This window comes from Aggregicoccus sp. 17bor-14 (assembly GCF_009659535.1).
Taxonomy (GTDB): Bacteria; Myxococcota; Myxococcia; order Myxococcales; family Myxococcaceae; genus Aggregicoccus.
This window is the reverse complement of the sequence record NZ_VJZZ01000007.1, coordinates 1-109,049: the sequence shown is the minus strand read 5'-3', so window position 1 is coordinate 109,049 and position 109,049 is coordinate 1. Positions and strand designations below refer to the sequence as shown.

The 109,049-nt window shown below is 73.9% G+C and carries 106 protein-coding genes and 1 pseudogene (1 of these 107 running past the window's edge); 56 read left to right on the top strand and 51 right to left on the bottom strand.

The window, feature by feature from the left end:
• On the bottom strand, window positions 1–377 hold the 5' end (the start) of the coding sequence (locus tag FGE12_RS14940) for an RluA family pseudouridine synthase (RefSeq protein WP_153867150.1). The gene continues 535 nt to the left of window position 1, outside the view; only the first 377 of its 912 coding nucleotides appear in the window; its start codon is at window positions 375–377; its stop codon lies off the left edge, out of view.
• A 105-nt stretch (window positions 378–482) separates the two neighbouring features.
• Between FGE12_RS14940 and FGE12_RS14935 the strand changes: the two genes are divergently transcribed.
• On the top strand, window positions 483–2,003 hold the full coding sequence (locus FGE12_RS14935; protein WP_194797894.1) for a peptidase M3: 1,521 nt from the start codon (window positions 483–485) through the stop codon (window positions 2,001–2,003).
• A gap of 5 nt (window positions 2,004–2,008) precedes the next feature.
• Here the strand turns inward: FGE12_RS14935 and FGE12_RS14930 are convergent, their stop codons facing one another.
• Entirely contained in the window at window positions 2,009–2,356 is a 348-nt protein-coding gene (locus FGE12_RS14930) for a hypothetical protein (protein WP_153867149.1), read from the bottom strand.
• A 195-nt stretch (window positions 2,357–2,551) separates the two neighbouring features.
• On the bottom strand, window positions 2,552–3,610 hold the full coding sequence (locus FGE12_RS14925) for a hypothetical protein (RefSeq protein ID WP_194797893.1): 1,059 nt from the start codon (window positions 3,608–3,610) through the stop codon (window positions 2,552–2,554).
• 406 nt (window positions 3,611–4,016) lie between these two features.
• Here FGE12_RS14925 and FGE12_RS30340 point away from each other — a divergent pair, with 406 nt between their 5' ends.
• Entirely contained in the window at window positions 4,017–4,511 is a 495-nt protein-coding gene (locus FGE12_RS30340; protein ID WP_228530805.1) for a DUF2058 family protein, read from the top strand.
• A 75-nt stretch (window positions 4,512–4,586) separates the two neighbouring features.
• On the opposite strand, the gene FGE12_RS14915 is transcribed toward FGE12_RS30340, so the two are convergent.
• Window positions 4,587–5,768: an acyl-CoA dehydrogenase family protein gene (locus FGE12_RS14915; RefSeq protein ID WP_153867146.1), complete on the bottom strand. Its 1,182-nt coding sequence runs from the start codon at window positions 5,766–5,768 to the stop codon at window positions 4,587–4,589.
• Window positions 5,769–5,886: 118 nt separating this feature from the next.
• Between FGE12_RS14915 and FGE12_RS14910 the strand changes: the two genes are divergently transcribed.
• Together FGE12_RS14910 and FGE12_RS14905 are read left to right on the top strand one after the other, a co-directional pair.
• Window positions 5,887–6,630, top strand: coding sequence for an SDR family NAD(P)-dependent oxidoreductase (locus FGE12_RS14910; RefSeq protein ID WP_228530804.1), 744 nt, complete (start codon window positions 5,887–5,889; stop codon window positions 6,628–6,630).
• Complete coding sequence (locus FGE12_RS14905) at window positions 6,627–7,100, top strand: hypothetical protein (RefSeq protein ID WP_153867144.1); 474 nt, start codon at window positions 6,627–6,629, stop codon at window positions 7,098–7,100. Before FGE12_RS14910 ends, FGE12_RS14905 begins: the two co-directional genes overlap by 4 nt.
• Before the next feature lie 17 nt (window positions 7,101–7,117).
• Here FGE12_RS14905 and FGE12_RS14900 read toward each other — a convergent pair whose 3' ends face one another.
• The gene (locus FGE12_RS14900) at window positions 7,118–7,645 is read right to left on the bottom strand and encodes a hypothetical protein (RefSeq protein WP_194797892.1); all 528 of its coding nucleotides are present in this window, start codon (window positions 7,643–7,645) and stop codon (window positions 7,118–7,120) included.
• 87 nt (window positions 7,646–7,732) lie between these two features.
• Between FGE12_RS14900 and FGE12_RS14895 the strand changes: the two genes are divergently transcribed.
• From FGE12_RS14895 to FGE12_RS14885, 3 genes are read left to right on the top strand one after another with little or no spacing between them, the layout of a single operon-like run.
• Window positions 7,733–8,134, top strand: a complete 402-nt coding sequence (locus tag FGE12_RS14895; protein WP_153867142.1) for a RidA family protein — start codon at window positions 7,733–7,735, stop codon at window positions 8,132–8,134.
• Between the two features lie 41 nt (window positions 8,135–8,175).
• Complete coding sequence (locus tag FGE12_RS14890; protein WP_153867141.1) at window positions 8,176–8,973, top strand: enoyl-CoA hydratase family protein; 798 nt, start codon at window positions 8,176–8,178, stop codon at window positions 8,971–8,973.
• Between the two features lie 42 nt (window positions 8,974–9,015).
• A complete protein-coding gene (locus FGE12_RS14885) occupies window positions 9,016–10,143 on the top strand; it encodes an acyl-CoA dehydrogenase family protein (RefSeq protein WP_153867140.1) in 1,128 nt (375 codons plus the stop codon).
• 15 nt (window positions 10,144–10,158) lie between these two features.
• On the opposite strand, the gene FGE12_RS14880 is transcribed toward FGE12_RS14885, so the two are convergent.
• The 3 genes from FGE12_RS14880 to FGE12_RS14870 all read right to left on the bottom strand — a co-directional run bounded on the left by FGE12_RS14880 (window position 10,159) and on the right by FGE12_RS14870 (window position 11,938).
• Window positions 10,159–10,323, bottom strand: coding sequence for a hypothetical protein (locus FGE12_RS14880; protein ID WP_153867139.1), 165 nt, complete (start codon window positions 10,321–10,323; stop codon window positions 10,159–10,161).
• A gap of 43 nt (window positions 10,324–10,366) precedes the next feature.
• On the bottom strand, window positions 10,367–10,702 hold the full coding sequence (locus FGE12_RS14875; RefSeq protein WP_153867138.1) for a hypothetical protein: 336 nt from the start codon (window positions 10,700–10,702) through the stop codon (window positions 10,367–10,369).
• Window positions 10,703–10,813: 111 nt separating this feature from the next.
• Window positions 10,814–11,938: an aminotransferase class I/II-fold pyridoxal phosphate-dependent enzyme gene (locus FGE12_RS14870; protein ID WP_153867137.1), complete on the bottom strand. Its 1,125-nt coding sequence runs from the start codon at window positions 11,936–11,938 to the stop codon at window positions 10,814–10,816.
• A 130-nt stretch (window positions 11,939–12,068) separates the two neighbouring features.
• On the opposite strand from FGE12_RS14870, the gene FGE12_RS14865 reads away from it, so the two are divergent.
• Window positions 12,069–12,557, top strand: coding sequence for a TlpA disulfide reductase family protein (locus tag FGE12_RS14865; protein ID WP_153867136.1), 489 nt, complete (start codon window positions 12,069–12,071; stop codon window positions 12,555–12,557).
• Window positions 12,558–12,576: 19 nt separating this feature from the next.
• Window positions 12,577–13,626 carry an SDR family oxidoreductase gene (locus FGE12_RS14860; RefSeq protein WP_153867135.1) on the top strand — a complete coding sequence of 350 codons (1,050 nt, stop codon included), beginning with the start codon at window positions 12,577–12,579 and terminating at the stop codon, window positions 13,624–13,626.
• Window positions 13,627–13,633: 7 nt separating this feature from the next.
• On the opposite strand, the gene FGE12_RS14855 is transcribed toward FGE12_RS14860, so the two are convergent.
• Window positions 13,634–14,743 (bottom strand): MJ1255/VC2487 family glycosyltransferase, encoded by a 1,110-nt coding sequence (locus FGE12_RS14855; protein ID WP_194797891.1) that lies wholly within the window; start codon window positions 14,741–14,743, stop codon window positions 13,634–13,636.
• Between the two features lie 39 nt (window positions 14,744–14,782).
• On the opposite strand from FGE12_RS14855, the gene FGE12_RS14850 reads away from it, so the two are divergent.
• From FGE12_RS14850 to FGE12_RS14810, 9 genes are all read left to right on the top strand, one after another.
• A complete protein-coding gene (locus FGE12_RS14850; RefSeq protein WP_153867134.1) occupies window positions 14,783–15,067 on the top strand; it encodes a hypothetical protein in 285 nt (94 codons plus the stop codon).
• Window positions 15,068–15,092: 25 nt separating this feature from the next.
• The gene (locus FGE12_RS14845) at window positions 15,093–16,670 is read left to right on the top strand and encodes a benzoate-CoA ligase family protein (protein ID WP_194797890.1); all 1,578 of its coding nucleotides are present in this window, start codon (window positions 15,093–15,095) and stop codon (window positions 16,668–16,670) included.
• The gene (locus FGE12_RS14840; RefSeq protein ID WP_153867132.1) at window positions 16,667–17,428 is read left to right on the top strand and encodes a creatininase family protein; all 762 of its coding nucleotides are present in this window, start codon (window positions 16,667–16,669) and stop codon (window positions 17,426–17,428) included. The genes FGE12_RS14845 and FGE12_RS14840 overlap by 4 nt, the downstream gene beginning before the upstream one ends.
• A gap of 135 nt (window positions 17,429–17,563) precedes the next feature.
• Window positions 17,564–18,592 carry a phytanoyl-CoA dioxygenase family protein gene (locus tag FGE12_RS14835; protein ID WP_153867131.1) on the top strand — a complete coding sequence of 343 codons (1,029 nt, stop codon included), beginning with the start codon at window positions 17,564–17,566 and terminating at the stop codon, window positions 18,590–18,592.
• A gap of 96 nt (window positions 18,593–18,688) precedes the next feature.
• Window positions 18,689–19,504 carry a glycosyltransferase gene (locus tag FGE12_RS14830; RefSeq protein ID WP_194797889.1) on the top strand — a complete coding sequence of 272 codons (816 nt, stop codon included), beginning with the start codon at window positions 18,689–18,691 and terminating at the stop codon, window positions 19,502–19,504.
• A complete protein-coding gene (locus FGE12_RS30950; RefSeq protein ID WP_153867129.1) occupies window positions 19,501–20,664 on the top strand; it encodes a GNAT family N-acetyltransferase in 1,164 nt (387 codons plus the stop codon). Before FGE12_RS14830 ends, FGE12_RS30950 begins: the two co-directional genes overlap by 4 nt.
• Window positions 20,665–20,696: 32 nt before the next feature.
• Window positions 20,697–21,563, top strand: a complete 867-nt coding sequence (locus FGE12_RS14820; RefSeq protein ID WP_153867128.1) for an alpha/beta hydrolase — start codon at window positions 20,697–20,699, stop codon at window positions 21,561–21,563.
• A gap of 9 nt (window positions 21,564–21,572) precedes the next feature.
• Window positions 21,573–22,790 carry a heparan-alpha-glucosaminide N-acetyltransferase domain-containing protein gene (locus FGE12_RS14815; RefSeq protein WP_153867127.1) on the top strand — a complete coding sequence of 406 codons (1,218 nt, stop codon included), beginning with the start codon at window positions 21,573–21,575 and terminating at the stop codon, window positions 22,788–22,790.
• 139 nt (window positions 22,791–22,929) lie between these two features.
• The gene (locus FGE12_RS14810) at window positions 22,930–23,820 is read left to right on the top strand and encodes a LysR family transcriptional regulator (RefSeq protein ID WP_153867126.1); all 891 of its coding nucleotides are present in this window, start codon (window positions 22,930–22,932) and stop codon (window positions 23,818–23,820) included.
• 15 nt (window positions 23,821–23,835) lie between these two features.
• Here FGE12_RS14810 and FGE12_RS14805 read toward each other — a convergent pair whose 3' ends face one another.
• Genes FGE12_RS14805 through FGE12_RS14790 form a run of 4 tightly spaced genes read right to left on the bottom strand, consistent with a single transcriptional unit; the run spans window position 23,836 to window position 29,362 of the window.
• Window positions 23,836–26,088, bottom strand: a complete 2,253-nt coding sequence (locus tag FGE12_RS14805; protein WP_153867125.1) for a PAS domain S-box protein — start codon at window positions 26,086–26,088, stop codon at window positions 23,836–23,838.
• Window positions 26,089–26,134: 46 nt separating this feature from the next.
• On the bottom strand, window positions 26,135–27,490 hold the full coding sequence (locus FGE12_RS14800) for a sigma-54 dependent transcriptional regulator (protein ID WP_153867124.1): 1,356 nt from the start codon (window positions 27,488–27,490) through the stop codon (window positions 26,135–26,137).
• Window positions 27,487–28,887 (bottom strand): ATP-binding protein, encoded by a 1,401-nt coding sequence (locus FGE12_RS14795; RefSeq protein ID WP_153867123.1) that lies wholly within the window; start codon window positions 28,885–28,887, stop codon window positions 27,487–27,489. The genes FGE12_RS14800 and FGE12_RS14795 overlap by 4 nt, the downstream gene beginning before the upstream one ends.
• 4 nt (window positions 28,888–28,891) lie before the next feature.
• A complete protein-coding gene (locus tag FGE12_RS14790; protein ID WP_153867122.1) occupies window positions 28,892–29,362 on the bottom strand; it encodes a hypothetical protein in 471 nt (156 codons plus the stop codon).
• Window positions 29,363–29,608: 246 nt separating this feature from the next.
• Here FGE12_RS14790 and FGE12_RS14785 point away from each other — a divergent pair, with 246 nt between their 5' ends.
• Window positions 29,609–29,881, top strand: a complete 273-nt coding sequence (locus tag FGE12_RS14785) for an acid-shock protein (RefSeq protein WP_194797888.1) — start codon at window positions 29,609–29,611, stop codon at window positions 29,879–29,881.
• Between the two features lie 89 nt (window positions 29,882–29,970).
• Here FGE12_RS14785 and rsmB read toward each other — a convergent pair whose 3' ends face one another.
• From rsmB to FGE12_RS14765, 4 genes are read right to left on the bottom strand one after another with little or no spacing between them, the layout of a single operon-like run.
• Entirely contained in the window at window positions 29,971–31,299 is a 1,329-nt protein-coding gene (gene rsmB / locus FGE12_RS14780; protein WP_153867121.1) for a 16S rRNA (cytosine(967)-C(5))-methyltransferase RsmB, read from the bottom strand.
• Window positions 31,296–32,276 carry a type II 3-dehydroquinate dehydratase gene (locus FGE12_RS14775; RefSeq protein ID WP_153867120.1) on the bottom strand — a complete coding sequence of 327 codons (981 nt, stop codon included), beginning with the start codon at window positions 32,274–32,276 and terminating at the stop codon, window positions 31,296–31,298. The genes rsmB and FGE12_RS14775 overlap by 4 nt, the downstream gene beginning before the upstream one ends.
• Window positions 32,277–32,284: 8 nt before the next feature.
• Window positions 32,285–33,247, bottom strand: a complete 963-nt coding sequence (gene fmt / locus FGE12_RS14770; protein WP_153867119.1) for a methionyl-tRNA formyltransferase — start codon at window positions 33,245–33,247, stop codon at window positions 32,285–32,287.
• Window positions 33,248–33,263: 16 nt separating this feature from the next.
• Window positions 33,264–33,872: a HAMP domain-containing protein gene (locus FGE12_RS14765; protein ID WP_153867118.1), complete on the bottom strand. Its 609-nt coding sequence runs from the start codon at window positions 33,870–33,872 to the stop codon at window positions 33,264–33,266.
• A 97-nt stretch (window positions 33,873–33,969) separates the two neighbouring features.
• Between FGE12_RS14765 and FGE12_RS14760 the strand changes: the two genes are divergently transcribed.
• The gene (locus FGE12_RS14760) at window positions 33,970–35,592 is read left to right on the top strand and encodes a HEAT repeat domain-containing protein (RefSeq protein ID WP_153867117.1); all 1,623 of its coding nucleotides are present in this window, start codon (window positions 33,970–33,972) and stop codon (window positions 35,590–35,592) included.
• A 32-nt stretch (window positions 35,593–35,624) separates the two neighbouring features.
• Here FGE12_RS14760 and FGE12_RS14755 read toward each other — a convergent pair whose 3' ends face one another.
• A complete protein-coding gene (locus FGE12_RS14755) occupies window positions 35,625–37,043 on the bottom strand; it encodes an LETM1 domain-containing protein (protein WP_153867116.1) in 1,419 nt (472 codons plus the stop codon).
• 351 nt (window positions 37,044–37,394) lie between these two features.
• On the opposite strand from FGE12_RS14755, the gene FGE12_RS14750 reads away from it, so the two are divergent.
• Window positions 37,395–38,537 (top strand): hypothetical protein, encoded by a 1,143-nt coding sequence (locus FGE12_RS14750; RefSeq protein WP_370458985.1) that lies wholly within the window; start codon window positions 37,395–37,397, stop codon window positions 38,535–38,537.
• Between the two features lie 125 nt (window positions 38,538–38,662).
• Here the strand turns inward: FGE12_RS14750 and FGE12_RS14745 are convergent, their stop codons facing one another.
• Entirely contained in the window at window positions 38,663–40,921 is a 2,259-nt protein-coding gene (locus FGE12_RS14745) for a Tex family protein (RefSeq protein WP_153867115.1), read from the bottom strand.
• A gap of 89 nt (window positions 40,922–41,010) precedes the next feature.
• Between FGE12_RS14745 and FGE12_RS14740 the strand changes: the two genes are divergently transcribed.
• Genes FGE12_RS14740 through FGE12_RS14730 form a run of 3 tightly spaced genes read left to right on the top strand, consistent with a single transcriptional unit; the run spans window position 41,011 to window position 43,384 of the window.
• A complete protein-coding gene (locus FGE12_RS14740) occupies window positions 41,011–41,913 on the top strand; it encodes a fatty acid desaturase (RefSeq protein ID WP_153867114.1) in 903 nt (300 codons plus the stop codon).
• Window positions 41,856–42,680 (top strand): helix-turn-helix transcriptional regulator, encoded by an 825-nt coding sequence (locus FGE12_RS14735; protein ID WP_194797887.1) that lies wholly within the window; start codon window positions 41,856–41,858, stop codon window positions 42,678–42,680. The genes FGE12_RS14740 and FGE12_RS14735 overlap by 58 nt, the downstream gene beginning before the upstream one ends.
• A gap of 35 nt (window positions 42,681–42,715) precedes the next feature.
• Window positions 42,716–43,384, top strand: coding sequence for a hypothetical protein (locus FGE12_RS14730; RefSeq protein ID WP_153867113.1), 669 nt, complete (start codon window positions 42,716–42,718; stop codon window positions 43,382–43,384).
• A gap of 83 nt (window positions 43,385–43,467) precedes the next feature.
• Here the strand turns inward: FGE12_RS14730 and recA are convergent, their stop codons facing one another.
• Window positions 43,468–44,553, bottom strand: a complete 1,086-nt coding sequence (gene recA, locus FGE12_RS14725; RefSeq protein WP_153867112.1) for a recombinase RecA — start codon at window positions 44,551–44,553, stop codon at window positions 43,468–43,470.
• 75 nt (window positions 44,554–44,628) lie between these two features.
• The gene (locus FGE12_RS14720) at window positions 44,629–45,201 is read right to left on the bottom strand and encodes a hypothetical protein (RefSeq protein ID WP_153867111.1); all 573 of its coding nucleotides are present in this window, start codon (window positions 45,199–45,201) and stop codon (window positions 44,629–44,631) included.
• 92 nt (window positions 45,202–45,293) lie between these two features.
• On the opposite strand from FGE12_RS14720, the gene FGE12_RS14715 reads away from it, so the two are divergent.
• Genes FGE12_RS14715 through FGE12_RS14695 form a run of 5 tightly spaced genes read left to right on the top strand, consistent with a single transcriptional unit; the run spans window position 45,294 to window position 48,949 of the window.
• Entirely contained in the window at window positions 45,294–45,893 is a 600-nt protein-coding gene (locus FGE12_RS14715) for an RNA polymerase sigma factor (RefSeq protein ID WP_370458984.1), read from the top strand.
• Window positions 45,890–46,387, top strand: a complete 498-nt coding sequence (locus FGE12_RS14710) for an anti-sigma factor (RefSeq protein WP_153867110.1) — start codon at window positions 45,890–45,892, stop codon at window positions 46,385–46,387. The genes FGE12_RS14715 and FGE12_RS14710 overlap by 4 nt, the downstream gene beginning before the upstream one ends.
• The gene (locus tag FGE12_RS14705; RefSeq protein ID WP_228530803.1) at window positions 46,384–46,935 is read left to right on the top strand and encodes a DUF3106 domain-containing protein; all 552 of its coding nucleotides are present in this window, start codon (window positions 46,384–46,386) and stop codon (window positions 46,933–46,935) included. The genes FGE12_RS14710 and FGE12_RS14705 overlap by 4 nt, the downstream gene beginning before the upstream one ends.
• Window positions 46,932–47,210: a hypothetical protein gene (locus tag FGE12_RS14700; RefSeq protein WP_153867109.1), complete on the top strand. Its 279-nt coding sequence runs from the start codon at window positions 46,932–46,934 to the stop codon at window positions 47,208–47,210. Before FGE12_RS14705 ends, FGE12_RS14700 begins: the two co-directional genes overlap by 4 nt.
• Before the next feature lie 50 nt (window positions 47,211–47,260).
• Window positions 47,261–48,949: a bifunctional UDP-sugar hydrolase/5'-nucleotidase gene (locus FGE12_RS14695; protein WP_153867108.1), complete on the top strand. Its 1,689-nt coding sequence runs from the start codon at window positions 47,261–47,263 to the stop codon at window positions 48,947–48,949.
• 7 nt (window positions 48,950–48,956) lie between these two features.
• Here the strand turns inward: FGE12_RS14695 and FGE12_RS14690 are convergent, their stop codons facing one another.
• The 5 genes from FGE12_RS14690 to glmU all read right to left on the bottom strand — a co-directional run bounded on the left by FGE12_RS14690 (window position 48,957) and on the right by glmU (window position 54,689).
• Entirely contained in the window at window positions 48,957–49,997 is a 1,041-nt protein-coding gene (locus FGE12_RS14690; RefSeq protein WP_153867107.1) for a hypothetical protein, read from the bottom strand.
• Window positions 49,998–50,075: 78 nt separating this feature from the next.
• Window positions 50,076–50,690, bottom strand: a complete 615-nt coding sequence (locus FGE12_RS14685) for an HAD family hydrolase (RefSeq protein WP_153867106.1) — start codon at window positions 50,688–50,690, stop codon at window positions 50,076–50,078.
• The gene (locus tag FGE12_RS14680; protein WP_153867105.1) at window positions 50,687–51,199 is read right to left on the bottom strand and encodes a hypothetical protein; all 513 of its coding nucleotides are present in this window, start codon (window positions 51,197–51,199) and stop codon (window positions 50,687–50,689) included. Before FGE12_RS14680 ends, FGE12_RS14685 begins: the two co-directional genes overlap by 4 nt.
• A 133-nt stretch (window positions 51,200–51,332) precedes the next feature.
• On the bottom strand, window positions 51,333–53,168 hold the full coding sequence (gene glmS, locus FGE12_RS14675) for a glutamine--fructose-6-phosphate transaminase (isomerizing) (RefSeq protein WP_153867104.1): 1,836 nt from the start codon (window positions 53,166–53,168) through the stop codon (window positions 51,333–51,335).
• Between the two features lie 108 nt (window positions 53,169–53,276).
• Complete coding sequence (gene glmU, locus FGE12_RS14670) at window positions 53,277–54,689, bottom strand: bifunctional UDP-N-acetylglucosamine diphosphorylase/glucosamine-1-phosphate N-acetyltransferase GlmU (RefSeq protein WP_153867103.1); 1,413 nt, start codon at window positions 54,687–54,689, stop codon at window positions 53,277–53,279.
• 199 nt (window positions 54,690–54,888) lie between these two features.
• Between glmU and ggt the strand changes: the two genes are divergently transcribed.
• Both ggt and FGE12_RS14660 read left to right on the top strand, forming a co-directional pair.
• Entirely contained in the window at window positions 54,889–56,616 is a 1,728-nt protein-coding gene (ggt, locus tag FGE12_RS14665; RefSeq protein ID WP_370459011.1) for a gamma-glutamyltransferase, read from the top strand.
• Between the two features lie 4 nt (window positions 56,617–56,620).
• The gene (locus FGE12_RS14660; protein ID WP_153867102.1) at window positions 56,621–57,412 is read left to right on the top strand and encodes a TatD family hydrolase; all 792 of its coding nucleotides are present in this window, start codon (window positions 56,621–56,623) and stop codon (window positions 57,410–57,412) included.
• A gap of 86 nt (window positions 57,413–57,498) precedes the next feature.
• Here FGE12_RS14660 and FGE12_RS14655 read toward each other — a convergent pair whose 3' ends face one another.
• Window positions 57,499–57,774 carry a hypothetical protein gene (locus tag FGE12_RS14655; RefSeq protein WP_153867101.1) on the bottom strand — a complete coding sequence of 92 codons (276 nt, stop codon included), beginning with the start codon at window positions 57,772–57,774 and terminating at the stop codon, window positions 57,499–57,501.
• A gap of 281 nt (window positions 57,775–58,055) precedes the next feature.
• The gene (locus tag FGE12_RS14650; protein ID WP_153867100.1) at window positions 58,056–58,982 is read right to left on the bottom strand and encodes an NAD(P)-dependent oxidoreductase; all 927 of its coding nucleotides are present in this window, start codon (window positions 58,980–58,982) and stop codon (window positions 58,056–58,058) included.
• 83 nt (window positions 58,983–59,065) lie between these two features.
• Here FGE12_RS14650 and FGE12_RS14645 point away from each other — a divergent pair, with 83 nt between their 5' ends.
• The 3 genes from FGE12_RS14645 to FGE12_RS14635 all read left to right on the top strand — a co-directional run bounded on the left by FGE12_RS14645 (window position 59,066) and on the right by FGE12_RS14635 (window position 60,840).
• Window positions 59,066–59,323 carry a hypothetical protein gene (locus tag FGE12_RS14645; RefSeq protein WP_153867099.1) on the top strand — a complete coding sequence of 86 codons (258 nt, stop codon included), beginning with the start codon at window positions 59,066–59,068 and terminating at the stop codon, window positions 59,321–59,323.
• Between the two features lie 53 nt (window positions 59,324–59,376).
• On the top strand, window positions 59,377–60,348 hold the full coding sequence (locus tag FGE12_RS14640) for an amidohydrolase family protein (protein ID WP_153867350.1): 972 nt from the start codon (window positions 59,377–59,379) through the stop codon (window positions 60,346–60,348).
• Between the two features lie 114 nt (window positions 60,349–60,462).
• Complete coding sequence (locus tag FGE12_RS14635; protein WP_153867098.1) at window positions 60,463–60,840, top strand: response regulator; 378 nt, start codon at window positions 60,463–60,465, stop codon at window positions 60,838–60,840.
• Between the two features lie 21 nt (window positions 60,841–60,861).
• On the opposite strand, the gene FGE12_RS14630 is transcribed toward FGE12_RS14635, so the two are convergent.
• Window positions 60,862–62,007 (bottom strand): tetratricopeptide repeat protein, encoded by a 1,146-nt coding sequence (locus tag FGE12_RS14630; RefSeq protein ID WP_153867097.1) that lies wholly within the window; start codon window positions 62,005–62,007, stop codon window positions 60,862–60,864.
• A 108-nt stretch (window positions 62,008–62,115) separates the two neighbouring features.
• Between FGE12_RS14630 and FGE12_RS14625 the strand changes: the two genes are divergently transcribed.
• Entirely contained in the window at window positions 62,116–63,015 is a 900-nt protein-coding gene (locus tag FGE12_RS14625) for a histone deacetylase (RefSeq protein ID WP_153867096.1), read from the top strand.
• Window positions 63,016–63,095: 80 nt separating this feature from the next.
• Complete coding sequence (locus FGE12_RS14620; RefSeq protein WP_153867095.1) at window positions 63,096–63,473, top strand: peptide chain release factor-like protein; 378 nt, start codon at window positions 63,096–63,098, stop codon at window positions 63,471–63,473.
• Between the two features lie 55 nt (window positions 63,474–63,528).
• On the opposite strand, the gene FGE12_RS14615 is transcribed toward FGE12_RS14620, so the two are convergent.
• The 8 genes from FGE12_RS14615 to FGE12_RS14580 all read right to left on the bottom strand — a co-directional run bounded on the left by FGE12_RS14615 (window position 63,529) and on the right by FGE12_RS14580 (window position 73,691).
• A complete protein-coding gene (locus tag FGE12_RS14615; RefSeq protein WP_153867094.1) occupies window positions 63,529–64,161 on the bottom strand; it encodes a hypothetical protein in 633 nt (210 codons plus the stop codon).
• 47 nt (window positions 64,162–64,208) lie between these two features.
• Window positions 64,209–64,391: a hypothetical protein gene (locus tag FGE12_RS14610; RefSeq protein WP_153867093.1), complete on the bottom strand. Its 183-nt coding sequence runs from the start codon at window positions 64,389–64,391 to the stop codon at window positions 64,209–64,211.
• Between the two features lie 156 nt (window positions 64,392–64,547).
• A complete protein-coding gene (gene acnA, locus FGE12_RS14605) occupies window positions 64,548–67,283 on the bottom strand; it encodes an aconitate hydratase AcnA (RefSeq protein ID WP_153867092.1) in 2,736 nt (911 codons plus the stop codon).
• Between the two features lie 83 nt (window positions 67,284–67,366).
• Window positions 67,367–68,515, bottom strand: coding sequence for a phosphatidylserine/phosphatidylglycerophosphate/cardiolipin synthase family protein (locus FGE12_RS14600; protein WP_370458983.1), 1,149 nt, complete (start codon window positions 68,513–68,515; stop codon window positions 67,367–67,369).
• A 259-nt stretch (window positions 68,516–68,774) separates the two neighbouring features.
• A complete protein-coding gene (locus FGE12_RS14595) occupies window positions 68,775–70,511 on the bottom strand; it encodes an FHA domain-containing protein (RefSeq protein WP_153867091.1) in 1,737 nt (578 codons plus the stop codon).
• Between the two features lie 5 nt (window positions 70,512–70,516).
• Complete coding sequence (locus FGE12_RS14590) at window positions 70,517–71,440, bottom strand: WYL domain-containing protein (RefSeq protein WP_194797886.1); 924 nt, start codon at window positions 71,438–71,440, stop codon at window positions 70,517–70,519.
• On the bottom strand, window positions 71,437–72,465 hold the full coding sequence (locus FGE12_RS14585) for a YafY family protein (RefSeq protein WP_153867090.1): 1,029 nt from the start codon (window positions 72,463–72,465) through the stop codon (window positions 71,437–71,439). The genes FGE12_RS14590 and FGE12_RS14585 overlap by 4 nt, the downstream gene beginning before the upstream one ends.
• A gap of 143 nt (window positions 72,466–72,608) precedes the next feature.
• On the bottom strand, window positions 72,609–73,691 hold the full coding sequence (locus FGE12_RS14580) for a tetratricopeptide repeat protein (RefSeq protein ID WP_153867089.1): 1,083 nt from the start codon (window positions 73,689–73,691) through the stop codon (window positions 72,609–72,611).
• Window positions 73,692–73,975: 284 nt separating this feature from the next.
• Here FGE12_RS14580 and FGE12_RS14575 point away from each other — a divergent pair, with 284 nt between their 5' ends.
• From FGE12_RS14575 to FGE12_RS30945, 4 genes and pseudogenes are all read left to right on the top strand, one after another.
• Complete coding sequence (locus tag FGE12_RS14575) at window positions 73,976–74,458, top strand: hypothetical protein (protein ID WP_153867088.1); 483 nt, start codon at window positions 73,976–73,978, stop codon at window positions 74,456–74,458.
• A 219-nt stretch (window positions 74,459–74,677) separates the two neighbouring features.
• Window positions 74,678–76,333, top strand: coding sequence for a GTPase HflX (gene hflX / locus FGE12_RS14570; RefSeq protein WP_153867087.1), 1,656 nt, complete (start codon window positions 74,678–74,680; stop codon window positions 76,331–76,333).
• Between the two features lie 432 nt (window positions 76,334–76,765).
• Window positions 76,766–77,563: a M28 family peptidase gene (locus FGE12_RS14565; protein ID WP_194797885.1), complete on the top strand. Its 798-nt coding sequence runs from the start codon at window positions 76,766–76,768 to the stop codon at window positions 77,561–77,563.
• A gap of 633 nt (window positions 77,564–78,196) precedes the next feature.
• Window positions 78,197–78,352 (top strand): annotated as a pseudogene (locus FGE12_RS30945) (TetR family transcriptional regulator); the annotation flags it as partial.
• 1,002 nt (window positions 78,353–79,354) lie between these two features.
• Here the strand turns inward: FGE12_RS30945 and FGE12_RS14555 are convergent.
• Window positions 79,355–80,353 carry an NAD(P)H-dependent glycerol-3-phosphate dehydrogenase gene (locus tag FGE12_RS14555; protein ID WP_153867085.1) on the bottom strand — a complete coding sequence of 333 codons (999 nt, stop codon included), beginning with the start codon at window positions 80,351–80,353 and terminating at the stop codon, window positions 79,355–79,357.
• 158 nt (window positions 80,354–80,511) lie between these two features.
• On the opposite strand from FGE12_RS14555, the gene FGE12_RS14550 reads away from it, so the two are divergent.
• The 4 genes from FGE12_RS14550 to FGE12_RS14535 all read left to right on the top strand — a co-directional run bounded on the left by FGE12_RS14550 (window position 80,512) and on the right by FGE12_RS14535 (window position 84,163).
• Window positions 80,512–81,432 carry a hypothetical protein gene (locus FGE12_RS14550; protein ID WP_153867084.1) on the top strand — a complete coding sequence of 307 codons (921 nt, stop codon included), beginning with the start codon at window positions 80,512–80,514 and terminating at the stop codon, window positions 81,430–81,432.
• 199 nt (window positions 81,433–81,631) lie between these two features.
• Window positions 81,632–83,161 carry a HAMP domain-containing sensor histidine kinase gene (locus FGE12_RS14545; protein ID WP_194797884.1) on the top strand — a complete coding sequence of 510 codons (1,530 nt, stop codon included), beginning with the start codon at window positions 81,632–81,634 and terminating at the stop codon, window positions 83,159–83,161.
• The gene (locus tag FGE12_RS14540; RefSeq protein ID WP_153867083.1) at window positions 83,158–83,862 is read left to right on the top strand and encodes a response regulator transcription factor; all 705 of its coding nucleotides are present in this window, start codon (window positions 83,158–83,160) and stop codon (window positions 83,860–83,862) included. Before FGE12_RS14545 ends, FGE12_RS14540 begins: the two co-directional genes overlap by 4 nt.
• Before the next feature lie 43 nt (window positions 83,863–83,905).
• Window positions 83,906–84,163, top strand: a complete 258-nt coding sequence (locus FGE12_RS14535) for a hypothetical protein (RefSeq protein WP_153867082.1) — start codon at window positions 83,906–83,908, stop codon at window positions 84,161–84,163.
• 10 nt (window positions 84,164–84,173) lie between these two features.
• Here FGE12_RS14535 and FGE12_RS14530 read toward each other — a convergent pair whose 3' ends face one another.
• Entirely contained in the window at window positions 84,174–84,878 is a 705-nt protein-coding gene (locus FGE12_RS14530) for a bifunctional 2-polyprenyl-6-hydroxyphenol methylase/3-demethylubiquinol 3-O-methyltransferase UbiG (protein WP_153867081.1), read from the bottom strand.
• Between the two features lie 276 nt (window positions 84,879–85,154).
• Between FGE12_RS14530 and FGE12_RS14525 the strand changes: the two genes are divergently transcribed.
• A complete protein-coding gene (locus FGE12_RS14525) occupies window positions 85,155–86,726 on the top strand; it encodes a hypothetical protein (RefSeq protein ID WP_153867080.1) in 1,572 nt (523 codons plus the stop codon).
• Between the two features lie 134 nt (window positions 86,727–86,860).
• Window positions 86,861–87,307, top strand: coding sequence for a hypothetical protein (locus FGE12_RS14520; protein ID WP_153867079.1), 447 nt, complete (start codon window positions 86,861–86,863; stop codon window positions 87,305–87,307).
• On the opposite strand, the gene FGE12_RS14515 is transcribed toward FGE12_RS14520, so the two are convergent.
• The 4 genes from FGE12_RS14515 to FGE12_RS14500 form a co-directional block, all read right to left on the bottom strand.
• Window positions 87,304–89,991, bottom strand: coding sequence for an amidohydrolase family protein (locus FGE12_RS14515; protein ID WP_153867078.1), 2,688 nt, complete (start codon window positions 89,989–89,991; stop codon window positions 87,304–87,306). The two genes, FGE12_RS14520 and FGE12_RS14515, sit on opposite strands and share 4 nt — an antisense overlap.
• Window positions 89,992–90,248: 257 nt before the next feature.
• Complete coding sequence (locus tag FGE12_RS14510; RefSeq protein ID WP_153867077.1) at window positions 90,249–90,731, bottom strand: hypothetical protein; 483 nt, start codon at window positions 90,729–90,731, stop codon at window positions 90,249–90,251.
• On the bottom strand, window positions 90,722–92,335 hold the full coding sequence (locus FGE12_RS14505; protein ID WP_153867076.1) for a hypothetical protein: 1,614 nt from the start codon (window positions 92,333–92,335) through the stop codon (window positions 90,722–90,724). The genes FGE12_RS14510 and FGE12_RS14505 overlap by 10 nt, the downstream gene beginning before the upstream one ends.
• Before the next feature lie 132 nt (window positions 92,336–92,467).
• Entirely contained in the window at window positions 92,468–93,136 is a 669-nt protein-coding gene (locus tag FGE12_RS14500; RefSeq protein ID WP_194797883.1) for a hypothetical protein, read from the bottom strand.
• A gap of 69 nt (window positions 93,137–93,205) precedes the next feature.
• Here FGE12_RS14500 and FGE12_RS14495 point away from each other — a divergent pair, with 69 nt between their 5' ends.
• Together FGE12_RS14495 and aat are read left to right on the top strand one after the other, a co-directional pair.
• Window positions 93,206–94,027, top strand: coding sequence for an LEA type 2 family protein (locus tag FGE12_RS14495; RefSeq protein WP_153867074.1), 822 nt, complete (start codon window positions 93,206–93,208; stop codon window positions 94,025–94,027).
• Window positions 94,028–94,043: 16 nt separating this feature from the next.
• Window positions 94,044–94,736 carry a leucyl/phenylalanyl-tRNA--protein transferase gene (gene aat / locus FGE12_RS14490; RefSeq protein WP_194797882.1) on the top strand — a complete coding sequence of 231 codons (693 nt, stop codon included), beginning with the start codon at window positions 94,044–94,046 and terminating at the stop codon, window positions 94,734–94,736.
• A 4-nt stretch (window positions 94,737–94,740) separates the two neighbouring features.
• On the opposite strand, the gene FGE12_RS14485 is transcribed toward aat, so the two are convergent.
• The 3 genes from FGE12_RS14485 to FGE12_RS14475 form a co-directional block, all read right to left on the bottom strand.
• A complete protein-coding gene (locus tag FGE12_RS14485) occupies window positions 94,741–95,301 on the bottom strand; it encodes a DUF2378 family protein (RefSeq protein WP_153867073.1) in 561 nt (186 codons plus the stop codon).
• A complete protein-coding gene (locus tag FGE12_RS14480) occupies window positions 95,298–95,894 on the bottom strand; it encodes a DUF2378 family protein (protein ID WP_194797881.1) in 597 nt (198 codons plus the stop codon). The genes FGE12_RS14485 and FGE12_RS14480 overlap by 4 nt, the downstream gene beginning before the upstream one ends.
• Window positions 95,895–96,013: 119 nt before the next feature.
• Window positions 96,014–96,904, bottom strand: coding sequence for a pilus assembly protein N-terminal domain-containing protein (locus tag FGE12_RS14475; protein WP_153867071.1), 891 nt, complete (start codon window positions 96,902–96,904; stop codon window positions 96,014–96,016).
• Between the two features lie 63 nt (window positions 96,905–96,967).
• On the opposite strand from FGE12_RS14475, the gene FGE12_RS14470 reads away from it, so the two are divergent.
• Window positions 96,968–98,347, top strand: a complete 1,380-nt coding sequence (locus FGE12_RS14470) for a hemolysin family protein (RefSeq protein ID WP_153867070.1) — start codon at window positions 96,968–96,970, stop codon at window positions 98,345–98,347.
• Between the two features lie 7 nt (window positions 98,348–98,354).
• On the opposite strand, the gene FGE12_RS14465 is transcribed toward FGE12_RS14470, so the two are convergent.
• Entirely contained in the window at window positions 98,355–98,879 is a 525-nt protein-coding gene (locus FGE12_RS14465; protein WP_153867069.1) for a hypothetical protein, read from the bottom strand.
• A 12-nt stretch (window positions 98,880–98,891) separates the two neighbouring features.
• Window positions 98,892–100,346 (bottom strand): glycogen synthase GlgA, encoded by a 1,455-nt coding sequence (glgA, locus tag FGE12_RS14460; RefSeq protein WP_153867068.1) that lies wholly within the window; start codon window positions 100,344–100,346, stop codon window positions 98,892–98,894.
• Window positions 100,347–100,426: 80 nt separating this feature from the next.
• Here glgA and pdxH point away from each other — a divergent pair, with 80 nt between their 5' ends.
• From pdxH to FGE12_RS14445, 3 genes are all read left to right on the top strand, one after another.
• On the top strand, window positions 100,427–101,017 hold the full coding sequence (pdxH, locus tag FGE12_RS14455) for a pyridoxamine 5'-phosphate oxidase (protein WP_194797880.1): 591 nt from the start codon (window positions 100,427–100,429) through the stop codon (window positions 101,015–101,017).
• Complete coding sequence (locus FGE12_RS14450; RefSeq protein WP_153867067.1) at window positions 101,014–101,691, top strand: hypothetical protein; 678 nt, start codon at window positions 101,014–101,016, stop codon at window positions 101,689–101,691. Before pdxH ends, FGE12_RS14450 begins: the two co-directional genes overlap by 4 nt.
• A gap of 106 nt (window positions 101,692–101,797) precedes the next feature.
• On the top strand, window positions 101,798–102,190 hold the full coding sequence (locus FGE12_RS14445; protein WP_153867066.1) for a hypothetical protein: 393 nt from the start codon (window positions 101,798–101,800) through the stop codon (window positions 102,188–102,190).
• 12 nt (window positions 102,191–102,202) lie between these two features.
• On the opposite strand, the gene FGE12_RS14440 is transcribed toward FGE12_RS14445, so the two are convergent.
• Window positions 102,203–103,819: an adenylate/guanylate cyclase domain-containing protein gene (locus tag FGE12_RS14440; protein ID WP_153867065.1), complete on the bottom strand. Its 1,617-nt coding sequence runs from the start codon at window positions 103,817–103,819 to the stop codon at window positions 102,203–102,205.
• Between the two features lie 94 nt (window positions 103,820–103,913).
• Here FGE12_RS14440 and FGE12_RS14435 point away from each other — a divergent pair, with 94 nt between their 5' ends.
• Both FGE12_RS14435 and FGE12_RS14430 read left to right on the top strand, forming a co-directional pair.
• A complete protein-coding gene (locus FGE12_RS14435) occupies window positions 103,914–104,579 on the top strand; it encodes an HAD family hydrolase (protein WP_228530802.1) in 666 nt (221 codons plus the stop codon).
• A gap of 39 nt (window positions 104,580–104,618) precedes the next feature.
• The gene (locus tag FGE12_RS14430) at window positions 104,619–105,392 is read left to right on the top strand and encodes a crotonase/enoyl-CoA hydratase family protein (protein WP_153867063.1); all 774 of its coding nucleotides are present in this window, start codon (window positions 104,619–104,621) and stop codon (window positions 105,390–105,392) included.
• Here FGE12_RS14430 and FGE12_RS14425 read toward each other — a convergent pair.
• Together FGE12_RS14425 and FGE12_RS14420 are read right to left on the bottom strand one after the other, a co-directional pair.
• Window positions 105,389–106,045, bottom strand: a complete 657-nt coding sequence (locus FGE12_RS14425; protein WP_153867062.1) for a hypothetical protein — start codon at window positions 106,043–106,045, stop codon at window positions 105,389–105,391. The genes FGE12_RS14430 and FGE12_RS14425 overlap by 4 nt on opposite strands.
• A gap of 162 nt (window positions 106,046–106,207) precedes the next feature.
• A complete protein-coding gene (locus tag FGE12_RS14420; protein WP_153867061.1) occupies window positions 106,208–107,065 on the bottom strand; it encodes a metallophosphoesterase in 858 nt (285 codons plus the stop codon).
• Between the two features lie 74 nt (window positions 107,066–107,139).
• On the opposite strand from FGE12_RS14420, the gene gluQRS reads away from it, so the two are divergent.
• Together gluQRS and FGE12_RS14410 are read left to right on the top strand one after the other, a co-directional pair.
• Window positions 107,140–108,093, top strand: a complete 954-nt coding sequence (gene gluQRS, locus FGE12_RS14415; RefSeq protein WP_153867060.1) for a tRNA glutamyl-Q(34) synthetase GluQRS — start codon at window positions 107,140–107,142, stop codon at window positions 108,091–108,093.
• Between the two features lie 78 nt (window positions 108,094–108,171).
• A complete protein-coding gene (locus FGE12_RS14410) occupies window positions 108,172–108,795 on the top strand; it encodes an AgmX/PglI C-terminal domain-containing protein (RefSeq protein WP_153867059.1) in 624 nt (207 codons plus the stop codon).
• Window positions 108,796–109,049 lie beyond the last annotated feature (254 nt).

Here is a 109,049-nt window from a genome sequence, read left to right as displayed (position 1 = left end):
CCCGCCTGCGCACCGAGGTGCGTGGAGGCGAGGTCCACGAGGCTCGCGCCCACCCGCCCCTCGGTGGGCTGGGCGGTGACGCCCGCGGGCTTGTCCACCGCGAGCAGCGCCGCGTCCTCCCAGAGCACGCGCAGGGGTGAGGGTGCAGCGGCCGGCGCGAGCGCACTCTCGCCCCCCTCCTCCAGCACCACCATGACCACGGGCGCGGCCGCGAGCGCAGCCCCCGGGTCCCGGCAGCGCCGGCCCGCGAGGTACACCGCCCCCGCCTCCACGAGCGCGCGCGCCTCGGGGCCGGGCAGCGAGAGCTCACGCGCCACGGCGTCGGCGAGCGTGAGCCGGGAGAGCGCGCCCTCCGCGCGAAAGGTGCGGCGCTTCATGGCAGGGGGCCCTGGGCAGGCGAGGGAGGGAGCACGGTGCGGGGCACTGTAGCGGTGCGCGGACGCTCGCGCAGCGCGCGCGAGCTGCTAGCTTGCACGGCCGCCATGGACCGTCCCCTGCACTCCCTGCACGCGCGGCTGGACGACTTTCTCACCGAGCTCGCCACGCTGCACTACCGCCACGGCGCGGGGCTCAGCCCCACCCTGCCGCTGGCCGACCTCTACCGCTCCTTCCCGGAGCTCTCCTCGCAGGAGGCCTTCGCCGAGCTGGGCGAGGGCATCGCGCGGGCGAGCGCGCGCGGCGAGGGCGTGACGGTGCGCAGGCTCTCGCTGCTGCGCGAGCGGGTGGCCGCCGAGGTGGAGGAGGCGCTCGGGGCGCGCGCCGCCGAGCGCGTGGCGGCGCACGAGGCGCAATCCCAGCTCGCGGTGGACGACCGCGCGCTCTCGCTCTCCGAGGCGCTCTCGCAGCTGCCGCGCGAGCCGCACCGGGGCCGGCGCGGGCTGCTCGAGCGCGCCGCGGGGAGCTTCCTCTGGGAGGCGCGCGGGCTGTACGGCGACCGGCGCGAGGCGGCGCTGCGCGCGGCCGAGCGCCTGGGCTTCCCGGACTACCTCGCCCTGCAGGAGGCGGTGACGGGCATCGCGCTCGCGCCCCTGCTCGAGCAGGCCGAGGCCACGCTGAAGGCCACCGAGGACGCGTACCGCGACCTGCTCGGCTACGTGCTCAAGAAGGTGGACCCGCTCCTGCGCCCGCTGCCCGCGGGCGGCGCGCACCGGCACGACCTGCAGTACGCGCTGCGCGCGCCGTGGATGGCCGAGCACTTCCGGCGCGAGGACCTGGGCCCCGCGCTGCGCCACTTCCTCATGGACATGGGCTTCGACACGCCCCAGCAGCGCTACATCCGCCTGGACGACGAGGCCCGCGAGGGCAAGAGCCCGCGCCCCTTCGTCGTCGCGCTGCAGGTGCCGCGCGACGTGCGCCTGGTGGTGCAGCCGCACGGCGGGCTCGACGCCCTGGGGGCGCTCCTGCACGAGTACGGGCACGCCCAGCACCTCGCGCACGTGGACGACGGGCTCCCGGTGGAGCTGCGGAGGCTCTCCGACCCCTCCGTGACCGAAGGGGTGGCGGCACTGTTCGACCGGCTGCCCGCGGATGCCGGCTGGCTCAAGCGCTACCTGCGCCTGCCCACCTCGCCCGCGACGGACGGCGCGCGGCTCGCGGCCTTCGGAGCGCTCGCGGTGCTGCGCCGCCACTGCGCGAAGCTCGCCTACGAGCGCTCGCTCAGCCTGCGGGGACCGTCCGAGGAGCGGGCGGAGGAGTACGCCGAGGGGCAGCGGCGTGCGCTCGCCGTGGAGCCGCACGCGGGCTTCTTCCTCTTCGACGTGGACCCGCAGCTCTACGGGGCGCGCTACCTGCGCGGCTGGGCGCTGGAGGCGCGCCTGCAGCGCCACCTCACGCAGCGCTTCAACGAGGACTTCTGGCGCAACCCGGCCGCCGGCGCCTGGCTGCGCACGCTGTTCGCGCGCGGCGGAGCGCTGGACGCCGAGGCGCTGGCGCAGGAGCTCTCTGCAGAGCCCCTGAGTCTGCCCGAGGCGGGAGCGCGGCTGGTCGCCGTGCTCAACGCCTGAGGGGACTACTTCTTCTTGCGCAGGGCGCGGACGATCTTGTCCTTCGTCTGGTTCACCGCGGCGCTGCTCACGCGCTGGGCCGCGGCGGCCGCCGGCTTGGTGTTGCTCGCCGTGCGGGTCTGGCCGGTGCGCGCGCGCATCGCCTTCATCAGCTGCATCTCGATGACGAGCAGCTCGTCCTCGAGCTCGGCGTTGCCCGCCGCAGCGCGCGGGAGGGGCGCGGCCACGTCCGCCGCAGCGCCGTGGCGCATGCGGACGACCTTCTCCTCCTCGGCGCTCAGGGTACGGGCCTTGCCGAGCGCACCCTTGAGCTCCTTCGCCGTCACCGTGCTGCTACCGACCTTGCGCTCCATCTGCCGCTCCCTTTCGAACCCCTGAACATCCATTCATGTCGGATGCGGCCGAGCCGCAACCTGTGAGGATTGTAGAGGGTGCAAGAACGAGATCAAATTTTCTTCCAACACCCCGCTGCCACCCTGTAGCAGCACACGTTTCCCCCTACTCCAGGACGGGGTGGGGGCGGACCCCGCAGGGGGGCCCGGGCGGGGTCAGTTGTTGTCATCGTCCTCATCGGGCTCGGCGCCGCCCGGAGGGGTGCCGGCGTCCGGCTTCGCGGGGCCCGAGCGCGGCACGCCGAAGCGGTCCAGCGCGTCCGCGATGCCCTGGGGCTTGTCCGCATCCGGCAGGAAGGTCTCGGGGGGCTTGAGGCGCGGGTCCTTGCCGATCTCCGTGCGGGCGCTGTCCAGGGTCATGTGCAGCTCGGCCTCGCCCACCCCGGCGTCGCCGCCCTTGCCGTCGCCGGGAACGGAGAGGCGCCCGTCCAGCGTGGCCTTGAGCACCACGGAGGTCTGCGCATCCACCCACACCTCGCCGGTGAGGCTGCGCGGCTCGCGCAGGGCGAAGAAGGCGGCGCGGCGGCGCGAGGTGTCGTCGCGGCCGTTGCGGGGGTTGAGCGCGGCGGGGAGCTCGGCCGCGTCCGGGGTGGCCTCGCCGGGGGTGGCGGGCGCGAGGCTCACCGCGTAGCGCTGGGCGCTGCGGCCCTCGTGCGTGCCCGCGCCCTGGGGGCTGAGCTTGAGGCGGCCGCGGAACAGCTCGTCGAAGTCGTGCAGCGCGCCGGTGAGCTCGGCGCGGGTGCGCTCGGCGATGCCGCGGTCGCGCGAGCGCAGGCGGAAGGTGCCGTAGCGGTTGCGCGCGTAGACCTTGCCGCCCACGCGCAGGACCTCGAGCCCCTGGTCGCGGCTGTTCTCCATCACGCCGTGGAAGTCGCCGCTCACGCCGCCCGGCCCCGCGCGCAGCGTGCGCTTCTCCACGAGCTTCACCGAGCCGCCGGCGCCCGAGGCCCACTCGGTCACCAGGTCCGCCGTGTACAGGTGGGGCCCGAGCCGCTCCGTCACCTCGGCCGCGTCCATGCCGAGCACGCGCCGCGCGACCGCCGGGTCGTCCGCCACGCCCTCGGGGGGCAGCTTCTGCGCCGCCGCGGTCACCGTCTGGGGCGGGGCCTCGGGCGAGAAGATGCGCTGCTTGGCCGCCTTGTCGACGGGGTCCTGGCACGCAGGCAGCGCCAGGCTGAGGGTGGCGACGAGGAGGGAGTTCTTCAGACGGCTCACGGCTCTGCTCACGGTTTCTCCCGAAGGGGGAAGGGGCAAGTTAGATGGGGCGCACAGGGGGGAGCAAGGGACGGCTTGCCTCTGCTGGCACAAGGGATAGAACGCGGGGCGCATGCAGAACCTGCGCGACAAGCTCCTGAAGGCCGGCCTCGTCACCGAGGACCAGGCGAAGAAGGTCGAGACGGCGGCCCCGAGCCGCCCTGCCCCCTCCCCGTCGAGGCGCGACGAGGGGGGTGCGGGTGAACGCGGGCCACGCCGGGAGGAATCCCGGGGACCGCGCCGCGACGATCACCGCCCCCGCCGCGACGAGGGCCGCGGAGGCCCTCCGCCCCGGCGCGAGGGTGGCCGCCCCTCCTTCGGCCGGCCGTCCGCGCCGGCTGCTCCCCCGGTCCCCAAGCTGCCGCCCATGCCGGGCTCGCGCGAGGCGCAGCGCCTGGAGAGCAAGAAGCAGCAGGAGCTGGCGCGCGCGCTGCGCGAGCTGGTGCTCGGCAACCAGGTGCCCGTGGACGTGGGCGCCAGCGTCTTCTACTTCATGACCCGCAAGGGCAAGCTGCGCCGGCTCGAGCTCACCGAGGCCCAGGCGAAGCAGCTCGAGGAGGGCGCGCTCGCGGTGGTGGAGCGCCCGGAGCCCGCGCAGATCGAGCACTCGCTGGTGCCCGCGGCGGCCGCCGAGAAGATGTACGCGCTGAGCCAGAAGTCGGTGCGCTTCCTCAACCGCAAGGACTCGCCCATCGGCTTCATGGACGACTCGGCGCTCAAGGCGCAGCAGGAGGCCGAGGCCGCCGGCACCGCGCAGGAGACGCCGGATGACGAGCCGGAGGCCGCTGGCGCCGAGCCGGAGGCCGCCGAGCCCGAGGCCGCTGCCGAGACCTCCGAAGCCACCGAGCCCCAGCCGAGCTGAAGGTCCGCGCTCCCCCGGGAGAGCAGCAGCGGAGGGCCCCGCGGTGAGCACCCCGGGGCCCTTCGTGCATCCGGGCTACGGGTTGAACGCGTCGATGCCCGTGATCGCCTTGCCCAGCACCAGCGTGTGCACCTCGTGGGTGCCCTCGTAGGTGTACACGCTCTCGAGGTTGAGCATGTGGCGGATGGGCGGGTACTCGTCCGTGATGCCGTTGGCGCCGTAGATGCCGCGCGCGACGCGGGCGATCTCCATGGCGCTCTTCACGTTGTTGCGCTTCGCGAGGCTCACCATCGTGGGCGTCGCCTTGCCCTCGTCCTTGAGCCGGCCGAGCCGCAGCGAGAGCAGCTGCGCCTTCACGATCTCCGTGAGCATGTCGGCGAACTTCTCCTGCGTGAGCTGGTAGCCGGCGATGGGGCGGTCGAACTGCACGCGGGACAGCGCGTACTCGCGCGCGCCCTCGAAGCAGGCGATGGCCGCGCCCGTCACGGCGAAGGAGATGCCGTAGCGCGCGTTGTTGAGGCAGCTCAGCGGGCCCTTGAGCCCCTTCACGCCGGGCAGCATGTTGCGCTCCGGAACGCGCACGTCCTGGAAGGCGAGCTCGGCGGTGGCCGAGGCGCGCAGGGAGAACTTGCCGGGGATCTCGCGCGCCGTGAAGCCCGGCATCCCCTTCTCCACGATGAAGCCGCGGATGGACTCGGGGCCGCCGTCGTCCGTCTTCGCCCACACGATGGCCAGGTCTGCGAAGGTGCCGTTGGTGATCCACGCCTTGCTGCCGTTGAGCACCCAGTGGTCCCCGTCCTTGCGCGCGCGCGTGCGCATCCCGCCGGGGTTGGAGCCGAAGTCCGGCTCGGTGAGGCCGAAGCAGCCGATGAGCTTGCCCTTGGCCATGCCGGGCAGGAAGCGCTCCTTCTGCTCCTCGCTGCCGTAGGCGTGGAGGGGGTACATGCACAAGGAGCCCTGCACGCTGGCGAAGGAGCGCAGCCCGGAGTCGCCCCGCTCGAGCTCCTGCAGCACCAGGCCGTAGGTGACGTTGTTCATCCCCGCGCAGCCGTAGCCGTGCAGGTTCGCGCCCAGCACGCCCATCTCCGCGATGCGCGGGATGAGGTGCATGGGGAAGGTGCCGTCGCGGAAGTGCTTGCCGATGATGGGCAGGTACTCGCGGTCGATGAACTGCGCCACCGTGTCGCGGGCGGCCTTCTCCTCGTCGGACAGCAGGTCGTCGATGCGGTAGAGGTCCGTGACTTCCGCGCGGGGCATGTGCGTCCTCGAGTAGGGGTTGCGGCGGCTTGTAACCCCCACCTCCAGGGCAGTCAAACGCGCCCGGCCGGGTATGCTGCGGCGCACGATGGCTCCTTCGGCGACTTCGAACAGGCGGATGGCAGTGGTCACCGGCGCGAGCCGCGGCATCGGGCGCGCCATCGCGCTCGCCTTCGCGCGCGAGGGTTATGGGGTGTGGGCGCTCGCCCGCTCGCGCGAGCAGCTTCAGGGGCTGCAGCAGGAGGCCGGTGACGCGGTGCGCCCGCTCGAGGTGGACGTGGCCGACGAGGCCTCGCTGCTCGCCGCCTGCCGCACCGTGCTGGAGCTGGGCCCGCCCGCGGTGCTGGTGAACAACGCCGGCATCGCGCTCGCGGCGCCGCTCGGCAAGACCTCCACCCAGGACTATGCGCGGCTCATGGCGGTGAACGTCACCGCGCCCTTCCTCCTCTGCCGCGAGCTGATGCCCGCGATGGCGGCGGCCGGCGGCGGCCGCGTGCTGAACATCGCCTCCACCGCGGCCGTGAAGGGCTTTCGCTACACGAGCGCGTACTGCGCCTCGAAGCACGCGCTGCTCGGGCTCACGCGCGCGCTCGCGGTGGAGTACGGCAAGAAGAACGTCACCGTGAACGCCGTGTGCCCGGGCTGGGTAGAGACGGACATGCTCACCGCTGCCACCGGCAACATCAGCAAGGCCACCGGGCGCAGCGAGGCCGAGAGCCGCGAGGCGCTCGCGTCGATGAATGCGATGGGCCGCATCATCCGGCCCGAGGAGGTCGCTGCGGTGTGCCTCTTCCTCGCCTCCGAGGCAGCGGCCGCCGTGACGGGCGCCACCTACGCGATCGACGGTGGGGAGACGGTATGAAGCGCCTCCTCCTGCTCCCCGCGCTGCTCGTCCTCTGTGCCTGCTCCCAGGTGCGGCTGCACCCCCAGTTCGAGCGGCAGTGGGAGGACCTCTACGGCTGCGCGCGCAGCACCACCGGCGAGGGCGAGGCGCAGCAGAAGTGCGCCGGGAAGTACGCGGACGTGGAGATCACCGGTCGCCTCGCCACGGTGGTCCCGATGTCCAACGGCAACGCGCGGCTGGACGTGGACGGCGTGCTGGACGCCACCACCCCGCGCGAGAAGTCCCACGTGGTGACCTGCATCCTGACGCCACCGCTCGATGTGCGGCGCATCAACTCCCTGGTGGCGCGCAAGACGTGGGTGACGGTGCACGGGCCGCTCATCCAGGTGGCCTCGAACGCCTCGGGCAACACCCTGCTCCTCGCACCCTGCGAGCTGAACGACACCGCCGAGGGACCGCCCGAGGTCGCCACGTCGCAGGCGGAGTGAGCGGCTGAGCCCGCGCGTCAGTGACGCAGCGCGGGGCGGTGGTGCTCGCCGAGCAGCACCGAGGCAAGCAGCGCGAGCAGCATGAGCACGCCCGCGCCTACTGCGGCGTAAATCGGAAGGAAGAGGAGGAGCAGCGCGGCCTGCGCGTCGGAGGCGAGCCAGCGCCAGCTCTCCACCTGCGCCGCGAGCGCGAGGAGCGGAAAGGCCACGGTGCCTACCTGCAGCATCCTGCGCACGGGCACGAACCGGTGGGCCAGGCGCTGCAGCAGGACGTGCAGCGACGCGAACGCAACCAGCGGCGTGAGCGCAAAGGCCGTCGCGAGGGCGTACGCGAACAACGCCGAGGGTTGGCGGGTGACGAGGTCGTGCAGCGCGCCCTTGTTCCAGAGAGCGTCTGCCACCAGCGCGCCGGCCGCGTGCACGGTGACTCCGGCCAGCAACATGAGGATGGGGACCTGATGACGTCGGTGCATGGGCTGCCTCCCTATGGGGGCAACCCTGGCCTCGACCTGTTCTTCAGCGTGAGTAACTAACTGTGGGCTCATCCATCACTCCCAGGAATCGATTCCGGCACGCGACGCTGCCAGCCCCGCCCGCTACAGTGCTCGCTCCCCACCGAGGAGGATGTTGCCATGCCTGGACCCACCGTCGTGCAGCCGCCCGGCTGGGCTCGCCCCAAGGGGTACGCGAACGGCATCGTCGCCGAGGGGCGCATGCTCTTCGTCGGCGGGCAGATCGGGTGGGACCCCACGAGCGAGACGCCCCGCTTTCCCGAGGGCTTCGCGGCGCAGTTCGAGCAGGCGCTCGCCAACGTGCTCGCGGTGGTGCGCGAGGCCGGCGGCGCACCGGAGAGCATCGCGCGGATGACCGTGTACGTGACGGACAAGCACGCGTACCTCGCCGCGGCGAAGGAGATCGGTGGAGCGTGGCGCAAGCTGCTCGGCAGGCACTACCCCGCCATGGCGCTGGTGCAGGTCGCCGCGCTGCTCGAGGACCGTGCGCTGGTGGAGATCGAGGCCACCGCGGTGCTCTGAGCGGGGACAGGCCTCGCCCCAAGTGCGCTAGAAGGTGGGCCATGCAGACGCCCACGTCCTTTCGCTTCGAGGTGCAGGACCGGGTCGGGGTCATCACCTTCACCCGGCCCGACATGCTCAACGCGCTGACCTTCGAGGTCTACCGCGAGCTCACCGACCTCTTCTTCGCGCTCGAGCGCGAGCCCTCCGTCGCCAGCGTGGTCATCACTGGCGAGGGCCGCGGCTTCTGCTCCGGCGGAGACGTGAACAGCATCATCGGCGAGCTGTTCAGCCGGGACATGCCGGGCCTCGTCGAGTTCACCCGGATGACCTGCGACCTCATCAAGAACATGCGCGCGCTGCGCAAGCCCATCGTCGCCGCGCTCAACGGCACGGCGGCGGGCGCAGGCGCCGTCATCGCGCTCGCCTCCGACCTGCGCGTGGCGAGCGAGAAGGCGAAGATTGCCTTCCTCTTCGTCAAGGTGGGCCTCGCGGGTGCCGACATGGGCGCCGCGTACCTGCTCCCGAAGATCGTCGGCCTCGGCCGCGCCACCGAGCTGCTCTACTTCGGCGACGCGATCGACGCCGCCACCGCCGAGCGCTACGGCCTCTTCAACCGCGTGGTGCCCCCCGAGCGCGTGCTCGAGGAGGCCATGGCCTGGGCCCGCCGCCTCGCCGACGGCCCGCGCTTCGCGCTCGGGATGACGAAGGAGCTGCTCAACGGCGAGCTGAACTCGGACCTCTACGGCGCGCTGGACAACGAGGCGCGCGCCCAGGCCGTCTGCATGCAGACCCAGGACTTCCGCGAGGCATACGAGGCCTTCGTCGCGAAGCGGCCCGCGAAGTTCACCGGACGGTAGGACGGACCTCTCTCACGCACGTCGCTCCAGGAGCTGGAACCCATGACCGAGGTCGGACTGCTGGAGCCGCGACACCTCGCCCTCGCGCTCGAGGCGCGCGCCGCCTACCGCTCGCTCGCGCCCCTCGCGGACGCCCACGAGCCCGCGGAGCTCGCGCGCGCCGTGGCGGCGCTCGGCCACTACGTGCACCTGGTGCCCGCGGCCTACGGCGGCGCGAGCGCGCGCGTGGACGTGCGCACGCTGTGCGTCTTGCGCGAGGAGATGGCCTCGGTGAACGCCGCCGCGGACTCGCTCTTCGCGGTGCAGGGGCTGGGCAGCCACCCCGTGGTGCTCGCGGGCAATGACGCCCAGCGCTCGGCGCTGCTGCCGCGCGTCGCTCGCGGCGAAGTGCTCTTCGCCTTCGCCCTCACCGAGCCCGAGGCCGGCTCGGACGTGGCCGCGCTCTCCACCCGCGCGACCCGCGACGGCGACGCGTACGTGCTGCACGGCCACAAGCGCTTCATCTCCAACGCGGGCGTCGCCACGCACTACACCGTCTTCGCGCGCACCGGCGAGGGCGCGCGCGGCATCTCCGCCTTCGTGGTGCCCGCGGATGCGCCGGGCTTGCGCGTCTCCACCGAGCTCAAGCTCATGGCCGAGCACCCCATCGGAGAGCTGCACTTCGAGGGCTGCCGCGTGCCGGCCTCGGCGCGCCTCGGCGAGGAGGGCCAGGGGATGAAGCTCGCCCTGGGCACGCTGGACATCTTCCGCTCCACCGTGGGCGCGGCGGCCGTGGGCATGGCGCGCCGCGCGCAGGAGGAGGCGCTTCACTACGCACGCACGCGCCGCCAGTTCGGCGCGCCGCTCGCGGAGCTCCCCGCGGTGCAGGCGCTGCTCGCGGACAACGCGGTGGAGCTGGAGGCCGCGCGGCTGCTCGTGCACAAGGCCGCGGCGACGAAGGACGCCGGCGCCGAGCGCATCACCTACGAGGCCGCGGTGGGCAAGCTCTTCGCCACCGAGGCCGCGCAGCGCATCGTGGACCGCGCGCTGCAGGTGCACGGGGGCAACGGCGTGGTGCGCGGCATGGCCGTGGAGCGGCTCTACCGCGACGTGCGCGCGCTGCGCATCTACGAGGGCGCCTCCGAGGTGCAGCGCCTCGTCATCGCGCGCGAGCTGCTCAAGCGCGGGTGAGGGCCCGCCCGGGGCTCAGCGGCCCTCGGGAGGCGGCGGCTTGTCCACGTTGGGCTCGGGGCGCGCGGGCTTCTGGGCGCGCCCCTGGCTCGCACCGATGAGCGACTGCGAGTGGCTCGCGCACGCCGAGCCCAGGAACAGGACGGCCAGCAACGACGTCACGACGGACGACGCTCTCATCGGACTCTCCCGTGTTGGAACGGCATGAGGAGACGCGAGGCGCTCAGTGGGGGGCGACGTACACGGTGACGTTCGACCCGTCCTTGGCGCCGTACTGCAGGCCCGTCTGCGGATCGATCGGCGGCCGATCGCGCCAGTCCTGCGCGCGCGCGTAGATGGCCTCGGGCCTGCCCTCCATGAGCACGGCGCTGTAGGGGGTGCTGAGGTAGCGGTAGTCCACGAGGCCCTGGAAGCTGGACAGGTGCCACCTGCTCTGCGGCTGCAGGTAGCCCGCGCGCAGCTCGTGGGCGCGCCACTGGGCCCAGGAGCTCGTTCCCGTGAGGCCGTAGACATCGCCCCTTGTGCCTCCGCCGGTGGCACAGCCCGTCGTCGACAGCACCAAGACTCCCACGCATCCTGCGAGCCAGCCGCGCTTCATGGCGTCCTCCCGGGTCGGATTGAGTGTCGGTGTCTCAATGCCTGGATACCCCGCACATATCGATAAGCACGCTCAGGCCGGAGTGCTCGAGGCAACGAAGCGCTCCAGACGCTCGAGTGCCTCGGGGAGGGAGGAGCGGCCGAAGCCGAGCCGGAAGTGGTCGCCGGGGAAGTCGTAGACGCTGCCGGGAAGCAGCAGCACGCCCTCTTGCTCCACGAGTCGCTGGCAGAAGCGGTCCACGGGCCCGCCCTGCAGCAGCCGGGGGAAGGCCACGCTGCCCGCGCGCGGGCGCACCCAGCCGAAGCGCTCCGCGTGGCGGGCGAAGAAGGCGTCGAGCAGGCCGAGGTTCCCCTCGAGCAGCGCGCGGCTGCGCGCGAGCACCTGCTCCTTCGCGCGCAGGGCGATGAGCGCGAGCACCTCGCTGGGGGCCGAGTTGCAGATGGTCGTGTAGTCCTTGAACGCCGCGATGCGCGCGCGCAGCCCCGCGTCCTTCAGCGCGAGCCACCCCACGCGCAGCCCCGCGAGCCCGAAGGCCTTGGACATCACCCCGAGGCTCACGCCGCGCCCCGGCAGCTCCACCGCGGCGGGGAGCCGGTCCGCGGGCGCGTACTCGAGCAGCCGGTACACCTCGTCCGAGAGGAGCACGATGCCCCGCGCCGCGCACAGCGCCCCGAGCGCCTCGAAGGCCGCGCGCGGCGGCAGGGCGCCGGTGGGGTTGTGCGGGAAGTTCACCACCACGCAGCGGGTGTTCGGCTTCAGGGCGCGCTCGAGCGCTTCCACATCGAGCTGCCAGCCGTCCTCGGGGCGCAGGCGCAGCAGCGCGACGTCCGCGCCCGTCGCGCGCGCCACCTCGTAGAGCGACTGGTAGCCCGGCCAGGTGACGAGCGCGTGGTCCCCCGGGCCGAGCAGGACGTTGAGCAGGACAAAGAGCGCCTCCTGCGCGCCGCCGAAGGTGAGCACCTCCTCGGGCGCCACGCCCGCGTAGAGCCCGGCGATCGCCTCGCGCAGCGCGGGCAGGCCGGTGCTCTCGGTGTAGCCCAGCGTGAGCGCCTCCCAGCGCGAGCGCGCGTCGTCGTCCGCGAGCGCGAGCAGGTCGGCCATCCGCCAGCCCTCGATGTCCGAGCTGCACAGCAGGTAGGGAGCGGAGAACTCCCACTTCGCGAAGTACCGCTCGAGCTTGAAGTCGGGGATGCGCATGGTCTCGTCAGTCTCCTCGGCCCGGGGGCGGGCGACCAGCCCCGCGAGGGCCGCTGGCCACAGGTCACCGGGCACCGATGCATAGCTTCGAGGGGCTGCCCTCCACCCCCTGCCCCGCCGAGGTGTCCGCATGCCACCGCACCGAGTTCCGCTCACCCTGCTCGACCCCGATGGCGGCTGGGTGAATGCGCCGGTCCACGTCTCCGAGCTGCACAACCGTCCTGTCCTGCTGCACTTCTGGTCCACGAACTGCAAGAGCTGCAAGGAGCAGCTGCCCTCGCTGCACAAGCTCATCGCGGAGTTCGAGCCGCGGGGCCTGCGCGTCATCGGCGTGCACGTCCCGCTCGACGAGAACGAGGCCGCGCTGGACACCAACGTCATCGAGACGGAGGCGCGCCGCCTCAACCTCAAGCACCCCATCGCGGTGGACGACGGCTCCATGGCGCAGGCCTACGGGGTGAAGGCCATTCCCGCGTTCCTCGTGTTCGACGCGAACCCCGAGCTGCGCCACCAGGTCTCCGGCGAGAAGGCGATGGGGCACCTGCGCTCGGCACTCGAGCGCGCCCTGGAGGAGAAGCCGCACGAGCCCCACGGCGACATCACCGCCAGCGCGCCCTGACCCCGGAGAAAGACCGCCCATGGCCGACCGCTCCCGGACCCTCTCCCTCCTGCGCAACGCCGCCGCCGCGTCCCTGGGCGCCGCGGTGGGACTGCGCGCCACGCTCAGCCACCGCTACGCCTTCCGCGGCCGCACGGTGCTCATCACCGGAGGCTCGCGCGGCCTCGGGCTGGTGCTCGCCCGGCACCTCGCGGCCGAGGGCGCGCGCCTCGCCCTGTGCGCGCGCGACGAGGACTCGCTCGCGCGTGCCCGAGAGGAGCTCGAGCGCCTGGGCGCCGAGGTGTTCACCCAGGCCTGCGACGTGCGCGAGCGCGCCCAGGTGCAGGCCCTGGTGGACGCGGTGCAGGCGCGCTTCGGCAGCGTGGACGTGCTGGTGAACAACGCGGGCGTCATCCAGGCGGGCCCGCTCGAGTCGATGACCGAGGAGGACTTCGCCGAGGCCATGGACACGCACTTCTGGGGCCCGCTGCACGCGACGCTCGCGGTGCTGCCCCAGATGAAGGCGCGCCGCGAGGGCCGCGTCGTCAACATCTCCTCCATCGGCGGCAAGCTCGCGGTGCCGCACCTGGTGCCCTACAGCGCGAGCAAGTTCGCGCTGGTGGGACTCTCGGACGGCCTGCGCGCGGAGCTGCGCCGCTACGGCATCGTGGTGACCACGGTGTGTCCGGGCCTCATGCGCACCGGGTCCCCTCGCAACGCGGACTTCAGGGGCGACAGCGAGGCCGAGTACACCTGGTTCTCGCTGAGCGACTCGCTCCCGCTGTTCTCGATGAGCGCGGAGCGCGCGGCGCGCAAGATCCTGCGCGCCACCCGCCGCGGCGACGCCGAGGTGGTGCTCAGCGTTCAGGCGAAGGTGGGCGCCCTCTCGCGCGCGCTCGCCCCCAACCTCACCGCCGGCGTGCTCGCGCTCGCGGCGCGCGCCCTGCCCCAGGACGCGAGCCCCGAGAGCGCGAAGGGCCGCGACAGCGAGACCCCGCTCAGCCGCTCGTGGCTCACGCTGCTCACCCAGCGCGCCGCGCGGCGCAACAACGAGGTGGGGCCGCAGGAGAGCGCGGCCTCGGTGCACTGACGGAGGCCTATGCGCGCGGCTTCGCGTCCTTCCAGAGGGAGAGCGGGTCCGCGCCCGCCTCCTTCGCCCGCTGCAGCTGCTCCTCGAGTGCGGTGAGCATGAGCGTGTTGCCGTCCTGGTGGTAGCCCTGCAGCGCCTCGGCGCAGGCGGGCACGCGGCGCAGGAACGCCTGCAGGCTCTCCGCGGTGAGCGCCTTCGCGTACATGCCGTAGCCCAGGCGCTCGAGGTAGAGCGCGTTGAGCACCTGCTCGAACTGTCCCTCCAGGGGCAGCGCGAGCAGCGGCTTGTGCAGGTACACCGCCTCGCTCATCAGCGTGTAGCCGCCGCCCGCCACCACGGCGCGCGCGGTGCGCAGGTCGTCGATGAAGCCCGCCTCGCTGAAGGGGCGGTAGGTGAGGTTGCCGTCCACCAGGTCCTCCTTCAGGTCGCGGCGCAGCCCGTAGATGCGGCAGGGCAGCCCGCTCTGCTTGAGCACCTCGGGCAGGCGCGTGTTGGTGGTGGCGGTCTGGTAGACGAGCAGGTGCTCGCCCTGCTCGCTGCGCGCGGCCAGCACCTCGGGGCGCAGGATGGAGGGCAGGAGCGTGGTGCGCTCCTTGCGCACGGGCGGGTAGAAGAAGGTGGTGACGAGGTAGTGGAAGGCGCCCGGCAGCTTCGCCTTCACCAGCGCGCGGCTCAGCTCGAAGCTGTCCTCGTGCCCCGCGAGCAGCGCCGGGTCGTGCTTGCAGCGGTTGATGACCTGCATGTTGTCCACGCTCACCACCGGCAGGAAGTGGTTGCGCGCGAACAGATAGCTGAAGCTCTCGAAGTCGCTCACCACCACGTCGGGGCGGAACTCCTCCGCCAGCTCCAGATACTGACGCACGTTCTGCGGCCAGCCCTTGAGCGCGCCCTGCACGTTCTGCAGCACCGTCTGCACGCTCTTCACGCTGTTGCCCTCGTAGGCGAGCGTGAGGCCCCAGATGCCGCGCACGTTCTGGAAGCGCTGCTGCAGGTAGTCGCGGGCGCGGCCCGAGACCACGATCTGCACCTCGTGCTTCTTCACCAGCTCCTCGAGCAGCACCCGCGAGCGCGTGGCGTGCCCCATCCCTTCGCCGACGACTCCATAGAGGATTCGCATTCGACGCCGCAGCATACGCGGGCTAGCCTGGGCGCGCCCATGGACGCCCCGCCCCGCTCCCCCCCGCCGCAGTCGCTCGCCCGCGCCGCGCTGCTGGGGCTGGGGCTGGGGCTGCTCGGGGGCGCCATGATGCTCGCCTTCTTCGCCCTGCGCGGCCTCACCGGCCCGGACTGCGCCGGCCTGGAGCCGATCGAGTGCGCCGCCGAGGTCGAGCTCGCGCGGTCGCTGGGCCGCCTGCAGGCCGCGAGCGCCGTCGCGCTCGCGCTGCTCTCGATCGCCGTGTTCCTCTGGCTCCGCAAGCGCTCCCCCGCTGACCACCCGTGACGCTGTTCCCAGGAGGACTCCCCGCGTGGACCCCACCCCTGCAGCCCTCGACTGGCGCCACCTCCCCGAGCGGCTGAACCTGGCCGAGCTGTTCCTGCACCGGCAGCTGCCCGCGCGGGGCGATGCACCGGCGCTGCTCACCGAGACGGAGACGCTCACCTACGCGCAGCTCGCGGACCAGGTGGACCGCGCCTGCGCGGTGTTCCGGGCGCTGGGGCTGCAGCCCGAGCAGCGCGTGCTGCTGATGCTGCCGGACGTACCGGCCTTCGCCTCCGCGTGGCTCGGCTGCGTGAAGGCGGGCGGCGTGGTGGGCGCGGTGAGCCCGGACCTCAAGCCCGAGGAGGTGCGCTACTACCTCGAGTACACCGGGGCCACGCTGCTCGTCGCGCACGCGAGCGTGCTGCCGCTGGTGGAGGCGGCCCTGCCCCACTGCCCGCGCCTGCGCCGGGTGCTGGTGGTGGGAAGTGGCGAGGCAGGCGCGGGAGCGGGCGCACACGTTGCCTACGAGCGCGCGCTCGCCGAGGCGACGCCGGACCCGCACTTCCACCCCACGCACAGGGACGACGCGGCGGTGTGGCTCTTCACCTCGGGCTCCACGGGCTTCCCGAAGGGCGCGGTGCACAAGGCGCACGACTTCCTCTACAACGCGCTCACCTACGGGCTGCCCATCCTCGGCTACCGGCCCGGGGACGTGATGCTCAGCGTGCCCAAGCTCGCCTTCGGCTACGCGCTGGGGACCAACCTGCTCTTCCCGCTGCTCGCCGGCGCCGCGAGCGTGCTCTTCCCCGAGAAGCCCACCCCCGAGCGCCTCTGCGCGCTGGTGCGCCGCTTCCGGCCCACGCTGCTCACCGCGGTGCCCACCGCGCTCAACCAGCTGGCGAGCGCGCCCGAGGCGGAGGGCACGGACTTCTCCTGCCTGCGGCTGTGCGTGAGCGCGGGTGAGGCGCTGCCCGCGGAGCTCTACCACCGCTTCCGCGCGCGCACGGGCGTGGAGGTGCTGGACGGCATCGGCAGCGCGGAGATGTTCCACATCTTCATCACCAACCGCCCGGGCGACGTGAAGCTCGGCGCGCTGGGGCGCGTGGTCGAGGGCTACGAGGCCCGGGTGTGCGACGACGAGGGGCACGAGCTGCCGCGCGGCGAGGTGGGCACCCTGTGGGTGCGCGGCGACTCGATGGCGCTCGAGTACTGGCGCGAGCACGAGAAGAGCAAGCACACCTTCCGCGGGGACTGGTGCGTCTCGGCGGACAAGTTCCGCCAGGACGAGGAGGGCTACTTCTACTTCTGCGGCCGCGGGGACGACCTGCTCAAGGTGAGCGGCAAGTGGCTCGCGCCGGTGGAGGTGGAGAACGCGCTGCTCAGCCACCCGGCGGTGCGCGAGGCGGCGGTGGTGGGCTTCAAGGACCACGACGGCCTGGACAAGCCGCGCGCCTTCGTGGCGCTGCAGCCCGGGCACGCGGGCAGCCCCGAGCTCGCCGAGGCGCTCAAGGCGCACGTGCGCGCGCAGCTCGCCGCGTACAAGGCGCCGCGCGAGGTGCGCTTCGTGGAGGCGCTGCCGCGCAGCGAGCGCGGCAAGGTGCTCAAGGGGGAGCTGCGCGCATGAGCAGCCCGTTTCGCGCGCTGGAGGCCGCCCACCTCTCCTGGCCGCGCGTGCGCGCGCTCGCCCGCGGCGGCGCAGTGGCGCTCCTGCCGGTGGGCTCGACGGAAGCGCACGGGCCCCACCTGCCGCTCGCGGTGGACGTGCTCATCGCCCAGGCGGTGTGCCGCGAGGTGGCGCGGCGCCTGGAGAGCGAGCGCGGGGTGCAGGCGCTGCTCTTTCCGCCGGTGGCCTACGGTCTCACCGACTTCGCCGCGTCCTTCAGCGGCACGGTGAGCCTCGCGGCGGACACGGCGCGCGCGCTGCTCGCGGACGCGCTCGCGGGCATCGCGGGGCACGGCTTTGCGGCGACGCTCGCGGTGAACCACCACCTGGAGCCCGCGCACTTCCGCGTGGTGCACGAGGCGGCGAAGGCCGCGCGCGAGCGCAGCGGCGCGCGCGTGCTGGCGCCCGACCACCGCCGCCCGCCCACCGGGCCCCTGCTGGGCCGGGAGTTCACCCACGGCGGCAGCCACGCGGGCTGCTACGAGACCAGCCTCATGCTCGCCGCGGCGCCCGAGCTGGTGGACCAGGACGCGCTCGCGGGGCTCGCGGCCGTGGAGGTGGACCTGCCGGCGCGCATCAAGGCCGGGGCCAGGGACTTCCACGAGGCGGGAGGGCCCGAGGCCTACTTCGGGGATCCCCGCAGTGCCTCGGCCGAGGAGGGGAAGCGGCTGCTCGGAGTGCTCGCGGACGCGGTGCTCTCGGCGCTGGACGCCCCCTGAGTCACGGCGACCCCAGGATGACAGCGCGTCGGCCGCTGGTGTAATCCTACAGTGTAGGGGGGGCTGAGCCAGCGAGTGTCGTGTCGGGTCCCCCGGCCACCGTTCTCCTGTCTCTCCAAGCCCCTCCGAGCCCTCATGAACGCCCTCGCCCGCCCCGCGGACGTCCGTCCGGACACGCTTCCCCTGCAGACGCTGCAGCTCACCCCCCGCGAGCAAGCGGAGGGGGTGATGAGCGCCGAGCACCGGGAGCTCGCGGCGGCCATCCTCGCCTTTCGTGGCTACGTCATCCTCAAGGACGCGCTGCGCCCGGAGTTCGTGGAGCGGCTGCGCGCGGAGGTGGCGGAGATCTACGCGGACTGCCGGTCCACGCTGGACGCGGTGGAGACGGACGGCAGCCCGGATGCGGTGCGCCACACCTACGTGTCCGGGCGCAAGGGAGCCACCTTCTGGTTCCGCAAGTCGCGCTGGCGCATCTTCCCGCGCCTCACCGGCATCATGGGCTCGCCGGAGCTGCTGGCGAACGCCTTCGTGATGCCGGTGCTCGAGCAGCTGCTGGGGCCCGGCTTCTACTGCAAGTACGTCTCGAGCGACACCTGCGTGAAGGGGGCGATGCTGCAGTCGCCGCACAGCGACATCGACCAGGACCGGGTCATCCACCAGGGCCAGTGGCGGCCGCGCGGCTTCATCGTGAACGTGCCGATCGCCGAGTGCGGGCTGCACAACGGTCCCACCGAGGTGTGGCCGGGCGGCAGCCACATGTGGTCCTCGGGGCTGTTCGAGCGCTTCGGGCTCGCGCCCTACGTGCAGGACGGGCGCAACCCCCCGGTGGAGCGGCTCGCCGAGTACTTCCCGAGCGTGAAGGTGACGCTGCAGCCCGGGGAGATCCTCGTGCGAGACCTGTCCATGTGGCACCGCGGCACGCCCAGCGGCAGTGAGCAGCCGCGCACCCTGCTCACCACGGCCTACTTCCGCGCGGGCTACGAGTACTTCTACGGCGACGCCTCCTACAACCTGGACCCGCAGCTCTACCGCGAGCTGGACCCGCGCGTGCGCGGCCTCTTCCAGCACCACTTCTCGCTCGCCCACGCCCTGCGCCTCGCCCGGCACCGGGTGAGCTCGGCGGTGGGGCGGCGCGCAAAGGCCCTCTTCACCCGCGGCTCGTAGTAAAGGGGCACACCTTTCCCCCCATCCGTGGCCGCTGTACCCCTGGCAGGGTCATACAGCGCGCCCCAAATTCTGCACATGCAAGGCACAGCTCCCATGGTCTCCGACGTCCCGGACGTCTCCGTCGTCATCCCCACCTTCCGCCGGCCCCAGGCGCTGCGCGAGGCGCTGGAGAGCGTGCTCGCGCAAGAGGGCGTCCAGGTGGAGGTGCGTGTCCTGGACGACAGCCCCGAGGGCTCGGCGCGCGAGGTGGTGGAGGCATTCCGCGACGCGCGCCTCACGTACGTGAAGCGCGAGGTGCCCACCGGGGGTGACCCGGCGGTGGTGCGCAACGAGGGCTGGCCGGTGGCGCGCGGCCGCTACGTGCACTTCCTGGACGACGACGACCGGGTGGCCGCGGGCGCCTACCGCGCCATGGTGGCCGCGCTGGATGCGAACCCGCGCGCCGGCATGGTGTTCGGCCGCGTGGACCCCTTCGGCAACAACGCCGAGGTGCTCGCGCACCAGCGCGCCTACTTCGCGGACGCGGCGCGCCGCGCCAAGCGGGCCCAGAAGGTGGGCTCGCGCCGCTGGATGGCCACCAACATGCTGTTCCGGCCCACGGTGCTGGTGAACAGCGCCTGCATGGTGCGCCGCGAGTGCGTGGCGCCGCTGGGCGGCTACCGCACCGAGTGCCTGGTGGTGGAGGACGTGGACTTCTACCTGCGCGTCATCCGCCGCTTCGGCTTCGTCTTCCTGGACGAGGTGGTGGTGCACTACCGCACGGGCGAGACCTCGCTCATGCACGACGCCCACTCCGAGCGCGTGGTGCGCTCGTACGGCGCCATCTACGAGCGCTACCGCGAGACGTACGGGCAGCTGGAGCTCACGGCGCTCAAGCTGTGCGCGAGGACGGTGCTGCGGTGGCTGTGAGCGCACTTCGCGTCGAGTCGCACGAGACGCCCGAGCGCCTGCGCGCGCTGCAGCCCGCGTGGCAGCAGCTCGGCGCCGAGGCGCACGGCGGCCTGCCCTTCCGGCTCTGGGAGTGGCAGGACGCGTGGTGGCAGCACATGCGCGCGCGCCAGCGCAGCGTGGGAGACCGGCTCTGGGTGCACGCGGTGCACTCGGAGGCTGGCGAGCTGCTCGCGGTGGCGCCCTTCATGCTCACCCACCGCCCCTCGGTGGGCCCCCTGCGCCTGCGCGAGCTGCAGCCCTTCGGCGCGGACCCGAACATGACCGAGGTGCGCAGCATCACCTGCCGGCCCGGGCACGAGGCGGCGGTGTTCGGCGCGCTGCGCGCGCACCTGCGCACGCGCGCCGGCGAGTGGGACTGGATGAACTGGGGCAGCGTGCAGGAGGGCAGCGAGGCGGAGGCGCTGCTGCGGGCGCAGCCGGGCGTGCGCTGGGTGCGCGAGACGCCGGACTTCCTGATGCCCCTGCCCGCGGACTGGGAGACCTTCCGCTCGGGGCTCAAGCGCAACATCAAGGAGTCGCTGCGCAAGTGCTACAACGCGCCCCGCCGCGATGGGCTCGAGCCGCGGCTCGAGGTGGCCGAGGGCCCCGCGCAGGTGGCCGAGGGAGTCGCGCACTTCCTGCGCCTGCACGCGGCGCGCGCGAGCCGCGAGGACACGGTGCGCCACCGCGACGTGTTCTCGAGCGACGAGGCGCAGGGCTTCCTCGGGGACGTGTGCGCGCGGCTCGCCGGGCGCGGCGTCACCCGCGTGTTCCTGCTGCACCTGGGCGACGCGGTGGTGGCCGCGCGCGTGGGCTTCCTGCTGGGCGACAGCCTCTACCTCTACTACTCGGGCTACGACCCGGCCTTCGCGCAGTACAGCGTGATGACCACGCTGGTGGCCGAGGCGCTGCGCTGGAGCATCGAGCGGGGCCTGCGCACGGTGAACCTCTCCACCGGGGAGGACGTGTCCAAGACGCGCTGGGGGCCGGAGTGCGTGCGCTACCGCGAGGCGCTCGAGCTCTCGCCCAGCCTGCGCGGCAGCCTCGCGTGGGACGGCTACCAGCGGGCGCGCCGCGCGATGGCGAGCCCGCGCCTGAGCCAGCTCGCGGAGCGCTTCCTCAAGCGCAGCGCCGGCTAGGCGCGCGGGCCGTGAGCGGGAGGGAAGGCACGATGCGCAGCGCAGTGCGGTGGGCAGCAGGGGTGGCGGCGCTGGGGCTCGTGCTCGCCCCGGTGGCGCGCGCCGCGCTCTACTCCGAGCGGCTCTTCCACTACCCGCGCCCGCGCGCCCAGTGGCCCGCGGAGCTGCCGCCCGCGCAAGCAGCGCACTTCACCACCTCGGACGGGCTCGGGCTCTCGGGCTGGTTCGTGCCGCCGCGCAACGGCGCCACGGTGGTGCTGGTGCACGGGCTCGGGCAGGGGCGCCAGGGGCTCTTGCCCGAGGCGCGGGTGCTGCTCGAGGCGGGCTACGGCGTGCTGCTCTTCGACCTGCGCGCCCACGGCGAGAGCGCGGGCGAGGCCACCACCTGGGGCAACGAGGAGCGGCGCGACGTGGAGGCGGCGCTCGCGTGGGTGCGGGCGCAGCCGCAGGTGGACCCGGCGCGCGTGGGCGGCCTGGGCTTCTCCATCGGGGCGAGCGCGCTCGCGGACGTGGCGGCGCGCGACGCGGGGCTGGGCGCCGTGGCGCTCGTCTCCCCCTACACGCTGCTCTCGGACGAGGTGGACTTCGACTGCGGGCACCGCGACCCGCTCTCGCGCCTCGGCATGCGCCTGCCCTTCTGGCGCCGCCACATCGACCTGGCGGCGGTGCGCACCGTGGACGCGCTGCACGCGCTCGCGCCGAGGCCGGTGTGGCTGGTGGTGGGCGCGCTCGAGCGCGACACCGAGATGAACGCCGCGCTGCTCGCCGCGGCGCCCTCGGGGGCGAGCTGGCGGGTGCCGGGCGCAGGCCACGGCCACCTGGTGGAGGCGGCCCCGGCCGAGTACCCGCGCCGCCTGCGCGCCTTCTTCGACGCGGCGCTGCAGCCGCACCACCCCTGAGGAGCGCGCATGTCCCCTGCTCCCCACCCGCTCTCCCCGCCGCGGCAGGAGGCGCCGCTCCCGCTGCTGCACCCGGTGTCCCCGCAGCCGCTCGCCTCCGGGCCCCGCCTGCTCGCGGTGGACGCCGCGCGCGGCACCGCGATGCTGTTCGTGTTCCTCTCCCACTTCGCGGACAATTACTTCCCCGTCACGGATGCCGCGCACGCGCGGCTGCGGGTGACGCTGCAGGGGGTGGGCTTCCTGGCCACTCCGAGCTTCATGCTCATCAGCGGGCTGATGCTGGGCTTGTTGTTCGAGCGGCGGCGCGAGGCCTTCGGCCCGGTGCGCCGGGCGCTGCTCCGCCGCGGCCTCTTCCTGCTCACCATCGGCCACGTGCTCATCGCGGTGGCGCAGCTGCCCTCGCTCCCCTCGCCGTGGGAGGCGCTGCAGGAGCTCGAGGTGACGGACACCATCGGCGTCGCGCTGCTGGTGGGCCCCCTGCTGGTGCCGCGGCTCTCCGCGCGCGTGCGGCTGCTGCTCTCCGCGGGGCTCTACGCGCTGAGCCAGGTGCTGGTCTATGCCTGGACGCCGCACGCAATGGCGGCGCAGCTGGTCAAGGACGTGCTGCTGGGGATCTCGGACTCGCACCACCTGCTCATCTACTGCTTCCCCTTCGCGCCCTGGATTGCGCTGTACTGCGCAGGCAGCGTGCTGGGGGAGTGGCTCGCGCGCGAGCTGGCGGCGGGCCGCGAGGAGGCGGTGCGCGCGCGGCTCGTGCGGCTGTCGAAGGCGCTGGGCGGCGTCGCGGTCGCGGGAGTCTCGGTGCACCTCGTCATGCGCTGGGCGCGGGGCCATGCGGCCGGGTTCTCACCGGGAGCCCAGCAGGTGCTCGAGGTGCTGCGCCACGCGAGCTCACCCTTCTCCAAGATGCCGCCGGGGCTCACCTACCTCGCGCTCTACTGCGGGCTCGCGCTGGGCATCCTCGCGCTGCTGCTGCGCGCCGAGCGCGCGGGGCGGCTCGGGCCCTACCTGCGCGTGACGGCGATGCTGGGGCGCCACTCGCTGCTCGCCTTCGTGCTGCAGTTCTACGTCTACTACGCGCTGCTGCCCTGGCTGGGACTGCGCTACTCGCCCGCGTGGCCGCTGTACCTGCTCGCCACGGTGGGGCTCCTGCTGGGGCTGGTGCGGCTCGCGGACGCGCCGCCTTCGGGGTGGGGCGCGTCGCGGCGGCGGGCTGCCCTGCGCTGAGGGCCCGCAGCCTGGCCGAGTGCCGTGCGGCCAACCCTTCGGCGCCCGGCGGGGTCCAGTAAGGGATATTGCCCGCGCAACCAAGCCCGGCTAATTAAGGCTGGCCTTACTATAAGGCTCCGGTGTAGGAGGCCGCCTTATGCAGCTCGAGTCCCTGAAGATGTTCTGCGACGTGGTCGAGACCGGATCCTTCTCGCGCGCCGCGCAGCTCAACCACGTGACCCAGTCGGCGGTGAGCCAGCAGATCCGCGCGCTGGAGAACCGCTACGAGCAGAAGCTCTTGAGCCGCAGCGCGCGCCAGGTGACGCCCACGCCCGCGGGCGAGCGCCTCTTCCGCGGGTGCAAGGAGATCCTCGCGCGCTTCGGCGAGGTGGAGCAGGAGATCCGCGAGCAGAGCGCGGAGGTGGCCGGCACCACCACGGTGTCCACCATCTACTCGGTGGGCCTGCACGAGCTGGCGAGCGTGCAGAAGGTGCTGCTCAAGACGCACCCCAAGGTGAACCTGCGGCTGAACTACCGGCGCAACGACCAGGTCTACGACGACGTCATCCTGGGCGCGGCGGAGATCGGCATCGTGGCCTACCCGCAGCCGCGCGCCGGCGTGGACATCCACCCCTTCCGCGACGACAAGCTCGCGGTGGTGTGCCACCCGGGCCACCCCTTCGCCTCGAAGAACAAGGTGAGCCTCACCGCGCTCTCGGGCGTGCCCTTCATCGCCTTCGACCGCGAGGCCCCCACGCGCAAGGCGCTGGACCGGGTGTTCCGCGAGAAGAACCTCGAGCTGAACCCCATCATGGAGATGGACAACGTGGAGACCATCAAGCGCGCGGTGGAGATGGGCCTGGGCGTGGCCATCCTCCCGCTCGCCACGGCCCACGGCGAGATCGCCCAGGGCACGCTGGTGGCCAAGCCCTTCGCGGAGGGCCCCGTCTCGCGCCCCATCGGCCTGCTCATCCGCAAGGGCAAGTACCTGGACCGCGCGAGCGCCGCGGTGCTCGAGGCCTTCAAGGCCGTGCCGGTGGAGGAGTAGCCTCCCAGCGAGTCGTCAGCCCAGCGCGTCGCGGATGAAGCGGCGCAGGGCGTCCGGGGACACGGGCTTCTCCAGCTGGCAGTTGTCCACCTGCGAGAGGAAGGCGCGGGCCTTCGGAGTGAAGGCGCCCCCGGTGAGGAACACCATGGCGCGCGCCTTCTCCGGGGCCCAGCGGCTGAGCTCGGCGTGCAGGTCCATGCCGGTCATCTCCGGCATCATCAGGTCGCAGAACACGAGGTCGAAGTGCTCGCCGGCGCGCAGCCGCTCCAGCGCCTCCTGGGCGCGCGTGAGCGCGAGCACGTCGTGCTCGTCGCGCAGCAGCAGCTGGTAGGTCTTGCCGATGCGCGGCTCGTCGTCGATGAAGAGCAGCCGCCCGCGCCGTCCGGCCCTCACGCCGGGCCCGGGGGCGGGCGCGCTCTCCTCGGGCGCCTGCGGCAGGAACACGCGCATGCAGGTGCCCTGGCCGCGCTCGCTCTCCACCTCGATGCTGCCGCCCAGCTGCGAGACGATGCCGTGGCAGATGGCGAGCCCCAGCCCCGTCCCCTCGCCGATGGGCTTGGAGGTGAAGAAGGGGTCGAAGATGCGCGGCAGGTGCTCCCGCGCGATGCCCTCGCCGCTGTCGCGCACCTCCACCGCCACGCGCCCATCCGCCGCGGGGTAGACGCGCACCTCGATGTGGTGGCGGTCCGCGCGCCCCTCGGGGATGGCCTGGGCGGCGTTGACCAGCAGGTTGAGGAACACCTGGCCGAGCCGCGACTCGTTGGCCTGCACCCGGGGCACCGGCGAGAAGTCGCGCACGAGCCGGGCGCGGTGGCGGATCTCGTTCCACGCCATGTTGATGGAGGACTGCAGCACCGCGAGCACGTCCACCGGCCCGCGCCGCTCGTCGTCCCCGCGCGAGAGCGTCTTCAGGTCGCGCACGATCTGCCGCACCCGCTCGGCGCCCTCGCGCGCCTCGCGCACCACCTCGAGCAGCGCCTGCTCCTGCGCGCGGGCCAGCTGGGCCTCGAGGTAGCCGAGGTTTCCGAGCACGTAGGAGAGGGGGTTGTTGATCTCGTGCGCCATCCCGGCCGCGAGCGTGCCCATGGACACGAGCCGGTCGGCCGCCATCAGGCGCCGCTGCAGCTCGGCGCGCTCGGTGATGTCGCGCGCCACCAGCATCACGCAGGGAGCGCCGTCGAACTCGATCGCGAGCAGCTGCACCTCCGCGGTGCGCTCGCCGCCCGCGCCGCAGTGGAAGCGGTACTCGGCCGGAGGCGGCGGGGCCACCCCCTCGGCGAGCGCCCGCACGTGCCCCACGAGCGCCGGGGCGTCCCCGCCGTGCAGCAGCTGCGCGAGCGCGCGGGGCTGCAGCTGCGCGAGCGAGGCGACCCCGAGCGTGCGCAGGCCGCGCGGGTTCGCGTACACCACCTGCGCGTCGCGCAGCACGAGGATGCAGTCGGTGGAGGCCTCGATGAGGGTGCGGAAGCTCGCCTCCGAGCGGCGCAGCGCATCCTCCGCGAGCCGCCGCGCGGTGGTCTCCAGCGCCACCTTGCCCAGGAGGGGCGTGCCCCCCGGACGCTCGATGGGGAAGACCACGGTGAGCCACTCGCGCGGACCGGCAGCCGTCTGCACGCAGCGCAGGGCCTCCAGCACGCGCTGCTCCCGCACGGCGCGCAGGTCCCCGCGGTGAATCTCGGCCGTCTGGGCTCCCGGGTGCACCTCCTCGAGCGTGCGCCCGAGCAGCTCCTGCATCGGCTTGCCGTGCTGGCTCACGGCCCCGGGGTTGAGGAAGAGGTAGCGGCCCTGCTCGTCCTTGATGGAGGCGGCGATGGGGCTGTGCTCCATGAAGGAGCGGAAGCGCTGCTCGCTCTCCTCGAGCGCCCGGCGCGCGCGCTCGTGGGCCTCGTGCACGTCGATGAGGCTGCCGATGTAGCCCGCGAACTCCCCCGCCTCGTCGAAGTAGGGCACCCCGCGGTCGAGCATCCAGCGGTGGGCGCCGTCGTGGCGGCGCAGCCGGAACTCCAGCTCGAAGGGCTCCCGGCGCACGGCGTACGCGAAGCCGGTCTCCAGCACCCGGGGGCGGTCGTCCGGGTGCAGGCACTCCACCCAGCCCACCGTGGCCTCCTCCAGGGTGAGCCCCGTGAAGGCGAGCCAGGTGGAGTTGAAGTAGTTGCAGCGGCCCACGGCGTCCGCGCGCCACACCAGCATGGGCGCATGCTCGAGCAGCAGGCGGCCCTGCTCGGCGTCGGGGGGCAGGCTGGTGGGGCTGGGGGGAAGGTGGGTCACGCTGGCGCAGGAACACCCGCGCGCGCCGCTTCACTTCCAGTGCGCCCTACTCGCTCTCCCGCTCGCTCGCCTCGAGCAGCTTGTAGAGCGTCTTGCGGTCCACCCCGAGCAGGCGCGCCGCCTCGCTCTTGTTGCCGCCGGTGTGCTGCAGCAGGTGCGCGGCGTAGCGGCGCGAGAGCTCGGCGAGCGTGGGCAGGTCGCCCGCGAGCCCGGTGAGCTTGGGGGTCGCATCCCCGATGGGCGCGGGGAAGTCCTCGGGCCCCAGCACGCCCGTCACGTTGAGGGCGAGCGCGCGCGCCACCACGTTCTCCAGCTGGCGCACGTTGCCCGGCCACGCGTACGCGGTGAGCCGCGCGAGCGCCGCCGGGGTGACGGCGGGGCGCACGCCGCCGCGGGCGTGGAGCGCGGCGAAGTGCTCCACCAGCGCGGGCACGTCCTCGCTGCGCTCGCGCAGGGGCGGCAGGTGCAGGTGCACCACGTCCAGGCGGTAGAGCAGGTCCTCGCGGAAGGCACCCTCGGCCACGCGCGCGCGCAGGTCCTTGTTGGTGGCGGCCACCACGCGCACGTTCACGCGCACCGGGGTGCTCTCGCCCACGCGGCGGATCTCCCCCTCCTGCAGCGCGCGCAGCAACTGCGCCTGCACCTTGGCGCCCACGTCGCCGATCTCGTCGAGGAAGAGGGTGCCGCCGTCCGCCTCCTCGAAGAGCCCGCGGCGCGGCCCCGAGGCGCCGGTGAAGGCGCCCTTCGCGTGGCCGAACAGCTCGCTCTCCATGAGGCTCTCGGCGATGGCGCCGCAGTCCACGGGGATGAAGGGCTGCGAGGCGCGGGGGCTGCGCGCGTGCAGGGCGCGCGCGACCTGCTCCTTGCCGGTACCCGTCTCGCCGGTGATGAGCACGGGCACGGGGCTGCCGGCGGCGCGCGCCACCTGCTTGTACACCTCGAGCAGCGCGGGGGAGCGGCCCACCAGCGCGCGCTTCTCCGCGGCGCGCGCCTTGAGGGCGCGGTTCTCCTCCTGCAGGCGCTTCTGCTCGAGCGCGCGGCGCGCGATGCGCACCAGCGCGTCCAGGTCGAAGGGCTTGGGCAGGTAGTCGAAGGCGCCCTGCTGGATGCTGTCCAGCGCTCCCTCGATGTTGCCGAACGCCGTGAGCACGATGACGGGCGCGTCCGGCTGCGCACTGCGCGCGTGCGCGAGCACCCGCAGGCCGTCGCCCGGCTCGGGCATGGCCATGTCGGTGAGGACCAGGTCCCAGCCGCCCGCGTCCAGCCGCTCTCGCGCGCTCGCGGCCCCGTCCGCCTCGTGCACCTCGCCGAGGCCCCCGAGCAGCCGGCGCAGCAGGTCGCGCGCGTGCGGGTCGTCGTCCACGACAAGGATGCGCTCGGCGCTGCGGCTCGCGGCGCTCATCCTGCGGTCTCCATGGCTGTGGCAGGAGGCGGCGCGGCGAGCGGCAGCTGCACGCGCACCCGGGTGCCCTGCCCCTCCGCCGAGTGCACCTGGATGCCGCCCCCGTGGGCCTCCACCACGCGCTTCACCGTGGCGAGCCCCAGGCCGTGGCCCGGAAGTGCGCGCACCTCGGGGGCGCGGAAGAAGGGCTGGAACAGCGCCGCCTGCACGCGCTCCCCCATCCCGATGCCGTTGTCCTTCACCTCGAGCACGGCCGTGTCCTCCTCGCGCGCCACGCGCACCTCCACCCGGGCGCCCTCGCGCCCCGCGGTGTACTTCACGGCGTTGGAGAGCAGGTTCTGGGCCACCACCTGCAAGAGCTGCGGCGGGCAGCGCACGGCCACCCCCCGCTCCACCTCGCGCGAGAGCGCCACGCCCTGGGCGGCCGCCGTCTGGCTCACCTCGAGCAGCAGGGTCTCCACCGCCACGTCCAGCTCGCCGCGCGGCCGCTCGCTGCCCGCGCGGGTGCCGGCGCGGCAGAAGCGCAGCAGCGCCTCGATGAGCTCGCTCATGCGCGCAGCACCCGCCTCCGCGTGGCCCAGCATCTCGAGCGCGCCCGGGTCCTTCAGCCCCGCGCTGCGGCGGATGAGGGTGAGGTAGCCGCGCAGGGGCGCGAGCGGGGCCATCAAATCGTGCGCGACCCGGCTCGCGAAGGCGTCCAGCTCGCGGTTGTGGCGCCCCAGCTCCTGCAGCTGCTCCTGGATGGTGGCCTCCTGCGTCCGCAGCCGCCGCGTCACCTGCCAGCCCACCGCGAGGCTGAGCAGCACCGCGAGCAGGGTGAGCGCGGCGCTGCCCTGCGTGCTGCGCAGGCGCAGGGTCTCCACCTGTCGCAGCAGGTCGCGCGTGTCGCGCGCGTTCTGGGCCTCGAGCTGCGCGGCGAGGCTGTCCAGCTCCACCGCCACCGGGTGCAGCTGCTCCACCAGGTGCAGGCGCGCCTGCTCCGCCTCGCGGGCGTGGCTCAGGCCCACCGTCTCGCGCACCTTCGCCGCGAGCGCGTCGCAGCTCGCGTTGAAGCGCTTCCACACCCGCAGGCCCTCGCCCTCGGGCAGGCCGCGGGTGCTCTGGGCGCTCGCATCCCGGATGCGCGCGAGCACGCCGGCCATCGCGGCGTCCGCCGCCTCGCGCTCCACGTCGTTGGAGGCGCGCACGTGCGCCTCCGTCGCGCTCTCCAGCAGCAGCGCGTCCACCCGGATGCGGCCGATGAGCGCGGTGCGCGCGAGCGCGTCCTGCACCAGCCGGTCCACGCGCCGGCTCGCGCGCACCTGGGCCCAGAGCGTGAAGAGGGCCGCGGCGGACAGGAGCGCCACGGTGAAGAGGAAGCCCGCGCGGTAGCGGCGGATGGAGCTGCCGAGCGCCATGCGCCTAGGGCTGCCCCACCGCCCCGGCCTCCTGCGGCGGGGACAGCGGCGGCGGGGCGCTGCCGCGGCGCGCGCGGGTGAGCGCCTGGCGGTACCAGAGCTCGGACATCTGGTCGTGCAGGGTGCTCAGCTCGCGCTCGCGCTGCTCGAGCTGCTGCGCGTGCTCCTCCAGCTCGCGCCGGTCCGCCTCGCTCGCGCGCAGGTCCAGCGAGAGCAGCTCCGCCTCCTGGGCGGCCTCGGCGCGCTCGGCCTCCAGCGCCTCCTGCGCGCTCTCCAGTGTGGCGAGCGCGTTGAGCAGGCGCTGCTCCTCCTCGCGGCCCGCCTCCAGCTGCGCGCGCAGCCGCTCGGCCTCCGCCAGCTGGGCCCGGTAGCGCCCGGCCGGCACGCACGCCGCGCCGCTCCCGCCCAGCCCCAGCAGGGTGAGCGCCAGGACGAGCGCAGGGCGGCGGCAGCGGGGACTGACGGTGTTCGGCACGGACCGCGCGAGGATGCTCAAGATGGACCGGCGCGTCAAAAGGAACCCGCCCCTTCGGGGGGCTTGGAGGGACGCTCGGTGGCCGCCTGCCTGGGGAGCCGCTCCTCGCGCTCCCGAGGCGGCCTGGGGAGCCGCTCCCCAGGCCCACATGTAAGTCCAGGCGCGGGTGGGCGTGGCACGCGGGCTGCTCTGTCCACTGGCTGCCACGGCGCATTCCGCACCGGTAGAGCCACGTTGGAGCTTTCCATGAAGCGCATCGTCACCGTGATCGCCCTCGCTGCCTCCTTCGCCGCCTTTGCCGCCGAGACCCCGGCGCCTGCCGCTGCCCCTGCCGCTCAGATGAAGGCCTCCGAGACCAAGACCGAGAAGGCCTCCGAGACCAAGGCGACCGAGATGAAGGCCGAGGCCGCTCCGGCGAAGAAGGCCACCAAGAAGACCGCGAAGCACGCCGCCGCCACCTCGAAGACCGAGACGAAGACGGAGACCAAGGCCGAGACGACCCCGGCCCCCACGAAGTAGCGGCCCACGCAGCACCGCAGCCGAAGCCCCTCTTCGCGGGGAGCGTCCCGGGCCCTCTGGCGGGAGGCTCCCTGCACTTCGTTCGGGGGCTAGTAGAGCTTTCGCAGGCGCGCCGCGAAGAAGCCGTCCATCCCCTCGGGGCCGGGCAGCGTGCGCAGGTAGCCCTGCGCGAGCGGCAGCTTGAGCGTGGGCAGCGAGGGCGGCTCGGCCGTCCACTCCGGGTGGCTGCGCAGGAACATCTCCACCTGGTCCTGCCCCTCCTCGGCCTCGGTGGTGCACACCGCGTAGAGCAGGAGGCCGCCGGGGGGCACCTGCTCCTGGCAGTTCTCGAGGATGCGGCGCTGCAGCGCGGCGATGCGCGGGATGTCCTCGGGCTTGCGCCGGTAGCGCAGCTCCGGGTGGCGGCGCAGCGTGCCCAGGCCCGAGCAGGGCGCGTCCACCACCACGGCGTGGAACTCGCCGAGCTCCCGCGCCTGCGCCTCGGAGAAGGGCTGGGTGGCGTCGTGGGCGAGCGTGCGCAGGCGGCTGCTCAGCCCCAGGCGCTTCGCCTCGCTCTCGATCTTGCGCAGCTTGGGCGCGTGGAGATCCGTGGCCACCACCTCGTGCGTCTCCGCCTCGTGGCAGGCCTTGCCGCCGGGCGCGGCGCAGGTGTCCAGCACGCGCGCGCTCTCGGGGATGGCGCCGTAGATGCCCACCAGCTGGGCGGCCTCGTCCTGCACCTGCCAGAGGCCCTCCGCGTAGCCGTACACGTCCTCGAGCCGGCCCACGCTGGGCAGCACGATGCCCACGGGCGAGAGCGCCGTCGCTTGCGCGTCCAGGCCCGCCTCGCGCAGCTGCGCGAGCAGCGCGTCGCGGGTGATGCGGCTGGCGTTGGCGCGCACGACCACGGGGGGCGCCACGTTGTTCGCCGCGAGGATGGCCTCCCCGCGCTCGGGCCCGTAGTGGCGCAGCCAACGCTCCACGAGCCAGGCCGGGTGGCTCTCGCGCACCGAGAGGTGCTGCACGCGGTCCCCGGGAGGCGGCAGGGGCTGCTGGGGCAGCGCCGAGAGCTTGCGCAGGATGGCGTTGACGAAGCCCGAGGCGCGGCTGAGGCCGATCTCCTTGAGCGCCTGCACCGTCTCGGCGACCGCGGCGCGCCCCGGCACGCGCATGTAGAAGAGCTGGTAGGCGCCCACGCGCAGCGCCGCGAGCACCCGGTCCTCCATGGTGTCCAGGCGCCGGTCGCTGAACTGCAGGATGGCGTAGTCCAGCGCGAGCTGGCGGCGCGTGGCGCCGTACACGAGCTCGGTGACGAGGCCCGCGTCGCGCGGGTCCTTCGGGGGCTGCTCGGACAGCACGGTGTCCAGCACCACGTTGAGGTAGGCGTCCGTGGCGCGGACGCGGGCGAGGATCTTGATCGCGAGGACGCGGGCGCTCATGTGTCCAGCTCCGTCATCAGCTCGATGAGCTGCTCGTCGGTGAGGCGGCTCGGCGGGAGGGTGGAGAGGGTGAGGCGCTGCAGCACGTCTTCGAGCAGCTCGCGCTGGCCGCTCTCCACCGCGGCGCCGCGCTGCACGTCCAGCAGGTGGCCGCGCGCCCAGGTGGCGAGCGCCGCGGGGCTGAGACGCCCCGCGAGCCGCTCGGCCACCTTCTGGCGCACGCTCGCGCGGCTGACGAGCTGCGCGGCCTCGTCCTCGCCCGCCAGGTGCGCCGCGCGCCCGAGCGTGCGCGCGGCGAGCGTGTTGGTGCGCGCGGGCGGCGCGGCGCTGCGCTTCGCCGCGGGCTTGCGCCCCAGCGTCTTGGCCACCTCGCCGCGCTGCGCGCGCTCCTTGAGCCGGTTCACCGGCTTGCGCCCCAGGGTCTTGCCCGCGGGCGCACCCTGGGAAGGCGCGCGCGCCGCCGCTGCGTCGTCCGAGGCGGCCTCGGACGCAGTCTCCGCCGCATCGCCGGCCGCGTCGCCGGCTGCCTTCGGGGACGCCGCGTCGGGCGCGGCCGCAGGCACGGCGCGCGCGAGTCGCTCGAGCGCGAGGAGGTAGCCCGCCGCGCCCTTGCCGGCCACGTGCGCGAGGCAGACGCCGCGCAAGAGCGAGCGGCGGCCGCGGCGCACCGGGCCCGGGTGCACCTCCACCGCCGGCAGGCGCGCGAGCGCGAGCCCCTCGGCGAGCGCGTGGCCACCGAGCGCGAGCGCGCCGGGGCTCACCAGCACGCCCACCGCGCGGGCCCCTTGCGCGTGCAGCGCGTCCAGCAGCGCGCCCTCGTGGTTGCTGCTCACCACGTGCAGCTGCAGGCCCAGCGCAGCGGCGCGCGCGTGCAGCGCCGCGTCGATGTCCGCGAGGCGCGTGCCGGCCGCCTCGGCGAGCTGCGGCAGGTTCGGTCCGTGGAGCACCAGCAGCAGTCGGAGGGAGCGGGAGGGCATGGGCAGGGTCAGGGCGCCGGCGGGGCGGTGAAGGGGCGCGAGCCGGGAGCGAGCTTGCGGCCGGAGAGGAAGTCCGCGGCGCCCATCGCGCGCTTGCCCTCGGGCTGTACCTCGAGCAGCCGCAGGGAGCCCTGCGCGCACGCGACCTCGAGCCCCGCGGGGCCCGCGCCGAGCAGCGTGCCGGGCTCGCCGCGGCCCTCCGCCACCTGCACGCGGTGCACCTTGAGCCGCGCGCCCTCGAGCCAGGTGTAGGCGCCGGGCCAGGGCGTGAAGGCGCGCACGCGCCGCTCCAGCTCCTGCGCGGGGCGGGTGAAGTCCAGCAGCCCGTCCTCCTTCTGGATCATCGGCGCATACACCGCGCCCTCGGAGGGCTGCGGCACGGCCCGCAGCTCCCCGCGCAGGAAGCGCGGCAGCTCCTCGCGCAGCACCTGGCCGCCGAGCGCCGCGAGCTTCTCGTGCAGGCTCGCGCTGGTCTCCTCCGGGAGGATGGGCAGGCGGCGGCAGGCGAGCACCGGGCCGGTGTCCAGGCCCGCGTCCATCTGCATGAGGCACACGCCGGTCTCCGCGTCCCCGTGCGCAATCGCCCACTGGATGGGCGCCGCGCCGCGAAAGCGCGGCAGGAGGCTCGCGTGCACGTTGACGCAGCCGAGCCGCGGCACGGCGAGCAGGTCCTCGGGGAGGATCTTCCCGTAGGCCGTCACCACGCAGGCGTCCGGCCGCAGCTCGCGCAGCGTCTCGCTGAAGGGGGGCGTGCGCAGCTTCTGCGGCTGCAGGACGGGCAGCCCGTGCGCGAGCGCGAGCGCCTTCACCGGCGGCGCGCTCAGCGCCTGGCCGCGGCCCTTGGGCTTGTCGGGCTGGGTGACCACGGCGACGAGCTCGAGCGCGCCCTGCTCCTGCAGCGCGAGCAGCGCGGCGAGCGAGCCGACGGCGAACTCCGGGGTGCCCATGAAGACGATGCGGGGACGGTCCATGCGTGTCCCCTCTCTCTCACGAGCCGGGCGTGAAGGCCACGTCTCCCGCACCCTCCGCGGCCTGGCGCTTGCGCGCGTGCAGAGACTCCAGGGTGGCGAGCGCCTCGCGCGCCTCGGGGCTCACCGCGATGGGGGCGAGCGCGCCCAGCACGTGCCCCAGCGCGCGCGCCTCGTCCGCCTCGCGCGCGCGGATGCGGTCCACCGCCTCGCGGAAGCGCTCGAAGAAGCTGCGCAGCTCGTCGCGCTTGCGCAGCGGGCGCAGGCGCGGGTAGCGCCCCGCGGCGAGCGCCGCCATGTACAGCCCCATCACGTGCACCGGCCCCGCCACCCGGTGGGTGAGCAGCAGCCCGAACAGCCCCAGCACCACGGCGGTGCCCAGCGCCCCCACCACCGTGAGCCACAGCAGCGTCTGTCCGCCCGTGGACACCTCGCCTGCCGCGCCGCCGACAGTGGCGGCCATGGCGCTCGCGTGCACCTGGTAGGCGAGTGCGCCGAACAGCGTCACGGCCGCCGCGCCGAGCGTGGCGAGCAGCAGGCTGTAGCGCAGCTGGAAGCTGCGATCGAGGAGCAGGGTGCGGCGGCGGTGGGGGGCCGCGCGGGGCCCGGCGCTGGGGTCGGAGGTCATGTCGTTCTGCAGGCTACCTCAGACCGGAGGGCGGTTTGATTCTTCCGCCGCAGGCGGACTACGACCTCTCCTACATCCCGCTGCCAGGAGAGCCGGCATGACTCGCTCGCGCGTCGCCCTGTGTCTCGTCCTCTCGTCCCTCGTCGGAGGACTCGCCGCGTCCACGCTCGGCTGCAACCGCGTGGACCCGGACTCGCCGGAGTACTGGGACAAGACGCTCTCGCGCACCCGCCGCGTGGCGGACGAGGTGCGGGTGGTGGACGCGATGCGCGGCTCCGGCCACGTGGACAAGCGCTTCCTGCCCATGCTGCACGAGCGGCTCGGCGAGGCGCGCGCGCCCGAGCTCAAGAGCGCCCTCGCGCGGGTGCTCGGCTCGATCAAGGACCCCTCTTCCGTGGAGCCGCTCACGCGCGCCATCTCTGCCAACCCGCGCGGCGGGGACAACGGGGCGAACGGGGCCATCGCCGCGGCGCTCGCGCAGATCGGCGACGCGCGCGCCATCCCCGCGCTGGTGAAGCTGCTCGCGGTGCCGGACAACTACACGCGCGTGGAGGCGATCAACGCCCTGGGCGCGATACGCGCGAAGGAGGCGGTGGAGCCGCTCGCGCAGCTGGCCACGGACGACCACACGGACGCGCAGGTGGCCAAGCGCTCCATCGAGGCGCTGGGGCGCATCGGGGATGCGCGCGCGGTGCCCGCGCTGGTGAAGATGCTCACCCAGGAGCGGCGCAACGTGTCCTTCTACCCGGAGAGCTCCTTCGCCCTCTTCCAGCTGGGGCGCCCGGCGGGTGACGCGCTGCTGCCGGTGCTCGAGGGCAAGGACGCGCAGCTCGCGAGCTGGGCACAGGGCCGGCGCATCCTGCCGGCGAGCTACTACTCCAAGGCGGCGCAGGTGCTCGGCGACCTGCGCGACCGGCGCGCGGAAGGGGCCCTGATGCAGCGGCTCGCCTTCAGCGACAGCGACCCGCGCATCCAGGCCATCGTGCGCATGCAGGCGGCGGACGCGCTGGGGCGCATGCGCACGCAGGCCGCCATCAAGCCGCTCACCGCGATGCTGGTGGAGACCGACCCGGTGGTGCGCGCCGCCTACGTGCGCGCGCTCGTGCACCTGGGCGGGCGCGACGCGATCCCTGCGCTGCAGAAGGCCGCCACCCAGGGCAACTGGTGGGCGCGCGAGGCGGCCGTGGAGGGCATCACCCTGCTCGGCGATGCGCGCGAGCTGCCGCTGCTGCAGAAGCTCGCGGCGGCGGAGCCCGCGGCCACCCAGGCCGAGTGCCAGAAGCAGGACTACGACGGCTGCGACGAGGCGCCGAAGCTGGGCCAGGAGCGCGCCGCGGCGTACACGCGGCTCTCGCAGCGCCTGCAGGCGGCGCAGGCCTGCGGCCAGGACGCCGCCTGCTGGGGCGCGCGGCTGCAGGACCCCAAGGCGGACGCGGGCGTGGTGCGCCGCGCGGCCCTGGAGCTGGGGCGCGCCGCGAGCGCCGCGCACGCGGACGCGCTGGTGGCCCGCCTGGACGAGCGCGACACCGAGACGCGCGCCACCGTCATCCAGGCGCTGGACTGGATGGTGGAGGGCAACAAGGACGCGGGCGCGAAGGTGCGCGCCGCCCTGCCCCGCATGAACCAGCAGCTGGAGCAGGAGCGCGGGCGCACCGAGTTCATGAAGGTGAACGAGGACCTGCGCCGGCTCGTGGTGCGGCTGCAGCGCACCGAGGCCTAGCGGTCCGGGAGCCCTCGGCGGTCCGGGAGCCCTCAGCGGTCCGAGGGCGGCAGCGTGTCCTCCCCCGGCGCGAGCGCGGGGGGAGGCTGCGGGTCCTGGAAGGCGCTGGGCAGCAGGTTGAAGGGCAGCACCTTGGCGAGCGCGATGAGCAGCAGCATCCCGCCGGGCGCGGCGAAGATGGCGAGCGCGGGGATGGCCTTGGCCACGTCGATGAGCTGGGCGCGCATGCGCTGGCGCTCCTCGGCGCTCAGGGGCTGGCGGCGCGCCGCCTTGGTGAGCAGCACGCTGAGCTCGCCCGTCTCGCGCACCTCGGTCATCAGCCGGTGGAAGTTCTTCTCCAGCGTGTCCTGCATGCTGGAGACGAGGTCCTCGCCCAGGAGCCCCGCCGCGGCGCTCACGGTGAACACGTCCACCACGCTGCGGTTCTTCGCGTAGAACTCGGCCATCTGCAGCTCGAGCCGGTGCAGCTCCTCGGGCGACACCTGCATCGCCTGCGCGAGCTCCTGGATGAAGGCGCGCTCGGCGCGGCTGCGCCGCCCGTCCACGAGGCTCGCGAGCAGCGTCTGCTCGAGCAGGAAGTGGCGCTGGTCCGCGCTGCGCACGCTCGCCACCACCGCGCGCACCGGGCGCTTGCGCTCGAAGGCGCCGCGCACCGCCGCCTTCAGCTCGCCCTCCAGCGCGTCCGGGAGGCCCAGGTCCTCCACCTGGCGCAGGATGGCGCGCCGGCTCGCGAAGCTGGGCGGGCGCTCCACGCAGGCGAGCGCGGTGAGCACCTCCACCAGCAGCGCCTTCTGGCGCGCCGCGAAGTCCAGGCGCCGCTGGGCCATGGTGCGCGGCAGCGCGCCGCGGCTGAAGTAGTCGATGGCCTGGCGCACCAGCATCTGCGCGTCCGCGTAGAGGGCGCCGTTGTGCAGCACCAGCCCGTACACCGGGTCTCCGGCGAGGCTGATGGCGCGCCGCTCGAGCGCCGCCTCCACCCGGCTCCACAGCCTGCGGGGCACCGGCTGCGGCAGGCGCTTGTGCAGCGCGTCCGCCTCGTCCAGCAGCCCGGTGAGCACCGCGAAGAGCAGGAGCAGCTGCTCGCGCCGCGGGCCCTCCGGGGCCCCGGTGAGCGCCGCCACGTCCAGCGCCATGCGCGCGAGCGTGCGCACCACCGCGAGGAAGAGCTGCTCCTCGGGCGCGCGGGAGGGGGCATGGGTGCGGCTGGCGGCGGCGGGCGCGGGGGCCTCCGGCGCGGCAGGGGTGCCCGCTACCTCGGCCGCGGCGCCCGTGGGCGTGCCGTAGAGCAGCCCGCTCTCGCGCAGCATGGCCCGCAGGTAGGCGCGGGCGCGGGCGCGGCCCGAGCTGCCCTCGGGCAGCCCCGGAGGCACCGCGGGCTCGGGCGCGCGGGCATGGGCGGCGATCGCCTCGTCGAGCAGCGTGGAGAGCCAGCCGGCCTTGCCCAGGTACATGCCGTGCGACACCGCAGAGGGGGAGAGGGAGGAGGGAGGGAGCAGCAGGGACGCGGGTCGAATAGCGCAGGGGCGCGCCGCCCGCCAGCGGCAGTGGAGGCACGGCGCGGAGCTCGGCTGGCGGCGCCGAGAAGCGGACGTCGCGAGGGGGGCGGCCGCCCGGAGGCCCTGCCCGCGCGGCGCCGCGGGTGCCCGCTCGCCCAGCGCCATCCCCTGCCCCGCATCGCACATCGCGCTTCCGTCCTGGATCCAGTGCGCTAACCTCCCCCCGTTCTCCTCCGGCTCCGCTCCCATGCGCCCCCCGCTTCCGCCCCCGTGCCGCACGCGTCCCACGCCTCCGCCGGAGGTGTGGTGAGCGAGCAGGACTACCGCAGCGAGGTGGAGGGGCTCTTGGACGAGGCCGCGGCGCTGCCCCATGGGGACGCGCGCGTGGCGCTGCTCGAGTCCGCGGTGGGGCTCGCGGAGACGCACGGCGACCTCGCGCTCTCGTACGAGGCGCGCCTCGAGCTCATCGACGCGGCGACCTTCGGGGGCTTCCCGGACAAGGCGCTGGATGCCTTCGCCTGGTGCCGCGCCCAGCAGCAGCGCGCGCCCGAGCGCTTCGAGGTGGGCGAGCTGCTGTGGAAGGCCAAGTGGGTGGTGGGCCGGCTGCACGAGTTCCCCCACATCAGCCGCGAGCGCGTGCACGCGGCGCTCGAGGAGCTCGCGCAGGCCTTCGCGCGCGCGGGCGCCGGCGAGCGCGCCCTGCTCAAGCTGCGCTACCAGACGGCGCGCGACATGGGCGACCAGGAGGCGGCCGCGGGCTACTGGCGGCAGTGGCTCGCCACCCCGCGCGACGCGCTCACCGACTGCGAGGCCTGCGAGCTGGACGACGAGCTGGACCTGCACCTGGACCTGGGCGAGCACGAACAGGTGATGCAGAAGGCCTTCCCGCTGCTGCGCGGCTGGACGGGCTGCGCCGAGGTCCCGCAGCGCACCTACGGCAGCGTGCTCTACCCGCTGCTGCGCCTCGGCCGCATGGAGGAGGCGCAGAAGCTGCACCTGCACGGCTACCCGGCGGTGGCGCGCAACCGCGACTTCCTCGTCACGGTGGGCGAGCACCTCGAGTTCCTCGCGCTCACCCACAACTTCGCGCGCGCGCTGGTGCTGCTCGAGCGGCACCTGGACTGGGCGCTCGCGCACGCGAGCCGCGTGGACCGCTTCGCCTTCCTCTGCGCCGCGGCGCTCCTCTTCGAGCTGCTGCGCGCGGAGGGCCACGAGGTGCTCACGCTGCGGCTGCCCTACGGCTTCCCGCTGCACCAGGCGGACTGCCTCTACGCCACCGTGCGCCTGCAGAAGTGGGCCGAGGGCGAGGCGCAGGAGATTGCCCGCCGCTTCGACGCGCGCAACGGCAACGCGCGCTACGCGGAGCTGCTCGGGCGCGCCCTCGCGAAGAAGGCGCACGCGCGCTCCTTCCCGCTCGAGCCCGCGCCGAAGCGGCCGCTGGACAACTAGCAGGCCGGGGTGCAGGTGGGCCCGCAGTAGCAGCCCTGCGCCACCTGACATCCGCGTCAGCCCCGAAAGGCGACGCCTTCAAGCCTCGCCCGTGTCGAGGCCAGGGCAACCAGGGCAGCCGCGCCCTAGCGCTTGAGCTTGCCGAAGGGGTTGTTGAAGGGGGCGGCGGGTGCGGGGCGCTGCGGGGGCTTCGCGGGGGCGGGCGCGCGCGGGCCGGGCGCGGCCGGTGGCGCACCCTCCGTCACCGCGCGCACGCTCAGGCCGAGGCGCTTGCGCGCGAGGTCCACGCTGAGCACGCGCACCGTGAGCCGGTCGCCCACCTTCACCACCTCGGCCGGGTCCTTCACGAAGCGCTGCGCGAGCTGGGACACGTGCACGAGCCCGTCCTGGTGCACGCCCACGTCCACGAAGGCGCCGAAGGCCGTCACGTTGGTCACCACGCCCTGCAGCAACATCCCCTCCTTCACGTCCTCGAGCCGGGTCAGGTCCTCGCGATGCGCAGGCGGGGTGAAGTCGCCGCGCGGGTCTCTCGCCGGCTTCTCCAGCTCCGCGAGGATGTCCTTCAGCGTGAGCTCGCCCACCTCCTGGGTGACGTAGCGCTGCAGCGGCACGCGGCGCACGAGCTCGGGCTTGCCCACCAGCTGCGGCAGAGGGACGCCCAGGTCCTTCGCCATCCGCTCCACCACCTCGTAGCGCTCGGGGTGCACCGCGGAGGCGTCGAGCGGCTCCTCGCCGCGCACGCGCAGGAAGCCCGCTGCCTGCTCGAAGGTCTTGGGGCCCAGGCCGCTCACCTTGAGTAGCGCCTTGCGGCTCTTGAAGGGCCCCTTCTGCGCCCGGTGCGCCACGAGCTTCTTCGCGAGCGTGGGCCCCACGCCGGACACGTGCTCGAGCAGCTGCGGGCTCGCGGTGTTCACGTCCACGCCCACCGCGTTGACGCAGCTGTCCACCACCTCGCCCAGCTTCTTCTTGAGCAGCCCTGCGTCCACGTCGTGCTGGTACTGCCCCACCCCGATGCTCTTGGGGTCCAGCTTCACCAGCTCCGCGAGCGGGTCCTGCAGCCGGCGCCCGATGGAGACCGCGCCGCGCAGCGACACGTCCAGCTCGGGGAACTCCTCGCGCGCCACCGCCGAGGCCGAGTAGATGCTCGCGCCCTGCTCGCTCACGCTCACCAGCGTGGGCTTCTCGGGAAGGGCCGCGAGCGCCTCGCGCACGAAGGCCTCCGCCTCGCGGCTGCCCGTCCCGTTGCCCACCGCCACCAGCGCAGGCGCGTGCTTGCGCACCAGGGCCTCGAGCACGCGCGCCGCCCGCGCGCGCTCCTCGCCCCCGCGCTCGCTGTAGAGCGTGGCCGTCTCCAGCAGCCCACCCGTCTCGCCCAGCATCGCCGCCTTCACCCCGGTGCGCAGGCCCGGGTCCAGCGCGAGCACCCGCTTTGCCCCCGCGGGCGGGGCGAGCAGCAGGTGGCGCAGGTTCTGGCCGAACACGGCGATCGCCTCGCGGTCCGCGCGCTCCTTGAGCTCGCCGCGCAGCTCGCTCTCGAGCGAGGGCCCCATCAGCCGCTCCCACCCGTCCTCCACCGCCTCTTGCAACTGGGTTGCAAAGAGCGCCTGCGGCCGGGTGACGACGCGGGAGGCGAGCTGCGCCTTCACGGCGGCGTCCGGGAAGTCGAGGCGCACCTTGAGCAGCCCCTCCTCCTCGCCGCGCAGGAGCGCGAGCACGCGGTGGCTCGGCGCGGTGCGCAGGGGCTCGCGGTGCGAGAAGTAGGCCTCGAACTTCCCGGCCTCGGCGCGCTTCGCGGCCACTACCTCGGAGGCGAGCTGCCCCTCGCGCACGCAGGCCTCGCGCGCGAGCCTTCGCAAGGCCGCGTCCTCCGCCACGCGCTCCGCGCAGATGTCGCGCGCACCGGCGAGCGCCGCCGCCGCATCCGCCACGCCCGCCTCGGGGCGCACGAAGGGGCGCACGCGCGCGTCCACGCTCTCGCCGCGCGCGCCCTCCTGCCGCCAGAGCAGGTCCGCGAGCGGCTCGAGGCCGCGCTCGCGCGCCATCGCCGCGCGCGTGCGGCGCTTGGGGCGGTAGGGCAGGTAGAGGTCCTCGAGCTCGGTGCGCGTGCGCGCCGCGAGCAGCGCGCGCAGCAGCTCCGGGGTGAGCTTCCCCTGCTCCTCGAGCGAGTGGCGGATGGCGTCGCGGCGCCCGTCGAGCTCGGCGCGCTCGGCGGCCCGGTCCAGTACCGCCTGGATCTGCACCTCGTCCAGCCCGCCGGTCGCCTCCTTGCGGTAGCGCGCGATGAAGGGCACCGTGGCCCCCTCGTCGGCGAGCGCGAGCGTGCGGTCCACCTGGGAGGGCGTGAGCCCCAGCTCGCGGGCGAGCTCCTGTGCGTAGGCGTGCATGGGCGCCTTGTACCCGGGTTGCGCCCGGGCGCAACCGCTTGGCGCCCGCGGCGAAGCACTCCTCCCCCACCCGAGGGCCCAATTCCGCGATGGCCACCCGCTTTCCCGCCGACGCGCCGGCGCTGGACCTGCCCAACCTGGGCGTGCACGCGCTGTGGGCCGGATGGTTCGGGGTGCTGCTGCGCGCGTGGGACGCGGCCCCGGTCCCCACGCGCGCGGCGCTGCTGCTCGCGGGCGTGGCGCTGCAGTTCTGGAGCTACGCGGCGCTGCACAACCACATGCACGTGCCGCTCGCGCGCTCACGGCCCCTGCGCTTCGTGCTGCACCGCACCCTGGGGCTCGCCTGCGGCTTTCCCTACCGCGGCTACCACCTGCACCACCTCAACCACCACCGCTTCGACAACGGCGAGGGGGACTGGGGTCGCCTGCGCCCAGGCGAGGCCGCGCTGCACTACTGCGCGCGCTGGGCGCTCACGCCCTGGCTCTGGCCCTGGGTCGCGCTGGGCAAGGTGTGGGGGGCGGCGCGCGGGCGGGCCCAGCGCCTCGAGCTGCTGCTGGACTTCGCCGTGGTGGACGGCACCGTCGTCGCGCTGCTCGTGTGGCGCCCGGCCCTGGGCGCGGGCTACCTCGCCGGGCTGGTGGTGACACAGGGCTGCATCCACTACCTCAACCTCGCGGCGCACCACGGCACGGACGCGCGCGAGCGCACGCAGCTGGCCAACACCTCGCGCTCGCGCTTCTACAACCGCTGGTTCTTCAACGCGGGGCTGCACCAGGCGCACCACCTGCGGCCGCAGCTGCCGTGGCGCGCGCTCGAGGCGCTCACGCGCGAGCTCGAGCGCGAGGGGCGCCTGCCCGTTCACCTCACCACCGGGCTCAGCCCCCTGCACCCCGCCTGGGCGGCGCGGGTGGTGCGCGGCTATGATGCGCGGGCGTGCAAGCCGCCGGCGGACTCGAGGACTACGCCCGCGCCCCCGTCGGGCGCTACCTAGGCGGCGAGGGCCACCTGCACTGGACGCGGGGCCCGGCGCTGTGCGGCCTCATCCTCTGGGGCCGGCCGGACGAGGCGCAGCTGCAGCGCATCACCCGCGTGCTGGACGTGGAGCTGCCGCCCGCCCCACCCCACGCCTCGCTCGTGGACGCGCGCCGCCTGGAGGGCGTGGACCCGGGCGTCTTCGCCCGCTTCGCGCACTACATGGGCGCGCGGGCCGCGGGCTTCGGCGCGAGCGTGCAGCGCCAGGCGCTGGTGCGCCCGCAGGGGCTGGTGGGGGCGCTCGTCGCCGGCTTCTACGCGCTGCGGGCCCCCGCCTACCCGGTGCGCGTCTTCGAAGCGCCCGAGGAGGCGCTCGCGTGGCTGGGCTGCACGGACGCGCCCGCGCTCGCCCGGCAGCTGGATGCGCTGTGGACGGGCGAGGCCGGGGAGTCCGCGACGGTGCGCGCGCTGGGCGAGGCGCTGCGCGCGGACCTCGCGCAGGCGAGCCTCGCCCGGGCGGCGCGCGCGCTGGGCCTGTCCGAGCGCACCCTGCAGCGGCGGCTGCAGCTCGCAGGCACCACCTTCCAGGCGGAGCTGCACCGCGCCCAGGTGCGCTGCGCCCAGGCGCTGCTGCGCGACAGCGACCTGAAGCTCACGGCGATCGCGCTCGAGGTGGGCTGCGCCTCGCTGCAGCACTTCAGCGGCCTGTTCCGCCGGCTCACCGGCGAGTCGCCGAGCCACTGGCGGGCCCGCGCGCGCGCCCGGGCGACCGCAGGGCCGGGGTGAAGCAGCGCTTCGCCAGAGGGGCTAGACTCGTGCGCATGCGCCCTCCCCTCTCGCCGGACCTCCCCACCCCTGAGCTTCGCCTGCTCCGCGCCACGGCGCTCGCGCTGGCGCTCGGCGCGGGCGGGCTCGCGCTGGGCTGCGCGGGGCCGGACCTCGGTCCCTCGCGCGGCACGCGGGGCGGCCCCTGGTGGATCCCCGACTCCGAGGTGAGGTCCGCGGTGGGCGCGGTGCAGGAGACGAGCAGCTACCGCGAGCAGCGCCAGGCGCCACACCCCGTGCACTTCCGCGCCGCGGGCGAGCGCGAGGCGCTGCTCGGCCGCGCCGTCGCGGTGCTGCGCGCGCAGGGCTTCTCACTGCAGCCGCAGCTCGACGCAGGCCCCCTGCGCACGGTGCGGCGCGACGGGGGACTGTCCTACGGCACCGTGAGCGCCCGCCCGGCCGTGCTCGCGCGCAGCTACGCGCTGGCGCTCGAGCCGGTGCCGAGCGCGCCGGGCGCGGCCCCGGCGCTCTGGGCCTGCACGCTCTGGGTGGAGGTGGAGCGCTGCGCCCGGGAGGACGCGCGCTCGCCACGCGACGCGCGCCCCTGCGCACCTCAGGCCGAGGCCCCGCCGGAGCTGCAGCGCGAGCTGGATGCGCTGGGCCAGGCGCTCGAGGCGGCGCTGCGCGAGCCCTCTGCCCCGGCCACGGCCGCCGCCGCGCGCTGAGGCCCGCAAAGACGAAGGGGCTGCCCACCGTGCGGTGAGCAGCCCCTGTCGCTGAGTGCCCGGCGCCTGGCCGGACGCCGCGACTACTTCGCCTTGCGGGCGCGCTTCTCCTCGGCGGGGGCGTCCCCGTCCTCGGCCGCAGGCGCCGGCACCGCCGCGAGCTGCGGCTTGCCCACGCCGTACTTCTCCAGCGTCAGCGTCTCGATGGCCTTGTAGACCTCGGGGTGCTCGCGCAGGTACTCCTTCGCGTTCTCACGGCCCTGGCCGATGCGCTCGCCCTTGAAGGCGAACCACGAGCCGCTCTTCTCGACGATGCCGTCGTTGGACGCCATGTCGAGCAGGTCGCCCTCGCGGCTGATGCCGGTGCCGTACATGATGTCGAACTCGACCTCCTTGAAGGGAGGCGCGACCTTGTTCTTCACCACCTTCACGCGGGTGCGGCTGCCCACCACCTGCTCGCCGTTCTTGATGGCGCCGATGCGGCGGATGTCCATGCGCTGCGACGCGTAGAACTTGAGCGCGTTGCCGCCCGTGGTCGTCTCCGGGTTGCCGAACATCACGCCGATCTTCATGCGGATCTGGTTGATGAAGATGACGCAGGTCTGGCTCTTGGAGATGGTGCCGGTGAGCTTGCGCAGCGCCTGGCTCATGAGGCGCGCCTGCACGCCCATGTGCGCATCGCCCATCTCACCCTCGAGCTCCGCCTTCGGCACGAGCGCCGCCACGGAGTCCACCACCAGCACGTCGATGGCGCCCGAGCGCACCAGCATCTCGGCGATCTCCAGCGCCTGCTCACCGGTGTCCGGCTGGCTCAGCAGGAGGTCGTCCGTGCGCACGCCCAGCTTGCGCGCGTAGCCGATGTCCATCGCGTGCTCGGCGTCGATGTAGCCGCACACGCCGCCCTTCTTCTGGGCCTCGGCGACGATGTGGAGGCAGAGGGTCGTCTTACCGGAGGACTCCGGTCCGAAGATCTCGATGATGCGGCCCTTGGGCACGCCACCCACGCCCAGGGCGATGTCCAGCGACACGGAGCCCGTGGAGATGGCCTGCACATCGCGGATCATCGGCTCGTCGTTGCCGAGCCGCATGATCGAGCCCTTGCCGAACTGGCGCTCGACGGCGGACATCGCCAACTCGATTGCCTTTTCCTTCTCAGTATTGACGGCCATTCTGTCTGCTCCTGTCGATAGGGTGAGGCACCCCGCCCCACCTGAACTCGCGTTTAGTATCGCGATGGATGGGTTCTAGTCCACGGGTCTGACATCGCCTTCGTCGCGGGGTGGATGCGGCAGGGACCCCGGCAGCGCCCCCCGTGCCTCGGCGGTGGCCTTGGCAGCGGGGGCGGGGAGATAACGCCCGGGACCGGCCCATGCGAGGGCTCCGAGGACCAGCGCCACGCCTGCCAGGCCGCTGGCCAGCACGGCGGCTGCGGGCCCCCCGGAGAGCAGGAGGAAGAGGGCGAGCAGCAGCGCCCCCCCGGCGAGCGCGAGCGCCGGCCGGCGCCCCCGGCCCCGGGCCTCCGCGCGCGCGTGGGCGAGGTCCTCCGGAGAGACCTCCAGGGCGTGGGGAAGCCCGAGCGCGAGGAGCCGGCGCACGGCGGCCGCCCGCACGCTCCGGCCCAGGGCATCGCGCAGGCCGTGCAGGCCGGGCTCGGCGAGCAGGCGGTGCAGGGCCGCGGGAGGCGGGCCCCCGGCTCCGCCTTCGCCAAGGGCCTCCAGCAGCGCCCGGGCGAGGCGCCGGCGCTCGCGGGCGCCCCGGGCCCGGGCGACCCGGGGGAGCAGCGCGTCGAGCGAGGGCGGGGTGGAGGGCGGGGCCACGGCGTGGGACCTTACGCCCTCCCCGCTCTGCCGGGCGCTAGGCTCTCCGGGCCTCCCGCAACTTTTCCCCCACCCCTGGGTTCAACCTTCCCGTGACGGCAGACCTCGACCCGGACGCACAGGCAATGCTGAGGGTGGCGGCGGGCGACCGGCAGGCGTTCGCGCAGCTGTTCGACCGCTACCACCCGAGCGTCGCGCGCTTCGCGCTGCGCTTCGTGGGGGACCGGGCCCGCGCCGAGGAGCTGACGCAGGACATCTTCGTGAAGCTGTACCGGCACGCGAAGGCCTACCGCCCGAGCGCGCGCTTCAAGACCTTCCTCTTCCGGGTGGCGACGAACCACTGCCTCAACGAGGTGCGCCGCGGCGAGTACCAGGTGGAGCACACGGTGGAAGAGGAGGCGGGAGTGGAGATGGCGGGACCGGCGTCCGAGGGCCCGGAGCAGGCGCTGGCGGGGCGGGAGCTGGAGCGGGCGGTGTCGCGCGCGCTCGCCGGGATGAGCGAGCGCGAGCGGGCGGCCTTCACCATGTGCCGCTTCGAGGGCATGGCGTACCGCGACATCGCCGAGGCGCTGGAGGCGAGCGAGGCCGCGGTGAAGAGCCTCATCCACCGCGCCACCCTCGCGGTGGCGCGGGCGGTGGAGGAGCTGCAGTCGGGCGGCGGCGCGCTGCCGCCCGCGAGGAGTCGGGCATGAGCTGCACGTACGAGGAAGAGCTGACCGCCTACATCGATGGAGAGCTGGAGGCGCCGCGCGCGCGCGAGGTGCAGGCGCACCTGGCGGGCTGCGCCGCGTGCCGGCGCACGGAGGGGCTCCTGCGCCACACGCTCGCGCGCCTCCCCGAGCTGCCCGAGCCCGCGCTCTCTCCGCACACGCGCCGCGCGGTGCTCGCGCGCGTGGAGGCCCTTCCGCGGCCCCTGTCCGAGCGCCTGGGTGCTGCCTTCAAGCCGCTGCTGCGCCCGGTGCTGCTCGTGCCGGGGCTCGCCGCGGTGGCGCTCGCCGTGGTGCTGCTGCAGGCGCAGCAGGAGCCGAGCGTCGGGTCGCTGCTGCTGCCCGAGACGGCGGACCCCGTGGCGTTCGAGGTGGCGAGCAACATGGAGCTCGCCGAGGACTACGACGTGGTGGGGCTCGACAGCCCCGAAGACCTGGAGGTCATCGCGAACCTCCACACCCTGGAGCGGCAGCGATGATGCGCTTTCCCCTTCCCCGCCTCGCGGCGCTCGTGCTGGCGCTGTCGCTGCCGGCGCTCGCGCAGACGGCGCCCCAGCCCGCGCCGCCGCCGGAGGCCGCGAGCCCGGCCGCCGGGGCCGCCTCCGATGCTGACCGGCGCGCGGCGCTCGAGCGCTTCGAGAAGATGAGCCCCGAGGAGAAGGAGCGGCTGCGCGAGCGGCTGCGCGAGTTCAAGGCGCTGCCGCCGGAGGAGCGGGCGCGCGTGCGCGAGAACCTGCGCCGCTTCCGCGCCCTGCCCCCCGAGGAGAAGCAGCGGCTGCGCCAGAACCTGGCCGACTTCAAGCGCCTCCCGCCCGAGGAGCGGCGCGCGCTGCGCGAGCACTTCCGGGAGTTCCGCGGCCTCAAGGCCGAGCGGCGCGCCGAGCTGCGCCAGCGCATGCGCGCCTACCTGCGCGCCCACCCCGAGCGGCGCGAGGAGATGATGGAGAACCTGCGCCGCTGGCGGCAGATGACTCCGGAGGAGCGCCAGCAGCTGCGCCAGCGTCTGCGCGAGAGGCGCGGGCAGTGACGGCGCTGCTGCTGCTCGCCGCGCTCGCAGCGGCCCCCGCCCAGCCCCCGCAGAAGCCCGCCGCGCAGCCTGCGCCCGCGCCGCGCGGGGCGAAGGAAAAGAAGCCTGCGCCCCAGCCCTCGTCCGGGGAACCCAAGGACGCCGGGGCGGCGCAGGAGGCGAAGGACGAGGACCGCGAGGTGGTGGAGAACCTCGAGCTGCTCGAGCACCTGGACGAGGTGCAGAGCGCCGAGGACCTGGAGCTGATGCTCGAGCTCAGCCGCGACCCCGAGTAGCCCTCGCGCTTCTGGCCAGCGCGGCCCCGAGCCGCTAAGACCGGGCGCGCATGTCCTCCTCGCGCCCTGCCCCCGTCCTCCGCGCCGCGCTTCTCTGTGCGGCGACGCTCCTCGCCTCGTGCCGCACCGCGGCCCCCGCTCCGCGCGCGGCCGCGCAGGCCACGCCCGTGCACGTGCAGCTGATCGCGTTCAACGACTTCCACGGGCAGCTGGAGCCGCCTGCAACGCCCTTCACGCTCGGCCCGGACGCGAGCGGCAAGCCCGAGCGCGTGGACGCGGGCGGCGTCGCCTTCTTCGCGCGCCACGTGGCGCAGCTGCGCGCACAGAACCCGAACACGCTCGTCGTCTCCTCGGGAGACCTCATCGGCGCGAGCCCGCTCGTCTCCGCGCTCTTCCACGACGAGCCCACCATCGAGGCGATGAACCTGCTGGGCCTGGACCTCGCCGCCGTGGGCAACCACGAGTTCGACGAGGGCAGCACCGAGCTGCTGCGCATGCAGCGCGGCGGCTGCCACCCCGAGGACGGCTGCCAGGACGGCACGCCCTTCCCGGGCGCGCGCTTCCACTACCTCGCGGCCAACGTGAAGGACGCGAGCGGCCACACGCTGTTCCCCGCCTACGAGGTGCGCAGCTTCGAGGGCGTGAAGGTGGGCTTCATCGGGATGACGCTGGAGGGCATGGCCACGCTCGTCACCCCCACGGGCATCGCGGGGCTGCACTTCACCGACGAGGTGGAGACCGTGAACGCGCTGGTGCCCAAGCTCCAGGCCGAGGGCGTGCAGGCCATCGTCGTCCTGCTGCACGAGGGCGGCGAGCAGGCGCCCGGCAGCCGCTACGACGGGTGCACCCGCCTCACCGGGCCCATCGTGGACATCGCGCGCGGGATGTCCCCCGCGGTGAGCGTCATCCACAGCGCGCACACGCATCAGGCGTACAACTGTGTGCTCTCCGGCAAGCGGGTGACCAGCGCCGCGAACGTGGGCCGCCTGCTCACGGTGCTGGACCTCTCGCTGGACCGCGCGAGCGGCAAGGTGCTCGAGGTGAAGGCCCGCCAGGAGGTGGTCACGCGCGACGTGCCGCCCGTGCCCGAGGAGCAGGCGCTCGTCGCGCACTACAAGGCGCTGAGCGCGCCGCTCGAGAAGCGCCCGGTGGGCTTCCTCCAGGCCCCCCTGCGCCAGGCGCCCGGGGTGCTGGGTCCCACCGATACGGGCGAGAGCAGCATCGGCGACGTGATCGCGGACGCACAGCTGGAGGCCACGCGGGCCCAGGGCGCGCAGCTCTCGTTCATGAACCCGGGAGGAATCCGCGCCGACATCGACGCCGGCGAGGTGACCTACGGCGAGATCTTCACGGTGCATCCCTTCGGCAACACGATGGTGACGCTCACGCTCACCGGCCGCGAGCTGCACCAGCTGCTCGAGCAGCAGTGGCTCGGCAGCCGCGTGCGCATCCTCTCGCCTTCGCGCAACTTCACGTTCACCTGGAGCACCTCGGCGCCCGAGGGCTCGAAGGTGGACCCCGCCTCGATGCGGCTGGACGGCGTGCCCGTGGATCCCGCGAAGCGCTACCGCGTCACCGTGAACAGCTTCATCGCGGCCGGCGGCGACGGCTTCAGCGTCCTGCCCGCGGCGGGCGAGCGCGTGGGCGGCGTGCTGGACCTGGACGCGCTGCAGGCCTACCTGCACGCGCACAACCCGCTCGTGCCCCCGCCGCTCGACCGCGTCCACCGCGTGCCCTGAGCCCGCTTCAGCGCTGGATGGGCCCGGTCTGCACCACCTCGAAGTCCGAGCCGTGGATGCCCGCGAGCGAGTGCAGCTCGGGGATGCTCCAGCGCGGATCCGAGGTGCCGCCGATGCGCCAGCTGTTGCCGTTGTCCGCCACGATGGCGCCGTAGCGCTGCAGCGCGCGCAGCAGCACCCGCATGCGCGGCGCATAGCCGGAGAGGTCCACGCTCGCCTTGAGCCGCAGCCGCAGCCCCATGGGCGGAGCGAAGGGGCTGCTCGAGGTGGCGGAGAAGTGGCTCGCGGGCGCGATGTAGCCCGCCTGCGTGGCGTGAGAGGTGATGCGGATGGCGTGGCGCAGCTCGCCCTCCGTCTCCTCGTAGCGCACGAGCCCGGGGAGGATGGGCAGGCCCGCGGCGTCCGCGGAGGTGTAGCCCTCGGGCCGCGTCCAGTTCACCCCCAGGTGCCAGAGCGCGCCGGACTGCGCGAACCAGCCGCCGTCCGCCTTGCGGCGCAGGTCGTAGAGCTCGTAGGCCCAGCAGCGGTCGCGGTCGAGCACGATGGCGTGGTGGTCCGCATCCGGGTCCTTGTCGGCCTCGCGCAGCACGTCGTCCGGGATGGGATAGGGCCCGGGGTCGCTGTGCGCCTCGTAGCGGAATTCCACCGGCACGCGCGGCTGCGTGCCGCGCACCACCGTGATGGGCACGCCGTACTGCTCGGCGAGCTGGCCCCAGGCCGCGACGAGCTCGCCGTCAGCGCCCATCGCCTCGATGAAGCGCTCGGAGTCCGGGTGCACGGGCAAGCGCGACACGTCCTGGTTCCACGCGTTGTCGAGCGGGAACACCGCGCAGCCCTCGATGACCGGGCCGGGGTAGCCCGGCCCCGGGTGCACGGCATCCGCCGTGTCCGGGCTGCCCGCATCCGGCACGCCCGCGTCCGCCCCGGGCGCAGGCTGCGGCGGGGGCAGCGGAGTCCCCTGCCCGCCCGCGCACGCGAGGAGGCCCGCAGTGCAGAGGAGCGCGCCTCTGCGCAGGAGCAACTGCAGGTGGGTGAGCCAGGAGGCCATCCCCTGCGAATTGGGGACGTGGGGCCGGACGAGGAAGTCTCCCCCGCGGTTGCAGTGCCGGGCAGTGAACTCCGCGCCTCAGCCGAGCAGCGCGGGGAGCGCCTGGAGGCGCTCGAGCCGCACGTCTCCCGGCATGCGCAGCCCCACGAAGTACACACCGGCCGCTGCGGCCGCCTCGCGGTCGAAGCGGCTGTCGCCCACCATCCACGCGGACGCGGCCGGCACCCCGAGCGCTTCGAGCGCGTGCACGAGCAGGTCCGGCGAAGGCTTGGCGCGAAGAGCGCCGCCCGCGCAGGCCACGTACTCGAGCCGGGGCGTGAGCCCTCCGGCCGCGAGTGCCGCCTCGGCGATGGGGCGCATGGCGTTGGTCACCACGGCGCGCAGCACGCCGCGCGCGCCGAGCGCATCGAGCACGGCCGGCGCTGCGGGCTCCGTGCGCGCTTCGGAGGCGAAGCGCGGGAAGGTCTCGACGAAGAAGGCGTCCAGCTCCGCGGGACTGCAGCCGAAGCCGAACACGCGGCAGTTCTCCGCCGAGCTCTGCCCGAAGGTGGGCGCGAACTCCCCGCGGGTGACGGCGCGGCCGCGAAAGCGCAGCCCTGCGGCCTCCAGCGTGCGGAACCACGCCTCCTCGCTGTGCGCGAGCACGCCGTCGAGGTCGAAGAGCACGGCGCGGGGTGTACTTGCGCGGCTCATCGGGCAGCCCCATCGACGAAGACGTCCGCGTATTGCACCTCGAGCAAAGCCTCGTGGCCCACGAGCCCCGGCTCACGCGCGCAGGCGCGGATCTCGACGCGGTAGTACGCGAAGTCCAGGAAGCGGCTGCTGTCCCAGTCGAAGAAGTCGATGAACCGGAGATCGTCTTCTGGACCGAGGCGGTTCACGGGATGGTCCCAGTAGGTCTTCGCGGGCTTGCCTCTGCTCACCATTGCCGGGACACGGTCGCTCGTGGGGACGACGCGGAGGAAGGGAAGCGGCTCGCTGCGCCGCCCGCTCGAGAGTCGCGCCGCCGCGTGTGCTTCATTCCCGGTGTGGCGCAGCACCAGCGCCCTGAACAGCAGGGGCTGCAGCGCCTCCCAGTCATCGAGCACCTCGTCGGACGGCAGACGCTGCGGCGAGAAGGTCTGCTCCTCGCGGAGGAACGTGTTCCAGAGATGCCGGGCGGCCTCCCGGTACTTCATCATCCGCTGCGTCACGTTCTCCATGCGGCTGCATGGTGGCACCCACGCGCCTTCAGCGGACGCCGAAAATGACGAAGCCCGGGTCTCCTTTGGGGAGACACCGGGCCTCGGTGGGTAAGGCACTTCCCTCACCCAGAGGGAGAGGGAGGACGCAGCACTACTCGACCGTCACGCTCTTGGCGAGGTTGCGCGGCTGGTCCACGTCGTTCCCGCGCATCTCGGCCACGTGGTAGGCGAGCAGCTGCAGCGGGATGGTGGCCACCACCGGCGCGAGCTGCGCGCAGGCGGCGGGGATGCGGATGACGTGGTCGGCGACGGAGGCGACGTGGGTGTCGTCCTCGTCGATGACGGCGATCACCTTGCCGCCGCGCGCGCGAGCCTCCTCGATGTTGCCCATGATCTTCTCGTACGCCACGTGCGGCTGCTTCGGGGCGATGACGAGCACCGGCATGTTCTCGTCGATGAGCGCGATGGGGCCGTGCTTCATCTCGCCGCCCGCGTAGCCCTCGGCGTGGATGTACGAGATCTCCTTGAGCTTCAGCGCGCCCTCGAGCGCCACCGGGTGCATGGGGCCGCGGCCGAGGAAGAGGAAGTCACGCGCGTGCATGTAGTCGCGCGCCACGCGCTTCACCTGGGGCTCGCACTTGAGCGTCTCCTCGATGAGCTTGGGGACCTCGGTCAGGTGCGTGAGGTGCTCCTGCGCCTGCTCCTTGCTCAGCGTGCCGCGCACGCGCCCGAGGCGCACCGCGAGCATGTAGAGCGAGACGAGCTGCGTGGTGAAGGCCTTGGTGCTGGCCACGCCGATCTCGGGGCCCGCGTTGGTCAGCACGCTGAACTCCGCCTCGCGGGTCATCGCGCTGCCCATCACGTTGCAGATGGCCATGGGGGTCGCGCCGCGCGCCTTGGCCTCCTTGAAGGCCGCGAGCGTGTCCGCGGTCTCGCCGGACTGGCTGATCGCGATGACCAGGTGGCTCGGCTCCACGATGGGGTCGCGGTAGCGGAACTCGCTCGCGAGCTCCACCTCGACCGGCAGGCGCGCGAGCGCCTCGATCATCGTCTTGCCGCTGATGCCCGAGTGCCACGAGGTGCCGCAGGCGAGGATGGTCACCTTGGTGAGCGCCTTCACCTTCTCGTCGGAGAGGTTCCAGCCCTCGAAGGCCACGTCGCCCTCGGAGAGCAGCAGGCGGCCGCGGATGGTGTCCGCGATGGCCCGGGGCTGCTCGTGGATCTCCTTGTGCATGAAGTGCTTGTGGCCGCCCTTCTCCGCCATCATCGGCGTCCAGTCGATGCGGCGCGTGGGGCGGTTGGCGAGCTGACCGGCGCGGTTGAAGATGTCCACCTTCGCCGCGGTGAGGACCGCGAGGTCGCCGTCCTCCATGTAGACGAAGTCGCGCGTGTGCTCGAGCAGCGCGGGCACGTCGCTCGCGATGAAGTTCTGGCCCTCACCGAGGCCGACCACCATGGGGCTGGCCTCCTTGGTGACGACGATGGTGTTGGGGTCCTGCGCGGTGACGACCGCGAGCGCGTAGGTGCCCTTCACGCGCGCCACGGCAGCGCGCACCGCCTGGGGCAGCGTGAGCCCGCTCTGCAGCTCCTGCCAGATGAGGTGGGCGAAGACCTCGGAGTCGGTCTCGCTGCTGAACTTGTGGCCGCGGCTCTTGAGCTCGGCCTTGAGCGCGAGGTGGTTCTCGATGATGCCGTTGTGCACCACCGCCACGCCCTCGTAGGAGTGCGGGTGGGCGTTCTCGTCCGAGGGCCGCCCGTGGGTCGCCCACCGGGTGTGCCCGATGCCGATGTTGCCCAGCGGCGACTCGGTGCCGATGCGGGACTCCAGGTTGCGCAGCTTGCCGGTGGCGCGCACCACGTTGAGCGCCCCGCTGCTCACCACCGCCACGCCCGCCGAGTCGTAGCCCCGGTACTCGAGCTTCTTCAGGCCCGACACCAGGATGGGAGCAGACTGCTTGTCACCGACGTAACCAACGATTCCGCACATGCCGCGATCCTCTCTCACGCCCCAACCCGCTGGATCAAATCCGCGGGCCCGATTCCCTGGATGCTCACCGGCCGGGCAGCCAGCAAGCCCCCCCACTCCACTCTGCCCCTACCCCGCCTGGGTCTTCTTCTTGGAGGACTGGCGCGCCTGCTTGCGCGCGACCCAGCCCTCCTTGTTGTCCTGCGGGGTGCGCGACACGGCGAGCGCCCCCGCGGGAACGTCCTTCGTCACCGTGGTGCCGGCGCCGACATAGGCGCCGTCCCCCAGCTTCACGGGAGCCACCAGCTGCGTGTCCGAGCCGATGAAGACGCCGTCCCCCAGCTCGGTCAGGTGCTTGTTCACCCCGTCGTAATTACAGGTGATCGTGCCCGCGCCCACGTTCACGCCGCGCCCGATGCGCGCATCCCCCAGATAACTGAGGTGTCCGGCCTTGGTCCCGGCCCCGATGCGGGCCTTCTTCGTCTCCACGAAGTTGCCCAGATGCACGTCTTCGGCCAACTCTGTACCCGGGCGCAACCTGCTGAAGGGACCGATGTGGCAGCGCTCGCCCACCTGGGCCTCCTCGAGCACGGAGTAGGGCTTGATGTGCGTCCCGTCGGCCACGCTCGAGGCCACCAGGACACTGCCCTGCCCGATGAAGACGTCCTGTCCGACCACGGTACGACCCTGGAGGCTCACCCCGGGGGCGAGCTCCGTGTCCGCGCCGATGACGACCTCCTCTTCGATGTAGGTGGTCGCGGGGTCCTGCAGGCTCACGCCGGCGCGCATGTGCCCGGTGTTGATGCGCTCCTGCATCGCGCGGGCGCGCGCCGCGAGCTCCACGCGGTCGTTCACGCCGGCCGTCTCGTCGAAGTCCGTATCCACGGCCACCACCCCGCCCTCGGCGGCCGCCATCTCCACGAGGTCCGTGAGGTAGTACTCGCCCTGGGCGTTCTGGGTGCGGATGCGGCCGAGCGCGGGCCAGAGGAAGCGGCTCTCCACCACGTAGATGCCCGCGTTGCACTCGCGGACAGTGCGCTGCTCGGGCGTCGCGTCCTTGTGCTCCACGATGCGCGCAACCTTGCCGTTCTCCCGCACCACGCGCCCGTAGCCCGTGGGGTCCGCGGGGCTCATGGAGACGAGGCTGAGCAGCGCCTTGCCCTGCTCGTGCGCCTCGAGCAGGCGCTGCAGGGTCTCCTTGCGCAGCAGGGGCACGTCCCCGGAGAGGATGAGCACGCGGCCCTGGAAGTCCTTGAGCGCGTCCGCCGCGGCCTTCACCGCGTCCGCGGTGCCGCGCTGCTCCTTCTGCAGCGCGAAGCGCAGGTTCTCGGTGGGGAAGAGCGCCTCGAGCGTGCGCTGCACCTGCTCGGCGCCGTGGCCCACCACGGGGACCAGGGGGCTCGCGCCCAGGTCCCGGGCGCGCATCAGCGGATAGGCGCACAGGGGCTTGCCCAGGATGGTGTGGAGCACCTTGGGCTTCTTGGACTTCATCCGGGTGCCCTTGCCTGCGCACAACACCACGGCCGCGATCGGAGCTGACATGGGGCCAGGATTTAGGGACCAGGGGCCGGATCGTCAACCGTGCGTTGGTCGACGGGGGCCCTGTGCCAGACGATCACTTTGGCGGGCCCCCGGCGCCGCTCCCCGCTACCTTCGGGGCTCCCGCGCCCCCTCTTCAGGAGAGCCCCCCGCCGTGGACATCCGTCGCCGAAGCGTCCTCCAGGCCACACCTGGCCTCGTCGTGCTGCTGCTGCTCGCGCTCGCGCTGCCCGCGCACGCGGCGCGCCCCTTCCGCCGCGGCGCGGTGGCGAGCGCGCACCCGCTGGCGAGCGAGGCCGCGCTGCAGATGCTGCGGCGCGGGGGCAACGCCACGGACGCGGCGGTGGCGGCCGCCTTCACGCTCGCGGTGGTGGGCCCCTACCACTCGGGCCTGGGCGGCGGCGGCTTCGCGCTCACCCACGACGCGAAGACGGGCGAGACGCAGGCGCTGGACTTCCGCGAGGTGGCGCCGCGGGGCGCCACCCGGGACATGTACGTGAAGGAGGGCCGGGTGGTGCCCGGGCTCTCCACGGACGGCGCGCTGAGCGTGGCGGTGCCCGGCGCGGTGAAGGGCTACCTCGAGCTGCTCGAGCGCCACGGGAGCCTCCCGCGGCGCGTGGTGCTCGCGCCGGCGATCAAGGCGGCGCGCGAGGGCTTCTACGTCACGCCCAAGTACCAGCAGATGGCCGAGGGGCGCCTGGAGTGCCTCGCGAAGGACCCCGAGGCCACCCGCCTCTTCCTCGTGAAGGGGCCGGACGGCGCGCCCGCGGTGCCGGAGGTGGGCTATTTGCTGCGCCAGCCGGAGCTCGCCGCCACGCTGGAGGCGATCGCCGCGAGGGGCGAGAAGGCCTTCTACGCGGGGCGCATCGCCGGGCAGCTGGTGGCGGCGGTGAGGGCGGGCGGCGGCCTGCTCACGCAGGAGGACCTGAGCGGCTTCAAGACGAGGCCCCACGCGCCGCTCGAGGGGCACTACCGCGGCCACCGCCTGCTCACCATGCCCCCGCCCAGCGCGGGCGGGCTCGCGGTGGTGCAGGTGCTGGGCATGCTCGAGCGCCTGCAGCCGAAGATGAGCTGGCGCGACCCGCTCGCGGTGCACCTGTACGCGGAGGCCGTGCGCCGCGCCTACGTGGACCGCGCGAAGTTCCTCGGGGACCCCGCCTTCGTGGACATCCCGCTCGAGCGCTTCCGCTCGGACGCGTACATCGCCCAGCTCGCCTCCACCATCGACCCGCAGCGCGCGACCCCCAGCGTGAGCCTGCTGCCCGCGCGCGAGGGCGCGCCGCAGAGCACCCTGCCCTCCGGGAAGGGGCAGGCTCCAGTCGAGAAGACGGAGAAGAAGAACACCACGCACATCTCCGTCATCGACGCGAAGGGCAACGCGGTGGTGATGACCACCACGGTGAACTACGGCTTCGGCTCCTGCCTCGTGGCGAAGGGGACGGGCGTGCTGCTCAACGACGAGATGGACGACTTCGCGGCGATGCCGGGCGTGCCCAACGCGTACGGGCTCGTGACGGGCGAGCCCAACGCCATCGCGCCGGGCAAGGTGCCGCTCTCCTCCATGAGCCCCACGCTGGTGTTCTCGAAGGAGGACCCCAAGCGCGTCATGCTCGCGGTGGGCAGCCCCGGCGGCTCCACCATCCCCACCACCGTCATCCAGGTCATCAGCAACGTGGTGGACGCAGGGATGGACGTGACGCGCGCGGTGGGCGCGGGGCGCGTGCACCACCAGTACCTGCCGGACGAGCTGTGGGTGGACCGCTGGGGGCTCGAGCCCGCGACGGTGGCGGCGCTCGAGGCGCGCGGCCACAAGGTGGTGCGCCGCGAGGCCTGGGGCGACGCGGAGGCGGTGCTCTGGGACCCGAAGAACGGCCTCTTCTACGCCGCGAGCGACCCGCGCAACGAGGGCGCCGGGCTGGGGGCGGACTAGCGGCATGGCCGGCGAGGCGCGAGAGCTGCCCGAGCTGTTCGACGCGCACCTGCACGCGGAGGCGCTGAGCGATCAGGACCTCGAGTCCATGCGCTTCTTCGGGGTGACGCGGGCGCTGGTGGTGGCGCACCACTTCCCCTCGCCTACCGCGAAGACGCTGCGCCAGCACTTCGACCGGCTGGTGGCGCGCGAGCTGCCGCGGCTCGAGCGCTTCGGCATCCGGGCCTGGGCGGCGCTCGGGGTGCACCCGCGCTGCATCCCGCGCCGCGGCCTCTCCGAGGTCATCGCCTCCCTGCCGGACTACTTCGGCGGCGGGCGGGTGGTGGCGCTGGGGGAGACGGGGCTGCACGAGGGCGGCGAGCTGGAGGAGGAGGCCTTCGGGGAGCAGCTCGCGCTCGCGCGCCGCCTCAAGCTGCGCGTGGTGGTGCACACCCCGGGGCAGGACAAGGAGCGCCACACGCGGCGCATCCTCACGCTCCTGCAGGCCTCGGGCGTGGCGCCCGCGCGCGTGCTGGTGGACCACGCGAGCAGCAAGACGGTGCGCCCCATCCTCGGGTGCGGCCACTGGGCGGGGCTCACCCTGCACCCCGAGCAGCTCGCGGCCGAGCGCGCGGTCGCGCTGGTGCGCCGGCTCGGCAGCGAGCGGCTCGTGCTCAACTCGGACGCCGGCGACGGCGCAGGTGACATCCTGGGGCTCGCGCGCCTGGCGAACCTGCTCGCCAAGGCGCGCCTCAGCCTGCCCATCGTGCGGCGCGTGGCGAGCGAGAACGCCGAGCGCTTCTACCGCCCGCGCTGAGCGGCGTCCCGGCGCTGGAAACACGACGGGCCCGCTCAGCCGGAGTCGCTCCGACAGGCGGGCCCGCGTGGGGACTGCAGGCGCCGTCAGTGCAGCTGGGCGGCCTCGGGCTGGAGCGTGAGGCGCTCCTGGCCCTGCGCGTCCTGGCCGAGCTCGGCCTGGACCGCGATGCCCTGGTGGCGGAAGCGCGCGAGCGAGTCGGAGGCCTCGTCCAGCAGCCGCTGGTAGCGCTCCTCGAGCTCCACTGCGATCAGGAGCATCGTCTCGCCGGCGTCCTCGACACCCGGGCGGTACACCTGGCAGCGCTGGAAGCGCGCCCAACGACCATTCTGCATCTTCACCAGCTCGCCGTCGTAGGCCATGGGCCCCCCGCGTCAAAGAAAGATGCGGCGAGATAAAGCATCAAATTAACCGCGCGTCATCCCCCTCCCTGAAAATTCGTGAAACCTGTTGGCTGGCGGGCGTTTGCGGGCATGCATACACCGCTCAACAGATCTTGTACGGCGGGACGGGGTTGCACCTGTAAATTCACAAGGCGGTGAAGTGGTTTACCGTAGGTGCCGCCCCGCGTCAGTCCAGCGCGGGCGGAATGACGCGCCGCGCGTTGCGCCGGGGGAGGCCGGCGCGGGGGGTGGGCCCTGGATCAGGACTGGCCGATGCCCTTCCCCGTGCCCTCCAGGGCGGTGACCACGGCGGTGATGTCCTTGTCGCCCTGCCCCTGGGCGCGCGCGAGCGCGTAGACCTCGCGCACGGCGCCCACCGCGGGGGTGGGGGTCTTGAGGCGCGCGGCGCTCGCCTGGAAGAGCGAGAGGTCCTTGAACATCAGGTCCACGGCGAAGTGGGTGTCCCAGTCGCGGGCGAGCAGGGCCTTGCCCTTGAAGTCGTAGTAGGGCGAGCGGTAGCCGCTGGCCTGCACCACCTCGAGGAAGACGCGCGGGTCGATGCCGGCGCGCTGGGTGACGAGCATCGCCTCGCTGAGCCCCTCGAGCATCATGGCGAGCAGGGCGTTGCCCGCGAGCTTCACCTGGGAGCCCGCGCCCACCGGGCCGCAGTGCACCTGGCGCTCGCCCACCGCGCCGAGCACGGGCTGGGCGCGCGCGAGCGCGGCCTCGCTCGCCCCCACCATGAGCAGCAGCGTGCCCTTCTCCGCGCCCGCGCGGCTGCCGGTGACGGGGCTCTCCACGAAGTCCACCCCGGCCGCGCGGCAGGCCGCCTCCAGCGCGAGCGTGTCCTCGGGGGCCACGGTGGAGAAGTCGATGAAGAGCTGGCCCTTGCGCGCGCCCGCGAGCGCCCCGTCCTTCCCCGCGTACACCTGGTGCAGCGCCCCCGGGTCCGCCACGCAACTGCACACCACGTCCACGCTGCGGGCGACCTCGGCGGGGCTCGCGGCCGCGCGGATGGGCGCGCCGCCCGGCTGGGCCGCGGCTTGGCGGACCACCTCCTCGGCGCGCGCAGGCGTGCGGTTCCACACCGTGACGCTGAAGCCCTTGCGCGCGAGGGTGAGCGCCATGCGGCTGCCCATGAGGCCCATCCCGAGGAATCCGACGCTGCGTCCTGCGCTCGTGCTCACTGTGAAGGCTCCTTTGGTGTGTGCGTGCCGCCTGCCCGCCTGCCCGGTGGCACCTGGCGAGGGCTTCCCTTAGATTGACGCGGATGAAGTTGCCACTGCTCTTCCGCCGCGACCGCGGCGTCATCAAGGCCGCGGACGCCCAGGACCAGGTCGAGAAGCTCCTCGCCGAGTCGCTGCGCCTGCTGAGCCAGACCGCCTCCAAGGTGGCGGACCTCATCGAGGCGCAGCGCCTGCAGCGCGCCGGCTACGAGAGCCAGAACGTGCTGCTGCGCCGCCTGGACACCCCACGGCCGCCCGCGGGCAGCGCCGAGGGAGAGGGCGCGGGGAAGAAGGCCCGGTGAGCACGGGCGCCGGAGACTTGCCGGCGCCGGACGCCGTGCCCGCCTGCCTCGGCATGGCCGCAGGGCCCTGGGCGAGCGGGATGAGCCTGCCGCGGCCCGGGCTGCAGGACGCGGAAGGGGCGCGCCTGCCCGAGGGCCTGCCGCCGGTGGTGGACGCGCACGTGCACGTGTTCCCGGACCGGGTGTTCGAGGCGGTGTGGCGCTGGTTCGAGCAGTACGGCTGGCCCATCCGCTACCCGCTCCACACCCCCCAGGTGCTCCAGTTCCTCTTCTCGCGCGGGGTGGGCCACGTGGTGGCGCTGCACTACGCGCACAAGCCGGGCATGGCGCGCATGCTGAACGCGTACGCGGCCGCGGTGCAGCGCGAGGAGCCGCGGGTGCTCGCGCTCGCCACGGTGCTGCCCGGAGAGCCCGGGGCGGTGAGCATCCTGGAGGAGGCCTTCGCGCAGGGCCTGCGGGGCGTGAAGCTGCACTGCCACGTGCAGTGCTTCGCGCCGGACGCCCCGGAGCTGCACGAGGTGTACGCGGCGTGCGCGCGGGCGGGAAAGCCCATCGTCATGCACGCGGGGCGCGAGCCCTCCAGCCCCCACTACAAGTGCGACACCCACGCGCTGTGCGCCGTGGACCGGGTGGAGCGGGTGCTGCAGGCGCACCCCACGCTGAAGCTGTGCGTGCCGCACCTGGGCGCGGACGAGTTCGACGGGTACGCGCGCCTGCTGGAGCGCTACGACACGCTGTGGCTCGACACCACCATGGCGCTCGCCGACTACTTCCCCATCCCCCGCCCCCTGCGCGCGCTGCGGACGCGGCCGGAGCGGGTGCTCTACGGCACCGACTTCCCCAACCTCCCCTACGCCTGGGACCGGGAAATCCGGGTGCTCACCCGCCTGGGCCTGGACGAGGAGAGCCTCGCCGGGGTGCTCGGGCAGAACGCGCTGCGCCTCTATGCGCCCGAGCTCGCGGGGCCTGGGGTCCTGACGGGAGCCCTGAAGCGCCCCGGGGCCCTGGGTCCAGGGCTACCCTGAGCGGGCACCGGAATGTCCATTATGAGGTCGCCCCCTTCCCCATTCCCGGATCCGTTCCCATCTTCGGCTCCGAAGCGGTTTTGACGCCCCACGGCACTTTCCGAGGCCTTTCCCATGTCTCACATTCTGGTTGTGGACGATGACGCGAGCCACCGCACGCTCATCTGCGACGCCCTCGAGGAGATGGGCTACCGCACCACCCAGGCGGCCAACGGCCGCGAGGCGCTGGACCTGCTCGAAGGCGAGCTCCCCAGCGCCGTGCTGCTCGACCTGCGCATGCCCGTGATGAGCGGCTGGGGCCTGCTCGATGCGCTCAAGAAGATGCCGCGCGCGCGCGGCCTGCCGATCATCATCATCTCGGGCTACGGCTTCGAGTGGGAGGCGGAGCTGGTGGGCGCGGCGGGCTACATCTCCAAGCCGGTGGACCTGGACAAGGTGCGCGCCACGGTGCAGCAGATCGTCGGCATGCCCGAAGCCTCGCTCATGCACTGAGCAGACGCAGCGGGGGCGCCCTCAGCGGGCCTGCTGCTGCGCACAGGCCGAGCTGAGCCCCAGGGTGCACGCGCGCCCGAAGAGCGCCCGCACGTGCACCGCGTCGTAGTGCGCATCCGTGCCCTGCAGCAGCTCGGCGGCGCGCGCGGAGACCAGCGCCTGGGCGCCCAGCTCGCTGCAGGCCACGGCCTGCCCCGCGTCACAGGCCTCGGAGAGCACGCGCTCGGCGCTCGCGAGCGGCCGCGCGTGCGCCCGGGCCGCGAGCGCCGCGCTGGTGAGGTTGGTGCAGGCGGCGCTCTCGCCCAGGTGACAGGCCTGCTCGAAGAAGGCGGCGGCGATGGCCTCGTCGCGCGCGACCTCCAGCCCCCGCGCGTAGTCCACGCCGAGGTCGTTGCAGTGCGTGCGCGAGAAGGTGTCGAAGCACTTGAGCAGCTCGGGGCGCACGCGCGCGGCCTTGTCCGGCGGCAGCGCGCGGAAGGAGGCGTTGGGCACCTGGGCGGCGCGCTCCGGGGCGAGCGCCGCCTCGCGCCGCGCCTCGCGCAGTGCCTCGAGGTTGCGGCAGCCCTGCGGCAGGTGCTCCTCGCAGGCGCGCGCGTAGTAGGCCTCGGCCACCGCGTCGCTCTGCGCCACGCCCTGTCCCTCTGCGTACTGCAGGCCCAGGTTGAGGCAGGCGGCCGGGATGGGGCCGTTCGCGCAGGCGAGCCAGTACAGCTGCGCGCTGCGCTCGGGGCTCGCGCGCACGCCCGTGCCCTCGGCGTAGGTGAGCCCCAGCTGCGCGCAGGACTGCCAGTGCCCCAGGGCACAGGCCTGCTCGTGGAGCGCGGCCGCGAGCCCCTCGTCCACGGCCACCGCGCCCTCGCCCCGCGCGTACTGCTCCGCGCGCAGCGCGCAGGCAGAGCGCCCCCGGACGCTCTTCGTCCCGGCGCAGGCGTCGCGCTCGAGGCGCGCCTGCTCGGCGCGCTCGGGTGGCAGCTCCGAGAGCACGCCCCCGGGGGCGCGGCCCTGCAGCTGCGCCCGCAGCCCCTGCGGGTCCGGGAGCGCAGGGGGTGCGGCGAGCTCTCCCGCGGCCGGAGCGCGTGCGGGAGGGGGCGCGCCGGCGCACGCGCAGAGGAGCCCTGCTGCCACCGCGATCCCCACCGCTGCCTGCACCCGACGCATGCGCTGCATGTGGCCTCCCGGGAACGTGGGCTGAACGCCCGCCCCCCGCCCGCCATACCGGCCTCGCGCTGCGCGAGGGTTGCTCCCGGGGCGGCCCTGGCCTAGTGGCTCGGGGGCATGCACGTCTTCTCCTGCGACGGGTACGAGGTGCCGCTGCCCGAGGGGCACCGCTTCCCCATGGGCAAGTACCGCCTGCTGCGCGAGCGGCTGCTCGCGCGCGGCGTGCTGCGGCCCGGGGAGCTGCACCCGTCCGAGCCCGTGGCGCGCGAGGTGCTCGCGCGCGTGCACACGCCGGGCTACCTCGACGCGCTCTTCGAAGGCCGCTTGAGCGAGGCGGAGCTGCGCCGGCTCGGCTTTCCCTGGTCCGAGGCGCTGCTCCTGCGCTCGCGCGCGAGCGTGGGCGGCACGCTCGCGGCGGCGCGCGCCGCGCTGCAGGAGGGCGTGGCGGGAAACCTCGCGGGCGGCACCCACCACGCCTTCCCGGGCCACGGCGAGGGCTACTGCGTCTTCAACGACATCGCGGTGGCCATCCGCGCGCTGCAGGCCGAGGGCGCGCTCGAGCGCGCCGTGGTGGTGGACCTGGACGTGCACCAGGGCAACGGGACGGCGGCCGTGTTCGAGGGCGACGCGCGCGTCTTCACCTTCAGCATGCACGGGGAGCACAACTTCCCCTTCCGCAAGCAGCGCTCCAGCCGCGACGTGGGCCTGCCGGACGGCACCGGGGATGCGGACTACCTCGAGGCACTCGCGCGCCACCTGCCCGAGGTGCTCGAGGCAGCCGGAGCGGAGCTCCTCTTCTACCAGGCGGGCGTGGACGCGCTCGCCGAGGACGCGCTGGGCCGCCTCTCGCTCAGCCACGCGGGCCTGCGCGAGCGCGACCGGAGCGTGCTCGAGGCCGCGTGGCACCGCGGGCTGCCCGTAGTGCTCACGCTGGGCGGCGGCTACGCGAAGCCCCTCGACGCCACGCTCGAGGCGCACGTAGGCACCTACGAGGTGGCGCGCGAGCGCTACGGCTGAGCGCTCCTGTCGGCGTGCGGACGGCCGGCGCGACACGGAGGGTCCCTAGCGCCGCGGGGCTGATCTAGGTTGTTCCCGCCATGACCGCCTCCCCTGCCCGCCGCCAGGCCGCCCACGCCGCCCTCGCCCTCGACGACGAGGCGCTGCTCAAGGCGTGCGAGGTGGAGTTCTTCATCGCCTCGGGCCCCGGCGGCCAGCACCGCAACACCACCGCGAGCGGCGTGCGCCTCACGCACCCGCCCACCGAGCTCTCCGTCACGGCCACCGAGCGCCGCAGCCAGGTGCAGAACAAGGGCGTGGCGCTGGAGCGGCTGCGCGAGGGGCTGAAGGCCCTCACCTTCGTGCCCAAGGTACGCCGCGCGACCAAGCCCACCAAGGGCAGTCAGAAGCGGCGCATCGAGGGGAAGAAGCGCACCGGCGAGAAGAAGGCCATGCGCTCCAAGAAGACCTTCTGGTGAAGCCGAGCCCGCGGAGCGCGCAGCACGCGCGCGCCCCGGCAGGCCCGGGGTGCGGCTAGATCGTCACGTCCACGTGGTACTCGCCCTCGCCCGAGACGGCGGTGCCGGTCACGTGCGTGGTGCCGGCCTTGCGGCGGGTGCCGCCGCTGCCGTCGCTCTCGAGCTCGCCGGACATCGTGAGGTCGAGGGCCACGTCGCCCTCGAGCTCGCCCTGCATGTGGAAGGCGCCGATGAGCGTGCCGGTGAAGGTACCGGTGGGGAAGTTGCGCAGGCTCAGCGTGAGCTCCGGCTGCGCGGTGGTGTCCGTGCTCGTGGCGTAGGAGATGGAGTAGGGCGTGCTCTTGTCGCCATCCTCGGGCAGGCGCACGGGGCCGTCCGAGTAGTCGGTCATGCCGACGCGCAGGCGCATGCCCTTGTTGCTCGAGCTGCCCTGATCCACCTGGCCGGTGACGATGAGCGCGCCGGTGGCGGCGCCGGTGCCGTTCTGCGCGGAGATGTTCGCGCTGCTCGCGGTGTTGAAGCCGGCGAAGCCGAGCGCGAGCGACTTCTCCACGGCCTGATCCAGCCCGAGGTAGGCGAGCTCCGCCTGCTCGTCCGAGCTCACGTTGTCGCTGCCGCAGCCGAGCACGCCGGCGGCGAGGAAGGTGGTGAGGCCAAGTACTGCCAGGAGGGAGGTGGGACGGTTCATGGCCCCGCTTCTAGCCCGGGGCCGATGTAGGCCGCGAGGCGCCAGGGTCAGGCGCTCGCCCCCGGGGTGCGGATGCGGAGGCCCCGGTGCGTCACCTCCACCTGCGGCCGGCCCATCCAGCCGCAGCGCACGCAGGCGGCTCGCGCCCCCGCGTCACTCACCCGCACGGGCAGGTCTGCCCCGCACACCACGCAGCCCTCGGGCAGGGTGAAGTCCCGCGGGGTCGTCATCGTCGTCGTCTGTGCCATCCCCTACCGGTAACGCAGGAGGGGGGCGTGGCAAGGCGCGGACCCGGAGCGTGGAGCCCGCCTCCCCGAAAGCACAGCGGCCCGGCGTGCCGTGGGGCACCCCGGGCCGGCGTGGGGCTGCGGCGCTGCGGAAGCGGCTCAGGCCTTCGCGAGGCTGCGCAGCACGTAGGTGAGGATGCCGCCGTGGCGGTAGTAGTCGAGCTCGTTCGGCGTGTCGATGCGGGCGGTGACGGTGAACTCCTTCGTGCCCTTCTCGCCCGTGGCCTTCACGGTGAGCTTCTTCATCGGGCTGAGGCCCTCCGCGACCCCCTTCACCTCGAAGGTCTCCTGGCCGCTGAGGCCGAGGCTCTGCGCGTCCTCGCCCTCCTGGAACTGCAGCGGGAGCACGCCCATGCCCACGAGGTTCGAGCGGTGGATGCGCTCGAAGCTCTTGGCGATGACCGCCTTCACGCCCAGCAGCATGGTGCCCTTCGCCGCCCAGTCGCGGCTCGAGCCCGTGCCGTACTCGGCGCCCGCGAGGACCACGAGCGGGGTGCCCTCGGCCTGGTACTTCATGGAGGCGTCGTAGATGCTCATCCGCTCGCGGGTGGGGATGTGCACGGTGACGCCGCCCTCGACGCCGGGGACGAGCAGGTTCTTGAGGCGGATGTTCGCGAAGGTGCCGCGCATCATCACCTCGTGGTTGCCGCGGCGCGCGCCGTAGGAGTTGAAGTCCTTCGGCTCCACGCCCTGCTCCATGAGGTACTTCGCCGCGGGGCTCGTCTTCGCGATGTTGCCCGCGGGGCTGATGTGGTCCGTGGTCACGGAGTCACCCAGCAGCGCGAGCACGCGCGCGCCCGAGATGTCCTTGAGGGCCGCCGGCTCCTTCGGGATGTTCTGGAAGAAGGGCGGGTTGCGCACGTAGGTGCTCTTCGGGTCCCACTTGAAGGTGCTGCTCTTGGGTACCTTCAGCCCCTGCCACAGCTTGTCGCCCTCCATCGCGTGCGCGTACTGGTCGCGGAACTGGCTCGGCTTCACCGCGGAGCGGATGACCGCCTGGATCTCCTCGGTGGTGGGCCAGATGTCCTTGAGGAAGACGGGCTTGCCGTTGCGGTCCAGGCCCAGCGGCTCCTTGTCGAGGTCGCGGCCCACCTCGCCCACCAGCGCGTAGGCGACGACGAGCGGGGGGCTCGCCAGGTAGTTCATGCGCACGTGCGGGTTGATGCGGCCCTCGAAGTTGCGGTTGCCGCTGAGCACCGCGGCCACCACGAGGTCGCCGTCCACGACCGCGTTGGAGACCTGCTCGGGCAGGGGGCCCGAGTTGCCGATGCAGGTGGCGCAGCCGTAGCCCACGGTGTGGAAGCCCAGCGCATCGAGATAGGGCTGCAGGCCCGCGTCGCGCAGGTACTCGGTCACGACCTTGCTGCCCGGCGCGAGGCTGGTCTTCACCCAGGGCTTCGCGACGAGGCCCTTCTCCACCGCGCGCTTGGCCAGCAGGCCCGCGCCGATGAGCACCGCCGGGTTGCTCGTGTTGGTGCACGAGGTGATGGAGGCGATGACCACCGCGCCGTGGCCCAGCTGGTAGCTCTGGTTGCCCTGCTTCACCGTGACGGTCTGGTTGAGGCGCTCGGCCGGGACCTCGGCCGGAGCCGCCTTCGCGCCCTTGCCGCCGCCCTCCTCGTCCTCACCCTTGCTCTTGCCGGCCGCGAGCATCTCCACCAGCGCCTTCTGGTAGGCGGGCTTCATGTCGCTGAGCGGCACGCGGTCCTGCGGGCGCTTGGGGCCGGCGAGGCTGGGCACCACGGTGGAGAGGTCCAGCTCCAGCGTGTCGCTGAAGACGGGGTCTGCCGCGTCCTTGGTGTGGAAGAGGCCCTGCGCCTTGCAGTAGGCCTCGGTGAGGGCCACCTGCTCCTCGGAGCGGCCGCTGAAGCGCATGTACGCGAGCGCCTCGTCGTCCACCGGGAAGAAGCCCACGGTGGCGCCGTACTCGGGCGCCATGTTCGCGATGGTGGCGCGGTCCGGCAGGCTGAGGGAGGCGAGGCCCGGGCCGTAGTACTCGACGAACTTCCCCACCACGCCCTTCTTGCGCAGCATCTGGGTGATGGTCAGCACCAGGTCGGTCGCGGTCGCGCCCGCGGGCAGGCTGCCCTTGAGCTTGAAGCCCACCACCTGGGGAATGAGCATCGTGATGGGCTGGCCGAGCAGCACGGCCTCCGCCTCGATGCCGCCCACGCCCCAGCCCACCACGCCCAGGCCGTTGATCATGGTGGTGTGGCTGTCGGTGCCCACCAGGGTGTCCGGGAACACCACGCCGTCCTGCTTGAACACGACGCGCGCGAGGAACTCGAGGTTCACCTGGTGGCAGATGCCGGTGTCCGGCGGCACCACGCTGAAGTTCTTGAACGCGTCCTGGCCCCAGCGCAGGAACGCGTAGCGCTCCTGGTTGCGCTCGAACTCGAGCTCCGCGTTCTCCTGCAGCGCGGCGCTGGTGCCGAAGCTGTCCACCTGGAAGGAGTGGTCGATGACCAGGTCCGCGGGGTTGCGCGGGTTGATCTTCGCGGGGTCGCCGCCCATCGCGGCGAGCGCCTCGCGCATGGCGGCGAGGTCCACCACGGCCGGAACGCCGGTGAAGTCCTGCAGCAGCACGCGCGCGGGGTGGAAGGAGATCTCGGTGTCCGGCGTCGCCTTGGGATCCCAGGCGAGCATCTTGTCCACGTGCTCCTTCTTCACCACCCGGCCGTCCTCGTGGCGCAGGAGGTTCTCGAGCAGCACCTTCAGCGAGAACGGCAGGCGATTGACCGCCGGGTGGGCCTTGGCCACCGTCGCGAGGCTGTAGATGTCATGGGTGGCCGAGCCCACCTTGAGCTGGCTCTTCGCCTTGAAGCTGTCCGTCATGTGCGTGTCCCTTCGCGTGCTTTCTTCCGCTGCGTGCGCCCGGGTCTTCTAGGGCGCTCGGGGCGGGCATGCAAAGGGTTCGTTCAGAGCACTTTTCGGAATAGGAAGAGCAGCCGTTCGAGCAGCTTCTGCCAGGTGGGGCGGCGGCGGAAGGCCTCCAGCTTCACCTCGTGGCAGCTGCCGCAGTCGGTGCGGAAGCTCTCCTCGAGGGCGCGGCCCAGGCCCGGGTCGGCGAAGACCGCGTTCACCTCGTGGTTCATGCCCAGGCTGAGGCGCTCGAGGTTGAAGGAGCCCACCGTCCCCCAGACCCCGTCCACCACGGCCGTCTTGGCGTGCAGCACCCCGCGCTGCCACTCGAAGATGCGCACGCCTGCCCCCAGCAGCCGCTCGTAGAAGGCGCGGGTGCAGTACTCGAGGAAGGGGTGGTCCGAGCGGCCGTTGAGGATGAGGCTGACCTCCACGCCGCGCCGGGCGGCGTCGCGCAGGGCGGCCACCATCTTGCGGTCCGGGATGAAGTAGCTCGCGGCCACCAGCACGCTGGTGCGGGCGCGCCCGATGGCGTGCAGGTAGGCCTTGTGGATGCCGCGCCGGCTGCTGAGCACCGCGAGGCTCACGTTGCCGCGCGAGCGCGCGCGCACCGCCTGGCGGTGGCGCAGCTGGGCGGCCCAGGTGCGGAAGCGGTGGCGAAACGCCATGCGCCAGGTGGCCACGAAGCGCCGCTCGAGCGCGTGCACCGCGGGGCCCTCGATGCGCAGCACGTCGTCGCGCCAGTTGGCCCCCTGCCCCTCGGGCGCCCAGTGCGCCGCGATGTTCACCCCGCCGGTGAAGGCCACCGCGCCGTCCACGACGAGGATCTTGCGGTGGTCGCGCTTGAGCAGGTGCTGCAGGCCGCGGCTGAGGCTGAAGGGCTTGAAGGGGCGGATGTCCACGCCGCGCGCGCGCAGGCCCGTGAAGAAGCTGCGCCGGGCCGTCCAGCTGCCCACCGCGTCGTAGAGCACCTTCACCCGCACGCCGCGCTCGGCCGCCTCCGCCAGCGCCTCGCCGAACAGCTCCCCCACCGCATCGGTGAGGAACATGTACGTCTCCAGGTGCACGTAGCGGCGCGCGGAGCGGATCGCCTGCAGCATCTCGGGGTAGGCCTCCACCCCGTCGCGCAGGAGCCGGGCGGCGTTGCCGTCCAGCACGGGGTGGCGCGCGGGCAGGTAGTGGCGCGCGAGCCGCGCGTTGGACACGCCCGGCCCCCAGGCGGGCGCGTGCTCCGGTGGGACGCGGGTTCCCGAGCCGCGATCTCCCGAGCCACGCTCCTCGCGCCCCTGCAGTCCCCCGCTCTTGCGGCCTTCCTCGCGTGCCTCCGCCTCGTGATTCACCCCCCAACGGTGCGGATGGGAGGCCGGTTGGGCAAGCGGCCGAGAGGCCTCGCGGGGTTGCAGTGTGGAGGTCCGCGCAGGCAGGGCGGCCAGGCAGGCTTGGCCAGAAGGCGCCGGGGGCGCTCTAGAGCCCGTAGCCCGCGCGCTTGCGCTCGGCGCGGGCGCGGCAGGGCTGATCGGAGGCGGGGAAGTACTCCTTGAACTGATCCAACCCCGCCGCCACCGCCTTCCAGTCGCGGCGGTTCGCGTCCCCCTCCACCTCGAGCAGCAGCCGCGAGCAGGTGCGGTCCAGCTCCGCCTGGGCCTCCCGCACCCGGTCGCGCGCCTCGAGGTGCAGCGCGGGGCGGGGCTCGGGGTGGGCCTCGAGCAGCAGCCACGCCTCGCGGAAGGCGCGCCACGCGGCGTAGCGGTTGCCCGCGCCGATGTCCTTCGCCTGCAGGTTCTTCTCGCCGCGCGCGTACGCCTCGCGCGCCGCGGCCACCAGCTGCTCGGAGGGCATCTCCGGCAGGAGCGCCGTCTCCACCCAGAGGTTCCAGATGCGCCAGGGGTCCTCGCCCGGCGGGTTGTGGGTGTTGTCGAAGGTGATGCGGTTGGGCTGCCCCTTCTTGAGCAGCTCCGGCGGCACGCGCACCTCGAGCGCCCGCTCCTGGCTGTTGAGCCGGTCCGCGGGCAGCGCGCCCACGTCCGCACCGTTCACCGTGACCATCACCTCGCCCTGACTCAGGCCCTGCGCCTGCAGGTGCAGCAGGACGACGGCGCGCGTGGCCGCGGTGTACTCCCAGGTGAAGACCTTCATGTCCGGGCGCTCCCACGTCACGCCCTCGCCCAGGCCGAAGGAGTCCGCGAGCGGGCGCGCCGAGAGCACCGCGGGCTCCGCGCCGCGCTCCCCGCTCGCGCTCGACCCCAGCACCGCCCAGAAGAGCAGCGCGACGAGGCCCGCGCCCAGGGCACCCGCCCCCGCGAGGAGCCCGCGGCGCACGGGGGGCCGCGCCTCGGCCCAGAAGAGGCGCGCGCGGGCGAGGAGCGGGGGCAGCGTGCGGCGCAGGCGCGCGCGCTCGGCCGCGGTGAGGCGCTGGCCGGGGGCGGGGCGTGCCCGGGGGGCGGGGCGCGGCGGGGGCACGGCGAGCGCGGCCGGCGCCTCCTCGCTCACGGCGGCGAGCGCGGCGCCGGGCGCCGCGTCCTCGCTCCGCTCGGGCAGCGCGGCACGCGCGGTGGCCGGGCGCGCGGGCCCGCGCGAGGGGGAAGCGAGCGCGCCGGCCGCGGCGGGACGGCCCGCAGCGGCAGACGGCCCCGCGGCGTGCGCCTTCGCCGCGGAGGCCCCGGGAGCGGAAGGACCCGCGCCGGCCGCCCGCGGCGGCGCGCTGGCACTCCGGGGACTCGCGCTGCCCGGCGAGGCAGCCGAGGCGAGCGGGACGGCGCTGCGCGCGGGAGCTGCAGCGGAGGAGGGCTCGACGCGCGCGGCGGGGCTCGCGCGGCGCGACGCTGCGGGCGGCGGGGCGACGATGCGGGTGCTGTCCGGGTCGGCGGGCGGCTCGGCCGGGGCGCTGGGCGCAGCGGACGCCGGCTGCGGCGCGAAGAGGAAGGCGGCGTCTCCGAGCGCGAGCTCGTCGCCGGCGGTGAGCGCGCGCCTGCCCTGCACCGGCTCGCCGTTGAGCAGGGTGCCGTTGGCGCTGCCCAGGTCCTCGACGGACCAGTGCCCCGCGCCCGGCTCGCGCGCGATGCGGCAGTGGCGCCGGCTCACGCCCGCGTCGTGCAGCACCACGTCGCAGGTGTCCGCGCGGCCGAGCAGGACCTCGTCCTGGTCGAAGTGCAGCTCCCGGCCTGCGTCCTGCCCCTCGGCGATCGTCAGCTGGAAGCCCATGCGGGCTACAGTTCTAGCGAGGCGCGGGCCGCGCGGGCAACCGCCTCCCGGGCCCAGGCGGGCTCGAGCACCTCGGCCTCGCCTCCGAACGAGAGCACCCACTGCGTGAGCCAGCGCTCGCTGTCCCCCGCGACCCGCACCTCCACGCCGCCGTCCGCGAGCAGGCGCGCATCCTCGCCGAAGCGCTCGCGCACGTAGGGGGCCGCGGTGCGGCTGAAGCGCACGCGCACGTCGGTGCGGCCGCGCGCGGGATTGGGCACGCGCGCGTGCGCGTCCGCGGGCGGCTCGAAGGTCGCGTCCGTGAGCGCGAGCGAGTCCATGCGGTCCACGCGGAAGAGGCGGTCCGCGGCGCGCACGTGATCGTAGCCCTGCAGGTACCACTGGCCGCGGTGGCTGAGCAGCTCGAAGGGGCGCACCCTTCGCGTCTCGGGCGCGTGGCCGGGGCTCGCGTAGAGGAAGGTCACCTCGCGCCGCTCGAGGATGGCGCGGGTGAGGGGCGCGAGCGCCTCGGGGGCATCGAGCGTCGCGTCGATCTTGCGGCCCATCTCCCGGGCGCGGTTGCGCGCGGCCGGCGGCAGCACGCGCTCGAGCTTCTGCAGCGCGCTGGCGAGCGCGTCGCCCGCGGCCGGGCGCAGCAGCTCCGCGGCGGCGCTGAGGGCGGCGGCCTCCGCCGCGGTGAGGCGCGGCGGGGCGCTCAGGCGCTGGTCCAGGTCCACGTAGACGCGGTCGTTGTCCACGTAGATGTCGATGTAGTCGTCCGGGTTGAAGGGGGGCCGGCCCACGCACGCGAGCAGGTCCAGCTCCTCGAGCAGGTCCTCGCGCCCCACGCCCAGCGCCTGCGCGAGCGCGTCCACGCTCACGCCCGGGTGCTTGGACACGTAGGGGACGAGGAAGAGCAGGCGGCGCAGCCGCTCGTGCACGTCGCTCACGGGCGCACCTCCTGGGCCTGCGGGTCCTGCGGGGCATGGCGCTGCAGCACGCGCTCGGCCATCTCGCGCACGCGGGCGCGGGCGCTCTCGGGCGCGAGCACCCGGCACTCGGGCCCCAGCGCGAGGCAGAAGCGCAAAAGCCCGTCCATGAAGGTGGCCGCCACGCGCACGTGCGCGACCCCGTCCTCGCCGCGCGTCACGGGCGCGCCGGGCAGCAGGCTCTCGGCGCGGGGCGCGAGCTCTCCGCCGAGCTGCAGCTCCACGTCCACCGGCGGGTGGAAGCGGTGCTGCCACGGGTAGTGCGCCACGTGCGCGTCGAGTGAGAAGTCCGCGGGCACCTCGAAGTCCGGGGTACGCGGCTTCGCGCTGTTCATCTTCAGGCTGCGGATGCGGTGCACGTGGAAGGTGCGCAGCCCCTGGCGCAGGTGGCAGTAGCCCACCAGCGTCCACACCCCGCGCCGCAGCGCGAGCCCGTAGGGGTCCACGCGCCGCTCGATGAGCTCCGCGTACTTGGGGGACTGGTAGGTCATCTGCACCCACTTGCGCGCGGCGCAGGCCTCCCAGAGCGTCTCCAGCCGCTCGCCCAGGTCCTGGTCCGCCTGCACCGCGCCCAGCTCCATGCGCACGCGCGGGGTGGGAAGCTGCTCGCCGGCGAAGAAGCCCATCTTGCGCATCGCGTGCGCGAGATCCTGGCGGCCGGGGAAGGCCTCGGAGGCGAGCGCGGCGCTCCCCGCGGCGTAGAGCACCGCGAGCTCCTCCTTCGTCAGGCCCACCTCGGGCAGGTAGTACGCGTCGCGCTCGACGACGTAGCCGTCTTTGCGCTCGTCGTCGCCCTGGATGTACGTGAGCGGCAGGCCCAGCTCGAGCAGCTCCGCCTTGTCGCGCTCGAACTTGCGCTCCGCGGCGTCGTCCGAGATGGCGCCGTAGTCGGCCGGGAAGTGCTCGCGCAGCTCCGCCCAGGAAACGGGCTCGCGCGCGTCGAGCAGGAGGGCGACGAGATCGAGGAGGCGTTCGGTGCGTTCCATGGCGGCAGGGGCCCGGGCTCGCGCGCTGAAGGAAGCGCGGGCGGGGACAATGTGCAAAGCCCCCGCGAGGGTCAAGGCGCGCGCGCGGGGAATTCAGGAGAGAACACGCAGCTCCCGCCGCTTTTTCCAGCGCGCGTGTCCTTCTACTGCGGCTCGCAGATGCCCTGCACGCCCAGTGCACAGGCGCGCGCATTGAAGGTGCGGGCCCGGTCCGGGGCCACCAGCGTGGCCGCGTTCGCGCAGGCGAGGCCCACGCCCGCGTCGCAAGCCCGCTCGAAGAGGGAGAGTGCGCGCGCCTCGTCCTCGGGGGTGTGGCTGAGCCCGAGCAGGAAGCCCTGGTTGTTGCAGCTGCGCAGGTGGCCCGCGCTGCAGCCGCGCCCGTAGGCGGCGAGCGCGCGCTGGCGCTCGCCGCGGCGCTCCTCCACGCTGCCCAGCACGCTGCAGGTGGCCGGCTCCGCCGCGCTGCAGAAGGGCTCGAGGTAGCGCGCCGCCTCGGCGAGCTCCTCCGGGCGGGTGCTCGCCGCGTACACCACGCCCAGGTTCTTGCACCCGACGGCGAGCTTCGCCTTGCAGCTGCGCTCGTAGAGCGCGCGCGCCTGGGCGAGGTCTCGCGCGGCGCCCCGCCCGCGCTCGAGCATCCAGCCGAGGTTGTTGCAGGCCGCGCTGTAGTCCGCGTCACAGCCGCGGCGGTAGAGCGCCACCACCTCCGCGTCCTTCGTGGGCTCGGGCTGCGCGGGCAGCAGCAGGTCGCCGAGCGCCGCGCACCCGATGGTCTCCGAGCTCGAGCAGGCCCAGCGCTGCAGCTCGAGCGCCCAGGTGAGATCGCGCGGCAGCCCTCCGGCCCCGGTGGCCAGCAGGATCCCCAGCGCCGAGCAGGCCTTGTAGTCCCTGCCCTCGTTCTCCTTCACCTTGCACGCGCTCTCCAGCAGGGCCGCGGCGATCCACTCGTCCTTCGCCACGCCGGCACCCCTCACGTACTTGCCCGCCATGACCGCGCAAGGGCTGGGGGACCGGGACTCGCACTCCCTCACGAGCCGGTAGGCCCGGAGGCCACGCTCGCCCTCGAGCCCTTTCCACAGCGGGCGCACCGCCCGCTCCTCGGTCACGGGCGTGCCGGCGAGCAGCGCGGTGGCGCGCCGGGTGGGGGGCAGCAAGCCCTCGGGAGCGGGGCGGGCGTCCGGCGAGGGGGAGAGCACGGCGAGCGCAACGAGGAGGGCGACGGGCATCGGGAGCTCCTGTGGCAGGTGACACGCGGCCAACGCCCGCCCCGTCAATGCATATCTGCCCCGTTTTGCGGGCCTGCGCCGGGGTGTCCAGCCGGCCACGGGGGCGGGGTTTGGGCCGCCGCGAGCCCCGTGTCACAATGGCCGCAATCGCCCCCGCCCCGGGACGTTGTGTCCAGCGCAGGGCCCCCGGTGGAGGGGGCCCATGGCGGGGAGCCGGCCCGGCCCGGTATGTCGCAGGGGGCGCCAGCGTTCCCTGGCGCAAGGGTTGCTACCGAGGACTGACCATGGCCCGCTCCTTCATCATCCGGATGTTCCTGGTCGGCACGATGCTCTCGGGGACGGCGCTCGCCCTCGCGCCCGCGAAGGCCCACGCCGAGCCGCTCTACTTCGCGCTCGAGGTGCGGCGCGCCGGAAGGCTCGTGGCCCAGCCCAAGCTCCTGGGCGAGACGGGCCGCACGGTGCGCGCCGAGCGGCGCCAGCCCGGGGCGGCCCAGCCGGACTACCGGCTGGTGCTCACCCCGTCCGCCGGGGGCAAGGAGAGCTTCCAGGTGGAGCTGGACGTGGCGCTGCCCGAGGGGCAGCAGGGCCACGGCGAGCTGTCCCTGCTGCACGGCGAGCAGCGCAAGCTGCAGCTGGGGCGCGTGCCGGGGGAGCTCGAGGTGTCGCTCCTGGTGATGAAGGTGGACTCGCCCGAGTTCAAGGCCCTGATGGACCTGGGCGCCAAGGACGCCGCCGCGCGCGAGGCCTGCCGCAGCTGCAACATCTGAGCAGCCCGCGCATCCCACTTTCCTGCAGTCAGTGCAGCGCGGAGGCGTCCCGGATCCGGGGCGCGTATTCCCGCGTCTGGGACAGGAAGCGCCGGGGCCGGAGCAGTGTTCTCACCAGTCCGGCCGCGCGCAACCCCGGCCTCCGCCGGGCGTGAATCCCCGCTGGGCAGCCCCTATAACTGGGCTGGAGCACCCCTCACGGAAAGAGACGACACGGATTTGAGAGAGATCTTCGGCAACACCTCAGGTTTGAAGTCCAGCGAGCAGCAGAAGCTGCAGAACACCTACCGGCGCCGCATCTCCCCCCAGGAGATCGTCTCCCCGGAGCTCGCTCGCCACCTCACCGAGCTGTCGCGCGAGACCCACCGCCAGGTGGGAGTGCTCATCAACCGCAAGGGCGAGATCGAGCACGTCCTGGTGGGCGACGCGCACCAGCTGGAGCTGCCGGACATCGGCCGCGCCCGCGCGGGCCAGGTGCGTCTGCGCGGCCTGCGCCTGGTGCACACGCACCTCAAGAGCGAGCCGCTGACCAAGGACGACCTCACCGACCTCGCGCTGCTGCGCCTGGACCTGGTGGCCGCCATCGGCGTGGGGCCCGAGGGGCTGCCTGGCGTGCTGCACTGGGCGCACCTGGTGCCCGCGGACGACAGCAGCGCGGCGCTGTGGCGCACCGAGTCCCTGCCCTCCGTGCACGGCGATCAGCCCGACGTGCAGGCCACCCTCACCGCGCTGGAGGCCGAGCTCAACCGCACGGCGGCCGCGCGCAAGGTGAGCGGGCGCGAGCGCGCCATCCTCGTCGCCGTGTGCCTGGACGGCAACCGCGCGCGCGCCGAGGCCAGCCTCGCCGAGCTCGAGGAGCTCTCGCGCACCGCGGGGGTGGAGGTCATCGACCGCGTGCTGCAGATGCGCCGCGAGCCGGACCCGCGCTACCTCATCGGGCGCGGCAAGCTCGAGGAGCTCAACCTGCGCAGCATGCAGGCCATGGCGGACGTGCTCGTCTTCGACAAGGACCTCACCCCCTCGCAGGGGCGGCACATCGCCGAGGACACCAGCCTCAAGGTGCTCGACCGCACCCAGCTCATCCTGGACATCTTCGCCCAGCGCGCGCAGAGCGCGGACGGCAAGCTGCAGGTGGAGCTCGCGCAGCTGAAGTACCGGCTGCCGCGCCTCTCCCAGGCGGACGAGGGCCTGAGCCGGCTCGCCGGCGGCATCGGCGGGCGAGGCCCCGGTGAGACGAAGCTCGAGATCGACCGCCGCCGCGTGCGCGACCGCATCAACCACCTGGAGAAGCGAATCGAGGGGCTGTCCCGCGAGCGCCAGGTGCGCCGCGCGCAGCGCAACCGGCGCGACCTGCCGGTCATCTCCATCGTGGGCTACACCAACGCGGGCAAGAGCACGCTGCTCAACGCCATCACCAACGCCGAGGTGCTCGCGGAGAACAAGCTCTTCGCCACGCTGGACCCCACCAGCCGCCGCCTGCGCTTCCCGCAGGAGCGCGAGGTGATCATCACCGACACGGTGGGCTTCATCCGCGACCTGCCCAAGGACCTGGTCAACGCGTTCCGCGCCACGCTCGAGGAGCTCGCGGACGCGAGCCTGCTCCTGCACGTGGTGGACGCGGCAGACCCCGCGCGCGACGAGCAGGTGGAGGCCGTGGAGGGCATCCTCGAGAGCCTCGAGCTGACGGACAAGCCGCGCCTGATGGTCTGGAACAAGGCGGACCTGCTCCCTCCGGACGAGGTGGAGGCCCTGCTGCGCACGCACGGCGGCGTGGCGATCAGCGCGCAGACCCGCGAGGGGCTCGCCACGCTGCTGGCCAAGGCGGACACGACGCTGTTCGCCGAGGGCGCCAGCGCTGCCATGGTGGGCATGTAGCCGCAGAAGGTCCCTCGCTCCCCTGCCCCACGGCCAGCCCTCGTGCAGGCCGCGGGGCAGCGTGCGCATCCTGCCCCCATGGCAGAGCGAGCAGCGCCGCAGCCCGGCCAGGAGCCCTCCATCGGCAGTGCCCCCTCACCGGAGCCCACGCGCGCGCGTGAGGCTGCTCTGTCCGGAGCGGCTCGCAGCGCACCGCTGGAGCGCGACGCCCGCGGCCCCCGGGGACGGGCCCTGGACTCTCCTCAGCAGCGTGACGAGCGCGGGGCCCGCGCGCAGAGAGAGCGAAACACAGAGCAGGCATTCGCAGAGCCTCCCGGCGCGCAGAGCGAGCGAAACGCAGAGCAGCCATTCGCAGAGCCTCTCGGCGCGCAGCGGGACGGCGCTGCCGAGCAACGGTCCGCGGACCTCCTCGGCGCAAGACTGGAGCGCGAGGTGCGCGCGCTCGCGGAGCAGCTCGGGGAGCGCAACGTGCGCGACGCGCCCCGCTTCTTCCACCTCGAGCGCGCTGCGACGCGCATCGAGCACGCGCTGGGCGCCTCCCTGGCCGCGCGGGGCCTGCGCCCGACCCGGCGCTCGTTCCGGGTGGGCGCGCAGGGCGTGCGAACCCTCGAGGCGGAGCTGCCCGGCGCCCGCGCTGCCGACGACGTGGTGGTGGTGGCGGCGCGCTACGACTCCCCGGCGGGCAGCGCCGGCGTGAACGACAATGCGACGGGCGTGGCCGCCCTGCTCGCGCTCGCGGAGCGCTGGGCCTCTGCCGACCGCACCGCCGCATTGACGGTGCGCTTCGTGGCACTGCCCTCGGGACCGCTCACGCCGCTGCCCGCATCCCGCGTGTACGCAGCGCACCTGCGAGAGCACGGCACGCGCGTGCGCGGCGTGCTCTGTCTCGAGGCCCTGGGGCGCAGCGCGCGCGGCGCCCGCACGGAGCCGCTGATGGTGGTGAGCAACCTCGCCTCCCGCAGGCTCGCGCGCACGGTGACGTGGGCGCTCGGGCAGGGCGACGTGAGAGGCCGTGCGGCGTTCGTCCCCGGCACGCTGCCTGGCGTGGGCGCCTCGGACCCCGGTGCCTTCTGGCGGCAGGGACTGCCGGCAGTGCGCGTCACGGAGGTCTTCCCGATGAGCACCTGGCGCGCGGACGAGCGCGTGGAGCAGCTCGACTTCGCGAGGCTTGCCACCGTCGTGCGCGGCCTCGAGCGCGTGCTCGAGCGGCTCACGGACGCGGAGCACTGAGAGGCATCACGCGCGCGCTGCTCGCTCCGCACGTTCACCCGCGCGGTCTCACGCGAGGCCGCGCGGTGTCGTGGGACGCAGCATTCCGCTCCTCCGGGCACGCCTACCTGCGGGATTTCCGATGCACCCCAAGGCGGGGAAGCCGGGCAGTGGAGAGCGCAGAATGCCGTCTGGGCAAGCACGCCCCCACGCGCGACCGACGCTGCGTTCGAAGGCGAGGGCAGCACGGTGGAGAGAGCGCAGCATGCCGCTCGTGCAGGCACGCCCTGCGGACGCCCAAGGCTGCGCCCGAAGGCAGAGGCCGCGATGCATTGGATCTCACCATGCCGTTCGTGCGGCACGCCCGCCGAAGTCCGGGGCCGCGCGGAGAGGGCGAGCGCAGCATCCTGTTCGTCGAAGCCCGCTCCCGTGTGCTCGAAGCTGCGCCCGAGCACGGGTGGAAGCAGATGCCCGCAGCCCGGCGCACCACCCGCCGAGCGCCCATCGAGCGCAGGTCGCAGCGCCTCGCATTGGCGCGCTCCTCGCCCTCCGGGGCACCGCGCCTGCGACGTCAGCCACCCCTGCTACGACGAGGGTGCCTCGTAGAAGCAACGTTGCTTTCACGCGAGACCTTGGGGCGGGAGGGGGGCGGGCATGTGGGACGTCGAGGAGCACTGGCGGGACGGGCGTCGGCGGGCGGCGGTCCTGTTCGTGGAGCACGGCTACGAGCACGTGCGCGCAGAGGAGATTGCCCGTGCGATGCGGGTGTCGCTGGGGTCGCTGTACCGCTGGCACGGGAGCAAGGGTGGCCTCGCCGAATCGATGCGGTGGGAGACCCATGCGGCCCTGCAGCAGTGCGCGCTGCGCGCGTTCGAATGGGCGCTCGAGGATGGCGCCGCGTATCGCGAGGCCTTCCTCGAGATGTGGCAGGCCATGGCTCGGTGGGCCATCCTCGACCCGGAGTTCTTCGGCTTCACCTACCTGACTCCGATGACGGGCCGGGCGCGGCAGGCGCAGGCCTCGCGGCGGGTGGGCGAGCGCAGGCTTCCCACCGATCCGTGGGTGCGCAGGGAACACGGCCTGGAAGAGATCGAAGTGCCCCGTGTGTGGCTCGAGCGCGTGTTGCGCCGAGGCATCGACGAGGGAGCGGTGAGGCGCGCCCCGCTGGTTATCCTCCGCGCGCTCACGTGGGGGCCGCTCGTCGCTCTCGTGCGCGAGGTCCTCGCAACCCAGTTTCGCGCTTCGGAAGCAGAGGACGATGCCCCCTCGGACGACAGCCCGAAGTCGGCTCGGCCCGAAGATGAGTCCCCGTCACCCGAGGACGATGTCCCCTCGGACGACAGTCCAGCGTCGGCCCCGCCCGAAGGCGACGCTCTCTCACGCATGGATGCCGACCTGGCGCGGGTCGCCGCTGCGGTCTGGGAGTCCCTGCGCTGCGAGGCCCCTGCGGCGCCGGGGCCAGCGGGGCCGTCTGGAGGGCCGAAGGCAACGTCCTCCGCGGCGGGGCCTGCGGGGCCGTCCGGTGGCTCGAAGGACGCTTCGCCCGCGCCGAGCGCGCCGCCCACGGCAGGCGCGGAGCCCGCAGCGGCCCTGCGCTGCCTCGCAGCGCCACCGGCCACGGCAGGCGCGGAGCCCGCAGCGGCCCTGCGCGGCCTCGCAGCGCCGCCGCCCACGGCAGGCGCGGAGCCCGCGGCGGTCATGCGCTGCCGCGCGGAGGCACTGCCCGTGGCCGCGCGGGCGCAGCCCCGGAGTGCGGCCCGCGGCGCGAGGCGCAGGTCCGAGGGACGCTGGCGCCGCGCCTCGCCTGCGCGACTACAGCTCGCTCTTGGGCTGGCGGGTCATCAGCTCGACCACCGCCGCCTTGGGGCTCTTGCCCTCGTACGCGATGGCGTAGACCTGGTTGCAGATGGGCAGCTCCACGCCGGTCCGCACCGAGAGGTCGCGGGCGCTCTTGGCGGTCTTCACGCCCTCGGCGACCTGGTTCATGTCCCCGAGCACCTCGGCGAGGGGGCGCCCGCGGCCCAGCTCCATGCCCACCTTGCGGTTGCGGCTGAGCTCGCCGGTGCAGGTGAGCACCAGGTCCCCCATGCCGCTGAGGCCCGAGAGCGTGAGGGGGTTTGCGCCGCGGCTCACTGCGATGCGGGCGATCTCGGCGAGCCCGCGGGTGATGAGCGCCGAGCGCGCGTTGTGACCCATGCCGATGCCGTCCGCGATGCCCGCGGCGATCGCGATGACGTTCTTGAGCGCGCCGCCGTACTGGACGCCGACCACGTCGCTCGAGGTGTAGGAGCGGAAGGTCTCCGTCTGGAAGGCGCGCTGGCAGCGCTGCGCCACCTTGTCCCAGTGGCTCGCGATGGTGACCACCGTGGGCAGCCGCTGCGCGAGCTCCTTGGCGAACGAGGGCCCGGAGAGCACCGCGATGTACGGGTGGTAGGCGTCCGGCAGGCAGTCCTCGAGCACCTCCGTCATGGTGAGCAGGGTGTCGTTCTCGATGCCCTTGGCCACCGTGATGATGGGAACCCCCTGCGGCAGGTGGGGCAGCGCCTGGCCCATCACGTCGCGGGTGGCGTGGCTGGGGGTGGCGGCCACCACGAGGTCCGCCCCCGCGAGCGCCTCCTGCAGCGAGTGCGAGGCGCGCACGTTGGAGGCGATGGGGATGCCGGGAAGATAGGTGGGGTTCTCGTGGCGGGTGTTGATGGCCTGGACGAGCTCGGGCTCGCGCGCCCACATCTGCACCTGGCTGCAGTTGGTGGCGAGCACGTTGGCGAGGGCCGTGCCGAAGGAACCGGAGCCGATGACGGTGGCGCGCATGGGAGTCTCCCTGGTGCCGCAGCGGCGGGCACTCAGGCCACTGTAGTTCAGCCCCCGGCCCGCTCGCACGGCCGCTTGCGTGCGGTCGCGCACGTTGGAGCGGGCGCTCGCCCACGCTCGCCCTTGCCCCCGAGCGCGCTTCGTCTAGTGTGCGCGCGATGAAGCGGGCTGCAGGTCCGATCGCCGTGGGAGCGCTGCTCGCGCTGGGGGGCTGCCGTTCGGAGCCCTCGGGGCCGAAGCCGCTCGAGGTGCCGGTGAGCGGCCTCAAGTGTGAGCTGCTGCTGCCCTCCGAGCTGCGCGAGCAGCTGCTGCCCGGCGCCCGGCTCACCCAGGACAGTCCCTGCCCCACCTGCGGGCCGGTGTGCACGCTGCGCGTGTCGGGCCCGCCCGAGACGCTCGCCTCGGTGGCCTACGACTGCGAGCCGCGCACCGAGACGGACTACCTGAAGCTCCTGGAGCCCACGCTGCGCGCAGGGGGCGAGGAGGTGCCGGTGCTCGGCCGCGCCGCGGCGCGCGCCTCTCCTGCCCCCGGCGTGCTGCAGGTGGTCACCTTCGACGACGACACGCCCTGCAGCCTGGTGACCACCTGGCTGGGCGCCTCGCCCGAGCGCGCCCTGGAGCTCGCGCGCGCGGCGCTGCACGCCGCGACCCCCGACAGCGTTCGCGGCATCGCACCGCCGCCTCCCCTGCTGTTCCTGCAGGACGACGCGGGCACGCCCGACGGGGGTGACTCCGGTTCGGCAGATGCGGGCGCGGAGCCCTCGCCGGATGCAGGCGCGCCCCCGCTGCCAGCGGCCCTGCCCGATGCTGGCGCGCTGCGCCCGAGGCCGCGGCCGCGGCCTCCCACCGCGCTCGATGGCGGCACGGGAGAGGCGCAGGGCGGTGCGGCGCTGCCCGCCCCGGGTACCCCCGCTGCGCCGCGGGCCGTGGACGGGGCGGCCGCGCCTCCGGCGAACGGCGCGCCCGCGGCGGCGCCCCAGGTCGCGCCCGATGCCGGCGGCACCGCGGCGGCCGCGCCCCGCCCTGCTCCGCCCGGCGCGAGCAGCTCGCCTGCAGGCTCTGCAGACGCCGGCGCCTGAGCCTGGACCGTGCCAGGCGGGGGCACTCCTCGCGGCGGCTCCGCTGGCGGCGCCCGCTTCCCACCCCCGCTGCCTCACCCGACGCCGGGTGCTCCTGCACTGCCAGGCCTCCGCCGCAGCGGCTCCGGGAGCGCCTCGCCCCTTTGGCTGCACGTGAGACGAGCGCGGGGGCGCGCCGGGCGGTAGAAGGGAGACTGCCGTGGCCCGCACTCCCACCATCAACAGCTTCCGCCGTACCTTCGCGCTGCTGCTGCTGCTCGTCGTCGTGCCCAGCGCGGGGCTCTCGGGCTTCGGCGTGGTCGCGATCATCAACGAGCGCGCCGCGGTGGAGAAGCGGCTCGAGACGGCGTGGACGGGCACGCTCGAGGGCCTGAGCGAGACCCTGCCCGAGGCGCTGCGCGCCGCGCACTTCGTGCAGGTGGGCAGCCACCTCGCGCTGGCGAGTCCGGGCGGCCAGGTGCTCTCCGAGTCGGACTTCAGCTGGGATGGCGGCGCCGTGAGGTCGGACGACCCGGCGCTGGCCGGGGCGCTGAGCGCGCTGGTGCCGGCGGTGGGCGCGCTGCCGCAGGGGCGGCTCGCGGTGTTCTCGGCGCAGACGCCCGCGGGGCCGCTGCTGCTCGCCACCGAGCGCGGGCCGGACGGCAGGGTGCGCGGGGTGCGCCTCAGCCGGCAGGCGGTGGAGGAGCTGCTCGCGGACCTCGCCAGCCGCTACGTGGCCTCGTCGGAGCCGGTGCGCTTCGTGCTGCAGCCCCTGCGGCACCCGGAGGGAAGCGAGGGGCTGGTGGGCAAGCTCGTGAACGAGGTGGCCCAAGCGCGCGAGAGCGCCCTGGTGGGCACGCCGCTCGCCGAGCGCGTGCTGTCCCCTCCCCTGCAGGACTTCCGGCTCGTGGTGCAGCCCACGGGCGAGGACCCGGTGGCGCGCGACAGCTTCCGCAACCGCATCATCTACGGCGTGCTGCTGGGGCTCTTCTACCTCACGCTCACCTTCGGCGTGGTCTACACGGCGCGCACGCTCTACCGCCAGGCGAAGCTCAGCCGCCTCAAGACGGACTTCGTCTCGCTGGTGAGCCACGAGCTGCGCACGCCGCTCACCAGCATCCGGATGTTCATCGAGATGCTGGCGCTGGGCCGGGTGAAGGACGAGCGGCAGACGCAGGAGGTGCTGGGGCTGCTGACGCGCGAGACGGAGCGGCTGAGCGCGCTCATCGAGCGGGTGCTGGACTGGGCGCGCATCGAGAGCGGGCGCAAGGCGTACCAGCGCGAGGTGGTGCCGGTGGGGGCGCTGGTGGACGCGGCGGTGGAGGCCTTCCGCGCGCAGCGCTTCGACCGCGAGGTGGACCTCCGGCTGGACGTGCCCCCGGTGCTCCCCCCGGTGAACGTGGACCGGGACGCGCTGGCCGGCGCCCTGCTCAACCTGCTGCAGAACGCCTTCAAGTACGGCGGGGACGCGGACCCCAAGCGCATCGAGCTGGAGGTGAAGGGCGAGGGGCGCTGGGTGTCCTTCAGCGTGCAGGACCACGGGGCGGGCATCAGCCCGCGCGACCGGCGGCGCATCTTCGACCGCTTCTATCGGGTGGACAACCTGCTCACCCGCAAGACGGAGGGCAGCGGACTGGGGCTCGCCATCGCCAAGCGCATCGTGGAGGCGCACGGTGGCAAGATCTCCGTGCACAGTGTCGTGGGCGAGGGCAGCCGCTTCACCATCCAGCTACCGGCAGGCAAGGCATGAGCACCAGCAGCAGCGAGAGCGCGCGGCGCATCCTGGTGGTCGAGGACGACCTGTCCATCCTCACCGGGCTGTCGATGAACCTGAAGTTCGAGGGCTACGAGGTGCTGCAGGCGCAGGACGGGCGCACGGGCCTCGCGCGCGCGCTGGACGAGGCCCCGGACCTGGTGGTGCTGGACGTGATGCTGCCGCAGCTCAACGGCTACGAGGTGCTGCGCGAGCTGCGCGAGCGCGGCCGGGACACCGCGGTGGTGATGCTCACGGCGAAGGGGATGGAGCGCGACAAGATCCTCGGCCTGAACCTGGGCGCGGACGACTACGTGGTGAAGCCCTTCGGGCTGCAGGAGCTGCTCGCGCGCATCAAGGCCGTGCTGCGCCGCCGCTTCCCCATGCAAGGGGGCCCCGCGCCGCTCACCTTCGGGGACGCGGAGGTGGACCTCGCGGCGAAGACCGTCACGCGCGCCGGCGCCCCGGTGGAGCTCACCGCGCAGGAGTTCAAGCTGCTCGCCCACTTCCTCGCCCACCCGGGGCGCACCTTCAGCCGCGACGAGCTCCTCGCGGCGGCGTGGGGCTACGACTACGAGGGCAGCGCGCGCACCGTGGACAACTTCATGCGCCAGCTGCGGCTCAAGTTCGAGCCGGACCCCGAGGCGCCGCGCCACTTCCTCACCGTGCGGGGCCTGGGCTACCGCTTCGATCGCTGATACCCCTCGAGGCTCGGGAAGAGAGAGCCAGGAGAGACACACCATGCACCGCCGCTACACCATCCACCGGGACGGGGACCTGCTCGTCGAGGAGCTCGACGCCGAGGGCAAGGCGATCGACCCGGAGCCCGTGCCGCCCGAGGACCGCCTGCCCGTGGAGCTGATCATGCTCGCGCCCGACGGCGAGGAGGCCAAGGCGCAGCTCTTGGACCTGCTCGAGCTCGCGCTGGGCATCGAGAGCGAGGGGCCCGGCGAGAGCCACAGCAAGCCCTACAAGTTCAAGCTGGACGTCATCAGCTAGAGGCCGTGTTTCAGAGACCGGCAACGCCGATGTGGCGCGGGTCGTCCGCGTCGAAGGGCTTGCCGTCGAAGCGGCCGTAGCGCTCGCGGGCGGTGAGGCCGCAGGCGGCGAGCGCGCGGTCCAGCTCCTCGGGGCTGAAGTGCTGCAGGCGCAGGCGCCGGATGCCGCCGGCCTGGCCCGCGCGGGTGCGCTCGCGCAGGTGGAAGGCGAAGGGCAGGCGCTGCGGCTCGAGCCCCGCGGTGGGCTCCGCGTCGTCGTCCGGCTCGGGGGGCCGCGGGGGGTTGAGCACGTCGAAGGCGAAGGTGCCGCCCGGGGCCAGGTGCAGGCGCACCGTGGTGAGGAAGGCCTCGAGGTCCTCCAGCGTGGCCATCAGCCCCAGGGCATTCTGCGGGGCGAGCACCAGCGGGAAGCGCTCCCCCAGGCGCAGGCCGCGCACGTCCGCGGCGAGGAAGCGCGCGCGCGCGGAGGCCTCGGCGCCCACGTTCGCGCGGCGCTCCTCGGCGCCCTGCACCATGCGCTCGCTGGGGTCCACGCCCACGACGCTCAGGCCGCGCTCGGCCAGGTCCCACGCCACGCGGCCCGTGGCGCTGCCCAGCACGAGCACGGGCCCGCCCGCGGCGCGCTCGGCCGCGAGCCGCGCGTAGAAGGCGAGGTCCGCCTCGGGTCCCACCAGGGAGAGCGGCGTGCGGCCGCCGCGTGCGTCGTTGCCAGCCATGAGGCCTCCCCGCCTATCACGGCCGGCTCCCCCGTGCGCGGGCCGTGCGCGTGCCCTGCCTGGGCAGCGCGCTGCCCTGAGTGGGAAAAACCCTTCCCACCCGGGCGTGTACTGGTGGACGGAAGGCCCGGCCCCCAGGGCGTGAGGGGCGCTGGCACCCCGCTTGCCCTGCACCCGCCCCGGCGCGTGGGGTCCCTGGAGTGCAGGGGTCCGGGAGTGCGCGCGAAGACACAACGCGGGAGCGAGGCGGCGATGCGGCGGGCTGGGACGTGGGGCGTGGTGCTCGCACTGGCGGGCGCGGTGGCGGTGGCGGGGTGCGGCGGGAGCGAGGGCGCGAACGTCGAGCCAGACGAGCGGCCGGTGGTGGTGCCGGACTCGGGCACCCCGGACGCGAGCGTGCCGGATGCGGGGCAGCCGGATGCGGGGCGGCCGGACTCGGGGACGCCGGATTCGGGCACGCCTGACTCGGGGATTCCGGATGCAGGCCCGCAGCCGCTGCCGGCGGAGGCCTACCCCACGCTGGAGGGCTGGCGCTTCGTCGGGCCCGAGGCCGGGGGCCCGAGCGAGATGCTGGACGTGGCGACGGACGGCAGCGGCAACCTCTGGGTCGCCGGCGGTGAGGACGGCCTCTTCCTGCTGCGCAAGACGGCGAGCGGCTACGCGGAGCGCTTCGAGCGCTTCACCATGGCAGACGGCCTGCGCCCCTACGGCTACATGCCGGACGGCAGCGCCCCGCCGGGCACCAAGTACCTCAAGGTCATCTCGGTGGAGGGAGGTCCGGGCAGCGCCACCGTGTTCGTGGGCTACCAGGGCAAGCCCCCGCCGGCCGGCGCCTACGACTGCGAGAACAACTGGGACGGCCCCAACCCGGATCCGAGCATCTACAAGAGCGGAGACGCGGACCGCGTGACGCTCACGTCGAGCGGACTGCAGGTGGTGCACTACGACATCTTCTCGGGCCCCGGCGTGGTGGCGCGCGAGCCGCAGGGCCGCGAGCGCATCTGCAACATCTACCGGCTCGCCTACGATCCGGCCACCGACACCATCTGGTTCGGCGCCAACCATGGCTTCGCGCGCGGGGATGGGCACTACCCCGGCAACCCCACCTGCAACGGCCAGATGAGCTGCTGGGGCGGCGAAGAGCACACCCACCCCGCGATCGCCGGCTGCAGCGACAGCGACCACAACGGCAACTGCAACGGCGAGAGCCCCGGCCCCGTGACCGACCGCTACTTCGGCATCGCGCCCACCGGCAACGGGGACGTGTGGTTCGGCGGCGCGAACCGCTCGGTGAAGTTCCTCTACGGCTCGCGCAACCGCAACTACTGGAAGGCGGCGAGCGAGACGGAGGACTTCCCGTACGCGGCCAACCGGCTCGACATCTGGCCGGACCCCTTCTACGAGGTTCAGCCCAACGGCGAGCCCACCTACTACACGCCGAAGATGCGCGATGACGACAACGTCTCCGCCATGGCGCTGACCCCCGACGGCGGCGCGTACGTGAGCTCCTTCAACCACGGCCTGCGCGTGCTCAATGCGAGCGGCAACCTCGCGGGCGACCTCACCGACAAGCTGCTCAATCCCTACCTCACCGCGATGGCGTACGACTCGAGCGGCGACACGCTGTGGGTGGGCTACTGGTGGGGCGGCGGCATCAGCCGCATGAGCGGCAACGGCAGCGGCGCCACCCACCTCTTCCAGTCCCTGGGTGCGCTCGGTGGCCACCCCGTGTACCGCCTCCGCGTGGACCGCACCGGCGGTGGGCGCCGGGTGCTGGCGGCCTTCGGCGCGCTGCAGGACAAGTCCGGCGGCAAGGCCGGCGCGCTGGGCATCTACACCGGCCCGTAGCGCGGGGGCGCCTCAGCGCAGGCCCGGACGCGGCCGCTCTCCTCCGGGAGGGCGGCCGTCGTGCGTTCGGCAGTGCACACATGCACGGGAGGGCAGGGCATCCGGACCGGGCGGGGCTCCGTACCGTCGCCCACATGTACGCGAGCCCTGCCGTCACGACCGATGCGCTGCTGCAGCTCGAGCCCCTGCCGGGCGGGATGACTCGCGCCTCCACGGCGCGCGGGAGCGTGGAGTACGGCTTCGTGCGCCCCAGCGTGGTGGTGGGGCGCTACACGGGCACCCCCGAGGAGCCGCTCTACGGGCCGGTGACGCAGGCCATGGCCCTGCAGCTGGGCCACGAGCGCGCGCTGCACGTGTTCGCGGACCTCGAGAACATCGAGGGCTACGAGCCTGCGCTGCGCGAGCGGTGGGTGGCGTGGTTTCGCGCGCACCGCTCGGCCATCGCCAGCTGCCACATCCTCTTCCGCTCGCGCCTCGTCGCCATCGGCATCGGCATCATCGGGGTCGCCATCGGCGGCCGCGTGCACACCTACGGCAGCCGCGACGAGTTCGAGGAGGCGCTGAAGCGGGCGGGCCGCTAGGGCTGCACGCCCGCGCGGTACTTCTCGAAGAGCGCCGCCTGGCGCGAGCGCAAGGGCACCTGCGCGCCGGCGATCCACATGCCCACGGGGCGGCTGCTCGCCTCGAGCGGGTCTCCGCTCCAGAGCACCAGGTCCGCGGGGCTCCCCGCGGCGACGTGGCCTCCCGGCAGCCCGAAGGTCTCGGCCACGTTCACCGTGAGCGCGCGCAGCGCCTCGTCCCAGGGCAGCCCCCACGCCACCGCATTGCCCGCCTCCTGCGCGAGCGTGCGCACCTGGTGGGGCTCTCCCAGCGTGGAGATCATCACCCGCACGCCCGCCTTCGCGAGCAGCGCCGCGTTGTCCAGGCGGCTGTTGAGGCTGTCGAAGGTGGCCGGCAGGTTCTGCGTCGGCTGCAGGATGACCGGCACGTGCGCGGCCGCGAGCTCGTCCGCGACCATCCACCCCTCCCCTGCCCCCGCCACCACGAGCCGCAGGCGGAACTCGCGCGCGAGCGCGAGCGCGGCGCGCAGGTCCGTGGCGCGGTCCGCGGTGACGACCACGGGCAGCGTTCCCGCGAGCACCGGCTGCAGGGCCTCGAGATCCAGGCGGCTCGCCGCCACGTCGCGCATCTGGTTGCGCTCGAACTCGGCGCGCCGCCGCCCGTACTCGCGCGCGTCCGTGAGCAGCTCGCGCAGCCGCTCGAGCGTGGCGCTGCGCGTGGAGGAGAGCGCGCTGCGGCCGCCATTGCCCAGCACCACGTGCATCGCGAGCGCGTCGCGCCGCACGCGCCCGTCCAGCGCCACGAAGGTGCTCTGTCCGGGGACGAGCCCGCCCTGGGGCGCGGCGCCCGCGGCCGTCACGCCGCCGAGGCGCGCCACCTCGAGCGTGGCGGAGGCCGGGTTGAAGCTGTCCACCGCGCGCAGGGCAGCGTGGACCGGCTGCTTCGCGGCGTCACCGCGCGGCGAGAGATCGTTGCTCGCCTCCTCCGAGAGCACGTCCGCGAGCCCCAGCCCCGTGAGCGGGTCCACGAAGCCCGCGCTCAAGAGCCGCCCCTGCCCCTCCACCGTGCGGCAGCCCGCGGGAGCGGCCGCGAGCGCGCCCACCTCGGCCACCTTGCCGTCCTGCACCCGCACCTGCTGGTGCGCGGTGAGCCGGCCTGCCTCGAGCAGCGTCACGTCGCGCAGGACGACGCAGGCGTCGCGGCTCACGGGCAGCGGCGCGGAGCACGCGGGCTCCTTCGCCGCGTCGCACGCGGCCGGAAGGCCTTCGGGGCGCGGCGCGGGCTTCGCCACCAGCTGCGCCGCCTCGCGCCCGTCCACCTCGAAGTCGCTGGGCTCGGCGGGGCCGGTGCGCGCGTCGTAGGTCACCACGCCGTCCACCCAGACGCGCGAGGCGCGCGCGTAGACGGAGAGAGGGTGGCCATCCCATAGCACCACGTCCGCCATCTTCCCGGGCGTCAGCGAGCCGGTCTGCGCGTCCACGCCCATCACCCACGCGGGATTCAGCGTCACCCAGCGCAGCGCCTCCTCCTCGGAGACGGGGATGCCGGACTCGCGCGCGCGCCACATCGCCTTGGCCGCCTCCTGGTTGAGGCGCTGGATGCCCAGGGGCGAGTCCGAGTGGATGACGGTGCGCACGCCCGCCTGCGAGAGCAGGCCCGCGTTCTCGGGGATGCCGTCCCAGGCCTCGAGCTTGAAGCCCCACCAGTCCGACCAGGTGGCGACGGCGGTCCCCTTCTGCGCGATGCGCTCGCGCAGCTTGTAGGCCTCGAGCGCGTGGTGGAAGGCGCGCACGGAGAAGCCGAACTCGTCCGCCACCCGCAGCATCACCTCCATCTCGTCCGCGCGGTAGCAGTGGTTCTGCACGAGGATGTTGCCCTTGAGCACCTCGCCCAGCGTCTCGAGCTTCAGGTCGCGCAAGGGCGGCGGGCCGAGCTCGGAGTCGTCCTTCGCCTCCTTGCCGCCCTTCTTCGCGCGCTTCTTCTCGTAGTCCTCGAGCTTCGCGAGGTAGTCGCGCGCCTGGATGAAAGCGGTGCGGTAGCCCGCCACGTTCGCCATGCGGGTGGTGGGCGCCGTGCCCTTGCCCTCGCCGTACACGCGCCGCGGGTTCTCGCCGCAGGCCATCTTCAGGGAGTCCTTCGCGCCCGGGAAGCGCACCTCCGCCGCCGAGCGCCCGAAGTGCAGCTTCGCCGGGAAGCCGCGCCCGCCGATGAGGTTCGCGCTGCCGGGAAGCACGAGCAGGCTCGTCACGCCGCCCGCCGCCGCGCGCCGCAGCCCCGGGTCCTGTGGCCAGAAGGAGTGCTCGGCGGAGATCTCCGCCGTCACCGGCGCGCTCGTCTCGTTGCCGTCGTCGTTGCTGAAGCTCTGCGGCGAGGCGTACACGCCCAGGTGGCTGTGCGCGTCGATGATGCCCGGCGTCACGTAGAGGCCGTGTCCGTCCAGCTCCTCGGCGCCCGGCGGCGTGGGCACGTCCGCGTTGCGCCCCACCGCGACCAGCTTGCCGTCCGCGAAGGACACCGCGCCGTCCGCGATGGCCGGGCCCGTCGCCGGCATCACCGTGGCGTGGCGGATGACGACCGCCTTCGGCTGGCGCCAGGTGCGCGCGGGCGCGGAGGCAGGGGCCGTGTCCGCCTGGGACTCGGGGTGGGGAGAGACCTGCGAGGCGGTCGCGCAGGAGACGAGGGCGAGCAGGGGCAGGAAGCGCATGGCCCCCTGCTTCCTAGCACGCCCTCTTCAGTGCAGCAGGTGGGGGTGGCGTGAGACGCGCGCGCCGAAGATGAGCAGCGCCAGCGTCAGCACCCAGACCCAGCCGAGGCTCTCTGCCATGACGGGCTCCTCTCGCGGCTGCGGGTTCATGGGGTGAAGCTGGGGTGAGCGGGCCCGTGCGGCCTGCCCTGCTGCGTGCCGGGGCGGCGGGGCGGACATCCCTCACCCCCGCCCTCTCCCAGGGGGAGAGGGAGCACTCAGGGCAGCGCGCCGTCCATCGCGAGCGCGGGCAGCTCGGGGCCGCGGGGGCGCGGCTGCACCTCGAGCGGCGCGGCGGCGCCGAAGCGCCAGAGAGCCCGCGCCCGCGCGCCGAAGCCGGGGGCCGCGACCTTCGCCTCGGCGACGAGGTCCGAGGCGGGGGCCGCGTCGAGCGCGAGGTGGAGGGGAAGCGCCTGCACCTCTCCCGGCGCGCGCACCGTGCTGGTGAGCGTGCCCGGGCCCTCGAGCAGCCGCACGCCGCGCGGTAGCTGCAGCGCCACCTGCGCGGGCGCCGGGAGCGGCGCGCGCGCCTCCACCCGCAGCACGAGGCGCAGCTCGCCCACGGGCGCGGCGTCCCCCGCGGCGAAGGAGAGCGCGAGCGGCGCGCCCACGCGGTGCGTGGGCTGCGGGCGCTGCTCGGGGGCGCAGGCCGTGGCGAGCAGCGCGAGCAGGGGCGGCAGGAGGCGGCGGGTCAGGGGCACAGGGGCTTGTCGCTCGGGTAGGGGTAGGCGCGCGTGGGCTGGGTCGCGGCGTCCAGCGCCGTGCGCGAGAAGCCCGCGCACGCGAGCGCATCCAGGAAGTCGGGCAGCGCGGGCGCGGGCACGTCCGTCTGCACCACGTCCACGTAGGCGCCGCCCGGGTCCATGCGCCAGGTGTGCTGGCGGTAGCCGCGGCCCCAGGGGCTCTTCTTCATCTGCGGCGCGGAGAGCGCGCTGTAGAGCGGGGCGCTCGCGCCCGCGGCGCGGGCAGCGCGCAGCAGCAGCGCGCTCACCGCGGCCTCGTCCAGGCGCTGCAGCAGCCCTGCGTCGGGCCGGGGGCTGGTGACGGCGCCCTCCTCGGCGAGGTCCACGTAGAACATGGTGCCGTCCTGCTTGTCGTAGTAGCGGGAGCTCGCGCGCAGGTCCGCGCTGAAGAAGGTGGCCCAGCCCTCGCTCCAGGCCTGGCCCGGGAAGGTGGGCACCCCGAGCGTGTGCGGGCCGCCCTCGTCCGGCACCGTGCCGTAGCTCGCCATGAGCCAGTGCCCCAGCTCGTGCAGGCTCACCGCGTCCGACCAGTAGCCCTCGTCCGCGTCCGCGCTGAACCAGGCCTGCGCCTCCCAGCGCCGCCCGGCGGCCGTGACGCTCCAGCCCGCGAAGCAGGCCCCGCAGCTCCAGCGCGTGCCGTAGCCGAGCCAGGCGACGAGCGGCAGCCCCTCGCGGCCCGCGTAGCGCCGCTTCCCCTCGCGCCACGCGAGGCGCAGCGAGTCGAAGAGGCGCGCGGCGCCCGCGCCCTCGCGCTCGCCGAGCGTGAAGGCCGCGCCGCTCGCGAGGGCACGCGCCGAGCGCGACCAGCTCCACACGCGGGGACCTTCGCCCAGCACCCCGGGCGCGCGCTCCTTCGCGTCCGGCGCGAGCCCCGGGTCCGCCACCGCGTAGGCCACGGCACCGCTCGCGCTGCGCCCCGCCGCGTACACCACCACCTGGTCCTCGTCGGTGAGCGGCAGGGGGGAGGCCACCTGGAGGCTGAAGTGCCCGTCGGCGTCCGTCTCGCGCAGGTCCACCAGGCGCGTGCCGCGGTAGGAGGCGACGAGCAGCCCCTGCCCGGGCACGAGCTCCGCCGGGCCCCACCCGCTGTAGTCCGCCGCGGGCAGGCGCCGCGCGAAGCGCACCGTGCCCTCGAGCCGCGCGGGCGCTTCCCCGCAGGTGCCCAGCACCGCGTCGCCCTGGCAGCCCGCGGTGCAGGGCGCGGCCGTCCACGCGCCCGCGCCGCAGCGCTCGAGGCCGCCCGAGGCCCCGCAGCGCAGCACCCCTTCCGTGCACGAGGGCGCGCGGCAGCCGGCGAGCCCGCCGCTCTCGCCGCAGCTGCTGCCCTCGGCGCAGGCCTCCTCCACGCGCTGTCCGTCCACGCAGCGCAGCAGCGAGAGCGCGGAGGCGCAGGTGCCCTGCGCCGGCACGCCCTCGCACGGCGCCTCGGGCGGGGTGCCCGCGAGCGCGAGCACGCAGGTGCTGGGCACCGGAGCGCAGTCCACGCCCTCGCAGGTGCGCGCGCAGGGGTCCGCGCCGCTGCTGCAGGCGCACAGGCTGAGAAGCAGGGCAACGAGGGTCACGGTGAGGAGGCCACTTCCCTCACCTCGACCCTCTCCCAGGGGGAGAGGGAGCTTGGACACGGGGAGCGGGAGGACAGCAGCCCGCCGCGTGTGGGTGCGAGCGGCGAGCGGGGGCTCGCCTGCCCGGCTGCCCTACGGAACGACCGGAGGCTTCACGGCGGGCTTCGCCCCTGCCCTGGCGAGCTTGGCCGCCTTCGCGGCCTTGCGCGTCTTCGGGGTGACCATGCGCACCACCCCGTAGAAGAGCTGGTCCTCGCTGTACACGCGCCGCACCCGGGTGCCGCCCGGCACGTACGCGGGGCCCGGGCGCTCGAGCCACTGCAGCACCCGCACCTCGCCGTGGTGGGCGAAGGGGGCGCGCAGGTGCGCGGGGCACTGCTTCAAGTAGCGGCGCACGAGCGGGCGCAGCCGCCGCGAGAAGTCCTTGCCCAGCGCCGCGTGGCGGCGGCCCGCGTGCAGCGTGCCGTCGAAGCGGCGCGAGACGTGGAAGAGTTCGTGCATCAGCGTCTCGATGCGCGCCTGCGGCGTCGAGAGGCGGAAGAAGAGGGGGCGCAGGGTGATGCAGTAGAGCATCCGCCGCCCCTTCACCCGCACGATGGGCTTGCGCCGCCCGTTCGCGTCCACGCTCTTGCCGCCCCGGAAGGCCAGGGGCTTCACGGTGCCGCGGCTCGCGCGGCGCGCCTCCCCCGCGACGACGAGGATGCGCCCGGCGCGCACGTGGCCGAACTCCTCCATGGACGCGGCGATGTCGCGCACGAGCGCACGCACGGCGAGGTTGAAGTTGGGGCGTCGCTTCGTCACGGCAGTAGTGAGCACTGTAGCGGAAAAGCGCTTTCGCGCCCTCGGCGCTCTTCGCCACAATGCCCACCCATGCGCGCTCCCCTTCTCCTGCTCGCCCCGGTGCTGGCCCTCCTCGCCTGTGCAGGCGCGAAGCCGAAGCCCGCGGGAAGCCCCGCGCTCCTGAGCCAGGCGCTGCAGGTGGCCCGCCAGGACCTGACGCAGGTGGCCCTGCGCCTCGAGGGCGAGGTGCAGCACCCGGGCGAGGCGGTGCTGGAGAGCGCCACCTGGGAGCTGGTGAGCGACGGCCAGGTGGTGCAGCGCGGCGAGACGAAGCTGGACGTGGCGCTGAAGCCGGGCGCCGCGACGAGGTTCTCGCTCCCCGTGGAGCGCACCTACGTGCAGGGCCCCGAGGCCCTGCAGGCGCTCTCGCAGAAGAGCGGCCAGCTGCTGCTCGCGCTGCGCGGCACGCTGCAGGTGCGCAGTGCCGGCAGCGTGCAGCCCCTGCCCTTCGCGGCGAGCCGCGCGGTGCGCACCCCGCGCCTGCCCACGGTGCGCGTGGAGCGCCTGGACGCCGCGCGCTACGGCCCCGAGGAGGTGACGCTCACGGTGGGCCTGGGCGTGGACAACCCCAACCCCTTCCCGCTGCGCCTCAGCGGGCTCACCTGGGCGCTGGGGGTGGCGGGCAAGGGGCTCGCGGACGGCAACGCCCTGCAGCACGACACGGTGGCCGCCGCCTCCACGGGCGTCTACGACGTGGAGGCGAGCCTCACGAAGGAGACCTACGGCGCGGACGTGCGCCCCCTCACGCGCAAGGGCGCGCTGCCCTATGCACTGAAGGGCACGCTCTCGGGCGAGGGCTTCCAGGTCCCCTACGCGCTCGCGGGCGAGGTCAAGCTCGGCGGCTCGCGCTAGGCTCTCGCGGCAGCACGTGCCCATCTACCTGCTCAACGAAGACCCCGAGGACTTCCCGCCGCCCGAGCGCGCCGACCGCAGCGGCCTGCTCGCGGTGGGCGGGGACCTGCGCCCCGAGCGGCTGCTCGCCGCGTACACGCGGGGCATCTTCCCCTGGTACAGCGAGGGCCAGCCGCTGCTCTGGCACTCGCCCGACCCGCGCTTCGTGCTGGAGCCTGCGCGGCTGCACGTGGGCAAGAGCCTGAAGAAGACGCTCAAGCGCGCCCCGTACCAGCTGCGCTGGGACACGGCCTTCGAGCGCGTCATCGACGCGTGCGCCGAGGCGCCGCGCCCCGGTCAGAGCGGCACGTGGATCACGCCCGAGATGCGCGCGGCCTACGTGACGCTGCACCGGCTGGGCTTTGCGCACTCGTGCGAGGCGTGGGAGGAGGGGAGGCTCGTGGGCGGCTTCTACGGCGTGTCGCTCGGCGCGGCCTTCTTCGGCGAGAGCATGTTCGCCCACGCCCCGGACGCCTCGAAGGTGGCCTTCGCCACGGCGGTGCAGCGCTTCGCGGGCTGGGGCTTCCACTTCGTGGACTGCCAGGTGGAGACGGAGCACCTGGCGCGCTTCGGCGCGGAGGACTGGCCGCGCCGGCGCTTCCTGCAGGCGCTCGGGGCAGCGCTCGCGGCCGCGCCCACGCGCCGCGGCGCGTGGACGCAAGAGGCCTAGCGGCTCAGGCCGCCTCGGCGAGCGCCCAGCTGAGCACGTACTCGCAGGCCTCGGGCCCCGCGCGCACGCGCTGCACGTGGGGCTCGCGCGCGCCCGCCATGCGCAGGGAGGTGCGCAGCGCGCCCTCCATGAAGCCCTCGGTGTCCGCGGGCTCGTTCACCCACAGCGCGTAGCGGTTGGCGGCGTGCGCGGTGAGGCGCGCCTCCGAGTAGTTGTTCGAGGTGCGAAGGCTTCGCGTGAGGCGCGCGAGCGTGCGCCCGGGCCCGAGCAGCCGGGACATGGACATCACCGCGCCGCCCACCAGCGTGTGCGCGTAGCCCTCGATGAAGGCGCTGCCCAGGTGCGCGAGCGCCTCCTCGCGCTCGAGCCCCGGGTAGAGCTCCTCCGCGGTGAGCTCCAGGCTGCGCACCCAGACGCGGCGCGGGTAGGCCGGCAAGAGCGGCCGGGTGAGATCCAGGCCCGCGTGGCGCAGGCGCAGCTTCAGCACTTCGGACAGGCGCCCCTTGAGCGCCTGTCGGTAGAGACTCTCCACGGCCGTGGAGAACAGCACCTGCTCCGTCGTCATCGGCCCCCCCCGGGCTGTCCGAGCGAGAGACTAGCGGAAGCGGGGGAAGGGCTTTCAAGGGGCTGCGGGCCCCAGGTGATGCGGTACGTGCACCCGTCATCAGTGCGCACCCCGGAGTGCACGCGGGGCGTGGGCGCGCCCACCTCCTCGAGCGCCGCCTGCAGGAGCCCCTCGTAGTAGGCGGGCTCGCTCACCGCGGTGTTGATCCACAGCTGCCACTGCCCGGGCGCGAGCGGCGTGAGGCGCGTCTCCTGGAAGTTGTTGTTCGCGCGCAGGTGCGCCGAGAGGCGCTCGAGCGCGCGCACGGGGCCGAGCAGCCGCAGGAGGCTGAAGTTCGCGCGCCCGATGAAGGTCTGCACGTAGCCGCGCAGGAGGCGCTCGCCCACGCGCCGGTAGCCCTCCGGGCGCGGCAGCTCGGGGAACACCTCGCTGACGGTGATCTCGAGCGCCGCCACCCACACCTCGATGGGGTAGGCCGGCAGCAGCGGGCGCTCCAGGTCCAGCCCCGCCTGGTGCAGCCGCGCGCGGCAGCGCTCGCTGACCTCGCCGCGAAAGGCGCGCGCGAAGAGTGCCTCGAAGGCGTGCGAAAACATCAGTCGCTGCTGCGCCATGCATGTCCCCCGCTCTGCGGCCGCGGACGGCGCCGGAGAGTCCCGGCGGGCAGCCTAGCGCGGACGGGGCCCGCACACACTTTCCGGAGCTTCCGGCGTCTTCAGTGTGCGCGGCGGCGCTTCGCGGGCGCCGGGGGCGGCACCACCTCGATGAAGCCCGCATCGAGCGAGCCCGCATCGAGCGAGGCCGGGCCGACGGAGCCCGCGTCGAGCGAGCCCGGGCCGACGGTGCCCGCGTCGCGGCCGGGCGCCGCCTCCGCTGCGGGCGGCGGCGTGCCCGCGTCGCCCCCCTCGCCGTCCCCCTCCACGGTGACGCGGTCCTCGAGCGCGACGCGCCCGAGCGAGCCCTGGAACAGCAGCCACAGCGCGCGCGCGTGGGCGGCGGGGCTCGCGGCGCGCCCCTCGAGCACCACGCCGGCGCCGCGGTAGCTCGCGCGCATCCCCAGCGCGGCGAGCCCCGGGGAGAGCTGCGCGAGCTGCGCCTGCAGCACGGGCAGGTCCAGGGTGAGCTCCAGGTCGCGCGCGTGGAAGGCGTCGGTGCGCAGCAGCGCGAGCAGCGCCTCGCGGCAGGCGCCCTCGCGCACGGTGGCGCGCAGGAAGGGCTCGCTCCCCTGCCCTGCCTCCAGGCCCGGACAGGCGCGCCGGCCGGCGGCGAGCAGCGGCGCGGGGTCCGGCTCGGGCGTGGCGGCCTGCCCCGCGGGGGGGCGGACGTGGAGACGCCACACGGCGAAGGTGCCCTGGGCGTAGAGCAGGACCCGCGTGTCCCCGGCGCGCTTGCCGCTCAGCAGCAGCTCGTTGCTGCCCGGCAGCAGCTCGGCGCTCGCGACGGTGGGGTCCTCCACCTGTACCCAGTCCACCACGGTGAGCTTGTGGAAGCGCTCGCGCCCCGCCTCCACGTCCACGGAGAGGTCCACGGGCCAGGCGGCTGCCGCGCCCGGGAGGAGGAGCAGGAGCAGCGCGAGGCCGACACGCAGCGCACAGGAGGGGTTCATCCGGGACGGGGCTCGCTCAGGAAGGGGTGCACGGGGGCTTAGCACGGGGTAAATACCCCGCCCATGCCTACCTGGGCCCTGTGGGCCGCCTGTCTCGCCCTCATCTTTGCGCGTGCGCTCGTGGCGGCAGCGGACTCCTCGCTGTTCGGCGTGTCGGACCTGCGCGCCAAGGAGCTCTCGCTCGCGCACCCGCGCGCGGGCGGGCGGGTGCTGCGGCTCAAGACGCACCGGGAGGCGAGCGCGACCGCGCTGCGGCTGGGCATGGTGCTCTCCGGCTTCCTCGCGGCGGCCATCGGCGCCTTCGTGCCGCCGCAGCTGCTGGACTTCACCCGCCTGGGCCAGGCGCCCTGGCTCGCGGTGGTGAGCGCGCTGGCGGGCTCGCTCTTCGTGGGCGTGCTCGCCACGCTCATCGAGGTGGGCTTTCGCGGCATCGCGGCGGAGAACCCCGAGGGCTGGGCGCTGCGCCTCAGCTGGCTGGTGTCCCTGCTGGTGCTGCTCTTCTACCCGCCGATGCGGCTGCTGCTCGGCGCGCTCAACCTGGTGGCGCGGCCGCTGGGGCGGCGCCTGCGCTTCGAGCCGCCGCCGCCGCCGCTCGAGGAGCTGGAGAAGCTGCTCGCGGCGCAGGCGGCGAACGACCCGGACGTGGACAAGAGCGCGCCGCAGCTCATCCGCTCCATCTTCGAGCTCAGTGACAAGCGCTGCCGCGACGTGATGGTGCCGCGCACCGAGGTGGTGACGGTGGAGATCACCTCGCCCAACACGGAGATCCTGCGCGTGCTGGCCGAGGAGAACCACAGCCGCATCCCGGTGTACCGCGACGACGTGGACCACATCGTGGGGGTGCTGCACGCGCGCGACCTCATCCCGCTCCTGCAACACCCCGAGCTCATCGTGCTGCCGGACGTCATCCGCCCGGCGAACTTCGTGCCCTGGATGAAGCCCATCGGGGACCTGCTGCGCGAGATGCAGAAGAAGAAGATCCACATGGCCATGGTCGTCGACGAGTTCGGCGGCTTCATGGGGATCGTCACGCTCGAGGACATCCTGCGCGAGATCGTCGGCGACATCGGCGACGAGTTCGAGGTGGAGGAGAAGCACGTCGAGAAGATGGCCGACGGCAGCTTCCTCGTGGACGCGGCGCTGGAGACCGAGGAGTTCACCCGCAGCTTCGGCTTCCCGCTGCCCGACGGCGACTTCGACACGCTGGGCGGCTTCATCTCCTCCTTCGCCGGCAGCATCCCGGACGTGGGCGAGCGCTTCTCCTTCAACGGCTGGCACTTCACCGTGCACTCGAAGGAGGGCGCCCGCATCGACCGCGTGCGCGTGGCCCGCGCGAAGCCGCAGCCCCCTCGGGACGGGACGTCGGGCGGTTCGGGCGCAGGCTCGGGCGGCGGCGCGAAGGAAGCCGGCCGCACGGACCCGGCCCCGGCCGCGAAGGCCTGAGCGTCCGCTACTGCTCGCCCGCGAGCGGGGGCAGCGGCACGCTCGCGCGCGGCACCGGCTTCACCCGCCCGAAGGGCAGCTCGCGCTCCACGCCGTCGAAGGACACGCGCACCGAGCCGAGCACCGCCGCGCGCACCTGGCCCACGCCCGCGCGGCCCTCGCCCGGTGCGCGCAGCACCAGCGGGAAGCGCACCCCGAGCGAGCGCGTCTCGCCGGGGGCGAGCGGGCCCTGCAGCTGGGTGATGCCGGTGGCGAAGTGCTGGCCCTCGAAGGAGAGGTCGAAGCGCGCGGCGCGCAGCTCGGCCGGGACGCCCGTGGGGTTCTGCACCACGAGCTGCAGCGCGAGCTCGCCCTGGGTCTGGCTGGGAAAGCGCAGCGTGAGGTCCTGCACCTTCACCGCGCCGGACATGTCCCCGGTGCGGAGCGTGAGCCAGCGGCAGCCGGGGAGCAGCAGCAGCAGCAGCGCGAGCGCCGTGGCCCGCGCCGCGCCGCGCCTCCCCTGCCCTCGCGTGCTCTGGTCTCTCTGCGCCACGGGGCAGCGAGCCTAGCGTGCGCCGGACGGCGCGGCGAGCAGCGTGCGGTAGAGCGCCTCGTACTGGCGCGCGCTCGCGGCCCAGGAGAAGTCGCGGGCGAGCGCGCGCTCGCGAAAGCGCGCGAGGCGGGGCGCGTCCGCGTAGAGCGCGAGCGCCTGGTCGAGCGCGCCCTGCAGCGCCTCGGGCTCGAAGGGGCCGAAGGCGATGCCGGTCCCCTCGGGCCCCGCGTCCACCGTGTCCGCGAGGCCTCCGGTGGCGCGCACCACGGGCAGCGTGGCGTAGGCCTGCGAGTACATCTGGTTGAGGCCGCAGGGCTCGTAGCGGCTGGGCATGAGGAAGAAGTCCGCGCCGGCCTCGATGAGGTGGCTCAGCGCCACGTCGAAGCCGATGTGCACGCCCACCTGGCGCGGCCACGCGTGGGCGAGCTCCCGCAGCGCAGCCTCGTAGCGCGGGTCCCCGTTGCCCAGGGCCACGAAGCGCGCCCCCCGCGCGAGCAGGTCCGGCAGCGCCGCGAGCAGCAGGTCCACGCCCTTCTGGTGCGCGAGCCGGGTGATGGTGGCGAAGAGCGGGGCCTCGCCCGCGGCGCCCTGCGCGGGCAGCTCGAAGCGCTCGAGCAGCGCGCGCTTGCAGGCGGCCTTGCCCGCGAGGTCTCCGGGGCCGAAGCGCTGGGGCAGGTGCGGGTCCGTGCGCGGGTCCCACTCCCCCACGTCGATGCCGTTGACGATGCCGTGCAGGTCCTCCGCGCGCTCGCGCAGGAGCCCGTCCAGCCCGTAGCCCTGCTCGGGGGTCTGGATCTCCTTCGCGTACGTGGGCGACACGGTGGTGAGCGCGTCGGAGAAGACGAGCCCCGCCTTGAGCAGGTTGATGCCGTCGTAGAACTCGAGCCCGCCCTCCGCGCGAAAGAGGCTCCAGGGCAGCCCCAGCTCGTCCATCACGCCCTTGGGGAAGTGCCCCTGGTAGGCGAGGTTGTGCACCGTGAACACGGTGCACGCGCGGGCCAGCGCCCCCTGCCGGAAGCCGGTGCGCAGCGCCACCGCGGCGAGCCCCGTCTGCCAGTCGTTGAGGTGCACGATGTCCGGCGCGAAGCCCACGCGCTGCGCGGCCTGCAGCGCGCCCGCGCACAGGTAGGCGAAGCGGCGCGCGTTGTCCGCGAACTCGCTGTGCCCGTCGCCGTAGAGCCCGGGGCGCCCGTAGAGCGCGGGGCAGTCCAGGAAGAGCACCTCGTGGCGCGCCGAGAGCTTCACCGAGAGCAGCGGGCCGCCGAGCGGCCCGAAGGGAAAGCGCAGCTGCAGCACGTGCCCGGTGGGCTGGAGGCGCGGGTCGCGCACCTCCAGGTAGCGCGGGGTGACCACCTTCACGTCGTGGCCGAGGGCAGCCAGCGCCGCCGGCAGCGCGCCCGCCACGTCCGCGAGCCCTCCGGTCTTGGAGAAGGGGTGGACCTCGGAGGAGAGGAAGAGGACCTTCATGGGGTGCGCACCCTTGGGCGCCCGGGCCCCGCAAGTCAATTGGGAATGGCACGGGCGGGGGCGGCTGCTATCTATGCGGCGTGGACCTCCCGCACGATCCCTTCGAGCGCTTCGCTGCCCTGTACGCCCAGGCCCGGGCGGCCATCCCCGTGGACCCCAACGCGATGGTGGTCGCCACGGTGGGCCCGGACGGACAGCCCTCGGCGCGCGTGGTGCTGCTCAAGGAGTTCGACGCGCGCGGCTTCGTCTTCTACACGAACTACGAGAGCCGCAAGGGCGAGGAGCTGCTCGCGCACCCGAAGGCGGCGCTGGTGCTGCACTGGGCCCCGCTCGAGCGGCAGGTGCGCATCGAGGGGGGCGTGGAGCCGGTGAGCCCCGAGGAGGCGGACGCGTACTTCCAGAGCCGCCCGCGCGGCAGCCAGGTGGGCGCGTGGGCGAGCGCCCAGAGCCGGCCGCTCAAGTCGCGCGAGGAGCTCGAGCAGCGCGTGGAGGCGCTCACCCGCCAGTACGAGGGCAAGCCCATCCCGCGCCCGCCCCACTGGTCGGGCTTTCGCGTGGTGCCCCGGCGCATCGAGTTCTGGCACGCGCGCGCGAGCCGCCTGCACGAGCGCCTCGTCTACGCGCGAGACGGCGTGGGTAGCCCCTGGCACACCGAGATGCTCAACCCATGAAGCCCTGGGAGACGCTGGAGAAGGCCCACACCCCGGAAGGAGCCGAGCTGGTGCTCGCGCGGCGCGGGGACGAGTACGTGCTGCGCGTGGGCGGGCACCTGCTCATGAGCAGCCGCGTGCACGGCAGCGAGGAGGCGCTCGCGCACGCCACCTGCGCGCCCCTGGAGGGGCGCCCCAAGGCGCGCGTGCTCGTGGGGGGCCTGGGCTTCGGCTACACGGTGCGCGCGGCGCTCGCGCACCTCGCGCGCGATGCGCGCGTCACCGTGGCGGAGCTGATGCCGGCGGTGGTGGCGTGGAACCGCACCCTGCTCGCGGAGCTCGCGGGGCGCCCGCTCGAGGACCCGCGCGTGACCGTGGTGGAGGGGGACGTGAGCAGCCTCATGGGCCGCCACGCGGGCACCTTCGACGCCATCCTGCTGGACGTGGACAACGGCCCGCGCGCCCTGACGCAGGACGACAACTTCGGGCTCTACAGCCTCACCGGGCTCGCCATGGCGTACGGCGCGCTGCGGCCCGGGGGGCTGCTGGGCGTGTGGAGCGCGGCGCCGGACCCGGCCTTCCTCAAGCGCATGGGCCAGGCGGGCTTCGCGGCGCAGGTGACGAGCCCGCCGGCGCGCGCGGGCGCCACCAAGGGGCCGCGCCACACCCTGTTCATCGGCAAGCGCGAGCGCTAGGGGCACCTGCCCCGAGCGCGCGCACAGGGTGGGTGGGGGGGCCCCTTGCGCCGCCCGAGGCCGTGGGCACATTCTGGAGACACGGCCCGAAGTGAAGGAGGTGCAGATGCTCTCCGTCCACGAGAACGCGACCGTCGAAGAGGCCAGCGCGGACCTGCTCGATTTCGTCCTCGCGCCGCACAACTGGATACCGCTCGAGGAGCCCGAGGGCGAGGAGGACTCGACCCTGCGCCCGGTGGACGACGCGGCCTACCAGCGGCGCGTGGGGCCCTTGCGGATCTGCGCCTCCGTGGACGTCTCCCCCACCTCGCTCGAGGTGCTGCTGCGGGTGGGCTTTCGCGCGCCCGGCCTCACTCCGGTGGCCGCGGCGGATCACCTGGAGACCTTCCTGAGGGAGCGCCTGCGCCTGGTGCCCAACACCGAGTGGCAGGTGGAGGTGGACTCGCGCAAGTGGATCCACTTCATGCGCCCCTACGTGGGCGGCGCGCTGCAGGGCTAGCGTTTCCCAGCCCTAGAGCAGCCGGTAGTGGCGCAGCGGCTGCGCCACGTTCTTCACCGGCGTCTCGGTGAGCGGGCCGAAGCGCAGCGCGCGCAGCGCGGGGTCCTCGGAGCCCGCGAGCACCTCCCTCACGCTCGCCATCAGCAGCGTCTCGCGAAAGCCGCCGAGGCTCTGCAGGCGCGCGGTCTGGTTCATCCCGCTGCTGAAGGCGGTGTACTGCTGGTTGGGGCCGTAGAGGCCGCAGTGCGCGTGCGCGAGGTTCACCCCGATGGCCACGCCGAGCCCCGGCAGCCCCACGCCGCGGCAGATGCGCGCCACCTCCTCGCGGGCGCTGAGGGTCTCCGTATAGCGGGCGATGTCCTGCGCCGCGCGCACCGCGCCCTCCGCGCGCTCGAGCCGGCTGCCCTTGAAGAAGGGCGGGCCGAAGAGCCCGATGACGCAGTCGCCCACCATCTTGTCGAACACGCCGCCGTGGGCCCAGATGCAGTCCACCGCGCGCGCGCTCCACTCGTCCACGAAGCGCCCGATGCTCTTGGGGCTCTCGAAGCCCTGCTCGCACATGCGGGTGAAGCCGTTGATGTCCGCGAAGAGGATGCCCACCTCCTGGTCCTGCGCGCGCAGGAGCTGGGCGTAGTCGGGGTCGGCGAGCAGCTGGTCGATGACGCCCGCGCTGAAGAACTGCGAGAGGTGGATGCGCTCGCGGTTGTAGTCCAGCAGGCGCTGGCTCAGCGTGGAGGCCAGCACGCGGATGAGGTCCAGGGTGTAAGCGCTGAAGCCCTCGTCGCTCCAGACCACGATCTTGCCCAGGGGGTCGTAGCTCGCGTTCGCCGCGCCCGAGATGAGCACCGCCTCGGTGGTGCGCACCGGGCCCAGCACCTCGCGCAGGCCGCTGCCCGCGGACGCCGCGCGCCCGATGAGCTCGGGCCCTCGCGCGGCGATGGCGCGCTCGAGGGCCTGCGAGGGGCGCTCGCCGCTCTCGTGCTCGAGGTGGCCGCGGCGGTACGTGCGGTAGTGCAGGAGCCCCGGGCGCACCGCGTCGCGGTAGAGCAAGAGGAAGCCGGGCAGGTTCACGCGCTGGCTGAGGGCGAGCACCGCCTGGTCCATGCCCGCCTCGAACACGGGGTTTCCCAGGTGCGCGTTGCACTCGAGGATGAGCTGGTGCTTCTCGCTCGCGGTGTGCACGAGGCACAGCACGGTGTCCAGCTGCTCGGCCACCGTGTCCACGGCGCGCGCGAGGCGCGCGGCGGCGAGCGGGGCCTCGTGGTCTCCGGGGAAGAGCACGCCGATGCTGCCCACCGCGGTGCCCACCACGTCCAGCGCCTGCGTGTAGAGGGTGTCGGGCCCGTGGCGCCGCGCGCCGGGCGCGGCGAGCAGCAGCGCGCCCGGGTGCTGGCCGCCCCAGTCGCCCGCGTGGAAGGTCTGCTCGCTCAGCTCCTCGTTGCGGGTGCTCACGGCGACGGCGCGCGCGCCGAGCAGCTGCAGCAGCGGGGGAAAGAGGCGGCGGAAGGTCTGCGCCAGCGTCTCGCGCGCCTTGAGGCTCTCCTCGAGCAGGTCGTCCACCGTGCGGTGCAGGGTGCGCAGCAGGCGCAGCTCTTCCAGGGAAGGCTCGGCGGAGGGCTCGGCGTCCATGCCCTCAGGTTGTAGCGCCGTTGCGCGCAGCTTGTCAGGGTGGGCGGCTGTGAGCGCGCGCGGCGCCCGGGATGCGGGTTATGTCTCGCGCACCTTGAGCCCCGACTCCTCCCTCCCCTCTCGCGCCGCCCGCGGCATCGTCTTCGACCTCGACGGCACGCTGGTGGACTCGCTGCCGGACATCATCTCCAGCTTCCTGCACGGCTTCGAGGCGCTGGGGTTGCCCTCGCCGGGCGCCGAGCAGGTGCGCGCGCTCATCGGCGAGCCGCTCGAGGCGATGTACGCCGAGCTCGCGCCCGGGGAGCACGTGGCGGCGCTGTGCGCGCACTACCGCGAGTACTACCCGCGCCACTTCACGGACCACTCGCGCCCCTTCCCCGGCGTGGTGGAGGCGCTCACGACGCTGCGCGAGCGCGGCTACCTGCTCGCCGTGGCCACCACGAAGCGCACCGACATGGCGCGCCGCTTCGTGGAGGCGATGGGGCTCTCGCCCCTGCTGCACCACGTGCAGGGCACGGACGGCTTCGCGCACAAGCCGGCGCCGGATGTCGTCCTGCGCGCGCTCGCGGCGCTCGGCACGCAGGGCTTGTGGATGGTGGGGGACACCACGCTGGACATGGGGGCGGGGCGCGCGGCGGGCCTGCGCACCTACGCGCTCACCTGGGGCACCCACCCGAAGGAGCTCTTGCGCACGGCGGAGCCGGACCTGCTGGAGCCGGACCTCGGGGCGCTGCTCGCGCGGCTTCCCCCGCTGGGCTGAGCGCTGTGCGAGGCTGCGGCCTCCTCCCTGGAGCCTCCGATGAGCGTGCGCGTCGAGAAGAGCGGCCCCGTCACCACCGTCATCCTGCAGCGGCCCGGGGTGCGCAACGCCGTGGACCGCGCGACCGCCGAGGCGCTGGCGGAGGCCTTCCGCGCCTTCGACGCGGACCCGGACGCGCGCGTGGGCGTGCTCTGGGGCGAGGGCGGCACCTTCTGCGCCGGGGCGGACCTCAAGGCGGTGGCCGGGGGGCGCATGCCGCACCTCGCTCCCGAGGGCGACGGCCCCATGGGGCCCTCCCGCATGCTCTTGAGCAAGCCGGTGGTGGCGGCGCTCTCGGGGCACGCGGTGGCCGGGGGCCTGGAGCTCGCGCTCTGGTGCGACCTGCGGGTGGCGGAGGAGGACGCGGTGCTGGGGGTGTTCTGCCGGCGCTGGGGCGTGCCGCTCATCGACGGGGGCACGGTGCGCCTGCCCCGGCTCATCGGGCTCTCGCGCGCGCTGGACCTCATCCTCACCGGGCGGCCCGTGGGGGCCCCCGAGGCGCTCGCGATGGGGCTGGTGAACCGGGTGGTGGCGCGGGGCGAGGGGCGCAGCGCGGCCGAGCAGCTGGCGCGCGAGCTCGCGGCCTTTCCCCAGGCCTGCCTGCGCGCGGACCGCCTCTCGGCGTACGAGGGCGAGGGGCTCGCGCTGCAGGAGGCGCTGCGCGCGGAGTTCGTGCGCGGCACCGAGGTGCTGCAGGCCGAGGCGGTGCCCGGCGCCCAGCGCTTTGCGCAGGGCGCCGGCCGCCACGGCCAGTTCGACTCAGGCGCTGACTAGAGCGTGAAGCCCAGGCTCAGCTGCGCCTGGTAGCGCCCGCCGCCCGTCTCCTGGTTGGCGTTGAAGGACGCCTTGTCGAAGAGGACGTGGTAGGTGAAGCGCGCGTCGATGTCGAAGTTGCCCACGGCGAAGTTGAGGCCCGCCCCCAGCGGGACGAAGCCGCCGGTGTCGGTGTTGCTGTTGGTCAGCGCGGTGGAGCGGATGGTGCTGAAGTCCACGCCGATGCCGGCCAGCGCGTAGGGCTTCACGGCGCCCAGCGGCGCGCCGAGAGTCACGGCCGCCTGGGCGCCGTGGCGGATGAAGTCGGGGCCGTCACGCAGGTTGGTCTTGAAGTTGTGCAGGCCGCCCGTGTAGCCGAGCTCGAGGCCGATGAGCGGGAAGGGCTGCAGGCCGAGGTACACGCCGGCCTCGGGGCCGACGGAGATCGCATCGCCGAGGTCACCCGTGTAGCCCTGGATGCCGCCGCCCAGCAGCACGTAGACGCCGGAGCGGTCCGGGCCCGCGTGGTTCGTGGTGTCGTACGTGGTGGCGTCGCTGCCCTGGGTCGTGGTCGTGGTCTGCGTGGTCGTCTGCGAGCCCTCGCCCGTGGTCGTCTGCGCCGCCGCGGTCCCCGCCAGCCCCAGCGTTGCCGCGACCACAGCCAGGGTTCCCACCTTGCGTGCCTTCATAGTTGTCGGTCCTCGTCCGCGGGTCCGGCCCTGCGTCCCCCGCGTGGTTGGTTGTTTCGGTGAGGAGAGGTTTGGGTCACCGGGCCCGCGTGCCAAGGTACACACCGCGTGAAATGGCCTCGCTCGCCTGGTCCTCGTCCTTGCGTGCTAGTGAACGGGAGCCTCGGACTTGCCGCCCAGGACCATGCCGCGCTGCGTCTCGATGACCCAGTAGCCCTGGTGGCCCGCCTGGGTGGAGGAGCCGGCGCCGAAGAGGTGGGGGCGGGTGGCCGTGGCCGGGTGGTGGTAGCGCTGGTGGATGTGGCCGTGGAGCACGGCGAAGCGGGGGCCCTGCAGCAGGGCGAGCAGGGCGGAGGCGTCCACGAGCCCATGGTGGGCGCGGTCGGCGCGCTGCAGGCGGGTGAGCGGCGCGTGGTGCACCACCACCAGGACGGCGCGGCCCTCGAGGCGCGGGTCGGCGAGCAGCGCGGAGAGCCCCTCGAGCTGCGCGGCGCCGATGCGCCCGTAGGAGAGCCCCGGCATGGGCGGCAGGCGGGCGCTGCACAGGCCCACCACCGCCACGCGGTCCTCGCCCTCGCCCAGCAGGCGCACGAAGGGGAAGGCGCCCTCGCGCTGGTGCTCGGGCAGGTCGCTGTGCAGCAGGTGGCCGAAGTGGCGCTGGAAGCGCTGCGAGCGCACGCTGCCGCGGGTGAAGGTGTCGTGGTTGCCCGGCACCACGGTGCAGCGGCGCGGGTCCCCGGCCGGGGCGCCCAGGGCGCGCCGGGCGCCCTCGAACTCCTCCTCGAGCGCGTACGCCGTGAGGTCGCCGGAGACGACGAGGTGGGCGCCCTCGCGCTCGGCCGCCCCGGAGATGGCCGCGAGCGTGGCGGGCGCCTCGCGGAAGGCGCGCGCGCGGCCGCCCGCCGTGAGCTCGAGCAGCGCCACCCACCGGCGCCAGCCGAGGCGCAGGGGGCTGCGGAAGTAGTCGCCGGTGATGTGCACGTCGGAGCAGTGAACGAAGCGCATGTCGCCGCGCACTATGCCCACGGCTCGCGGCCCGTGCAGCCTCCGGTGCACTCCGTTAGGGTGCGCGCCACGTCATGATGCGCGGCCGCTTCGCTCCCAGCCCCACCGGCAGGATGCACCTGGGCAACGCCCGCAGCGCGCTGCTGGGCTGGCTGCAGGCGCGCGCCGCCGGCGGACGCTTCCTCGTGCGCGTGGAGGACCTGGACCGCGCCCGCTGCCGCCCCGAGCACGTGCAGGTGCTGTGGGAGGACCTGCGGTGGCTGGGCCTGGACTGGGACGAGCCGCCCCTCTTCCAGAGTGCGCGCGAGGAGGCAGGCGCGTACCGCGAGGCGCTCGAGCGGCTCTCGCGCGAGGGGCGCATCTACCCCTGCTTCTGCACGCGGGCCGAGGTCGCGCGCGCGGCGAGCGCTCCGCACGGCCCCTTCGACGACGGGCCCCGCTACCCCGGCACCTGCGCGCACCTGTCCACGGCGCAGGCCGAAGCGCGCGCCCGCACGCGCGCTCCCGCGCTGCGCTTCCGCGTGCCGGAGGGAACGCGGGTGCGCTTCGTGGACGGCGTGCACGGCGCGGTGGAGCAGGACGTCGCCCAGGCGGTAGGGGACTTCGTGGTGCGGCGCAACGACGGGGTGGCCAGCTACCAGCTCGCCGTGGTGGCGGACGATGCGGCGAGCGGCATCACCCACGTGCTGCGCGGCGACGATCTGCTCGGCTCCACCCCGCGCCAGCTGCTGCTGTTCGAAGCGCTCGGCCACGCGCCTCCGCCCGCGTATGCGCACGTGCCGCTCGTGCTGGGCGAGGACGGCAAGCGGCTCGCCAAGCGCGAGGGGGCCTTCGCGCTCGCGGACCTGCGCGCGCGGGGGCTCCCTCCCGAGCGGGCGCTCGGGCTGCTCGCCCTCTGGAGCGGGCTGGGCGACGGCAGCCCCGTCAGCGCCGCCGAGCTCGTCGAGCGCTTCTCCCTCGAGCGCCTGCCGCGCGCCCCCGTCACCGCGCTGCAGGCGCAGCTCGAGGCGGCCCTCGGCTGGGACTGAGCGTCCTGCCCGGTGGGCGGCCGACCTCTGCGTCCAGAGGACACGCGCACGGCTGCTGCGCGGCACTAAGTTGAGGCCATGTCCGGCAAGTCGCTCCTGATCTGGGTCGCCCTCCCCTTCCTGCTGCTGTGCGGCGTGGCGCTGTGGCTCACCCGCGGAGGTACGCCGACGCCGGTGGTATCCGCCGCACCCGCGCCCTTGCCTGCGCGCCCGGAGCCGAGCCCCGTGGCGCCGAGCACCGCGGCGGCGGCGGCCCCCGCGGCGACGCCGACCGAGACGGCCCTGGCGGCGGCGGCGCCCCCGACGCAAGAGGACCCGCTCACCCCCGGTGCGCTCGCCGAGGCCCAGGTGGACCCCGGAGACGCAGGGCCCACGGGCACGGTGGACCGCGACGCGCTGCGGGCCGCGGTGGAGGCGGTGCGTCCGCTCATCCGCGAGTGCTTCATGGACGTGACGGAGCGCTACCCCGGACCGCAGCAGGTGCGCCTGCGCTTCACGCTCGAGGGCAACGGGGGGGCGGGCCGGATGCGCAACCCGGAGGTGGCGGAGACGAGCATCCAGGACCCCTTCCTCCTCGCGTGCTTCATCGACGCGCTGGAGGACGCGCAGTTCCCGGCGCCGCGCGGCGGCTCCGTCACCGTCACCTACCCGTTTCGCTTCCGCGTCGCACGGGGCGCGAGCGACGCGGGCGACGCAGGGTGAGGCGATAGAGCTCCGGGGACACCTGCGCTCTGAGGAGGAGCCGGGGGGACGGTCTCCTTCCGCGGGTGCCCAGCGCGGCGGGGCGTCGGCCTGCGCTGCGCTCCGGGGGCGCGCGAGTCCCTGGACGAAATGTTCCTCAAGATTGATCACATGTTGCGGCGCGGAAGCCGACGAGAGCGGCGGTGAGGGCTTCGTGGCCGCGGGCCAGCGTCTGCCAGCCGGGGGGGCCGTTGCGCTTGAGGTGTCCGCCGAGG

What these genes read in the sequence shown, in the direction of transcription:
- FGE12_RS14660 (WP_153867102.1), top strand. Translation starts at nt 56,621, where the DNA reads ATGGCCGGCGAGGCGCGAGAGCTGCCCGAGCTGTTCGACGCGCACCTG.
- FGE12_RS14795 (WP_153867123.1), bottom strand. Translation starts at nt 28,887, where the DNA reads ATGGCGCTCGGCAGCTCCATCCGCCGCTACCGCGCGGGCTTCCTCTTC.
- FGE12_RS14620 (WP_153867095.1), top strand. Translation starts at nt 63,096, where the DNA reads ATGACCGCCTCCCCTGCCCGCCGCCAGGCCGCCCACGCCGCCCTCGCC.
- FGE12_RS14840 (WP_153867132.1), top strand. Translation starts at nt 16,667, where the DNA reads ATGAGCAGCCCGTTTCGCGCGCTGGAGGCCGCCCACCTCTCCTGGCCG.
- FGE12_RS14430 (WP_153867063.1), top strand. Translation starts at nt 104,619, where the DNA reads ATGAGCGTGCGCGTCGAGAAGAGCGGCCCCGTCACCACCGTCATCCTG.
- FGE12_RS30340 (WP_228530805.1), top strand. Translation starts at nt 4,017, where the DNA reads ATGCCGGGCTCGCGCGAGGCGCAGCGCCTGGAGAGCAAGAAGCAGCAG.
- FGE12_RS14835 (WP_153867131.1), top strand. Translation starts at nt 17,564, where the DNA reads ATGAACGCCCTCGCCCGCCCCGCGGACGTCCGTCCGGACACGCTTCCC.
- FGE12_RS14450 (WP_153867067.1), top strand. Translation starts at nt 101,014, where the DNA reads ATGAAGCCCTGGGAGACGCTGGAGAAGGCCCACACCCCGGAAGGAGCC.
- FGE12_RS14910 (WP_228530804.1), top strand. Translation starts at nt 5,887, where the DNA reads ATGGCAGTGGTCACCGGCGCGAGCCGCGGCATCGGGCGCGCCATCGCG.
- FGE12_RS14885 (WP_153867140.1), top strand. Translation starts at nt 9,016, where the DNA reads ATGACCGAGGTCGGACTGCTGGAGCCGCGACACCTCGCCCTCGCGCTC.
- FGE12_RS14625 (WP_153867096.1), top strand. Translation starts at nt 62,116, where the DNA reads ATGCACGTCTTCTCCTGCGACGGGTACGAGGTGCCGCTGCCCGAGGGG.
- FGE12_RS14690 (WP_153867107.1), bottom strand. Translation starts at nt 49,997, where the DNA reads ATGGCCTCCTGGCTCACCCACCTGCAGTTGCTCCTGCGCAGAGGCGCG.
- FGE12_RS14410 (WP_153867059.1), top strand. Translation starts at nt 108,172, where the DNA reads ATGTCCGGCAAGTCGCTCCTGATCTGGGTCGCCCTCCCCTTCCTGCTG.
- FGE12_RS14595 (WP_153867091.1), bottom strand. Translation starts at nt 70,511, where the DNA reads ATGGGCTTCCAGCTGACGATCGCCGAGGGGCAGGACGCAGGCCGGGAG.
- FGE12_RS14850 (WP_153867134.1), top strand. Translation starts at nt 14,783, where the DNA reads ATGGACGCCCCGCCCCGCTCCCCCCCGCCGCAGTCGCTCGCCCGCGCC.
- FGE12_RS14890 (WP_153867141.1), top strand. Translation starts at nt 8,176, where the DNA reads ATGCAGACGCCCACGTCCTTTCGCTTCGAGGTGCAGGACCGGGTCGGG.
- FGE12_RS14440 (WP_153867065.1), bottom strand. Translation starts at nt 103,819, where the DNA reads ATGGACGCCGAGCCCTCCGCCGAGCCTTCCCTGGAAGAGCTGCGCCTG.
- FGE12_RS14515 (WP_153867078.1), bottom strand. Translation starts at nt 89,991, where the DNA reads ATGCGCTTCCTGCCCCTGCTCGCCCTCGTCTCCTGCGCGACCGCCTCG.
- FGE12_RS14575 (WP_153867088.1), top strand. Translation starts at nt 73,976, where the DNA reads ATGGCCCGCTCCTTCATCATCCGGATGTTCCTGGTCGGCACGATGCTC.
- FGE12_RS14860 (WP_153867135.1), top strand. Translation starts at nt 12,577, where the DNA reads ATGGCCGACCGCTCCCGGACCCTCTCCCTCCTGCGCAACGCCGCCGCC.
- FGE12_RS14495 (WP_153867074.1), top strand. Translation starts at nt 93,206, where the DNA reads ATGCGCGCTCCCCTTCTCCTGCTCGCCCCGGTGCTGGCCCTCCTCGCC.
- FGE12_RS14755 (WP_153867116.1), bottom strand. Translation starts at nt 37,043, where the DNA reads ATGTACCTGGGCAAGGCCGGCTGGCTCTCCACGCTGCTCGACGAGGCG.
- FGE12_RS14760 (WP_153867117.1), top strand. Translation starts at nt 33,970, where the DNA reads ATGACTCGCTCGCGCGTCGCCCTGTGTCTCGTCCTCTCGTCCCTCGTC.
- FGE12_RS14930 (WP_153867149.1), bottom strand. Translation starts at nt 2,356, where the DNA reads ATGGAGCGCAAGGTCGGTAGCAGCACGGTGACGGCGAAGGAGCTCAAG.
- FGE12_RS14445 (WP_153867066.1), top strand. Translation starts at nt 101,798, where the DNA reads ATGCTCTCCGTCCACGAGAACGCGACCGTCGAAGAGGCCAGCGCGGAC.
- FGE12_RS14730 (WP_153867113.1), top strand. Translation starts at nt 42,716, where the DNA reads ATGCGCCCTCCCCTCTCGCCGGACCTCCCCACCCCTGAGCTTCGCCTG.
- FGE12_RS14655 (WP_153867101.1), bottom strand. Translation starts at nt 57,774, where the DNA reads ATGGCCTACGACGGCGAGCTGGTGAAGATGCAGAATGGTCGTTGGGCG.
- FGE12_RS14485 (WP_153867073.1), bottom strand. Translation starts at nt 95,301, where the DNA reads ATGACGACGGAGCAGGTGCTGTTCTCCACGGCCGTGGAGAGTCTCTAC.
- FGE12_RS14550 (WP_153867084.1), top strand. Translation starts at nt 80,512, where the DNA reads ATGAAGCGGGCTGCAGGTCCGATCGCCGTGGGAGCGCTGCTCGCGCTG.
- rsmB (WP_153867121.1), bottom strand. Translation starts at nt 31,299, where the DNA reads ATGAGCGCCCGCGTCCTCGCGATCAAGATCCTCGCCCGCGTCCGCGCC.
- FGE12_RS14705 (WP_228530803.1), top strand. Translation starts at nt 46,384, where the DNA reads ATGATGCGCTTTCCCCTTCCCCGCCTCGCGGCGCTCGTGCTGGCGCTG.
- FGE12_RS14810 (WP_153867126.1), top strand. Translation starts at nt 22,930, where the DNA reads ATGCAGCTCGAGTCCCTGAAGATGTTCTGCGACGTGGTCGAGACCGGA.
- FGE12_RS14680 (WP_153867105.1), bottom strand. Translation starts at nt 51,199, where the DNA reads ATGGAGAACGTGACGCAGCGGATGATGAAGTACCGGGAGGCCGCCCGG.
- FGE12_RS14480 (WP_194797881.1), bottom strand. Translation starts at nt 95,894, where the DNA reads ATGTTTTCGCACGCCTTCGAGGCACTCTTCGCGCGCGCCTTTCGCGGC.
- glmU (WP_153867103.1), bottom strand. Translation starts at nt 54,689, where the DNA reads ATGTCAGCTCCGATCGCGGCCGTGGTGTTGTGCGCAGGCAAGGGCACC.
- FGE12_RS14820 (WP_153867128.1), top strand. Translation starts at nt 20,697, where the DNA reads ATGCGCAGCGCAGTGCGGTGGGCAGCAGGGGTGGCGGCGCTGGGGCTC.
- FGE12_RS14865 (WP_153867136.1), top strand. Translation starts at nt 12,069, where the DNA reads ATGCCACCGCACCGAGTTCCGCTCACCCTGCTCGACCCCGATGGCGGC.
- FGE12_RS14740 (WP_153867114.1), top strand. Translation starts at nt 41,011, where the DNA reads ATGGCCACCCGCTTTCCCGCCGACGCGCCGGCGCTGGACCTGCCCAAC.
- FGE12_RS14615 (WP_153867094.1), bottom strand. Translation starts at nt 64,161, where the DNA reads ATGAACCGTCCCACCTCCCTCCTGGCAGTACTTGGCCTCACCACCTTC.
- recA (WP_153867112.1), bottom strand. Translation starts at nt 44,553, where the DNA reads ATGGCCGTCAATACTGAGAAGGAAAAGGCAATCGAGTTGGCGATGTCC.
- FGE12_RS14745 (WP_153867115.1), bottom strand. Translation starts at nt 40,921, where the DNA reads ATGCACGCCTACGCACAGGAGCTCGCCCGCGAGCTGGGGCTCACGCCC.
- FGE12_RS14900 (WP_194797892.1), bottom strand. Translation starts at nt 7,645, where the DNA reads ATGAGCCCACAGTTAGTTACTCACGCTGAAGAACAGGTCGAGGCCAGG.
- acnA (WP_153867092.1), bottom strand. Translation starts at nt 67,283, where the DNA reads ATGACGGACAGCTTCAAGGCGAAGAGCCAGCTCAAGGTGGGCTCGGCC.
- FGE12_RS14610 (WP_153867093.1), bottom strand. Translation starts at nt 64,391, where the DNA reads ATGACGACCCCGCGGGACTTCACCCTGCCCGAGGGCTGCGTGGTGTGC.
- FGE12_RS14685 (WP_153867106.1), bottom strand. Translation starts at nt 50,690, where the DNA reads ATGAGCCGCGCAAGTACACCCCGCGCCGTGCTCTTCGACCTCGACGGC.
- FGE12_RS14645 (WP_153867099.1), top strand. Translation starts at nt 59,066, where the DNA reads ATGAAGTTGCCACTGCTCTTCCGCCGCGACCGCGGCGTCATCAAGGCC.
- FGE12_RS14880 (WP_153867139.1), bottom strand. Translation starts at nt 10,323, where the DNA reads ATGAGAGCGTCGTCCGTCGTGACGTCGTTGCTGGCCGTCCTGTTCCTG.
- FGE12_RS14800 (WP_153867124.1), bottom strand. Translation starts at nt 27,490, where the DNA reads ATGAGCGCCGCGAGCCGCAGCGCCGAGCGCATCCTTGTCGTGGACGAC.
- FGE12_RS14830 (WP_194797889.1), top strand. Translation starts at nt 18,689, where the DNA reads ATGGTCTCCGACGTCCCGGACGTCTCCGTCGTCATCCCCACCTTCCGC.
- glmS (WP_153867104.1), bottom strand. Translation starts at nt 53,168, where the DNA reads ATGTGCGGAATCGTTGGTTACGTCGGTGACAAGCAGTCTGCTCCCATC.
- FGE12_RS14470 (WP_153867070.1), top strand. Translation starts at nt 96,968, where the DNA reads ATGCCTACCTGGGCCCTGTGGGCCGCCTGTCTCGCCCTCATCTTTGCG.
- FGE12_RS14630 (WP_153867097.1), bottom strand. Translation starts at nt 62,007, where the DNA reads ATGCAGCGCATGCGTCGGGTGCAGGCAGCGGTGGGGATCGCGGTGGCA.
- FGE12_RS14765 (WP_153867118.1), bottom strand. Translation starts at nt 33,872, where the DNA reads ATGACCTCCGACCCCAGCGCCGGGCCCCGCGCGGCCCCCCACCGCCGC.
- FGE12_RS14520 (WP_153867079.1), top strand. Translation starts at nt 86,861, where the DNA reads ATGTACGCGAGCCCTGCCGTCACGACCGATGCGCTGCTGCAGCTCGAG.
- FGE12_RS14915 (WP_153867146.1), bottom strand. Translation starts at nt 5,768, where the DNA reads ATGCCCCGCGCGGAAGTCACGGACCTCTACCGCATCGACGACCTGCTG.
- FGE12_RS14475 (WP_153867071.1), bottom strand. Translation starts at nt 96,904, where the DNA reads ATGAACCCCTCCTGTGCGCTGCGTGTCGGCCTCGCGCTGCTCCTGCTC.
- FGE12_RS14775 (WP_153867120.1), bottom strand. Translation starts at nt 32,276, where the DNA reads ATGCCCTCCCGCTCCCTCCGACTGCTGCTGGTGCTCCACGGACCGAAC.
- FGE12_RS14420 (WP_153867061.1), bottom strand. Translation starts at nt 107,065, where the DNA reads ATGCGCTTCGTTCACTGCTCCGACGTGCACATCACCGGCGACTACTTC.
- FGE12_RS14535 (WP_153867082.1), top strand. Translation starts at nt 83,906, where the DNA reads ATGCACCGCCGCTACACCATCCACCGGGACGGGGACCTGCTCGTCGAG.
- FGE12_RS14870 (WP_153867137.1), bottom strand. Translation starts at nt 11,938, where the DNA reads ATGCGCATCCCCGACTTCAAGCTCGAGCGGTACTTCGCGAAGTGGGAG.
- FGE12_RS14935 (WP_194797894.1), top strand. Translation starts at nt 483, where the DNA reads ATGGACCGTCCCCTGCACTCCCTGCACGCGCGGCTGGACGACTTTCTC.
- FGE12_RS14815 (WP_153867127.1), top strand. Translation starts at nt 21,573, where the DNA reads ATGTCCCCTGCTCCCCACCCGCTCTCCCCGCCGCGGCAGGAGGCGCCG.
- FGE12_RS14710 (WP_153867110.1), top strand. Translation starts at nt 45,890, where the DNA reads ATGAGCTGCACGTACGAGGAAGAGCTGACCGCCTACATCGATGGAGAG.
- fmt (WP_153867119.1), bottom strand. Translation starts at nt 33,247, where the DNA reads ATGGACCGTCCCCGCATCGTCTTCATGGGCACCCCGGAGTTCGCCGTC.
- FGE12_RS14555 (WP_153867085.1), bottom strand. Translation starts at nt 80,353, where the DNA reads ATGCGCGCCACCGTCATCGGCTCCGGTTCCTTCGGCACGGCCCTCGCC.
- FGE12_RS14635 (WP_153867098.1), top strand. Translation starts at nt 60,463, where the DNA reads ATGTCTCACATTCTGGTTGTGGACGATGACGCGAGCCACCGCACGCTC.
- FGE12_RS14905 (WP_153867144.1), top strand. Translation starts at nt 6,627, where the DNA reads ATGAAGCGCCTCCTCCTGCTCCCCGCGCTGCTCGTCCTCTGTGCCTGC.
- FGE12_RS14695 (WP_153867108.1), top strand. Translation starts at nt 47,261, where the DNA reads ATGTCCTCCTCGCGCCCTGCCCCCGTCCTCCGCGCCGCGCTTCTCTGT.
- FGE12_RS14585 (WP_153867090.1), bottom strand. Translation starts at nt 72,465, where the DNA reads ATGGAACGCACCGAACGCCTCCTCGATCTCGTCGCCCTCCTGCTCGAC.
- FGE12_RS14640 (WP_153867350.1), top strand. Translation starts at nt 59,377, where the DNA reads ATGGCCGCAGGGCCCTGGGCGAGCGGGATGAGCCTGCCGCGGCCCGGG.
- FGE12_RS14895 (WP_153867142.1), top strand. Translation starts at nt 7,733, where the DNA reads ATGCCTGGACCCACCGTCGTGCAGCCGCCCGGCTGGGCTCGCCCCAAG.
- glgA (WP_153867068.1), bottom strand. Translation starts at nt 100,346, where the DNA reads ATGAAGGTCCTCTTCCTCTCCTCCGAGGTCCACCCCTTCTCCAAGACC.
- gluQRS (WP_153867060.1), top strand. Translation starts at nt 107,140, where the DNA reads ATGATGCGCGGCCGCTTCGCTCCCAGCCCCACCGGCAGGATGCACCTG.
- FGE12_RS14855 (WP_194797891.1), bottom strand. Translation starts at nt 14,743, where the DNA reads ATGCGAATCCTCTATGGAGTCGTCGGCGAAGGGATGGGGCACGCCACG.
- FGE12_RS14580 (WP_153867089.1), bottom strand. Translation starts at nt 73,691, where the DNA reads ATGCCCGTCGCCCTCCTCGTTGCGCTCGCCGTGCTCTCCCCCTCGCCG.
- FGE12_RS14785 (WP_194797888.1), top strand. Translation starts at nt 29,609, where the DNA reads ATGAAGCGCATCGTCACCGTGATCGCCCTCGCTGCCTCCTTCGCCGCC.
- FGE12_RS14540 (WP_153867083.1), top strand. Translation starts at nt 83,158, where the DNA reads ATGAGCACCAGCAGCAGCGAGAGCGCGCGGCGCATCCTGGTGGTCGAG.
- FGE12_RS14530 (WP_153867081.1), bottom strand. Translation starts at nt 84,878, where the DNA reads ATGGCTGGCAACGACGCACGCGGCGGCCGCACGCCGCTCTCCCTGGTG.